Below are 115,343 nucleotides of genomic sequence, written 5' to 3' on the forward strand. Positions count from 1 at the left end.
ACAAAGCCATCTGTTCTTACAGGAGATTCTGTAGTGTATACATCAAAACTAGCATCTATAACTAATTTTGGTTCTGTGCTTGGTACATCTATGTCTACAACATCCTCGCATCCAAAAAATAATAAAAGTGGTATAATGTATGCTAACTTTTTCATTATTATTATTATTATTAAAATTTAAAATTATAAGTTACAGATGGTACTATACCAAATATTGAGGTACGTAAGGCTTCATTGTTTCCAGTGTCTTCATTTCTGGAAAAATTAATAGAAGCAGCATTTTTACGGTTATAAACGTTGTATATGCCAAATACCCATTGTGCTTGTAATTTTCTGTTTTTATTTTTTCTAGGAGTTAGTGTGGCAGATATATCTAACCTATTGTAGCTTGGTAGACGTTGATTGTTACGGTCTCCATAAATAGGAATACTTAAGTCTTTGTATTCAAATTGCCCAATTGGGTAATTTGTAGGTTGCCCAGATTGGTATATTAAATTGCTATTAAAGCTCCATTTGTCATTTATGTTATAACTTGCATTTATAGATAAATCGTGAGTTTTATCAAATGATGTGGTGTACCATTTACCATTGTTAATTCCTGTTTCATTAACTGTTCTAGGTGGAGTTTGTTGTTCGGACTTAGATAAAGTGTAGGATAGCCAGCCGTTTAATTTACCGCTATTTTTCTTAAACATAAATTCTAATCCGTAAGATCTCATTTTGCCATTTAAAATTACTTGCTCTATAGCATCATTAGCAATTAAATTTGCGCCATCTATATAATCTATTCTGTTTTTTACATCTTTGTAATAAGCTTCAGTTTCTAAAGAGTAGCTATCGTTTTTAAAGTTTTTAAAGTAACCTATTGCGTACTGATCTAATATTTGTGGTTTTATATATTTTCCGCTAGGAGACCATACATCTAAAGGAGTAGGGGAGCTGGTATTAGAAAGTAAATGTAGGTACTGAGTCATATGGTTGTAGCTGGCTTTTATAGAGTTGTTATTGTTTAAGGCATATGATAATGCTAGTCTTGGTTCTAAATTGTTAAATGTGGTAATTTGTGCAGACCTTTTAAAGCGTTCTTTACCTATAGGTTCTGCACTCTCGTATATCTGAAAATCGGTATTAAAATTTACAGCTTGGTCGTTTTCATATATAAAAAGTTCATCTTGACCAAGTCTGGTAAAATGACTCCAACGTACGCCGTACTGTAGTGTTAGGTTGTTGGTGACTTTATGTTCTGCATCTATATAAGCGGCAAACTCGTTAGCATATTTGTCTGTTAATTTATTAGTTAGAATGCCAGAATCGCCTCGGTTTGGTTTTATTTCTCCAGGATTAAATCTGTAGTAAGTATTGTTTACTCCGTAATTTAACTTTAAGTCATTAGAAATGTAATTTTTAAAATCGTATTTAAGATTAAAATTTTGTATTCCAGAGTTCCATTTAAAGCCAACAAAATCTAGTTCTAATCCGTAAAAGTAGTCTGAGTAAATTAAGGATAAATTACTAAATAGTTTATCTGAGAATAAATGATTCCACCTTAAATTAATTACAGAGTTACCGTATGTATTTTCAAAACTATTAGCAATACTAAAGACATCTCTACCAAAGTAACCAGATAAGTATATGTTATTGTTTTTATTTATTTTGTAATTAAGTTTAGTGTTTAAATCGTAAAAATACGCCTTGTTGTCATTATCTAATAAGGGTAAAAACAAGTGAGCGTATGAGCTACGACCACCAATTAAAAAAGCACCTTTATCTTTTTTTAATGGCCCTTCTAGTAGTAACCTGCTAGATACTATACCCATACCACCATTAGCTTTAAATTTTTTGCTATTTCCTTCTTTTTGATAAATATCTAGTACAGATGAAATTCTACCTCCATATTTTGCTGGTATGCCACCTTTGTATAGCTTTAAATCTTTTATGGCATCAGGATTAAAAACGGAAAAGAAACCAAATAAATGTGATGAGTTGTAAATAGTAGCTTCATCTAATAAGATTAAATTTTGATCTACAGATCCACCACGTACATTAAATCCAGATGCTCCTTCGCCACCACTAGTAACTCCAGGTAGTAGTAAAATTGATTTTAGCACATCTGCCTCTCCTAAAATTGCGGGTATTTTTTTTATACTGCTAGATGAGAGCGAGTTTACACTCATTTGTGGTTTTCTAATACTAATTTTTTCAATGTCTTCAGTAAGTATAACTTCGTTTAACTGCTCAACGGCTTCATTAAGTTGAAGATTTAATGTAGTGTCTTTGGTTAAATTTATTTCTTTTTTAATGTCATTAAAACCAATATAGCTTACAATTATTGTGTAGTTTCCTTTAGGTAAAGTTAAGGAGTAAAACCCGTATTCATTAGTAATAACTCCTGTTTGTAATTCTGGTACTGCTATAGATACGCCAATTAGTGTTTCATTACTAGAGGCTTCTGTAATGGTTCCAAATAAAGTAATTTTTTCTTGAGCTTTAGTTGCTGTAAAGGCGAACAAAAATATTAAAAAGCAGACAATGGGTCTGTGCATAGTTGGTGTGGTTTTTTGTAAAAATAGCCACTTTTGTTGCTAGAATATAATAGTTAACATTTATTTAAAACAAAAAAAGCCTATTCGTTGTTAATGAATAGGCTTTTGTATGATAATAAATATATTAAATACTACTAATAATAGTGTTTAGCGTATTACTAGGTCTCATAGCTTTGGCTAAAATCTCTTGGTTAGGTAAGTAGTAGCCTTCTATATCTACACTAGATCCTTGAGCGTTAATTAACTCTTCGTTTATTTTACTTTCATTATCTTTTAATGAAGTGTAAACGTCTTTAAATTTAGCTTGCAGTGTAGGACTCTTAGTTTGGTTAGCTAATGCTTCTGCCCAGTATAGTGTTAAGTAAAAGTGAGAACCTCTATTGTCTATTTCATTTACTTTTCTAGATGGAGATTTATCGTTTAATAAAAACTTTTCTGTAGCATCACCTAAAGCTTCGGCTAAAACAAGTGTGTCTTTATTATTAGATTTTTCAGCTTCGTGTTCTAAAGAAACTTCTAAGGCTAAAAACTCACCTAATGAATCCCAACGTAAATGACCTTCTTCTGTAAATTGCTCTACGTGTTTAGGAGCAGATCCACCAGCACCAGTTTCAAACAAACCACCACCATTCATTAAAGGTACAATAGATAGCATTTTTGCGCTTGTACCAACTTCTAAAATTGGAAATAAATCTGTTAAGTAATCTCTAAGTACATTACCAGAAACCGAAATAGTGTCCTTACCGTCTTTAATTCTGGCAAGTGTGTATTCTGTTGCTTTTAAAGGAGAAAGAATTAGAATTTCTAGGCCAGAAGTGTCGTGATTAGGTAAATAAGCTTTTACTTTTTTAATTAATTCTGCATCGTGAGCTCTTTCTTCATCTAACCAAAAAACAGCAGGTGTATTAGTTGCTCTAGCTCTAGATACTGCTAATTTAACCCAGTCCTGAATAGGAGCATCTTTAACCTGGCACATTCTCCAGATATCACCAGCTTCTACATTGTGCTCTACAAGTACTGTACCGCTAGCATCTATAACTTGTACTTTTCCGTTGTTTGCAATTTCAAACGTTTTATCATGAGATCCGTATTCCTCTGCTTTTTGAGCCATTAAACCAACGTTAGGGACTGTACCCATTGTTGTAGGATCAAAAGCGCCGTGTTTTTTACAGAAGTCTATAGTAGCAGAATAAATTTCTGCATAACTACTGTCAGGTATAACGGCTAAAGTGTCTTGTGCTTTTCCTTCTGCATTCCACATTTGTCCAGAGTTACGTATCATTGCAGGCATAGAAGCGTCAATAATAACATCACTAGGTACGTGAAGGTTTGTTATTCCCTTATCAGAATTAACCATTGCTAAATCTGGACCATTTTCTATAGTCTTTTCAATTTCAGCTTTAATTTCAGCACCATTAGATATTTTATCTAATTTATTTAATAAGCTTTCTAAGCCGTTGTTTGCGCTTATTCCGTTTTCTTCAAAAACTTTACCGTACTTTTTAAATACATCAGCAAAGAAAACTTCTACAGCGTGACCAAAAATGATTGGATCAGAAACTTTCATCATAGTTGCTTTCATATGTAAAGAAAACAATATGCCAGCATCTTTAGCTTCTTTCATTTGTTCTTGTAAAAAAGCTAAAAGAGCCTTGTTGCTCATTACTGTTGCGTCTATAATTTCGCCATCTAGTAAAGAAATTTTTTCTTTCAATACATCTTTAGAGCCATCTTCTTTAACTAAAACAATGCTAACATCTGTTGCTTTATCTAGTGTAATAGATTTTTCATTGGCTTTAAAATCTCCTGATGACATAGTGGCAACTTGAGATTTAGAATCTGGGCTCCAAGGTCCCATAGAGTGTGGGTTTGCTTTTGCGTAATTTTTAACAGCTTTAGGAGCTCTACGGTCAGAGTTACCCTCACGTAATACTGGATTTACAGCACTACCTTTAATTTTGTCAAAACGACCTTTAATTTCTTTTTCTTTAGCGTCTTTAGGATCGTCTGGATAGCTAGGAATAGCGTAACCTTTAGATTGTAATTCTGCAATGGCTTCTTTAAGTTGAGGAATAGAAGCGCTAATGTTTGGTAATTTTATAATGTTAGCCTCTGGGCTTTTTGCCAATTCTCCTAGTTGAGCTAAAGCATCTTCAAATTGTTGCTCTTTAGATAAATAATCTGGAAAAACAGCTAATATACGAGCTGCTAAAGAGATGTCTTTTGTTTCCATTTCTATACCTGTAGTTTTGGTAAAAGCTTGTACAATTGGTAAGAAAGATTGAGTTGCTAAAGCAGGAGCTTCATCAGTTTTTGTATATATTATTTTTGGCATATTATATTGATTTATTTTAAGCGAAACAAATATACAATTTTCAGCTATCTTAAGGAATGAGATATTTTTAAAAAACTATTAAAAATTGTGATTATTATGCAATAAATCAGTAAAAACAAAAGCCATATCATTGTAATGTATACATTGATATGGCTTTTAGAAACAATTCTTAACTTTTGTTTGTTTTATACCTTCTATAAAACGGCAACCATTGATTGCAGTTAACTTTTGTTTCTACGTTTAAAATAAAATGAATACTTCATATAAATCAAGTCAATCATTATATTTCTTCTTGTTACCACCTTTAAGTTAATTAAACATATAATTTATTAAATTAAAAATCTACAATTAAATTTTATCAACTTATTGTAGGCCTTCTTGTTAAAGCAATTAAGAATGTGCCTTAATTAGTTTATTTGAGGTCTTGTAACAATATAAAGAACGCAACTTTATAGAAATTTACTAAACACTTAACCATTAAAAATGATATTACTAGTAAACAACACTTAAAATTAATAAAAAATAATTAATAAACCTATAATTTTAACATATTCTATTTATTTTAAAATTTAACTGTGTATTTGGTAATTGTGTTAACAAAAAAAAGTCTACCGTTAGGTAGACTTTTTACTATTGTATTAGAAGTTGTATTATTTACGAACTTCTTTAATTCTTGCTTTCTTACCAGTAAGACCTCTAAAGTAGAAGATACGAGCTCTACGTACTTTACCTTTCTTATTGATTTCAATTTTTTGTAGTGCAGGTAAATTAACAGGGAAAATACGCTCAACACCAACAGTACCAGACATTTTACGAATAGTAAAAGTTTCTGTAGCACCGCTACCTCTTCTTTGGATAACTACACCTCTAAAGAACTGAGTACGAGTTTTTTCACCTTCCTTAATTTCGTAGTATACAGTAATTGTATCACCAGCAGAGAATTTTGGAAAATCTTTTTTTGGAACAAATTCGTCTTCAACAAATTTAATTAATGCTTCCATCTTGTGTTTTTTTATATAAGTTTATTAAAATCAACAGTTCACGTGTTTCGCCAGAGGTTAATTTTAAATCGAGTGCAAAAATACATTATTAATTACATATAGCAAGTTTTGAATTGTATTTTTTGCTTTAAAATAGTTATTATGACTCTTTTTTTAATTTGCTAACGGCTATAATAAAGCCTATGACAAAAATAATAGAGAAGAAACAACTTAATACATTAACACTATAGTTAGCTAACATTAGTTGCTCCATGTCTAAATTAAGTGCGCTTGTTAGTGCTGTTATTATTGGGTATGCTATTGTACACAAAAAGCTTACAATGCTACCAATAATCATAAAAACACCAGCTATATCCTTCTTTTTGGTGGTGTAAATTATAGCTCCAATAGTTGTTGTTATGGCTATTAGGGCGTAAAATATTGAAGTTATTCCGTATAATATTTCAAAATTATCAATCATTGTCTAGTAAATCTGGTCTTAATTGTTTGGTTCTTTCATAGGCTTGGTCTTCTCTCCATTTTTCTATTTTAGGAAAGTTACCATTAAGTAATACTTCTGGTACTTTTAACCCTTTGTATTCGGCAGGTCTTGTGTAAACTGGTGGGGCTAATAAATTATCCTGAAAAGTGTCTGTTAAAGCAGATGTTTCATTATTTAATACACCAGGAATTAACCTAATAATGGTGTCGCATAAAACTGCAGCACCAAGTTCTCCTCCAGATAATACGTAATCTCCAATAGATATTTCTTTAGTAATTAAGGTATCTCTTACTCTTTGATCTACACCTTTATAATGTCCGCAAAGAATAATTATATTTTCTGATAAGGATAGTGTGTTGGCCATTTTTTGGTTTAAAGTACTACCGTCTGGAGTCATATAAATAACATCATCATAAGTACGCTCTGCTTTTAACTTGCTTATGCATTTGTCTATAGGTTCTATCATCATAACCATACCGGCACCACCACCAAATTGGTAATCATCTATTTGGTTGTAGCTTTTGTCTGTGTAATCTCTTAAGTTATGAAAATGAACTTCTACAAGTCCTTTTTCTATAGATCTTTTTAAAATTGATGCCTCAAACGGACTTTTTAATAACTCTGGTAAAACCGTAATAATATCTATTCTCATACTAAATTATTGGCAGCAAATATACAATTTAGATTTTGCTATTTGGCTGTCCAAAAGTAGTGAAAAGAGTTTGTGTCTTTTTTCCAGTTTAATTTTTCGTATAATTTTTGTGCAGGGTTGTCTGTTGCAGTCTCTAATGCAACTCCCTTATACTTATTTTCTAAACAAAACTTTTGTGCTTTTTGGAGTAGGGCAGCACCAATATTTTTAGATCTGTAATTTGCATCCACAAATAAATCGTTTAATATAAATATAGGTAGTAGAGATACTGATGAGTATGAGGTATAGAGTTGTGTAAAGCCAACGGCTTCATCACCTTTAAAAGCAATAAAAATATGAGATTGTTCTTTGGTTAATCTTTCTTTTAAAAAATTAATTGCAGCCTCTAAATTAGATTCTTGCTTGTAAAATATTCTGTAATTATTAAATAGAGGAGCTACTAAAGCTATGTGTTCTAGTGTTGCTTTTTTTACTGTTACCATAGTTTTTAAAATAAAAAAGCTCCTTATAAAGGAGCTTAGTAAAAATTATTTTTTTTGCTTGTTGAGTTCGTCCATAAGCTGTCTGCTTATTTTTTGTTCTCGCTCTAAAGCTCTTCTTCGGTGGTCTTCAAACTCAGTCTCTAATTCTGCTAAGTTTGTTTTAGCTTCTTGCGTTAATACATTACTTTTTCTAAATCTGTAGATAAATAATAATAATAACGTAAGTAAACCACCAATAATAGACCACAATATAAGGTTGTATGTTACTTTAGATACTTGCATACCTAAAAAAGACATACTGTCTTTTTCCTCTGTAATTGCAGAAAGGTTTTTGGTTGTAGCGTCTAATTTTTGATTTAGATCACTAATGGTAGTTTCGTTTTCTTTAATAGTGCTTTTTAAAGATGTTTCAGTTTTACCGTAAGCAGACAAAGAATCTAATACATTCTTCTTTAGCTTAGCTAAATTTGTAACTTTTACAACTTCATATTTAACACCAAGAGCTCTATAGTTACCAGATTTTTTGGCAACGTATTCAAATTGCGATTCAATAGGACCACTTTCTAAAGAAAAAGTAGTTTCTTCATCTTCTGATTCGTTTTCTTCTTGAGCAAACTGTACGTTCCATACTAGTAAAGCAATAAATATTGGTAATAGCTTTAAGCCTTTCATATAATGTTGTGTTTTAAAAAATTCTAATGAAGCGGCTAAAGTAATTTAATATTTTTAGATAAGAAAAAAACTCCGCTGAAACTTGGAGAATAATATAGGATTTCTCCTAAAATTAGCTCCAATTTATGAGTTACAACGAAGTTTTCCAACACATAATCGATTAATAGTAAGTAAATCTTCTTACTTTAGAGATGTACTTAGCTAATCTTATTACTTGATGAGAGTATCCATATTCATTATCATACCAGATATATAAAATAATGTTTTTACCATCTTTAGAAACTATGGTAGCAGGGCTGTCATAAATTGATGGGGCAGAAGTGCCAACAATATCAGATGATACTAACTCATTATTTAAAGAGTATTTAATTTGCTCTACAAGGTCACCTTCTAAAGCGTATTTTTTAAGAATTGTATTAATACCTTCTTTAGATGTTTTATTATTAACATCTAAGTTTAATATAGCTAAAGACCCGTTTGGTACAGGAACTCTAATTGCATTAGAACTTAATTTGCCTTCTAAACTAGGTAGCGCTAAACATACTGCTTTACCAGCACCAGTTTCTGTTATTACCATATTTAGTGCAGCTGCTCTACCACGACGGTATTTGCTATGCATGTTATCTACTAAATTCTGGTCGTTAGTATAGGCGTGTATAGTTTCTAAATGTCCTTTTTTAACACCTAAAGAATCTTCTACAATTTTTAAAATTGGAGTAATTGCATTTGTTGTGCAAGATGCAGCAGAAAATATTTTAGTAGTGTCTGGATTGTGCTCTAGGTGGTTAACACCGTGTACTATATTTGGTATTCCTTTACCAGGAGCTGTTAGTAAAACTCTAGACGCTCCTTTAGATTGTAAGTGTCTGCTTAAGGCTTCTTTATCTCTAAATGCACCAGTATTATCTATAATTAAGGCGCTAATTATACCATATTTAGTATAGTCTATATCTTCTGGTTTTTGTGCAGATATAATATGTACTGTTGTGCCATTAATAATTAATGCACTGTTTTCTACATCTACATCTATAGTGCCTGTAAAGTGACCGTGAACAGAATCTGTACGTAAAAGGCTAGCTCTTTTTTCTAATACATCTTTGTTTACAGTACCTCTAGTAACAATTGCTCTAAGTCTTAATTGGTTTCCTTTACCAGTTTTAGCCATAAGTTCTCTGGCAACTAACCTACCAATTCTACCAAAACCGTAAAGAACAACGTCTTTTGGTTTAATAGTTTTAGCGCCATCAGCATCTTTTAATTTGTCTAAAACAAATGCTTTAACATTGCTGTAGTTGTTGTCATCTGCGTGGTATTCATAAGTTAATTTACCTATGTCTAATTTTGCAGGTGGTAATTTAATGTCGTTAATTGCTCTTAAGATTTCAACAGAATCAAAAATTGAAATTGGTTTTTGTACAAATTCACCTGCATACTCGTGTAGGTTAATAATGTCGCTTACATTTTTATCAATAATCTGATTTTTGAAAAGAACTACCTCAATAGACTTGTCATACCACAGGTTGCTCACAATTTTTATGAACTCTGTAGTTGCTTTTCTACGGTCTGCTTGAAAAGCTAATTCTTTCTCGTACGATTTACTGGCACTCATTAAATATGATTTAAAAATGAATTTAATTTTGCGCAAAAGTACTATATTTCAAACGTTTTCGTAAAGTGTTTTGGTAAAAAAAAATGCAGACTTCGTTAAGTCTGCATTTTTAACCGTTTAAAAGGATTGTGTTTGTTACTTATTGAAAGATAAGACGTTCTCTTTCTCCTTTTTCGTTTACCATAGTAATACTTGTGTAACCGTATCTGCCAATAGCACTAAAAAGGTTTTTAGCGTCGTAAACATTTTTAATTTCTTTTTTTCCTACAGCTATTAGTACTTTACCTTCTAGGTTGTACATTCTGTATAGCTCAGGCACACCTATAATTTTAACTCCGTTTTTAGTTCTAAATTTTTTCTTATCCTTGTCGTTAAGGTTTTTAACTTCTAGGCCAAGACCTTCAATAATTATAGTTTGTCTTTCTTTTAGTATCACTGGTTTTAGAATCTCTTCATCATCTCTTTTAATAGCTATTTGTATAGTGTCTCCAGGTCTTTTAGATGATAAATAACCATTTAGATCTGCTAATTTATGAATATCAACTTCATCAGTTTTTTTAATAATATCACCACTTTGTAAACCAGCCTCAAAAGCGCCAGAGTCCTCGGTTACATCTTCAATATAAACACCATCAACTTCATTTAAGCCGTTTTCTACAGCGTATCTAGAGTTAACTTTAGGAGTAGAAATACCTAAAATTCCGTCTAAAACATTACCATATTCAATAATATCATCTACAACCTTTTTAGCAATATTACTTGGTACGGCAAAAGAATAGCCTACATAAGAGCCAGTTCTAGATGTAATAGCTGTGTTAACACCTATTAAATCTCCATTAGTATTTACTAATGCACCACCACTGTTCCCAGGGTTTACAGCAGCATCAGTCTGTATAAAAGATTGTGTTTTGTTGTTGGTATCTAAGTTACGAGCCTTAGCGCTTATAATACCAGCGGTAACAGTAGAAGTTAAATTAAATGGGTTGCCTACAGCTAAAACCCACTCACCAACTTTAGCATTATTACTATCACCAAAAGCTAAATATGGTAATTTTCTCTTTGCATCAATCTTTAAAAGAGCAATATCTGTATTAGGGTCTGTGCCAACTAACTCTGCTATGTATGTTTTGTTATTATTTAAAGTAACCTGTAGTTGTGTGGCATTGTCTATAACGTGGTTGTTTGTAACAATGTAGCCATCTTCAGAAATTATAACCCCGGAACCAGTGCCAACTTGTGGCTCTGCAGAAACACTTTGTCCGTAAAAAAAGTGCAATACTCTATTTTTTTCCTCGTTTATAGATACATTTTTAACGTGTACTACTGCGTTAACCGTATTTTCTGCTGCAGATGTAAAATCTACTTCGTTTATACCTGCTCCTCTAAATGAAACAGGAGTATTACTTGTTTTAAAAGTAGACGCATTAGAATCTTCTGTTATAATGTGATAATTTTGCTTCTCCAAAAATAATTTATAGGCTCCTAATGTAATTGTGCCAGCAAGCACAGAAACGGCTAGTAAACTTGTTATTTTTTTCATAATCATTCAATATATTAACATTTACAACCGTAAAATTATAGATTTTATATTTTAAAAGATCTAATTTAACGTCTTTTTAACTGCTAAAAAAACCTTAACAAATTATATATTTGTGACTATGCAAATTACATTTTATAAATATCAGGGAACAGGAAACGATTTTGTTATGATAGATAACAGAGATCTTAGTTTTCCTAAGCAAGATACCAAGTTAATTAATAAACTTTGCGACCGCAGATTTGGAGTAGGAGCAGATGGCTTAATATTATTAGAGAATGATGATAATTTAGATTTTAAAATGGTGTACTACAACGCAGATGGTAACGAGAGTACTATGTGCGGTAATGGCGGAAGATGTCTTGTTGCTTTTGCTAATTTTTTAGGAGTAGTAAAAGGTGAGGCTACATTTAATGCTGTAGATGGCTTGCATAATGCTACTATTAATGGTGATGTTGTAAGCTTACAAATGATAAATGTTGAAACAATTAAGGAAAAAGAATCGTATTTGTTTTTAGACACAGGTTCTCCACACCACGTGCAATTGGTGCCTAATGTTACAGATTTTGATGTTTTTGCTGAAGGAAAAAAAATAAGATACGGACTTTATGGAGCTGCTGGTAGTAATGTAAATTTTGTAACTAAAAATGATAAAGGTTATGAGGTTAGAACTTATGAAAGAGGTGTTGAAGATGAAACTTTGTCTTGTGGCACTGGTGTTACAGCTGTTGCTTTGGCAATGCATAAATCTGGAGATACAAATGCAACTACAATACCAATAAAAGCTATGGGAGGTAATTTAGAAATTAGCTTTACGGTAGAAGAAGAAGGTTATAAAAATATTTTTTTAACAGGACCAGCAAAACAAGTTTTTAAAGGTGAAATAGTATGTTAAATCTACAAGGAGAGCGTGTTTACTTAAGAGCAATAGAGCCCAATGACTTAGATTTTTTGTATCAGTTAGAGAACGATACAGCTATTTGGGAAATTAGTGGTACTACGGCTCCATATGCAAAGCATATTTTAGAGTTGTATTTGCAAAACGCATACAAAGATATTTATGAGGCTAAACAACTGCGTCTTTGTATTTGCGATGCAGAACATACTGTATTAGGTTTGGTAGATTTGTTTGATTTTGACCCTGCAAATAAAAAAGTAGGTTTAGGTATTATTGTATCAGAAAAAAAGAAAAGAAATAAAGGAATAGGAGCAGAGGCTTTAGAGTTGGTTTGTTCTTATGTGTTTAAAGTATTGCACTTGCATCAAATTTATGCTAATGTTTTAGTAGACAATGAAGCTAGTAAGCATTTGTTTAAAAAAATGGGATTTGTTGCTGTTGGTGTTAAAAAAGATTGGATTTTTACAGGCGGAGAATTTAAGGACGAAATATTATATCAAAAGATAAATAATTAATGTATATAAAGAAGATTTTAGTAGCAATTTTGCTAATTGGTTTAGTGGGTTGTAGTGTGTTTGCCTATATGGTATATGGTGTATTTTTTACAGATAATACTAATTTTAATAATGATGATGCATACTTATATGTAAAATCTACTGATACATTTAAAGATGTAAAAGAACAAATTACGCCTTTACTTAAAGATGTTGAAGATTTTGAAGCTGCGGCAAAACGTAAAGGATATATTTCTAATGTTAAGTCTGGTAAGTTTGTTGTTAAAAAAGGAATGAATAATAATGAAATTATTAATTCTCTTCGTGGGCGTAATATTCCTGTAAAAGTATCTTTTAACAATCAGGAAACCTTAGAAGATTTGGCAGGTAGAGTTGCTGTGCAGATAGAAGCTGATAGCTTATCTTTATTAAATGCGTTTAATGATAAGTCTTTTTTAAAAGAAAATAACTTTACCAATGATAATAAGTTGGCAATGTATATACCTAATAGTTATGAGTTTTATTGGAATAGTTCTGCAGAGACTTTTAGATCTAAAATGCTTACAGAGTACAAGCGTTTTTGGAATGATAGTAGAAAGGCAAAAGCAAAAGCTTTAGGTTTGTCTAAAAACCAAGTTGTAGCATTGGCATCTATAGTACATAAAGAAACTGCAAAAGTGGATGAAAGACCAAGAGTTGCTGGCGTGTATTTAAATAGGTTGCGTAAAGGAATGCTATTACAGGCAGATCCAACTGTTATTTATGCGTTAAAATTGCATCAAAATAACTTTAACCAAGTAATTAAACGAGTACTTTATAAAGATTTAGAATTAGACTCTCCATATAACACATATAAGTATTCAGGATTGCCTCCTGGGCCAATTGCAATGCCAGATATTTCTGCTGTAAATGCTGTTTTAAATTCAGAAAAGCACAACTACTATTACTTTGTTGCTAACGTAGAAAACTTTGGTTATCACAAGTTTGCGAAGACATTATCGCAACATAACCGAAATAAAGAGCAGTATATCCGATGGATAAATAAGCAAAACATTAACAGATAAGCACTTTATCCGTTAATTGGTGTCGAATATCCTAAAAATCTCATCTTTTATGCTTTTTTAACATTCTAAGAACAATATGAGAGGTAAATTTGCACCCGAGAAATTTAAGCGGACTTAATATTAATTTAATATTAGACTGTAAGTCTTAAGAAATGAAACTATATGAGAAAGTGGATTAGTAAATTAATCCCCCTAATCATGATTTTTATTTTAACGAGTTTTAGTTACAATATTATTGCGCCAAAAATAGGAACTGTAGCATTGCCTAAAACACTTAAAATAGGTGAACCTACTGAAGTTTTGTATCCCAAATACAAAACTACTATTGTAAATGATGATGATGAAATGTTGAGTGTAAATCCACCTTTTTTAGGGGATTCATACAATGCATTTAAAGAAGCTCTTGCATTTAAGGAGTCTCAGGGAGATTATTTTGTAACCAATACGTTAGGGTACTTAGGTAAGTATCAGTTTGGTACAGAAACACTGCAGTTATTAGGGGTTACAAATGTAACAGCCTTTTTAGGCAATCCAATCTTACAAGAAAAGGTATTTTATACCAACTTGTGTAGAAATAAATGGATTTTGCGTAGAGATATTAAGCGATTTGCAGGTCGTAAAATAGCCGGATTGGAAATAACAGAATCTGGAATCTTGGCAGCAGCACATTTAGCAGGACCAGGTAACGTAAAAAAGTTTTTACGTTCTAGAGGTACTCATACAGTGCAAGATGCTTATGGATCTAGTATTGTTTATTACATAAAAATCTTTGCAGGATACGATGTATCTGCGGTAAAGTCGGTAAGAAACCCAAGAATTTAAAGTACTACACAATGAAAATGGAAAAAGCCTCAGCGTAATGCGAGGCTTTTTTTATGCTTGAAAAAGAAATATTGTTGGTCTTTTGTTTAAGTCTACATTAATTTTTTTCCAATCAGCAATAGTGTTAGTTGCTATTTGCTCTGTTGGTAAAGTAATGTCTGTTGCAATACATAATAATGTATGCGGAGCAAGTGTTTTTAAAAACTCAGCTAACAATTTATCATTTCTGTACGGTGTTTCTATAAATATCTGTGACTGATCGTTATCCTTGGAGATGCGTTCCATTTTTTTAATAGTAGCTTTTCTTTCTCCATTATCAATAGGTAAATAGCCATTAAAAGCAAAGCTTTGTCCGTTTAATCCACTAGCCATTAGTGCTAAAAATATAGAAGAAGGTCCTACTAAAGGTACAACTTGTATGTTTTTTTGATGCGCAATTTTTACTACCTCTGCACCAGGGTCAGCTATTCCTGGGCAACCAGCTTCAGATATTATTCCTATGTTTTTTCCTTCAAAACAAGGGTTTAAGAAGCTAGGTATTGTTTGTGGGTCTGTAAATTTGTTAATTAATTCTATATGTAAGCTTGGTTGAGATTTTCCTGAGCTTATTTTTTTTATAAACCTTCTTGCTGTTTTTTCGTTTTCTACAATGTAATAATCTATTTGTTCAATAGTACGCTTAATAGAAATGGGCAACACTTCTAAGGGTTCATTGTCTCCTAAGGTAGTAGGGATTAAGTATATTTTTCCTGTTTTGGTTGTGTTGTCCATAGCTATTGGTCTTTAAGTGTTTTGGCAATATTGTTACAGGCTTGGTCTATTAAGTTGTATACATTTTCAAAACCTTGGTCGCCTCCGTAATATGGGTCTGGTACTTCTGTGGTGCTTGTATTTGTGTGCTCTAATAAAAGAGAAACTTTGTTTTTTTGCTCTTGGTTTTGAGCAAGTGCAACTACATTATTGTAATTGTTGTTGTCCATCACATAAATATTAGTAAACTCTTTAAAATCTTTTACAGTAAATTTTCTGCAAACTTGTTTGCTAATATCTATGCCATATTTTTTTGCAACAGCAATAGATCTAGGATCAGGTGCATTACCAATATGGTAGCCAGCAGTACCTGCAGAATCTATAAAAGTAGTAGTAGGGTCTACCTTGTTTTTAAGTATCCCTTCTGCCAATGGTGACCTACATATATTTCCTAGGCAAACCATTAGTATTTTTGTTTTCATCTTAAAAGTTTAAGAGAATTTTTTAGTAAGATCTTCTATGTATTTACGAAACTGTTTGTCTGTTTCTGCTAAATTATCAACAGTTTTGCAAGCATGTAATACTGTAGCGTGGTCTCTTTTTCCAATTTGAGATCCAATACTAGCTAAAGATGCTTTTGTGAATCTTTTTGCAAAAAACATTGCTAATTGTCTAGCTTGTACAATATGTCTTTTTCTAGTTTTAGACTGTAGAGTAGAAACATCCATTTCAAAATAATCAGAAACCACTTTTTGTATGTAGTCTATAGATACTTCTCTTTTGGTGTTTTTAACAAATTTTTCTACAATTTGCTGTGCTAGTTCTATTGTAATTTCTTTTTTGTTGAAAGATGATTGTGCAATTAAAGAAATAACAGCACCTTCTAGTTCTCTAATATTAGATTTGATGTTTTTAGCAACGTAATCTATAATTTCTTCAGGCATTTCAACGCCATCTCTATAAAGCTTGTTCTTTAAAATAGAAACTCTAGTTTCATAATCTGGAGTTTGTAATTCAGCAGATAATCCCCATTTAAATCTAGATAGTAAACGCTGTTCTATGTCTTGCATATCTACAGGAGCTTTATCAGAAGTTAAAATTACCTGTTTGCCATTTTGATGTAAATGGTTAAATATGTGGAAAAATACATCTTGCGTACCAGATTTACCAGATAAAAACTGTACATCATCAATAATTAAAATATCTATTAATTGATAAAAATGAATAAAATCATTTCTAGTGTTCTTTTTAACAGACTCTATATATTGTTGTGTAAATTTTTCAGCAGAAATGTATAAAACAGTTCTTTCTGGGTATTTATCTTTTATTTCTACACCAATTGCGTGTGCTAAGTGTGTTTTGCCTAAACCAACACCTCCAAAAATTAACAATGGATTAAAAGAGGTTCCGCCTGGTTTGTTGGCAACTGCCATACCTGCAGATCTAGCTAACCTGTTAGAGTCACCTTCTAAAAAGTTGTCAAAGTTATAGTTAGGATTTAATTGAGATTCAATTTTAATATTTCTAATACCTGGTATAACAAAAGGGTTTCTTAGCTCAGGATTTTTAGATTTAATTGGTACATCTAATTCTTGAGGAGAAACTGTAGTTCTGTTAGAACTTGGTATTTTTTCTGTAAACGGCTCTCTGTTGCCGTATGTGTTCTCCATTCTTATTATGTAAACTAGTTTAGCGCTTTCTCCTAGCTCTTTAGTTAGGGAAACTTTTAATAGTTTAACATAATGCTCTTCTAGCCATTCATAAAAGAATTTACTAGGAACTTGTACACTTAAAGAGTTATCAGATAGTTTAATTGGTTTTATGGGTTCAAACCATGTTTTGAATGCTTGGGGTTGTATGTTATCTTTGATAAAAGACAAACAATTATTCCATACTGATTCTGCAGTAACACTCATTATAAGATAATCTTTTTTTTGGTTAGTATTTTTGTTCTAATCTGAAAGAAAATAAAGGGGTGTTAACTTCCTTATCAGGGGAGGCAAATATGTGAACAAAATTTCTAAAAAAAAAATCAATTACTATTGAATTTCAAGTTTTTTTTTTGCATGTTGTATTCACAAAATATTTCACCCTTTAAATATATAATTTTTGTTGATATAATATGCGAAAAAATGAAATTACTTTTACTGTAAGATACGGAGAAACAGATCAAATGGGTGTGGTGTATCACGGCAATTACGCGCAGTACTTGGAGCTAGGGAGGTTAAGCTGGCTAAAGGATTTAGACGTTTCCTACAAGAAAATGGAAGAGAACGGTATTATATTGCCAGTAATTTCCTTACAAATAAATTTTAAGCAATCTGCGTTGTACGATGATGCTATAACTGTTGTTACAAGACTTAAAAAAAGACCAGCTGTTAAGATTGAATTTGATTACGAAATTTTTAATGAAAAAGGTGATTTGTTAGTAACTGCAAATACTGTTTTGGCTTTCTTAAATAAAGAGACAAAAAGACCTATAAAATGTCCGGATTATGTGTTAAAAAAGATTGATGATTTTTACGACCTTTAATTTTGAATTTTTATATACTGCATGGTATCAAAAATGTTGAAAACTTCTTCAGCTTTTGTTTTTCTAACAGAGATTACATAAGTGCAGTTAGCTTCCAATTTTTGAGATACAATGTCTAGTTTTTTTTGCTTTATAACGCGCATTACGCTATTCATATCTTTGTAGTCAAAAGTAAGAGTGTATAGTTGTGTTATTATTTTCTTTTTAATTTCTGCTTCGTCCAATGCAATTTGTGCAGCGGTCCTGTAGGCGCTTATTAATCCGCCAACACCTAGTTTTGTGCCTCCAAATATACGAGCAACTGCAACAAGTACATTTGTAAGGTCATAAGCTTGTATTTGGCCATAAATAGGTAAGCCTGCAGAATTGTTAGGTTCTCCGTCATCATTGGCTCTATATCGTACGTTATCTGTGCCTAATTGCCACGCATAGCAGACGTGGTTTGCGGTGTGGTGTTGTTTCTTTAATTCTTCAATAATAGGTTTAACGTCATCTTCTGTAGTTATGGGGAATACGTAACCAAAGAATTTGCTTTTTCGGTCTTTATATAAAATTTCTGGGCTTGGATTGTCTATAGTTAAATACGTGTCTTTTTCTTTATTCATATTACAATGCCATTAAAATTATACTACATACAGCCAAGCTAATCCCTATCCAGTTTTTAGCGCTTAGTTTTTCTTTAAAAAATAATATACCAATTAGTGTGGTAAACAAAACAATTGCAACATTGTTAATTGTAAAAATTGATGCACTAGAAAAATCGGATCCACGTAATGCTTTTATTAAAAAATAAATTGAAAAAAAGTTAGGAATACCAAGAAAAACACCTGCTATCACGTTTTTTAAGTTAATTTTTAGGGGGTATTTTTTTGCTCTTACTAGTATAAAAATGATACCAAATAAACCAGCGGCTATAAATATAACTGAAGAAAATAAGGGTATTTTTTGCTCATCTACGTGTGCTTCTTCTAAATATTTAATAGTAATATCTATGGTTCCGGAACCAATAAACACTAAAAAAGGAAGTAGAAGAGATTTTATATTAAACGTACCAGTATTTTTTTTTATTGAAGCAAGATAAACAGCTGAAAGCGCAAGTAATATACCTGTTGTTTTTAGCGTGGTTAGGTTTTCATTATACATAAAAATACCGCCAAGTACAGGAATTACTAAAGACATTTTTGTAGAAACTGAAGCAACGGAAACGCCTAGTTCTTGAGACGTTTTTGCCATAATGTAAAAAACTAATATAAATAGTATTCCTAAAAATAAGGCACCTCCAAACCAAGACTCATTTTGTAGTTCTGTGGGTTTAATTGGGGTGTTGTAAAATGATAGTCCAACTAGGCAAGCCACAAAATAATTTGTAATTATAGCATATAGCGTTTGTACTTTATAAATATGAAATAGCTTAAATACTATAAAGATTAAACTAGAAAATAAAATGCTTAATACTAAATTTATCATACCTATAATTTGCTCTTTAGGTTGATGATGTCTTCTTTGCCAACTTGTAAATTCCAGCTTTTAATTCCTAATTTTTCTGCGGCAATTGTATTTTCTTTGGTATCATCAATAAAAAAAGATTCTTTAGCCTTTAAGTTGTTTTCTTTTAATACAAACTCATAAATAGCAGCGTCTGGTTTTCTAAAATTTATTAAGTGTGACAAATAAAACTGTTCAAAACAATTTTTGAACCTATTGTATCTGTCAATATTCATATTTTTAATTACTTGTTCTATGTGTAATTCATTGGTATTGCTAAGTAAAAACAAGCGGTAATTAGTTTCTTTGGCAAGAGTTTCAATAAACGTTAATCGTTCTTCAGGAAAATCTAATATAATTTTGTTCCAAGCAATTTTAAGTTGTTCTGGTGTAGCTGTTGTAAAAATTTTATTTGTATCAGCTATAAAATCATCAGAAGAGATTAACCCTTTTTCATAACTCTTCATTAGTGTGTCTAATTCTGGAGTTATTTCTGTAAAACCAAATTTACTCAATTCTAAAGCGGTTGCTGTTTTGTCTAGATTTATAAAAATATCGCCAAAATCAAAAATTATATTCTTAATCATTGTTGTAAATCTTTAAAATGTCGGTTTTAATGTTGGTTGTGGTTTTTAGGTTTCCTTTAAACACTGGAGCTTTAATGCCATCTTTAAATGTAGATACTCCTTTAAAAACTCTTGCTTCATCCCAAAGGTTAGCATCAATAAACGTTTGTAATGTTTTAGTGCCTCCTTCTATAATTACACTAAGGATATTTTGTTTGTGCAAAACTCTACAAATTTCAGTAGCTAATGGTTTTTTAAAGTCTATTTCTTCGTAGTTAATACCATCTAGTTGCTTTTCATGATTAGCTTTCTCGGTAAGTACAATCGTATTTACAGATGTATCTAATATGTTTTTATTTATATCAATCTTTAGGTTTTTGTCTAAAACAATTCTTGTGGGAGGTGTGCCATACCAATTTCTAACATCTAATTTAGGATTGTCTTTTATAACTGTATTTGTGCCTACTAAAATTCCTTGTTCCTCGCTTCTCCATTGGTGTACAAGTTGTCTAGATGCTTTATTAGTTATCCAAAAAGGTTCTGGAGTATTGTTTCGTTTTTCTTGTAACGGGGCAATAAAGCCATCACTAGTTTCTGCCCATTTTAATACTATATAAGGTCTCTTTTTCTCGTAAAAGCATAAAAAACGCTTATGATGATCTCTACATTCCTTCTCTAAAACACCTATTGTTACATTGCATCCTGCCTTTTTAAGTTTTTTAATTCCGTTACCAGCTACTTTTTCATGCGGATCTTTTAACCCTATAACAACATTAGGTATTTTATGTTTTACAATTAAATCTGCGCAAGGTGGAGTTTTTCCGTAGTGGGAGCAAGGCTCCAAGGTAACATATATAGTAGCTTCTTTTAAAGCTAGTTTGTCCTTAACGCTTTTTATTGCATTAACTTCTGCGTGGGAGCCTCCGTACGGAGAAGTAAAACCCTCTCCAATTATTACATTGTTATGCACAATTACTGCGCCAACCATTGGGTTTGGAAAAGTAGAACCTAAACCGTTTTTGGCAATTTCTATACAACGTAAAATGTATTTTTCATGTATCTTCACTTCGCAAAAATAGAATAATATTAAGATATAGTATTTGTTTCATGGATAATGTAGTAATAAGGCCTATTTTACAAAAAGATAATGCATCTGTAGCAGAGGTAATTAGGCAAGTGTTGGTAGATCTTGGTGTTCCAAAAGTTGGTACTGCTTATGCAGATAAAGCATTAGATTCTATGTATGAAAACTATAATGTACCCAAAGCAACTTATTTTGTAGCAGAAGTAAATGGCAAAATTTTAGGTTGTGCAGGAGTAGCACAATTAGAAAATTATGATAGTGATACTTGCGAATTGCAAAAAATGTATTTTTTAGAAGAGGCAAGGGGTAAAGGTTTAGGAAGTAAAATGATGGATGCTTGTATTTCTAAGGCGCGTGAGTATCGTTTTAAAAAGTGTTATTTAGAGACAATGCCATATATGAAAGATGCTCAAAAACTATATAAAAAAACAGGTTTTAAGTATATAGATTGCCGTATGGGAGATACGGGGCATTATTCTTGCCCTGTTTTTATGTTATTAGAGCTTTAGTTGATAGGTTTTATATATTGATTTTTTAGTATGTTGTTAAAAGAAATAAAGAAAATTTTTCATATAGAATTAGATGCTATGTATCCTGTAGAAGAGGTAGATAGTTTTTTTTATATGACTATAGAGCATTATCTTAAATTAGAAAGATTTATACTTGCTATGCAACCAGATTATGTGGTTAAAAAAGAAGAGGAAGGTGTTTTGTTTTCTACCATAGAACAGTTAAAAAAAAATGTACCAATACAGTATATTTTTAAAACTGCACATTTTATGGGGTTAGATTTTAACGTAAATTCTAATGTGTTAATTCCTAGGCCAGAAACAGAAGAATTGGTAAGTTGGATTTTAAGTGAAGTGGACATTAATCAAGAAATTACTATTCTAGATATTGGCACAGGTAGTGGCTGTATAGCTATTAGTTTGGCTAAAAACTTGCCTAAGGCAAAGGTGTTTGCTTTGGATGTTTCTAAAAATGCTTTAGAGGTTGCAAAAAATAATGCAGAAGCCAATAATGTATCGGTAACTTTTATAGAAAAAAGTATATTAGAAGAACCTAATCTTAAGCAAAAATTTGATGTTATTGTATCTAATCCGCCTTATGTTAGGGAGTTAGAAAAGGTAGAAATGAATGCAAACGTATTAGATAACGAGCCAAGTTTGGCATTGTTTGTTTCTGATAATAAGCCACTTGTGTTTTACGATGCAATTACAAATTTTGCAGTAAATTATTTGGTAGATGGTGGTAAGTTGTATTTTGAAATTAACCAATATTTAGGAAAAGAAACAAAGGCCCTTTTAGAGAAGCACGATTATAAAAACATCATTTTAAAAAAAGATATGTTTGGTAATGATAGGATGTTAAAAGGGGAAATTGAAAATTAGTTTTAATAAAAAATATTCATTCAGTCTACTAAAAATACTGAATAAGAAAAAATAGAAGTAAGAATGTCTGTAAAAGAGCAAATTGAAGCATTGCGTGATGAGCTACGCAAACACAATCATAATTATTATGTTTTAGATACACCAACAATATCAGATTACGATTTTGATATCAAGTTAAAAGAATTACAAGCCTTAGAAGCTAAGCATCCAGAATTTTATGATGCTAATTCGCCAACATTACGTGTTGGAGGAGAAATCACTAAAAACTTTAATACAGTTGTGCATGAGCATAGAATGTATTCTTTAGATAACTCTTATTCTAAAGAAGATTTGTTAGACTGGGAAAAACGTGTAGAAAAAATATTAGGAGACTCTAATATAGAATTTACGTGCGAGTTAAAGTATGATGGGGCTTCAATAAGTTTAACTTATGAAGATGGTAAATTAGTACGTGCAGTTACCCGTGGAGATGGTTTTCAGGGAGATGAAGTAACAACTAATATTAAAACCATAAAATCTGTTCCATTACAGTTAAAAGGAGATTACCCTCCTAAATTTGATATTAGAGGAGAAATTGTATTGCCTTTTGAGGGTTTTCATAAAATGAATGAAGAGCGAGTAGCAAATGGCGAAGATCCTTATATGAACCCCAGAAATACAGCATCTGGTAGTTTAAAATTACAAGATAGCTCTTTGGTTGCTCAACGTCCTTTAGAGTGTTTATTGTATAGTGTTGTTGGGGCTAACTTAAATTTAGAAACTCAGTTTGATGCATTAGAAAAAACACGTTCCTGGGGGTTTAAAGTGCCAACTGTAGCTAAACTTTGTAAAAGTGTAGATGAAGTTATGGCTTTTGTAGAGTATTGGGATGTTCATAGGCATGAGTTGCCTTATGAAACAGATGGAGTAGTGGTTAAAGTAAATACATTACGTTACCAAGAAGAGCTAGGATATACTTCTAAATCTCCACGTTGGGCAATGGCTTATAAATTTAAAGCAGAGCAGGTTTCTACGGTTTTAAATGAAATAAGTTACCAAGTTGGTCGTACAGGAGCAATTACTCCTGTTGCTAATTTAGAGCCTGTTTTGTTGGCAGGTACAACGGTAAAAAGAGCATCATTGCATAATGCAGATCAAATAGAAAAATTAGATGTTAGAGTAGGAGATACTGTTTTTGTAGAAAAAGGAGGAGAGATAATCCCTAAAATTGTTGGTGTTAATTTAGAGGTAAGACCACAAGATTCCCTACCTACGCATTACATAGAGCATTGCCCAGAATGCAATACAGAATTAATTAGAACAGAGGGCGATGCAAAGCATTATTGCCCTAATGAATATGGTTGTCCGCCACAAATAACAGGTAAAATTCAGCATTTTATATCCAGAAAAGCAATGGATATAGACGGTTTAGGTAGTGAAACGGTAGAGTTACTATTTAAAGAAGGTTTGATAAAGAATTATGCAGACTTGTATACCTTAACAGTAGAACAATTACTGCCGTTAGAGCGTATGGCAAAAAAATCTGCAGAGAATCTTGTAAAAGGTGTTGCGGCTTCTGTAGAGATACCTTTTGAGCGTGTTTTGTTTGCTTTAGGAATACGATTTGTAGGTGAAACGGTAGCTAAGAAATTAGCAAAGGCTTATAAAAATATAGATGCTTTAATGTATGCTTCTGCATTAGAATTAGCTACAGTAGATGAAATAGGAGAGCGTATAGCTTCTAGTGTGGTAGAGTTTTTTCAGAATGAAATTAATTTAGAGAGTATAAATAGGTTAAAAAGCTACGGACTTCAATTTCAGGTGTCTGCAGAAAAACTTTTAAATCAGACTGAAAAATTAAAAGGAGAAACATATGTAGTATCTGGAGTTTTTGAAATGAGTAGAAACGACCTTAAAAAATTAATAGAGGATAATGGAGGTAAAGTTGGTTCTTCTATTTCATCTAAAACTTCTTTTTTAATAGCTGGCGATAAAATGGGGCCTAGCAAACGTACAAAGGCTGAGAGTTTAAATATCCCAATTATAACAGAGAAAGATTTTTTAACAAAGCTCGGTTAAATTTTAAAAATAGTAATAGATTGTAAATCAATATTTTGTAATTAGCTTCCTTGTGTGATTTAATATTTGTTATATTTATAACAAAATGTTTTATTTAAAAAACAAAGTAGCTTTGTATCTTTGCATTAAATTGTGCTAGATAATAATTACATTTGTGTAAATGTAAAATTGCATGTTAAAAGGCATAAAAAATAAATTTAAGCGCAAGGCAGCGGTAAAATTTTTAAACGAAAATAAAAACAAGCGTGTTACTTGTTCTAGAATAAAAAAAGGAATAAGTAAGGTTGGTTGTATTGTAGATTTGGACAATGTTCCAGACGGTACAGTTTTTAACGAGTTTATTAAGGAGTTTTCTTTGCAGCCAAATGCATTAAAAATTATAGGTTACAAAGCAGAGCATGATAAAAACTCTCCTTATTCAACTCCGGTTTTTTCGGAGGAAGATTTAGGTTGGGGAGCAAAAATAGAAAATAGTTACGCATTAGAATTTTTAGATAATGAGTATGATATGCTTATTAGTTATTATACAGAAGATAACTTATTGTTGCAATTGGTAACTATGCAGTCTAAAGCTAGGTTAAAAGTTGGTTTTGGAGAAGTTGATGAGAATTTAAATGATTTAATCTTAAATATACCAATTAAAGATTTTAGCATTTTTAAAAAAGAGCTGGGAAAATATCTCTCAGTTTTAAATGAAATATAAAAAGAACGTACTACTATGTAAAGCACGTTCTTAAATTTTGATGATTAAATTTATACGTGTGAAAGAGTTAGTTGGTACTGGTGTTGCGCTAGTTACGCCCTTTAAGTCAGATTTGTCTGTAGATGTTACAGCGTTGCAAAATATTGTAGAATACAATATAGCTAATGGTATTAATTATTTAGTGGTTCTAGGAACTACAGGAGAACCTGCAACACTTACAGCAGAAGAAAAACAGTTGGTTATAGATACTGTTGTTAAGGTAAATGCCAGGAGATTACCTTTAGTATTGGGTGTTGGAGGCAATAATACAATGGCTGTTGTTGCAGAACTTAAAGAAAGAGATTTAAGTGATTTTGCTGCAGTTTTATCTGTTTCACCTTATTACAATAAGCCAACTCAAGAAGGAATTTATCAGCATTTTAAAGCTATGTCTTTAGCGTCACCTAAGCCAATTATAGTGTATAACGTACCTGGCAGAACAGGTAGCAATATGTTGGCATCTACAACGGTTAGGTTAGCAAAAGACTTTAGTAATATTGTTGCTATTAAAGAAGCTTGCGGAGATATGGTACAAATACTGTCTATCATAAAAGATAAGCCAAAAGACTTTATGGTTATTTCTGGAGACGATTTTACAGCATTATCTACTGTTTTAGCAGGAGGTTCTGGAGTTATTTCTGTAATAGGACAAGGCATTCCTGCAGAATTTTCTAAAATTATATCTTTAGGGTTAGAAAATAATGCGGCAGATGCACATTTGTTGTATAATAAAGTACACGATATTATAGATTATATTTTTAGAGAAGGAAATCCTGCAGGTATAAAAGCAATTTTTGATTATTTAGAATTATCTACAGCTAAAGTTCGTTTACCTTTATTAGAAGCTACGCCAGAATTAAAGTCAACAATAAATGGGTTTATGAATAGTTTTAATAAGCAAATGGCTTAACTTTTTATCATTTTAATAAAATATTAAGTTAAAACTTAGCCAAAAACTAGTGCAAACAATATTGGCATTCCTATTTTAGCGGTATAAAAAATGTTTTTTATATCCGTATAGAATGACTAATTTTGCAAAATGTTTTTAAGAATGAAGAAAATATTACCTCTTTTATTATTGGTGTTAGTCTTGGGCTCTTGTAGTGAATACCAAAAAGTATTAAAAAACCAAGATATTAAAGCTAAATATGAAATGGCCGAAAAGTTTTACAACGAAGGCGATTTTAAAAGAGCTAACCGTTTGTTTGAGCAAATAACACCTAAATATGTAGGTAAGCCACAAGGTGAGCGTGTAATGTTTTTTAACGCAAATAGCTACTATGAAATAAGAATGTACAATGATGCTGGTTATCATTTTGAGCGTTTTATAAAAGCATATCCTAGAAGTGAAAAAGTGCAAGAAGCTTCTTTTATGGGAGCTAAGAGTTATGCTCACTTGTCTCGTAACTATTCTTTAGATCAGACAGATACAGATAAGGCATTGTTAAAGATGCAGAATTTTATAAATACATACCCAGATTCTGAGTATTTAGCAGAAGCAAATGAGATTGCTGCTAAGCTGATAACTAAAAAAGAAAAAAAATCTATAGAAATTGCAAAGCAATTTACTAAATTAGGTGAGTTTTACGATTTAGAATACTCTATATCAGCAATTAAAGCATTAGAAAACTTTATGATAGACAATCCAGGTTCTATTTATAAAGAAGAAGCATTATATTATAAAACGCTTGCAGCTTATAATTTAGCAATAAACAGTCATCCTTATAAAAAGGAAGAACGTTTAAAAAATGCTAATGAAGCATACGGTAAGTTAATGAAGACTTTTCCTGAAACAGAATTTGCTAAAAAGGCAAATAATATGAAGGAGAAAATAGATAAAGAATTACAAAATTATTCAAAATAAATATTAGGCTATGAATATGAACGACTTGAAGAATTCAAAAGCAGCTGTATCTACAACTACCATTAATAAGAATGAGTTTGATGCTGGTACAGGGAATATATACGAAGCAATTTCTATAGTTTCTAAAAGAGCAATACAGATTAATTCTGATATTAAAAAAGAACTTTTAGAAAAGTTAGAAGAGTTTGCTACGTACAACGATAGTTTAGATGAAATTTTTGAAAACAAAGAGCAAATTGAAGTTTCTAAGTTTTATGAAAAATTACCAAAGCCGCACGCGTTAGCAGTAACAGAGTGGTTAGAGGATAGAATATACCATAGAAATACAGCGAAAGACTCATAGAGATGTTAGGTGGTAAAAATATCCTTTTAGGAATAACCGGAGGTATTGCCGCATACAAAACTACATTTCTTGTTCGCTTACTAATAAAAGCTGGCGCTAACGTTAAAGTTATTTTAACGGATAGCGCCAGCTCTTTTGTTTCTCCACTTACCTTAGCTACGCTATCTAAAAATCCAGTATTAACATCTTTTGTTAGTGAGGGTAAAGAAGAAGGAATATCTTGGAACAATCATGTAGAAATGGGTTTGTGGGCAGATTTAATGGTTATTGCTCCGGCAACAGCAAATACTTTGTCTAAAATGGCAAATGGTGTTTGTGATAATTTATTATTGGCAACGTATTTATCTGCTAAATGTCCTGTGTTTTTTGCTCCGGCAATGGATTTAGATATGTATAAGCATCCGTCTACTTTGGCTTCTTTTGATAAGCTTAATTCTTTTGGTAATATTATGATACCTGCAGGGGAAGGTGAGTTAGCTAGTGGTTTACACGGTGAAGGTAGAATGGCAGAGCCAGAAGATATAGTGCAGCACTTAAAACAATTTTTAAATACAGGTTTGCCGCTAAGTGGTAAAAAAGTGATTATTACAGCTGGTCCTACTTATGAAGCAATAGATCCTGTGCGTTTTATAGGCAATCACTCATCTGGTAAAATGGGGTATGAGCTTGCTTTGGCAGCAGCAAACAAAGGAGCTAAAGTAGTTTTAGTTTCTGGCCCGTCACACCTAACTATTTCTCATGATAATGTTACACTTGTACGTGTAAAATCTGCAGATGAAATGTATGATGAAGTACATAAACATTATGCGCATTTTGATATTGCTATATGTGCTGCTGCAGTTGCAGACTATAAGCCTAAAACTATTGCAGATCAAAAAATAAAAAAGAATGATGCTGAGATGCAAATAACTCTTGTTAAAAATAAGGATATTTTATTTTCTTTAGGAGAACAAAAGAAGCATCAATTTTTAGTAGGCTTTGCGTTAGAGACTCAAAACGAAGTGGAAAACGCTACAAAAAAGCTTAAAAAGAAGAATTTAGATATTATAATACTTAACTCTTTAAATGATACAGGAGCTGGTTTTGGAAAATCAACCAATAAAATATCAATTATAGATAAGAAATTAAATATAAAAACGTTTAAACTAAAGACAAAGGCAGATGTTGCCTTAGATATTGTAAATGAAATTATTATAAAAACGAATGTATAAATTTATAATTGCTTTTTTTTGTTTTGCTATTTTTTCTACTGCCACGGCACAAGAACTTAACTGTACAGTAACAGTAAACTCTGACCAAGTAGGGCAAACAAACCAGCAAGTTTTTAAAACATTAGAGCGTGCGCTTAATGATTTTATGAATAAAACTAAGTGGACAAATCGTATTTACAAAGAGCAAGAACGTGTAAACTCTAGAATGTTTATTACTGTTACAGAGTACTCATCTAATAGTTTTAAAGCAAATATTCAAATACAATCTTCTAGACCTGTTTTTAACACATCATACGAGACACCTATTTTTAATTATAAAGACAATCAGTTTAATTTTAATTATATAGAATTTCAACCATTGGTGTATAACCAAAATACGTTTGATTCTAATTTGGTAGGTGTAATGTCTTACTATGCATATGTTATGTTAGGTTTAGATGCAGATAGTTTTGCTCTAGAGGGAGGTACAGAACATTTTAAAAAAGCACAAGGTATTGTTACTCAAGCTCAGGGTAGTAGTGCAGCAGGGTGGAGTCAGTCTTCTAGTGAAAGAACTCGTTTTGAGCTTGTAGATAACATTTTATCTAACGCTTACAGGGAATATAGAGTTGCAATGTATAACTACCATAGAAAAGGTATGGATGTGCTTGCAGATAATAACAGTACAGGAAAACAAGTAATTTCTGGTACAATACGCTTGCTGTCTACTATAGCTAAGCGTAGAACTAATGCGTTTGTGTTGCAAACATTTTTTGATGCAAAATCAGATGAAATAGTAAGTATTTTTTCTGATGGTCCAAAAATGGATGTGGTAAAACTTAAAGAAGTTTTAAATACAGCCGCACCTTTTTATTCTAGTACGTGGAATAAAATAAAATATTAACCCTCACTTTTTATATTATAATTATATTTGATGTAATTTTTAATTACACAAATTGTTAGTAACACTTTCTATAAAAAATTACGCTTTAATAGACCATTTAAATGTGTCTTTTACCAATGGTTTTACGGTAATAACCGGAGAAACTGGCGCGGGTAAATCTATCTTATTAGGTGGTTTAGCATTGGTGCTAGGTAAGCGAGCAGATTTATCATCATTAAGAGACAAGGAAAAAAAATGTGTTATAGAGGCAGAGTTCTCTATAGGAAAATACAATCTTAAGTCTTTTTTTAATGATAATGATGTGGATTATGAAGAACACACTATTATTAGGAGAGAGATACTGCCAAGTGGCAAGTCTAGAGCTTTTATTAATGATTCTCCTGTTAGGTTAGCAACTTTAACCACTTTAGGAGATGGTTTAATAGATGTTCACTCTCAAAACCAAACGCTACAATTAGGAGATAATGCTTATCAATTTAAAGTAATAGATGGTTTAGCTTCTAATGCAGATCTTTTAGCTATTTATGAAAAAGATTTGCGTTCATTTAAAAAGGAAACCAAAGCATTAGAGTTACTGCTACAAGAAAAACAAGATGGTATTAAAGAACATGATTATAATACTTTTTTGTTAAGTGAGTTAGAAAGTGCGCCTTTAAAAGAAGGAATTTTAGAAGAATTAGAAGAGCAGTACGAGCAGCTTAATAATGTAGAAAACATTATGGAGCACTTGTCTAAAGGACACCAGTTAATTTCTGATGAGCAAGTTGGTATTTTAAATTTATTAACAGAATTAAAACAAGCATCTAGCAAATTGGCAGGTTTTGGTTCGCAATTCACAAGTTTAAACGATCGTGTACAATCTGTTTTTATAGAGGTTGATGATATTTTTGAGGAGTTTGAAAGTTTAGAGAATAGCGTAGAAGCTAATCCTAAATTGCTTGAAGAGGTAAACGCTAAATTGCAACTGTTGTACGATTTGCAAAAAAAGCACGGTGTTTTAGAGATTGAAGAGTTGTTAAAAATAAAAGAAGAATTAGCTGTCAAGGTTGATGCTACAGAGAATATAGATGCAACTATAAAAGCAAAAGAAGCAGAAATTGAGGCTAAAGAAAAAGCACTAAATACAATTTGTGCAAAAATATCTAAGCAGCGTAAGGCAATTGTGCCAGAGTTAAAAAAGCAACTAGAAGCAATTTTAGAGTCTTTAGGTATGCCAAGCGCAGAATTTAAGATAGAAATAAATGCAGCACAAAGTTTTATGTATAATGGTAAAGATGAACTTGTTTTTCAGTTTTCTGCAAATAAAGGATCTGCTTTTGGTGAGTTGAAAAAAGTGGCATCTGGAGGAGAGCTTTCTCGTATTATGTTAGCTATAAAGGCAGTTTTAGCTAAATATGAAGATTTACCAACCCTTATGTTTGATGAGATAGATACAGGAGTTTCTGGAGAAATATCTAACAGAATGGGAGTTATTATGCAAGAGATGAGTAGTAGTATGCAGATATTCTCTATTACACACTTACCGCAAGTAGCATCTAAAGGTAATCATCATTACAAAGTATATAAAGAAGATAAAAATAACGTAACGCACACGCAAATGAAGCAACTTACTACAGAAGAAAGAGTAGTGGAGTTAGCAGAAATGTTGGGAGGTAAAGATTTATCAGATTCTGCTATTGCACACGCAAGGCAGTTATTGAATTAGAAGCATTGCATTCTACTTTTTTTGAATATCTTTACGCGCACATAAAAATTACCAAAATAAACAGCAAATGGCATACAATTTATTAAAAGGAAAAAGAGGTATTATATTTGGAGCATTAGATGAAAATTCTATTGCTTGGAAAACTGCAGAAAGAGTACACGCAGAAGGTGGTACTTTTGTGTTAACTAACGCACCTATAGCAATGCGTATGGGGCAAATAAAGCAGTTGGCAGAAAAAACAGGATCAGAAATTATACCTGCAGATGCAACTAGCGAAGAAGATTTAAACAACTTGGTAGCAAAGTCTACAGAAATTTTGGGTGGTAAATTAGATTTTGTTTTACACTCTATAGGAATGTCTGTAAACGTAAGAAAAGGTCGTGCTTATACAGATGAGAAGTATGATTTTACAGCAAAAGGTTGGGATGTTTCTGCATTGTCTTTTCATAAAGTAATGCAAAGTTTATATAAAGCAGATGCAATGAACCAGTGGGGAAGTATTGTAGCTTTAACTTATATGGCTGCACAACGTACATTTCCAGATTATAATGATATGGCAGATAATAAAGCATATTTAGAATCTGTAGCTCGTAGTTTTGGTTATTTCTTTGGTAAAGAAAAGCAAGTACGTGTAAATACAATTTCTCAGTCTCCAACGCCAACAACAGCAGGTCAAGGTGTTAAAGGTTTTGGTGGTTTTATTGCTTATGCAGATAAAATGTCTCCTTTAGGTAATGCAACTGCTCAGGATTGTGCAGATTATACTGTTTCTTTGTTTTCAGACCTTACAAAGAAAGTAACTATGCAAAACTTATTTCATGATGGAGGTTTTTCTAACACAGGAGTTAGCCAAGAGGTAATAGAGCATTTTACAGAAGAATAAGAATAATATAATATAGTAAGAGCCATCCTTTTTTTGGGGTGGCTTTTATGTTTACAGTGGTACTACATGAATTTTTTGTTTTCTTTTATAGTTCCGGTTTATAACAGGCCTAATGAAATTAGAGAGTTGTTGCAAAGTTTAGAGCAACAAACCTACACAAAACCTTATGAGATTGTTATTGTGGAAGATGGTTCTACTATTAGCTCAGAGGAAGAGGTTTCTCGTTTTTCTAGTTTACCAATATCATATTATAAAAAAGAGAATTCAGGACCAGGAGATTCTAGAAATTACGGAATGCGAAAAGCTAAGGGTAATTACTTTATAGTCTTAGATTCAGATTGTATTTTACCATCACATTATTTAGAAACTGCAGAAGCATCACTGCAAAAAGACTATGTAGACTGTTACGGCGGGCCAGATGCGGCACATGAATCTTTTTCTACAGTACAAAAAGCAATTAATTACGCAATGACATCGTTTTTTACAACAGGTGGTATACGCGGAGGTAAAAAGGCAGTAGATAAATTTCAGCCTCGTAGTTTTAATATGGGTATTTCTAAAGAGGCTTTTGAGCAAACTGGTGGCTATGGTAATATTCATCCTGGTGAGGACCCAGATTTAACTATTAGAATCTGGAATAGCGGTTTTAAAACCAAATTAATACCAGAAGCTTACGTGTATCATAAGCGTAGAATAGACTGGAATAAATTTTACATTCAGGTAAACAAGTTTGGTATGGTGCGCCCAATATTAAACAAATGGCATCCTGAAACAGCTAAAATTACGTATTGGTTTCCGGCTTTATTTTGCTTTGGGTTTTTAGTTTCAATATTGGCTTCGTTTTTAGGACTACCTTGGTTTTTATATTGTTATAGTTTGTATTTTACGCTGTTATTTATAGATTCGCTTATAAAAAATAAAAGTATTGTAATTGCGTTTTTATCTTTAGTAGCTGTTACAATACAATTTTTAGGGTATGGTTATGGCTTTTTAAAATCTACTTTAACTTTAAACTCAAGTAAAAAGACTGCACAAGAATTATTTCCTAAATTATTTTTTAAATTATAAAGGTGTTAAGTAAAATAAAAAACGGACTAAATAAACGTAAAGTGAAAATATTTTCACTGTTTTTACTATGTGCTACTATGGCGTGGTTTATTAGTAATTTGTCTGATTCTTATACAGCAAATACTTATTTTAATTTAGAGTACATAAACGTACCAGATAGTTTATTTTTTGCAGAAAAACACCAGAAAGAAGTTCAGGTAAAAGTACACGCAGGAGGTTTTCAGTTGTTACGTTTAAATACTTTTAGAAAAAATATAAAAGTAGATTTAAAAAGTGTAGAACATAAAGGAGATAAGTTTTTTCTACGACAGTCTGTGTTTAGGAAGCAAATAGAACAACAATTGCCCAACTCATTATCTTTAACAGAAGTTGGTTTTAGTGACACTTTGTATTTAGATTTGTATAAGTTGCATACAAAAAAAGTTCCTGTTATATCTAGTGTTAAAGTAGATTTAGCGCAAAACTATGTGCTAGATAAAGAGCTTAAAATAACACCAGATTCTATAAAAATTTCTGGACCAAAAACAGAGATAGATTCTATTAACTATGTTAGATCAGAAGAATATGATTTTAGTAATATTTCTTCAAGCTTTAAGCAAAAATTAGGTTTATTGTTACCTCAAGATCTAACCAATACAAAGTTTTCTAACGAGAGTGTTGTTGTTTCTGGTGAGGTCTTTCGTTTTTCAGAGAAAATAATTACAGTGCCAGTTACTGTGTTAAATTTACCAGAAGAAGTAAGTATTAGAACGTTTCCTAATAAAGTTTCTATTTTGTGTAAAGCAAAAGTTACAGATTTAAAAGAGGTTAAAGTGTCTGATTTTAGTTTAACTGCAGACTTTAATGATTATGTTGATGAAAACTCACCAATTTTAAAGTTAAAACTAAGTAAAAAGCCAGAGGGTGTATATAGTGCTAAGTTAAAAGAAGAAGCTGTAGAATTTATTTTAAATAGAAAATGAAAATAGTAGGTTTAACAGGAGGTATAGGTAGTGGAAAAAGTACAGCAGCAAAAATGTTTGCAGATTTAGGTGTTCCTGTTTATAATTCGGACCTAGAAGCTAAACAGTTAATGCATACTTCTGTTAGTGTTAAAGAGCAAATAGCAAGCCTATTAGGTAAAGATGCTTATGTAAACAATGTTTTAAATAGAGAATATATAGCAGAAAAGGTATTTGCGGATGCTAGTTTGTTAGAGCAACTAAATAATATTGTACACCCAGCTGTAAGAGAGCACTTTTTAGAGTGGACTAAAAAACAAGACGCACCCTATGTTATACAGGAAAGCGCAATTATTTTTGAAAATAAAAACCAAGATTTCTACGATTACATAATTTTGGTTACAGCACCTTTGGAAGTCAGAATTAATAGGATTTTAAAAAGGGATAATACTACACGAGAAAAAATTCTTTCTAGAATGAACAATCAATGGACAGATGAAAAGAAAGAAAAAATGTCTGATTTTAAGTTAATAAATGAAGATATTGTAAATTTAGAGTTAAAAATAAATGAAATTCACTCTATATTAAGGAGCTTGTCTTAATAATCGTTAAAGTTTAACTATTAGTGTTAAGGTTAGGTTAAACAGGAGAGACTATATATGTTAAAATCTTAATTTTGCCCAAATGAACAAGAAGTTATTGGTTGTACTTATTGTGTTAATGACCTTGTCTTTGCTAGGAATAATATTTGTTCAGGCGTATTGGATTAAAAAATCTATAGAGGACAAAGAAGAGCAATTTTATCAGACAGTATCTCAGGTACTAGATAATGTAGCAAGCAAAATAGAAACAAGAGAAATAAATGAGTATGGAGATAAGTTTATAGCGCTAAAAGATAGTGTTGGTAAACCATCAGAATACCAAATTAGAGATATTTTTTATAGAGAGGTAGATGAAGACTCTAGAGAAGTAACTATTTATAATCACGGAATATTAAAAGAGAATTACAATGTTCCACCTTCGTTCTTTGACAATGATCTTTTAAGTGATAGTACAACAACTATTACTAGTTATACAAGCAAAACTGTAGAAACTGTTTTAAAAGAAAATTTTGGTATGGATGGTAAAGGTTACAGCTTTACACCCATAAAAAAAATAACAAAATTTGGAGATATTTCTAGGTTTGAAAAATTACAGTTTGAGGAATCTTTTAGAGATGAGGCAAACAGAAGGCCAATGTATAAACGGGTTTCTAAAAAAGAGATTAGAACAGCTTTAGAAAAAGAATTTAAAAACAGAAAAATTGATATTGATTTTGAGTATGGTATTTATAGCAAAGGCCTACCAACATCTGTAAAATCTAGAAAATTTAAATTTGACCCAGAAACAATAAATAGAACACCTATTTTTAGGGATAGCGAAGGAAAAACAGATTTTTCGTTACTGGTTTCTTTTCCCGATAAAAAGGAATACTTAATTGGTTCTATTTTAGGAATGGCATTAATTACATTTTTATTTACCACTATTATACTTATAACGTATGTAGGTGCTATTTATCAATTAATTAGACAAAAGAAAATATCTGAAATAAAAACAGACTTTATTAATAATATGACGCACGAGTTTAAAACCCCAATTGCTACTATAAATTTAGCAGTAGAGGCCATTAAAAACCCTGCAACCATAGGAGATAAAGAAAAAGTTGGTCGTTACTTACAAATGATAAGAGACGAAAATAAAAGAATGCACGCACAAGTAGAGAATGTGTTGCGTATATCTAAATTGGAGAAGAATCAATTAGATATTAGTAAGGAAAGAGTAGATGTACACGACATAATTGAAGATGCTATTACACACGTAGAGTTAATAGTAGATGATAGAGGTGGTTATATTAATACACACCTAAATGCTAAGCGTACAGATGTTTTGGCTAATGAAATGCACTTTACCAACGTGTTGGTAAATGTTATGGATAATGCTATTAAATACTCTCCCGAAGCACCAAAAATTGATGTGTATACAGAGAGTACTAAAAATAGTATTGTTATAAAAATTAAAGATCAAGGGTCTGGAATGAGTAAAGCTGTTCTGAAAAAAGTTTTTGAAAAATTTTACAGAGAGCACACAGGAGATATACATAATGTAAAAGGGCACGGTTTAGGACTGGCCTACGTAAAAAAAATAATAGATGATCACCAAGGTGAAGTTTATGCAGAAAGCGAAAAAGGAAAAGGAAGCACTTTCTACATTAAATTACCTATAATTTAAGAGATATGGAAACAGTAAACAAGAAAATACTTTTGGTAGAGGACGATCCAAACTTTGGAATAGTTCTTAAAGATTATTTAGGAATGAATAATTTTGATGTAGTATTAGCTAAAAACGGAATGGAAGGTTTTGAAAAGTTCAAAAAAGACATTTATGATGTTTGTATTTTGGATGTGATGATGCCTTATAAAGATGGTTATACTTTAGCTAGAGAGATTAGAGAAAAGAATGAAAACGTGCCAATTGTTTTTCTTACTGCTAAAACAATGAAAGAAGATGTACTAAAAGGTTATAAAGCAGGTGCAGATGATTACTTAAATAAGCCTTTTGATTCTGAAGTTCTTTTAATGAAGCTAAAAGCTATATTACAAAGAAAATCTTCTAATACTATGGCAGATAGTAAAAAGTTTGAGTTTACAATTGGTGATTTTAAATTGAACTCTAAACTTAGATTCTTAAAATTTAAAGAAGAAGAAGCTGTTAAATTATCTCCAAAAGAAAACGATCTTTTACGTTTGTTGGCTTTACACGAAAACGATTTAATGCCAAGAGAATTAGCATTAACTAAAATATGGAGAGATGATAACTATTTTACATCTAGAAGTATGGATGTTTATATAGCTAAGCTTAGAAAGTATTTAAAGAAAGATGAGAATGTAGAGATATTAAACATTCACGGTGAAGGTTTCCGTTTGGTAATTAAAACTGAAGAAGAGTCTTAAAATATTTTTATTATAAAATATACAAAACAAAAAACCATCCTATTTAAGGATGGTTTTTTTTATGCTTGTAACTTTTCTTTAATAGTTGCTATTATGTTTTTAGGATCATCATTAAAATTTACCCAAAGTGTTTCTTTATTTTTTTTAAACCAAGTAAGTTGTCTTTTAGCAAATCTTCTGGTATTTTTTTTAATTTCAGATAACGCAAACTCTAGCGTCCAATTACCATTAAAAAACTGAAATAGCTCTCTGTAGCCAACAGTTTGTAGTGCGTTAAGGTTTTGGTGTTCTGTTAGTGCTTTGGCTTCGTTTAATAAGCCATTTTGCTCCATTAGATCTACTCTAGTATTAATTCTGTCATAAATAATTTCACGATCTGCCGTAATACCAATTGTAATTACATTAAATGGTCTTTTAGGTTTTTCCTGATTTAAAAAAGTAGAGTAGGGCTTCCCAGATCCAATACAAACCTCTAAAGCTCGTATTAATCTATGTGGATTGTCTTTATCTACTTTGTTGTAATATTCAGGATCTAAATTTTCTAATTTTTGTTGTAATGCAGTAATACCTTCTTTTTCAAATAAAGTATTTAAACTTGCTCTAACACTAGCATCTATTTTAGGGAAACTATCTAAGCCTTTGGTAACAGCATCTACATACAAACCGCTACCGCCAACAAGTACTACAATGTCTTTTTCTTTAAATAGATTGTCTAATTTTTTAAGCGCTTCTTTTTCAAAATCGCCAACAGAATAAGATTCTAAAATACTTTTATGCTGAATAAAATGATGTGGTGCAGCAGCTAGTTCATCTTTATCAGGAACAGCAGTACCAATAACCATTTCTTTAAAAAACTGACGAGAATCTGCAGATATTATTTCTGTATTAAAATGCTGTGCTAATGTAATTGCTAATTTTGTTTTTCCAATAGCGGTAGGGCCAACAACAGACAGTAGAGTTTTAGTATTCACTATGCTTCTTTTTCGTTTTCATCTTCATCTTCTTGGTTTAAGTTGTAGCCACACTTTCTACAATAATCAGCATCAGATCGTTTAATTTCACAACTACAATTAGGACAAGATCTTCCTTCGTCCATAGTTTTATTTGTGTTTAAGTTAGATGCGTACTCGGCAGATACAATACCTGTGGGTACAGCAATAACTCCGTAACCAATAATCATAATTAAAGTGGCTAAAAACTGCCCAAGTGGTGTTTGCGGAGAAATATCACCATAACCAACGGTAGTTAATGTAACTATTGTCCAGTAGACACTATGTGGTATACTGTTAAATCCGTGGTCTGGACCTTCAATTAAATACATTAATGTACCTAATAGTACAGATATTATCAATACAAAAAATACAAAAACTGATATTTTGGTTCTACTTGCTCTTAATGCATTTATAAGTTTATTAGATTCACCAACAAAACGCACTAGCTTTAATATTCTAAAAACACGCAATAACCTTAGTGCTCTAAATGCTGTAAAATACTGCGATCCCATAAAAAAGAAAGCTAAATATTTAGGCACCGTAGATAAAAAATCTATAATACCAAAAAAGCTAAAAATATACTTTTTAGGTTTGTTTATAATAATAACGCGTAATATGTATTCTATAGAGAATAAGATAGTTACTACCCATTCTGATATGTTTAAAAACTCGTGATATTTGGTGTCAAACCTAGGAACACTCTCTAGCATTACAATAATAACGCTGTAAACAATAAGTACAAGTAATAAAATATCAAACAATTTACCAGCAGGCGTGTGCGTACCGTAAATTATTTCGTGTATTTTGGCTTTCCAGCGTTTAGATGGTTTTTCGTTTTTCAATGGTTAGTCTAGTTGTATTTGTTGTACTCTTTTACTTTTTCTTAGGTAAGCTAAAATAAGATGAATAGTATTTGGAGTGCTTTTCATCTCTGTAATAATAGACTCTAAGATATGAATATTATTTATTTGATGGTTTAAATTATAGTACCCGTAGCCTTTAAACTCTCCGTCTTTTATTAAAATAGCAGAATATTCGCCTATTTCTCTTCCTTTATCTTTTATTAAAATATTTTTACCCACAAGGCTATATCTAGCAATTACTTCTTGTACTCTTAGGTTGTAAGATGCTGCATCTTCTTTATTAATACAAGCGCCATTGCAATTGCCATCTTCATAATTGCCGCAATTTGTTTTAGCCTCAGAAATAAGATTAACCTTATTGCACAAAGTATATTCCTTAGATATTTTATGAAGAAAGTTTTTAGCAGAAATAAAGCTACTAAAAGTTCCAATAGCATTTTCTGTTGTAGTTGTTTTTTCTATTTGAAGTGAAATGTAACCATTTTCGTTTTCTTTTTGAAAAATGCCGTAGTTAAACAAGCTCTTGCGTAAACTACTATTGTATTTAGGTTTTACTCTGCGTAATTCTTCGTTTTCTTTTAAGGTTGAAATTAGCTCGTTTCCTGTTTTTTCAAAAGTAACTTTACGTGTTTGCTTTTGCAATTTTTTAGCAACATTAGAAGTTCCTGTAAAGTGTTTGTTTACTTTTTTCTTAATGTCTGATGATCTACCTAAGAAAATTAAGTCGCCATCTTTGTCGTACATATAGTAAACACCAGTATCATTGGGCAATTGTTCTACAAGGTTTATTTGCCTGTCTGATAGTTCTCCCATAGAACCTTCTTTAATAACACTTTTTATAATGGTTTTATCTAAGTCTTTTGCAAGTAGTAATTTAAATAATTGCAATGTAGCAAGAGCATCGCCATTGGCTCTATGCCTGTCACTTACAGGAATACCAAGGGAACGCACTAATTTACCTAAGCTATAAGATTCTTTATCTGGTATTAATTCTTTAGATAAATTAACGGTACAAAGCGTTTTACGTTCAAAGTTAAAACCTAAGCGTCTAAACTCAGTTCTAAGAATTCTATAATCAAACTGAGCATTGTGAGCTACAATAACTGCGTCTTCAGTAATTTCAACAATACGTTTGGCAACCTCGTAAAACTTAGGAGCGGTACGCAACATTTTATCGTTTATACCAGTAAGTTTTACAACAAATGGCTGTATTTCTTTTTCCGGATTTACTAAGCTAATAAATTTGTCTACAACCTTATGCCCATCAAACCTATGAATGGCAATCTCTGTTATTCCTTCTTCATTAAATTTACCACCAGTGGTTTCAATATCTAAGATTACGTACATCAAATTTGTTCTAGCCTGTTGTTTATGAATAATTTCTACTTCCAAAAATACTGCTACCAATACGTACCATTGTACTTCCTTGGTCTATAGCAAGTTTATAATCGCCACTCATACCCATAGATAGTATTTTTACATCTAAGTTAGTAGATTTTATGCTTTGTAAAGAAGAGAATATTTCTTTTAACGTAGCAAACTCTTTTTTTACTTGGTTTTTATCATCTGTAAATGTTGCCATTCCCATAAGGCCAACAACGTTTATGTTTTCTAATGTTTTAAAAATGTCAGAATCTATAAGATTGTTTAATTCTTCTTTATCCAAACCAAATTTTGTGCTTTCTTCTGCAATATGCATTTGTAACAAACAGTTTATAACTCTGTTGTGTTTTTTTGCTTGTTTGTTTATTTCTTTTAGCAGTTTTAGGCTGTCTACACCGTGTACTAAAGAAACATATTCTGCCATATACTTTACCTTATTGGTTTGTACGTGGCCAATCATATGCCATTGAATATCTTTTGGCATAACCTCCCATTTTTGGGTCATTTCCTGAATTTTATTTTCACCAAAAATACGCTGACCAGCAGCATAGGCTTCTTCTAAATCAGAAACAGGTTTTGTTTTAGACACAGCTACAAGTGTAACCGTATCTGGTAATTCTTTTTTTATTGTTAATAAGGATTCTTTAATTGACATAATTTTAATTAAAAACTAAAATTCATAAATAGTAACGCCACTTCTTAACTTAGGCTCTATAAAAGTACTTTTAGGAGGCATTTGCAAGCCATCATCAGCAATACTTTTTAATTCTTGAATATTGGCAGGTAACATACCAAAGCCAACCCTAAATTTACCACTATCTATTTTATTAACTAAACTTACAATCTCTTTTTTACCACTTAAATAATCTATTCTGTCATTTTTACGTAAATCTGTAATCCCTAGAATAGGTTTTAAAATGGTATTGTAAAGTAGTTGTGCATCTAATTTATCTAAAGAGTTTTTAAATGTGTAAATAGATTTACGTAGGTGTAAAGAATAAAATTCGCCATCTAAATACATACTAAAGTGATGTTTTTTATTTGGCTTGTATGGTATTGCACCTCTATTTTCTATACGGTAAACAGCATCTAACTTTATTAAAAACTCTTCTTTGGTTAAACCATTAAGGTCTTTAACTAGTCTGTTAAATTCGTGTATTTTAAGCTCAGACTCAGGAATAAAATAACTCATAAAATAGTTATAGTTTTCTGTGCCATTATGTTCTTTATTTTGCTCTTTACAGTCTAAACAAAGTAATTCTGATGATGACGATCTGTGGTGCCCATCTGCAATATAAACTGTAGGTATATTTTTAAAAGCTTGTACAATAGCGTCTATATCTTCTTTTTCTGTAATAAGCCAAAGGTAATGTGTGTCTCTATACGTAGTTGTAAACTCATACTCTGCACGTTCTTTTTGCTTATTACTCATAATGGTTGTAACCTCTTTATTATCTGGATAGGTAATAAGTACTGGTTCTGCATTAAAACCAACTGTTTTTAAATAATCTTTAAAAACAATCTCTTTACTAGTAATAGTGTCCTCGTGCTTTTTTATAACATTGTTTTGGTAATCTTCTACGCTGGCGGCGGCAACAATACCATTAAACACTTGGTTGTCTCTGTCTACAACTTTATAAATGTAGAAAAACGGAGTAGAATCTTGTGTAAACACTCCGTCTTCTTTAAATTCTGAATATCTATTTTTTACCAATTGGTAACGTTCTACACCAGATATTTCTTTATCATATTTATAACCAGGGTTAACAATATGTAAAAAAGAATACGGATTATGGTCTAGCCGAGCCTCACGCTGTGCTTGCGTGTAGCTTTGGTAAGAACGAGAAGCAACTAAACTAACCTTATCTCTGGTTGGACGTACTGCTTTAAATGGTTTTATATTAGCCAATAGATTTTATTTAGCAAACTGAGAAGCTACTTTCTCTGCTTTTCTAGATTCTGAATAATCGTAAAAACCTTCACCAGACTTTATACCTAATTTTTTTGCCATAACCATATTTACAAGTAGTGGGCAAGGTGCGTATTTAGGATTTTTAAATCCGTCGTACATCACATTTAAAATGCTTAAACAAACATCTAAACCAATAAAATCTGCTAATTGTAATGGTCCCATTGGGTGTGCCATACCTAGTTTCATTACGGTATCAATTTCATCTACACCAGCAACACCATTGTAAAGTGTTTCTATAGCCTCATTAATCATAGGCATTAAAATTCTATTAGCAACAAAACCAGGGTAATCATTTACCTCTGTAGGTGTTTTTCCTAATTTAGTAGACAACTCCATAATAGTAGCAGTAACCTCATTAGATGTGTTATAACCTCTAATAATCTCTACCAATTTCATAATAGGTACAGGGTTCATAAAGTGCATGCCAATTACTTGTTCTGGTCTGTTGGTAACAGCAGCAATTTGTGTAATAGAGATAGATGATGTATTTGTAGCCAAAATAGTTTTAGCATCACAAGTAACATCTAAATCTTTAAAAATCTTTAATTTTAAGTCTACATTTTCAGTAGCAGCTTCTACTACTAAATCTACACCTTTAACACCATCTGCAAGTACAGTGTGTAGTGTAATGTTAGCTAGAGTATTGTTTTTATCTGCTTCAGATATTTTTTCCTTAGCAACCATTCTATCTAAATTTTTAGTAATGGTAGCTAAACCTTTATCTAAAGATGCTTGTGCAATATCTATTAAGTTAACCTTATAATTATTTTGTGCAAAAACGTGGGCAATACCATTACCCATTGTACCTGCTCCTATAACTGCTATATTTTTCATTTTATGTATATTAAAAAGATTCTATAATTTGTAAAGCTACTCGTAATGCGTTTGTTCCTTGTTCTAAAGTTACAATAGGAGTAGTGTTATTGTTTATGGCGTCTGCAAAAGTTTCAAGCTCATCTAAAATAGCGTTGTTACCTGCAACTTCTGGGTTTTCAAAATAAATTTGTTTTTTCTCTCCTTCAGCATTTTGTAAAATCATATCAAAATCACCTGCTTGTTCTGGCGCATCTTTCATTTTTACAACTTCAACCTTTTTCTCTAAAAAGTCTACAGAAATATAGGCATCTTGCTGAAAAAATCTTGATTTACGCATATTTTTTAAAGAAATTCTACTTGCAGTTAGGTTAGCAACACAACCATTTTCAAACTCTATACGTGCATTTGCAATGTCTGGAGACTTACTAATTACAGACACGCCACTAGCATTAATATTTTTAACCTTAGAATTAACTACACTTAATATAGCATCTATATCATGTATCATTAAATCTAAAACCACCGGCACATCTGTACCACGAGGGTTAAATTCTGCTAATCTGTGTGTTTCTATAAACATTGGGTTTACAATGCTGTCTTTTACAGAAGAAAAAGCTGGGTTAAAACGCTCTACGTGTCCTACTTGCCCTTTTACATTGTATTTGTTCTTAAGTTCTATAAGTTCTTCGGCCTCTGCCAAAGTATTTGTAATTGGTTTTTCAATAAAAATATGCTTACCTTTTTCAATAGCTTTTTTTGCACATTCAAAATGAGAAAGGGTAGGTGTTACAATGTCTAAAACATCTACGGCATCCATTAGTTTATTTATGTTATCGTAATATGTATAACCAAATTCGGCTTCTACTTTTTTACCGTTTATAACATCTGGATCATAAAATCCAACTAAAGAATATTTTTCTGATTCGTTAAGCAAACGCAAATGGATTTTCCCCAAATGACCTGCTCCCAAAACTCCAACATTAAGCATAAAAATCAATTTTCAACAAAAATAAGGATAATGTTTGTTCTATGGTTTATTGTATTTTAAAAGTTTACTTAGATAGAATTAAAAAAATGATATAAAAGCACCGCTAAACACAACTTATTTTATGTAATAGTTACAAATTAGTTTAATAATTGTAAATTTAGCAACCAAATTAAATACTCAAAAGAATGAAATTGAACACTTTTAAAACTGCATTTTTTGCAGCATTGTCTCTAGGTACAATTACAGCCGTGTCTGCACAAGATAAGCTAAAAAAAATGCCTGGTTATGAGCAATATGTAAAAGTTGCTCCGCAAATTAGAAGAGCTGTAAATACGTCTCCAACTTACGTTAAATGGAATGATGCAGGAACTGCTTTTCAATATATAAAAGACGGAGAAGCTAAAGAGTTTACTATTGGTAAAGGTGAAGCAACTGCTACAACTAAATTAAAAGACGATAGATACGCTAAATGGGCTAACAGGCCAGCTCGTGGTAGACAATATGCATCTGCAGAGTCGCCAAACGGTAAATACAAAGCTTTTACTAAAGACAGAAATATGTTTTTTAGTAATGCTGATGGCTCTAATGTTGTTGCTATAACTACAGAAGGGAATGATGAAAACCAATTAAAGTTTGGTATTGCTACTTGGGTTTATGGTGAAGAATTAAGTCAAAACACAGCAATGTGGTGGTCTCCAGATAGTAAAAAGGTTGCTTTTTATAAGTTTGATGAAAAAGAATCTAAAAAATACTATGTTTTATATGATCAAACACAAATACAAGACTCAGTAGAAATTGAAGCATACCCTAAAGTTGGAGCTAAAAATTTACCTGTAGATTTAATGGTGTATGATTTAGAAACTAAAAAAGTACAACAATTAGATCTTAGAGATGGTAAACCTTATAATGACGGTGATTTAGGTACTTATATTTATGACGTTAGCTGGACACCAGATGGTAAGGAGTTATTGTACCACAGCACAAACCGTAAGCAAAATATAATGGAACTTAGAGCTGCAAATCCTAATACAGGAGCTTCTAGAACCGTAATTAGAGAAGAATGGTTGCCTAGTTACACAGAAAATAGTCCGGAAATGCACGTTTTAAAAAACGGAAAGCAATTTATTTGGGCATCTGAGCGCTCTGGTTTTAACAACTATTATTTATATGATTTTAGTGGTAAACTAGTTAAACAATTAACCAAACATAATTTTGAGGTAGACGGTATTGTAAGTGTAGATGAAGCTAAAAAAGTGATGTACTACACAGCGCGTAGTGGAGAAAACCATATGAAAATACAGTTGCATAGTGTAAAACTAAACGGTTCTGGAGATAAGAGATTAACAGACCCTGCTTTTAATCATTCTGTATTTTTAGCGCCAAATAATAAGTACTTTGTAGATGTTGCACAAACTCATAATACTGCACCAGTTACTACTTTAAGAACTATTAAAGGTAAAAAAGTTGCTGTAGTTGGTACGTCAGATATATCAGAATTTAAAAAGTTAGGTTTAAAAACTGTAGAAGCATTTACGTTTACTTCTGCAGATGGTAAAACAGAATTACACGGGTTTTTACATTTTCCTTCTAATTTTGACCCTAATAAAAAATATCCACTTCTTTTAAGCAACTACGGTGGCCCTGCAACTAACGAGTTTACAGAGCGTTTTACAACACCAAACCCATTAACAGAATTTGGTTTTTTAGTAGCAGAGGTAGATGGTAGAAACGTAAAAGGTAGAGGTAAAAGATTGTTAGATAATTTATACCAAAACTTAGGTTTTACAGAAATGGATGATTTTGCAGCAGGTATAAAATCTTTATATAACAGACCTTATTTTAATAAAAATAAAGTTGGTGTTTATGGTACATCATACGGTGGTACTACATCTGCAACTTTATTATTGCGTTACCCAGAGGTTTTCCATGCGGCTGTTGCAAACTCTGCAGTAACAGATTGGCGTAATTATGATAACGTGTATACAGAGCGTTATATGGGCCTATTAGAAGAAAATAAAAAAGGGTATGAGGCAAGTAGTTTAATTACTATGGCTAAAGATTTACAAGGTGAGTTAATGATTTTCTTTGGTACTAGTGATAACAATGTACACCCAGCAAACTCTTTACAATTTATAAAAGCATTGCAAGATGCTGGTAAAAGTTTTGAAGTACAAATTGGTCCGGATAAAGGACACACAGCAATGGATACCAGTAGAATGATGGAATTTTTTATAGAGCATTTAGTTTTAGATAAAGAATAATTATTGTTCTAAATTTAAAGTAAAAACAAAAAAGGCTTCATTTAATTATGAAGCCTTTTTTTATTGTATGATGTAATTTTAGCGTGATGTTTTACTTATAAAACATTAAACTAAAGATTTTAAATAAATTTAATGTGGTAATTTATCTCTAAGAATACCATATAAAAATGTTCCTAAGATTGAAAAAGCAATTACAATTAAAATAGGAGCAAAACCTGCGCCTACTAAAGTAAACATAGGTCCAGGACAAGCACCTGCTAATGCCCAACCTAAACCAAAAATAATACCACCAAAAAGATACCTGCTAATACTTTTGTTTTTAGGAATAAACTTTATTTCTTCTCCGTGAATAGATTTTAATTTATAACGTTTAATAAGTTGTGTAATAATAACACCTAGTCCAACAGCAGAGCCTATAATACCGTACATATGAAAAGACTGTAGTTGAAACATCTCATAAATACGAAACCAAGATGCGGCTTCGGACTTAAACATAGTAATACCAAATAAAATGCCGATAAGTAAATATAAAAGGGTTCTCATAGTCTTAAAAAATTAAAGGGTATAATACGTGAATCATAAATAAACCACCAATAAAAAAGCCAATAACAGCTATTAAAGATGGTAACTGTAAGTTACTTAAGCCAGATATTGCGTGCCCAGATGTGCAGCCACCTGCATACCTAGTTCCAAAACCTACTAAAAGTCCACCTATAGCTAATATTATAATACTTTTTATATCTGTTAAGGCATCTAAACTATAAAGTTCTGTTGGTAAGTAAGCATTACCAGCACTAGAAAAGCCAAGTTCTTGTAAATTTTTTATGGTCTCTGGATTTATGTCTACGGCAGTAGTTTCTGTTAAAAAATTAGCACCAATATAGCCGCCAATAATGGCTCCAATCATCACAATCAAATTCCATCTTTGGTTTTTCCAATCAAACTTAAAAAAGTCCGACTTTTTATCTGCTCCGCAAATGGTACACAGTGTTCTAAGATTACTAGACATACCAAAGTTTTTACCAACAAAGAGTAATAAAAATAATACTAAGGCTATTAAGGGGCCAGACACATACCACGGCCAAGGTTGAAAAATTGAATCCATTTTTGCTAATAAAATAGTTATAATATTTACAAAGTAACTTTATTTTATTGAGACGGTAAGTAACTTATGTTACTAAGCACAGTAATTTAATGTTTTAGACATTTTTAAACTTAATAGCTTAGTTTTGTGATACTATAATTTATATATGGATTCTTTAACGCAAATAGTATTAGGAGCAGCAGTAGGTGAAGCTGTTTTAGGAAAAAAAATAGGAAACAAAGCAATGCTTTATGGTGCTATTGCAGGTACAATACCAGATTTAGATACTTTTGCATCTTTTTATACAGATACTGTTACAGGCTTAGAACTACATCGTGGTTTTACACATTCGGTGTTATTTTCAGTTTTATTTGCGCCAATTTTTGCGTGGTTGGTTACTAGGTTTGAAAAGTACAAGGATTTTAAAGGTTGGTGTTGGCTTTTTTTTTTAGCATTTGTAACGCACCCAATATTAGATGCACATACAACGTGGGGTACACAGTTGTTTTGGCCTTTAGAAAACCGATTGGCATTTAAAACTATTTTTGTTGTAGACCCCTTGTATACAGTACCATTTTTAGTGTTTCTTATTTTAACAATGTTTCAAAAGAAGACAGATCCTAAACGTAGAAAATACAATAACTTGGGTTTAATACTAAGTAGTAGTTATTTGGCGTTAACTTTTGCTTTAAAAAGTGCTGCTTTTTATCAATTTAAAAAACAATTAGAAGAACAAAATATAGCTTATACAGAAATTGAAACAAAACCATCTCCCTTAAATACAATTTTATGGACTGCCAATGTAGAGACTAAAAATGCTTATTATATTGGACATTATTCTTTTTTTGATACAAAGCCAATCAAATTTTCAAAATACACTAAAAACCATCATTTATTAGGTGATTTACTTAACAATACTAAAGTACAAAGGATGATTGCTATTAGTAAAGGTTGGTATACCGTAGATATTTATAACGATAACTTGTATTTTAATGATTTGCGTTTTGGAACATTAAGTATGAATTATAAGGCACACGATTTTGTTTTTAGCTACAAGATAAACACTTATGAGAATGGGACTATTGTTTTTGAAGAAAAGCCAAAAAATAGAGCTCAGGCTAAAAAACTACTAGCAGATTTGTGGAAACGTATTAAAGGTAATTGATTAAAAAAGAAAAATGCTAAAGCGATAAAATTAATAAAGCCTTAGCATTTTTTATTTTTTACAATGTAGATGGGCAAACATAGTTGCTTACAGGTATTTTAATATCTTTTATAGCATTAAAACCTCCGTTTACATTAATTAAATTATGTATGCCTCTGCTTTTTAAGATAGATGCAGCAACCATACTTCTGTAACCACTAGCACAGTGAATATAAAAGTTTTCATTAGAAGGAAAATCTTTTATATACTTATTTATAAAATCTAAAGGAGTATTAATAGCTCCAATCATATGTTCAGAAAGGTACTCACTCTCTTTTCTAACATCATAAACTTTGGTACTACTATCTAATTCATTACTTAAATTAGACGCAGTTGTAGTATTCACAGTATCATACTCTTTAGCGGCTTTTTTCCAAGCATTAAATCCGCCTTTTAAATACCCTAAAGTATTGTCAAATCCAACTCTAGATAATCTTATAACTGTTTCTTCTTCCTTACCTTCTGGAGTAACCAAAATTATAGGTTGTTCTACATCTGCAATTAATGCGCCAACCCAAGGAGCAAAACTACCATCTAAACCAATAAAAATAGATCTAGGAATGTGCCCTTTTGCAAAATCGTCTTGGTGTCTAACATCTAAAATAATAGCTCCTGTTCTGTTAGCTAAAGCTTCAAGCATATCTGGGTCTAATGCTATTGTACCTCTTTTTATAATATCGGCAATATCATCATATCCTTCTTTATTCATTTTTACATTTAACGGAAAGTAACTAGGAGGCGGTAATAAACCATCTGTAACCTCTTTTATAAACTCAGCTTTAGTCATATTAGCACGTAAAGCATAGTTCGTATTCTTTTGGTTACCAAGCGTATCAACGGTGTCTTTACTTAGGTTTTTTCCGCAAGCAGAACCAGCTCCGTGTGCAGGGTATACTAAAACAGTATCTGCTAAAGGCATAATTTTATTACGTAAACTATCAAACAAAAAGCCAGCTAAATCTTCTTCTGTAATTTCACCTGCTTTTTGCGCTAAATCTGGCCTACCTACATCACCTAAAAATAAGGTGTCTCCGCTAAAAATAGCGTGGTCGTTTCCGTTTTCATCTTTTAAAAGATAGGTAGTACTTTCCATTGTATGACCAGGCGTATGTAAGGCAATTATTGTAACATTACCAATTTTAAATTCCTGATTGTCTTTAGCTATAATAGCATCAAAAGAAGGGTCTGCCATAGGTCCGTATACGATAGGAGCTCCAGTTTTTTGAGCTAATGTAACGTGTCCGCTAACAAAATCTGCGTGAAAATGAGTTTCAAAAATATATTTAATTGTAGCGTTATTCTCTTTAGCTCTTGTGGTGTAAGGAGAGGTTTCTCTTAAAGGATCTATAATAGCAGCCTCGCCATTACTTTCTATGTAGTATGCGCCTTGAGATAGGCAGCCTGTATATATTTGTTCAATAATCATAACTATGTAGTTTTAAATTTGGACTACAAACTTATGAGTTATTAATATGTGTTACAGTAACTTATGTTACACTTAACTTAGATTTATGATTTTAAGGCTATTTCTATGTAATTCTATTTTACCAAGTTTCTCTAATTTTTTTAATAGTCTAGATATTACTACTCTAGAGCTATGAAGATCATAAGCAATTTCTTGATGCGTTTTGTTTATTGTAATGCTTTTGGTTACACGAGACATTTCTTTTAAGTAATTTAAAAGTCGTTGATCCATATTTAAAAAAGCAACACTATCTACTGTTTGTAGGAGCTCGTTAATACGATTGTGATAGCTTTCAAAAACAAAATCTCTCCAAGATTTATATTTGCTGGTCCATATTTCCATTTTCTCTATAGGAACCATAATTAACTTAGTGTTAGTCTCTGCTATGGCTCTAATTTCACTTTTTTTATGTCCAATACAACAAGCCATTGTCATTGTGCAAGTTTCTCCTTTTTCTAAATAGTAGAGTAGTAGTTCATCTCCATCTTTATCTTCTCTAAGTATTTTTATGGCACCAGAAACTAGCAAAGGCATAGATTTTACATAGTCTCCTATTTCTATCATTTTAAAACCCTCAGGAACTTCTTTATAGGTTGCAACTTCAAGAATTTCTTGTAATAATTCTTTTTCAAATAAATTACCGTAGCTGTTTTTTAGTTCCTCTATCATAGTATGTCAAATTTAATAAATAGTGAGTAAGACAACTGTTAAAAGTCCATAATTCTGTTTTTTTTATGTAGTTGTGAAAGTAATACATAGTATGATTTTAAGTTTATTTAGAATAAATAAAAATAATGTTTGGTTCGTATTGTTTCCTGTAATATGTTTGCATTATAAATATTATTTTAAATAAATCTAAATAAGAATAATGAAGAATTTAATTACGTTAGCATTTTTATTTGTGGCATTATTTGTTGCAAATGCACAAGAAAGTAAGCTAACAGGAAAAGTTACAGATGTAGAAAATAACCCGTTAATGGGTGTAAACGTTTCTGTAGTAGGTACAGGTTTAGGAGCACAAACAAATTATGATGGAGCTTTTAGTATATCAAATTTGGAAGCAGGTAGTTATACAGTTTTAGTTTCTTATATTGGGTTTAAAACTAAAGAGGTAATAGTAACTATTACCACAGGAGTGGAAAACACTCTAGATACAGTACAACTTTATGAGGGTAATGAAATTTTAAAAGAAGTAGTAGTTAATGGTGAGCGAAGAAATAAGTTCTCTAGAAAAGAAACTGCGTATGTAGCAAAATTACCTTTAAAAGATTTAGAAAACACTCAGGTTTACAATACCATTACATCAGATTTATTAGTGTCTCAAATAACAACAAAGTTTGATGATGCATTAAAAAATGCAGTTGGTGTAGACAAGTTATGGAGTTCTACAGGACGTGGTGGTGATGGTTCTGGGTACTATAGTATTCGTGGGTTTAGTGTGCAACCGCAGTTGGTTAATGGTATGCCAGGTTTAACAAATGGTACTATAAATGCAGCAAATATAGAGCGTATAGAAGTTATAAAGGGACCATCTGCTACATTATTTGGTAGCTCTGTAACGTCTTACGGTGGCTTAATTAATACAGTTACAAAAAAGCCTTACAAAGGATACGGAGGTCAAATTTCTTTAACAGCAGGTTCTTATGGATTGTCTGTTATATCTGGTGATTTTAATACAGCGTTAGATAAAAATAATGACATCTATTTTAGATTAAATACAGCATACCATACAGAAGATAGTTTCCAAGATGCTGGTTTTCAAAAATCGTTTTTTGTAGCACCCTCTTTATCTTATCGTGTAAATAACAAATTATCTTTTTCTGTTTACGCAGAAATTACTGAGTCTGAACAAACAAATGCAACATCATTGTTTTTAAATAGAGCAGCAGTATCTGCATCTTCAAGCATTTCAGAGTTGGGGTATAATAATAAATTATCATACACCTCTAATGATTTGTCTATAGAGAATCCTACATCTAATTACAGGGTAGAAATGGATTATAAGTTATCTGATGCTTGGAAATCGCAAACCATATTATCTAAAAGTAATACATCTTCAAAAGGATATTACTCTTATTTATATGAGTACGGAACATTAGATCCTAATACATTCTCTAGAATGATAAATAAAGAGAATAGCACAACTAATACAACAGACATACAACAAAATTTTATAGGAGATTTTAAAATAGGAACTTTACGTAATAGAGTAGTAGCTGGTTTAGATTATTACCAAGCAACAAACATAAACCAAAGTTCTGGTTACTCTTTTTATGGTAACGTATTACCAAACGGAGATACAAACGGTGATAACCCTTTTACACCAGAAGTAGAAACAGATGCTTACCCGCTAACAGAGGCAGGAGTATTGTCTGTCTTGGCATCACAAACAGCTAACAATATAAAATCAGAAACTAGTACCTACAGTGCTTATGTATCTAATGTTTTAAATATTACGCCAGCTTTATCTGCAATGGCAAGTTTACGTGTAGATAGGTTTGATAATGAAGGTGATGTTACTACAGATGTAGATGATTATGCGCAAACGGCATTTTCTCCTAAGTTTGGTGTTTTATACCAACCAATTTTAGACAAACTATCTGTTTTTGCTAATTACCAAAACGGATTTACAAATATTGCGCCTAGTCTAGTTGGTGATCCTGCAGATGGCCCACAAACCCTTAAATCTTTTGATCCAGAGCAAGCAAACCAGTTAGAGTTTGGTTTTAAAACAAACTTATTTAATGGCAAATTAAATGCAACGGTTAGTTATTATGATATTACGGTGTCTGATAAAGTTATGACAGACCCAACATCTACATTTAATAAAATACAAGATGGTGAAGTAGAAAGTAAAGGTTTAGAGATAGAAATTAATGCAAACCCTATTAACGGATTAAATATTAAAGCTGGTTTTAGTAATAATGATAGTGAAATTACAAAGACCGATAATGCTATTTTAGCAGGTACACGCCCTGTAGAAGCAGGAGCTGAAACGTTATACAACCTTTGGGCAAATTATGAGTTTCAGGTTGGTAGTTTAGAAGGTTTTGGAGTAGGTTTTGGTTTAAATGGAGCTAGTGAAAGCTCTATAATTAACTATGGCCCTGGCGGAACTTTTGATTTGCCAAGCTACACCATTTACAATTCTTCTGTTTTTTATCAAGCAGATAAATATAGAGTAGGGTTAAAGCTTAATAATATGTTTAATGAAAACTATTATAAAGGGTGGACAACCATTACGCCACAACAACCAAGAGCATTATTAGCAAACTTTACATATAAGTTTTAAAAATAGTTTAAGTTGGATTTTTTGCAGTAACATCTTAGTCTGGCTATGTACCAGGCTAGGATGTTTACATTAAACAGAATTAAAAAATGACCATATTAATTTTAGTAACCACCCTTGCTTGTTTGCTACATTATAGTACCTCTAAACGAGCCGTAATTACAAAACAGTTTAAACTATTATTTTGGTTACATAACAAACCCAAAAGTGTAAAAATAGCAGCAATTGTGCTTTTTTTATATAGTTTTTTTTTAGCTGTTTATGCATTTGGATTAGGAGCAGGGCTTATAATTTTTACAATTATTTTAATGCTAAGTTGGAGTTTAATTGTCCTGTTAGCTCCTTTAAAAATTGTAAACTACAAATTACTAACACTACTTTTTTTAGTAGCCTTTTTATTAGAAAAATCACTATAAATTATGCCAGCAAATTCTAAATATTTAACAACAAATCCTTGGCAACAGTTTGCTAAAATATCTGCAGGTATTGTAGGCGGTTATATTGTAGCATCATTAGTACATATAGCATTAGCGCTTTGGTTACCAGATCCAAAAGTAATTTTGGCAACATCTATTTATACCATATTTATAGTTTGGGGAGCATTAATAGTTGTTCCTTTTTTATTTAAAAACGGATGGTTGGTTTGGCTAGTGTATTTAGTACTAAGTCTACTGTTAGCTATTGCAATTTATCTAGGAAAACTTAATTCACCTTTAGTATAATGAGTAAACGTAATTACAATGTTTTTTTTCATACACATACCGTTAGCGGTATTGTAATTAGTGTAGCCTTATACATTATATTTTTTGCAGGAGCCTTTGCTCTTATAAAAGATGAAATTACTGCATGGGAAAAAGGAAATACAGCAGAAATTTTAGCACCAAAGGACATAGATTTTAATAGGCTTATTAAAAGCATAGAAGCAGAAGGGCATACACTTTACGGTAGAGATATACGTATAATACCACCAGATGCTAAAAAAGAAATTTATGTACAATTAACAGATTCACAAGACACCACAGTTGTTAATGTACCAGAAAAACCAACTTACTTTTATGCAGATCAAGAAACGTATAAAATAAGTGAGTATTATGCATTTTATAGTTTGGGAGAGCTATTATACAGGTTACATTTTTTTCATCAACTACCAACAATAGGTATTTACATAGCTGGTTTTGTAGCATTCTTTTTCTTGTTTGCAATTGTAACAGGTGTAATTGTACATTGGAAAAAAATGGTATCTAATTTTTATGTTTTTAGACCTAAAACTAAGCTAAAAACTGTTTGGACAGATGCACACACGGCATTAGGCGTAATAGGTTTGCCTTTTCAGTTTGTATATGCAGTTACAAGTTGCTTTTTATGTATGTCTGTTTTTGTATTGTTACCAGCTAATTATGTGTATAACAATAACCAAGATAAGCTTTTAGAGGATATACGTCCAATGATGAAAACCTATCCGTTAGAAGAAAAGTTAGATACTGTTTTAGATGTAAATTCTTTTATGGCTAAGGCCGATAAAAAATGGGAAAACTTTACAGCGCAGCAAATTTATATTAAGAATTACGGGGCAACTAATATGATGTTTCAGGTTGATGGTTTACTAGCTTCTAAAGAAAAGTTTTTAGGTAACGGAAGAGTTGTTTATAAAATGGCAACCAATACTATTGAATCTGAAAAAAGCCCATATGTAAACAGCTATGTAGAAGATGTAGAGCTTACCATACGTAAACTGCATTTTGGAGATTTTGGAGGTATGTACTTAAAAGTAATATACTTTATACTAGCCTTAATAACCTGTTTTGTAATTATATCAGGTGTACTTATTTGGTTAGAGGCACGTAACAAAAAAAATATATCTGCAGCAAAGCAATTGTATAATAGGCGAGTAGGGCACGTGTATTTGGCCATATGTTTAAGTCTGTTTCCTATAACAGCGTTATCATTTATAGCATCTAAACTAATACCAAGAGATTTAGATGCAAGTAGGCAAACCATTTTATATCTCGTATTTTTTGTAGGCTGGTTGCTATTAACCATTTATTTTAAAAGTAAAAGAGACAATTACATTACCAACAAACACAGTTTGTTATGGGGTAGTATTTTAGGATTTTTAATACCAATAGTTAATGGTTTGGTATCTGGTAACTGGTTTTGGAAAACCTTTGCAAACAATCAATTAGATGTTTTTACAATAGATGCCTTTTGGTTGGTATTAGCTTCGGTTGCTTTGGCTATATATTTTAAGTTGGAACGTAAAGTACCAAAGGTAAGTCACGCTAAACTACTAGCGGAATACCAGAAAACAGTTTTAGACCAAAGAAAAGAACAAGAAAACCAGCAAGAAGTAGAAAAAGATCAATCTAAAAAAATAAAATTTATGAGAACAAAAATTTCAATATACTGGTTGCTAATTGTAGTAGGCTTTATACTGCACCACGTTTACGGTTTATTTGGTGTGTATTATAATGAGAGTTTAATGATAGAAGGTGCTACAGGAGATGTACCCGTAGAACACCACTTGTACCGCATATTTTTTGAAGGTATAGCAATGCTTTTTTGTATAGCAACTTTAGAAATATCTAAACAGTGGTTTAGACTAACCTCTATAATTTGGGCAATTTTATTAGGTATTTTTAATATATATCATTTTATAACAGCTATAGCTTATGAAGCTTCTAACATATCAGAAATATTAATACTAGCTTTAATGGGAGTTGTAAGTGTATTATTAGTAAAGACACTTTTACAATGGCGAAAAGAAATAGTCTAAAAAGCGTATAGTGAAACTAGAAAAGCATTTAGGTTATTCTAAATGCTTTTCTAGTTCTTTAAACTTTCTGTGAATAAACATAATTTCTTTTAAAGAAAACTCTTTTTCTTGAAACCAGTCGTAAGCTTCAATTTTGGCATTTTCTACCTGTGCATCTCTTATGGCTTCTAATGTAACAATGTGCCAATGCGCACCTTTGTTTTTAGAAACAGGATAACCAACATCACTAATAATGTAAGATTTACGAGGCTGATTTACCAATCTTACTCCGTTTTTTAAAACAGCTAAGGTTTTGGTAAGTGAAATAACCTCTGAGAAAGAGTAACGTGCAAAGTCGTTAAAACCATCTCGTTTTACATTAAAAAGCTTATCGCCAACTTCTAAATATCGCATAATTTATTTTACAAAGAGTTAGCAAAAATAGAACGATTATCCCTTTTTTGCTTTACTACCAAGCACTACTTATTAACAATGGTAAGGGTTTTGTAGCTATTAAGCTGATACTGATAATTTTTAAGAGTTATTTTTTTGTAGAATTATAGTAAATTAGTTTCTCTGTTAGTGCACACATTTTACTTGTTTGCTTACTCTTTATGGCACGAGCGTGACGCTCGCGTTAGCAGGGCGGTCTCACACTCAATTTGTATTTTATAATTTAAGATTTAATATTCTGATAGATGTTTATTAAGACTATTAACTTACATTCTTCTCCCTCAAACCAAGTAACTTTATATTTGTCATTCATAAACTGGGTCATATCAAAATTTTCATAAGTAAAACCTTCTGGAAGATTTCCTGACATTCTAATTTCATCAATTTTTGAAGTTGCTTCTAAGATTTTTGAAATATTAGGGTTTTGTTTTGTAGCAGCTATAAAACAAGCTTCTACTTCTTTAGAAGAAAAATCTTGAGAAAGGTTAAGAGGTAATATTATTTTTTTTAATTCTTCAAAGGAATCTCCTTTAAATAAATCATAATCTGTAATAGTTCTAATAAACAATTTTTTATAACTCTCTGGGCTATTATCTACAAGAAACTTATTACTTATGAGTTTCTCTTCTGCAATCGAAATATTCATTAACAAATTGTCATCTGTAAAGCAAGAAAATATTTGACTATTAGATCTATTACAGGAAACAATAAAAAAAAATCCAATAAAAATTAGTGATATTTTATTAATATACATTTACCATATGTGTTTTTTTCAAATTTATATAGAATTCGAACAAATTCCTAATAGGACAGCAAAGTGTGTATGTAGGCTTTCAATTTTTTGAGACCCTAAAGTAAGTTCTATCAATATTGTTTTTTAAACAGAGAAAATAGATGGCAACTAATTAGAGTAAAATACATCTATTTTTTTTGATACTTGGAAGTTTATTCGAGTGTAGCAAAATGATTATTATACTAGTAAAACCAACGCTAGCGCAAGCATCTTGCTTGTGCCGTTGAATGCATCTAACTAAATTAAATCAGTTTCTTCTTTCTCAAAAATATGAAGAGTTCCACCTGCTGTTAACACAGCAATCATACTATCATTTACCTTAATTTTATCTATATGATACCAGTTATCTTCATTAGAAATTTTTTTGGGATCTTTTAAGAGTTCATAATAATCTATAATCTTATTTGTTTTAAGGTCTAAGACAGCCAATATACTGGCTATTAATGTTTCTCCTTGCTGTATAGCTAAGTATAATTTATTATTGTGAACAACACTAGATTGGTGTTTAATACTCCAATTATTAGTAGGAAAAATAGTGTTTAGCGTTGTTGTTTTGCACTCCTCTGTATCTAAATTAAAAATACTTAACGTTTGTATGTTATTAAAAATGCCAGAAGTAGCAATAACTTCTTTGTTATTGTTATTATATAAAAAGCCTTTAAGGCTAGGTATTTCTTTGTGTACTTTACCAGTATCTGTGTTTATTACAATACTTCCTGTGGCGTTTAAACTGCTATTTGCAAAAGATAAAAACAACAAATTATTTATTACTAATAACTCGTTAGAAATTAAGTGATTGTTAATTTGTTTAGTATACTGTTGAAAGTTAAAACTCCACACTTCTTTTCCTGTATCTAAATAATAACAGTTTATATCTGTGTCATTTTTAGAAAGAAATGTATTATGTATTATTTTCTTAACTCTTTTATTACCTATACTTGTATGATTAACTACTTCAAAATCATCTAATGTCACTGAAGAAACACGATACTCATTATTAATTGAAGTCTCAACCCATAACTTATCCTCTATAGTTTCTATAGGAAATATATCTTCCTCAATTTTTTTAATTAGTTTAGCATTTAGGCTATTTAACTTTTCGATTTTTTTGTAATTTGTATAAATAAAAACTGAATTTTTATGTTCAAAAAGTAAATGTTGTGTATCAATGTTTTTCTTCCATATATTTTTATCATCATATTTGATTAAAATATCTTTTTTTGTGAATAAATATATACACTTATAACTTAAGTAAAAATTACTAATATTATTTATAGATTGTTTCAAATACATTTATTTCTGTTATTTTATTTATAAAATCATCTATTGAGCTTATTCTTTCATTTGGAAAAAATTCCTGAAGTTTATTAATTTTAGCTAATTCTTTTAACGCATCTTTAGCTTTTGTTGTAGACAGTATATTTTTTAAATCACTTTGCGTAAAAACTTGTTCAAAAATATGCCATTGTGTAATATCGTTTAAGCTACTGGCATTAAAAAAGTCCTCCGCTAGCGTAAGCATTTTTCTTGTTTGCTTACTCTTTACGGCACGAGCGTGACGGTCTCTATTAATTATGATAAAATATTTAAAGATTTTGTGTAATCATCATTAATAAATAATTTATCTAAAAACAGCGCTATTTCTTTAATACTAGATTGTCTTGGGAATTTACAATTTTCAGAGTTTGACATTCTTTGTGTTGGGCTTGTAAAATATAATATCTCATCATCTATTATCTCATCTAACTCTTTTAGTAAAAAAATGGCCTGTTTAATTTCTCCTTCTATTTTCATAACATGACCATGGTCAAATATTGTATAGCTTAAGGTGTCTTTTGAAAACAATTGATAAACTGAGCTTACTTCTTTTGTTTTTCTTTGAATAGTAAAGTTAAATGAAGTTCTTCTTTCAAAATTAGAACAAAATTCTTTTAAATTAGATTCAATGATAATTCCTTCCTCATTAAATATATAAATTACTGTTTTCATATTTATGGCTTCCATAGTACTAGTTCTATTTTTGTTCGAACATTATATTAGTTCCCCCCGCTAGCGCAAGCATCTTGCTTGTGCTGTTACACAAACTAAAATTATTTAATATCACTACAAAAACTCTAATACTTAGCAGCTTTACCATTAGCAGCACTGTTTTTAATAAATGCTCTTATGTCTTGGTTAGCAGATTTTAAATCTTCTTTACGCAAGTACATCATATGTCCGCTTCTGTAGCCTTTAAAAGTAAACCTGTCTTTTAGTTTTCCGCTTGGGTCTGTTTGCCACATACTATATTTAGAGGTAAAGTAGGTTGTAGCACCATCATAATACCCAGTTTGGTACAATACTTTTAGGTATGGGTTTTCTGCCATTGCTTTACGTAAACCTTCTCTAACATTATTATTGCTATTGTCCCAAGGGTGTACACTACCAAACATATTGTATTTAAGATCTGTTTTAAAGTTTAAGTGCTCTCTAAGGTAAAAGTTAATTGCAGGTGTAAAAGAGTGTAACCAAGAGGTTAGCTCTGCATTATAGTCGGGCTTTGTGCCAGCAGCCATTTTGTCTATACCTAAATACCTAGAGTCTAAACGCCCAATTGTATGTCCGCTTTTATTGCGTAGTAAATCTTTCCAAAAGAAAGATGTAGGCACCATTAAGTTATGGTCTAAAATTGCTTTTTTAGACATACCAGAGTAGTACGCCATTTTTTCTGCAACTTCTTGCTTCTCGGCATCTGTTATAAAACCACCTCTAGCAATGGCAGGCATAAGCTTGTCTATGGTATATTCTTCTACTTCTGGTAATACCTCTAACAAGTCTTTTTGTTGTAAAGCCGCAGGTAACATTTTATGGTGCCAAGCAGCAGCAGTAAAATAAGGTAAGTTTATACCAGAAGATAAAGGTCCGTCTGCATTGTATATTTTATAATCTGCTGGTGATACCATAATAACACCATTTAAATACATCCATTGTGACTCTTGTAGTTCTAAGGCTAAACCAGATACACGCGTACCACCATAACTCTCACCAATAATATATTTAGGAGATTGCCACCTGTTGTTACGTGTAACAAAAGTATTTACCCAGGCTGCCAAGTATTTAATATCTGCATTAATACCAAAAAACTGTTTGCGGTCTGGCATTTTTCCGTCTTTTTGTGCTACCATTCTAGAGTAACCCGTATTTACAGGATTTACGTAAACAATATCTGCTACGTCTAAAATAGAATACGGATTGTCTTTAATACCATAAGGTTGTACAGGGTAACCCTCGTCATCAATATTTAAAATTTTAGGTCCAGTATATGCAATGTGCATCCAGACAGATGCCGAGCCAGGGCCACCATTAAAAGATATAACCAATGGGCGTTCTTCTCCTTTATTAACATTTGTCCTTTTATAATAGGTATAAAATAACGTAGCAACCACATTATCTTGTTTATCCCAAACGGGTTGCGTACCAGTAGTGGCAGAGTAGGTAAGTTTAGTGCTGTTAATAGTAGCAGTGTGGTTTGTTACTACTGTAGTATCTACAGCAATTTTTAAATCTTGAGCTTTTGTTTGTGTAGTAAAACTAAATACCGCTAAAACGGTAACGACTTTTAAAAACGCTAATTTTTTCATTTTTGAGTTGTAGTTGAGTTCAGATCTAAAAGTATATAATTACTGTAGAGAATAAAAATGTATTCTCCTTTTAACTTTTTTACTATTAATTAAAAAGTGGCTAACCCTAGATAATCTGCATATTTTAGGGATGAAAAATTTTGACGATTTTTTTTATAGATGCTTTAAGGACACAATTCTGCAGTTCACCGTTTAAAATAGTGCGTTCATTTGATAATTTAAAAAAAGGCTTTAAAGGCGTGGTAACTTTGTCTCAGATTTAACCTACAAATGTTTTTTACCATGTCAAAATTTAAATTTTTACCAATAGGACTTTTAGCTTTATTTATTACAATGACTTCTTGTACTACAGAGAGCGTTGAGCAAGAAGATGCTATTTACGCACAAGTAGATACTTCTAGTGAATTAGAGAAAGAAGTAATAGCGTTGGTAAACGAGTACAGAGTTTCTAAAGGTTTAAATACTTTAGAATATGGTAAAGTAGCATACGGTTATGCAGCACAGCACAATGATTATATGATTGATGCAGGAAAAATTAGTCACGATAATTTTGATTTACGTGCATCTAATTTAGCTGTAGAGGCAAAAGCAGATTTTGTATCAGAAAACTTAGCTAAAGATTTTAGAACAGCAAACGGTGTTGTAAAAGCTTGGATTAATAGTCCAACTCACAAAAAAGTAATGGAAGGTGATTTTACATATACAGCTATAAATATTAAAGCTGATGAAAACGGAAAATTATACTTTACACAATTATATTTTAAATAGGATTTTTTAGGTTAAAATCTATTTTATTGCTGCACTTTTAAGACAATGTAAATTGTTTTAAAAGTGTTTTTTTTGTTACATATTTTATAAATAGTTAATTTTTAAAAGATTGAGTTATTTTTAAAAATTACTGCAAACGTTTGCATAATCTTCAATTTCTTAAAATTTTATGTATTTCATCGAAATGGGGTGTATTTCATCGAGTAAACACAATAAGTGGAGAATACTTATGAGCTAGGTTACGTTATAACTATACCAAATTAGTTCTTAACCAAAATCTAACTAAATGAAAATAATTTTACCCCAGAAAATTAGAATCATTTTTGTGGGAGTCTTACTCGCGCTTACCACAAATTTAAAATCACAAACAAAAAATTACGCTACAACAATTCCTATACAAGATAGGGTAGACAATGCCAATAATGCAGTAGACGGTAATTTATTAACTAAAGCAGACATAAATGCTAGCTCCGGAATACTTGTAGGTATAGGTGCTTACACAGGACATTTAGAGTTGCAGTACCCTACAAATTTACCTGCAAATACTACAAGTTACACTAAAATAGAAACTCAAGACGATATACTGTCTAGTCTATTGGGTGGTAGTTTAGGAGGTCTGTTATCAGACATTACAGGTGTTTTACTTTTAGGTAACCAGGAGTTTGCTGTAAAAGCACAAAATAATGCAGTTACTGTATTAGAAAAATTTTCTAATGCAACTAATGGCTTTTCTACAGAAGATGTTCGTGTGGTTGCAGACAAAGACAATAACTATTTTTTAGCAGTTACACCAGACCAAGAATATAATAGAATACGTATTGACAATTCTATGGGATCTTTAATAGGGTTAAACAACACTAGGCAATTAGGTGTTTATGAGTCTTACTATACTACAGGAACAGCTGGTTGCGGCTTACCAAGTTATACTTCTTTTAGTGGTAGCGGAATATCTTTAGACCTATTAAATTTAGGAGGTGCAGGTGTTGCAAATCCTAACTTTGCTTTAGATGGCGATGCATCAACCTACTCAGAATTAGGATTAGGAGTTTTAGATGTTGCTGCAAGCATACAGCAAACTATTTATTTTGATTCGGGTTCAGACCAAGACGATGTTATATATATACGTTTAGCTGTAGACCCTTCTCTTGTTAATTTAGGCTTATTAAACAATGTAAGTATTAGTGCAAGTAATGGTACAGAGCAAGTTTATACTTCAGATGCATCAAGCTTGTTGTCTTTAGACTTACTAGGATTATTACAGAGTGGAAATAGTACAGTATTAGCGTTTAAGCCAGGAGAATCTGTTAATAGGGTTACCGTTAGTTTGTCTTCGTTATTAAACGTAGCTGTTGGTCAACAAATACGTATTTATGATATTTATAGAGCTCCAGAGCAACCAATTTTATCTACATCTACTACAGATATAAATATATGTAGTGACTCTACAGCAGACCTAGTAGCTACGGCACAAGGTGCAACAGTAGAATTACGTTGGTATGATGCAGAAACAGGTGGTAATTTACTAGCAACTGTAAATTCTGGAGATACATTTACTACTCCTGCTTTAAACAGTAGTGCAACTTACTATGTAGCATCTGCTCATATCGGTTGTCCAGAAGAATCTGCTAGAGTAGAGGTTCCTGTTAATGTAATAGCAACACCTACAGCTGCAGATATTACCGTAATTGGTAATGAAAACCCTATATGTTCACAAAGTACAGTTGTATTAGTACCTTCTAGTGCTATAGATGCAACATATAATTGGTTTTTAGACAGCGCAGAAACAATGCCAATTACAGATGGTATGGTTTTAAACGGTGCAACTTATAATATAGATGAAAACGGAGTATTATCTATTACGGGTTTAACAGATGTTAATAGTCCCTATACTTTTTATGTAGGTAGTACAGATAATCTTGCTGGTTGTAAAAATGCAGATGGCGATTTAAAACCTGTAGAAGTAACTATAGTAGATTCTGCAAGTACAGCAGTAGATGTTACTTTAGATACAGATATTAGCTTAGCTAACTTAATTAATATTTTCCAGGTAAACCCAGCAACAAATATTACAGGTTCTGTAACAGGAGATGTTAATGCTGGTGATGAAATTACTGTTGCGCTAAACGGTACAACTTACACAGGTATATTGGATGCTAACTTAGAATTTAATATTGCAGTAGATGGTACAGATCTTTTATCAGATATAGATAATTTATTAGAAGTTTTTATATCAGGAGGTCTTTGTAGTATTACAGATGATGTTATAGTTACAATTCCAGATTTTATACTAGATAATTTAAATCAGGTTTTTTGCGCTTCTGATAATGCAACGTTACTAGATTTAGATGTAAATGGTAATAATGTTGTGTTTTTTGATAGCCTATTAGGCAGTGCAACGGTAGATGCTAATACAGTATTAACAGATGGTGGTACTTACTATGTAGGACTTTTAAATGTTCCTTTATCTGTATTACCGCGTATACAAATTACAGTAACAATATTAGATACACCTGCGCCAACTACTACAAGCACTACGCAAGTTTTCTGCGAAGCAAACAATCCTGTAGTTGGAGACTTACAAGTTAATGAAACTAGTGTTGTTTTTTATGACGCAGAAACAGGAGGTACAATGTTAGATCCTTCTACAGCTTTAGTAGATGGTACAACATATTATGTTGCTAATACAGAAAATGGTTGTGAAAGTAGTACAAGATTAGCTATTACAGTAACCTTTACACAACCTGCACCAACAACGAGTAACACTGCACAAGAATTTTGTAGCACAAGTAATGCTACCTTGGCAGATATACAGATAAACGAAACGGCTGTTGTTTATTATGATGCAGAAACAGGAGGTACAATGCTAGCTTCTGATACAGTTTTGGAAGATGGTACAACATACTATGTAGCAAACTTAACATCTGGATGTGAGAGTGATGATAGGTTAGCAATAACTATTACAATAGAAGAAGCAGAACAAGCTACAATTACAGGTATTTTTGAAGAAGCCTGTTTAGAAGATTCCTATATGTATACTACAGAAACAGGCAAGCAAAATTATGTTTGGACAGTTACTGGAGGTACAATAACAGAAGGTGGTACAAGTACAGATAGCTTTGTAACTGTTACTTGGGAAGATTTATCAAATACAGAAATTACAGTTACTTATGATGGTGCTACAGGATGTACATCTGAACAAGAAACGTTAGAAGTAGGAGTCATTTCTTGTGGAGAGGTTTTAGGTGAAGAATTTTGCTTATTTGTTTACAATGAGTTTTCACCAAACAATGATGGTTATAACGATTTTTTTAAAGTAAAATGTATTGAAGACTATGCGTCTAATACAGTACAAATCTTTAACAGAAACGGTAACCAAGTTTTTGAAGCTGTTAATTACAGAAACGACTGGAACGGTGTTGCCAATGTAAATGGTGTTTTAATCAAAGGAGACCATTTACCATCTGGTACTTACTATTACATTATTGCTATTCCGGAGTTAAACAGAACGCTTAAGGGCTGGCTGCAAATAGCAAGATAAAATTAACCTACACAACAACCCCAAATTAGTATCAAAATGAAGTTAACCAAAAATATAAAATATACACTGCTATTACTTAGTCTGTTTGGATTAAGTGTTGCAAATGCACAGCAAGCACCGCAGTACACACAATATATGCACAACACTATGGCACTTAACTCTGGTTATACAGGAACAAGTGGCAAATTAGAAGCAACCATTTTACACCGCTCTCAATGGGTAGGTTTAGAAGGGGCACCAAACAACCAGTCTTTTTCTATACAAGGTAAATTTGGAGAAAAAGTTGGTTTAGGATTAAGTGCTATTAATGATAAGCTAGGAGCATCTAACAACATTACTGTAAACGGTAATTTTGCTTATGAACTGCCTCTAGGCTATGTAACTAAACTATCATTAGGTATAAACGCTGGTGTAGACATTTTAAACATAGATTGGTCTAAAGGATCTTATGAAGATAATATGGATCCTGTTTTTAATGAAAACAATAAAGATGTACGTCCTGTATTAGGAGTAGGAGCATTTATGTACGGAACAAAATGGTACGCAGGTGTATCTACCCAAAATCTTTTTAACTCGTCTGTTTTAAAAGATAATGATGAGGTTGTAACAGACCGTAAAAGTCAGTACTACGTAATGGGTGGTTATGTGTTTGATTTGTCTAACAATTTAAAGTTTAAACCAACTATTTTAACCAAGCACGTATCTGGAGCGCCAATTACTGTAGATGTTTCTGGTAATTTTTTAATAAAAGAAAAGTTTAGTTTAGGAGCAGCTTACCGTTATGACGATGCCGTTAGTGCACTAGCAGGTTTTAACATAACCAAAGAATTATTTGTTGGTTACGCATATGATTATACGTTAACAGATTTAGGAGATTATAATAATGGATCTCATGAAGTTATTTTAAAGTACAGTGTTTTCAATTCTAAAAAGAGAGCATTATCACCAAGATTCTTTTAAAAATATAGATATGAAAAAAAGTTTATTCATTTTAAGTATACTTTTTGCTTCATTATCTGTAGCACAAAGTAAAGAGGAAAGAGCAGATGTTTATTTTGAAGATTTTAAGTTTAGTGAAGCTATAAAATTATATTCGAGCGTAGCATCAGAAAAAAGAAAACCATCACTACACGTTATACAACGTTTAGCAGATAGTTATTTTAATATAAACGATTACCAAAATGCAAAAGACTGGTATGGTAAGTTATATAGCATAAAAGGAAAAGAAGTAGGTGAAAGCAACCTTATAAAACTAGTACAAAGTTTAAAAGCTAGTATGGATGTAGATAGGGCAGATGAGCTTTTAAAAGAGTATTATACAAACCCTACTAAACTAAAAATGATTTTATTACAAAAGGCGTATTTAGATAGCATTTCTAAGACAAAACCAAAATATACTATTAAAAATATGCCTTTTAATAGCTCAAAGTCAGACTTTGCACCCGCAATGTATTCTAGAGGGTTGGTATTTGCCTCTGCAAGAGACACTGCTAAGTCTAGCAAACTTTATCCTTGGAACAAACAACCTTATTTAGATTTGTATTTTACAAACCCTAAGCAACAAGATTTTGTGCCAGAAAAGTTTTTAGAAAATATGGAGTCTAGTTTTCATGATGCAACCATAGCAATATCTAACAACGGAAGAACTGTATATTTTACACGTAATTTTATCAAAAAAAATAAGCTTACAGCCAATGCAGATGGGTTATCTAATATGCAAATATTAAAGGGTACAATTGCAGATAATAAGTTAATTAATGTAATGTCTTTAAGTATCAATAGCAAAAACTATTCTTGTGGTCATCCTGCATTAAGTGCAGATGGTCAGCATTTGTATTTTACATCAAATATGGATGGTGGTTATGGTTCTAGTGATATTTATATGGTAGAATTATCTTCATCAGGAGATGTGGTGGGTAAACCTGTTAATTTAGGGCCAACTATAAATACAAGGGGTAGAGAAATGTTTCCTTTTGTAGACAAGGACGAGTTGTATTTTTCATCAGACGGACATTATGGACTAGGTGGTTTAGATATTTTTGCATCTAAAATACTACCAAATAGTGAGTATTCATTACCACTAAATATGGGGAAACCTATAAATAGTAATATGGACGATTTTTCTTTTATTAGAGAAATGGCTTCCAACAGCGGTTACATAGCATCTAACCGTTATGGTGGTATGGGAGATGATGATATTTATCATTTTGAAGGAGCAAAACCTGTTAACTGTCTAGAGTACTCTGGTAATGTATATAATAAGCTAACCCAACAGCCATTAGAGCGAGTATCAGTTGCTATTTATGATGAAGATGATACGCTAATAGAAAATAGTAAAACAGATGTAAATGGTTATTATAATTTTGTTTTGCCTTGTAACCAAACAAGTAAAATTGTATTTGCTAAGGATAAGTATTCTAAAAAAACAATAACAATAGCAACACAAGAAAATCCTAAAGAACCATCTTTAAATAACAAAGTGTTTTTAACACCTTTTGAAAGCTTAATTGTAAAGGAGGATAACGTAGAAAAAATAAAAGTTGATCCTATTTATTTTGATTATGATAAGTATGACATTACACCAAGAGCAGAAATAGAATTACAAAAGGTGCTTTTTGTTTTAAATGAATTTCCAAAGACTAAAATAAAAATAGAATCGCATACAGACTCTAGAGGCAAAGATGCCTATAATTTAGAATTGTCTGACAATAGAGCAAAATCTACCAGAAGATACCTAATATCTAAAGGTGTAGATATAGACCGCATAGAAAGTGCCAATGGTTTTGGCGAAATAAAACTTAAAAATAAATGTAGCAACGGTGTTAAATGTACAGAACAAGAGCATTTAATAAACAGAAGATCTGATTTTATAATTGTTGCAAAATAAAATACGACTGTTCCCCTCAAATCTTGAATATAAAGCACCGTTTTTACGGTGCTTTTGTCTTTGTTAAAATATATTTAAAATACTAGTGTTTTTTATTGCATTTTGTTATTTTCAATCTAAAATTTTAAGAATATGAAAAAAATAATAACATTAGTAATGAGTTTATGTTTGGTAGTGGTTTTACACGCAAATACAAAACCTTTAAATTCAGACATTAAAGTAGGTACAGAGCTTAGAATAGGAGAAGCATCTTCTGCTACTTATCAACATTTAATTTTACCCAAAAAAAACTTTATCATTAAACGTGGTGGACTTGCAAATTATAAGAGTTTAAAAAACCTTACTGTTGTAGTTACGGATATAAATACCAATAAAAATGGTAATGTTGAGGTTACTTTAAAGCGTAAAAATGGTAAAAGGTTTTTTAATAGTCATCCTACAATTAAGGCAAATTATAATAAGGCATTAGAGCAGAAAGAGTTATTAAAAAAGTAATTTTAATAGTGATGTTGTAAGATTACAATTGAGATTAAAATTGGTTTTTTAATAGTTAAATAAATAGTTGTTTTAAAGGTTACTTTATATTAAAAGCATCGCACAAGCGGTGCTTTTATTGTTTGTTAAAGATTTGTTTTTAGTATTGAAAGGTTTCTATTATATATTCGTCCAATCTTATATTCTTTTTGTAAATTAAGCAATAGAAAATAACCACTAATAATACCTACAACCAAACCACCTATGAAAAAACCAATTGTACTTGCCCAAGTAAGCTCTTTAGAAAATAAAAAACCAGAACACGCATTAGTAAATGGATTGGATTTAGTAATAGTAAAATTTGATGACGATATTTCTGTATTGTACGGCAGATGTTTGCACAGAGGAGCTTTAATGTCAGATGGTCACGTAGACGGTCATAATCTTATTTGTGGTGTTCATGGTTGGGATTATAGAGTTGATACTGGAGTGTCTGAGTATAATAATGCTGAGGTACTACATAAGTTTACCACAAAAATTGATGGAGATAATCTTTTTGTAGATGAGGCAGAGATAAATGCTTATTTGACAGATAGTCCACAACCATTTAATAGAGATGCATATTTAGGAGCTTATGCAGATACGCACCCAGAAGAGACAGAGCCATACACTGGTTATATTAAAGAATTAGCTACCAACGGGTTAAAGAATTTAGGGCACCATGGTTTTTCGGACTCTATGGGAGTAGATAGAAATACCTTACCAAAATGGAGCGATATTCAGTTTTTACCAGCGCAATTAGCAAGTAGACCGCTGCTAGATGAAGATAATGTGGCAACTAAAGTAATTATTGGCCCTAAAGCTAAAAAGCCTTTGCGTTTAGATATTCCTTTATTTGTTAGTGATATGAGCTTTGGAGCATTATCTAGAGAAGCCAAAATAGCACTGTCTAAAGGAGCAGAATTGGCTGGTACAGGTATTTGTTCTGGTGAGGGAGGTATGTTGCCTCAAGAACAAGAAAGTAATAGTAAATATTTTTATGAACTTGCATCAGCAAAATTTGGCTTTTCTTGGGATAAGCTAGACAATGTGCAGGCGTTTCATTTTAAAGGTGGGCAAGGAGCTAAAACAGGAACTGGCGGACATTTACCAGGTTCTAAGGTAAGTAAAGAAATTGCAGAAGTTAGAGGTTTAAAAGAGGGTGAAACAGCAATATCACCTGCTACTTTTCCAGATTTTCACGGAGTGGATGATTTTAAAGTTTTTGCAGCGCAAGTAAGAGAACGTACTGGTGGTATTCCAATAGGGTTTAAAATTGCAGCAAGTCATATAGAAAAAGACATACAGTTTGCACTAGATGTAGGCGTAGACTATATTATTTTAGATGGTAGAGGAGGAGGGACTGGCTCTGCTCCAACTATTTTAAGAGATAACATAAACATTCCAACAATTCCAGCTTTGGCAAGAGCCCGTAAATATTTAAATAAAGTAGGTGCTACAGATGTAACCTTAGTGATAACAGGAGGTTTACGTATTGCAGAAGATTTTGCAAAAGCTATGATGTTAGGCGCAGATGCCATTGCAGTATCTAATTCTGCTTTACAGGCTATTGGCTGTTTAGGAATGCGTGCTTGCGGTAGTAATAACTGTCCAGTTGGTATTGCTACTCAAAAAGAATCGTTACGTAGTAGATTAATTATTGACTCCTCAGCAAAGCAATTACACAATTATTTTGATGCAACAAACAATTTAATAAAAGTAGTAGCAAGAGCATGTGGTCACGATGATATTTCTAAGTTTAACTTTGATGATTTATCTACTTTTAATTATGATATGCATAAACTAACAGGTATTAACTACGCTGGTATTAACGCCTAAAAAGATAAAAAAATGGAAAAAATGATGCACTTAGCGGCACAATATTTAGCCGCAGCAGGAATAAGTTTTTTAGAGAAGAAGTCAGATGATAGTCATACCAATCTTGGTTTTTCAATTGAAAAACAACGTTTAGAAACGCATCCATTATCTTTAAACGGAGATATGTTGACCTTAAACTATGCTACATTTTCATTAGAATGGATTTTGCCTAAAGTAAACGCTTCTATTTTGTTAGACGGAAAAACACATCAGCAGGTATTGGAATGGCTACGTAATTCTTCAGAAACGTTTTTGGGAAAGAAATATACATATGATTTTCATTATAATCTACCGTATTCAATTGATGATTCTTTCATCTTTAAACTCAATGCTTCAAAATTAAAGGAGCTTACAGATTTAAGAACATTGACGCAATTAAGTATAGAGAAAACATTAGAAATGAATGGTTTGGAGTCTAGTATTCGAATTTGGCCACATCATTTTGATTCTGGTGCTTATGCCAGTTTAACCAAAGATATAGCTGTAGGTTTTGGCTTGGCTGTGCCAGATAGTATGGTTAACGAGCATTATTTTTATATTAGTGGCTACAAAGGTCACTCTGGGCTAGATACTTCTAAGTTTGATTCACTTTCATTAGGCGAATGGAAAAACGACGGATTTAAAGGGGCAGTGTTACCAACCACAAAAATTAATGAAGAGCAAGTGGTTAAGTTTTTTACTGAAGCCATAAATACCTATAAAAAATAAGCATGCAAGTAACTAGTCTTTCTTTAGACGCTTTTAAAGAAATGGATTATTGGGCTGTAGAAAAGTACAATTTGTCTGTTGTTCTAATGATGGAAAATGCGGGTTTACAATTGGCTAGGTTAGTGGCTAAAAGAGCAACAAAAAACTATGTAGTTACTATTGGTATTGGTAATGGAAATAATGGCGGTGGTGGATTAGTAGCTGCACGTAGACTTGCTGCTTGGGGTTTTAATGTTAATTTAGATTTAGCGGTTTCTATCACTAAAGATTTACCTAAAGCACAATTAAAAAAAGCATTACTGTTTGGAGCAAAAGAGGGTATTCCTGAGAAGACAGATATTTGGGTAGATGCTTATTTGGGTTTTTCTCAAAGATTGCCATTGTCAGATGCTTTTATTAAGAGTATCGCATTAGCAAACACATCATCGGCATTTAAAATTTCTTTAGATATTCCTGTGGGTATTTCTAAAGATGGAGAACTATTTGGCTTTAAAGCAAACCAAATAATGACTTTGGCAGCTCCTAAAACTATACTAGAAAAATTGCCAAGTGGTGTAGAAGTGTTTGTAGCAGATATAGGAATTCCAAAGTCGGTTTATGAGCATTTTAATATTAAGATGCCTAATTTTAGTGAAAACCAACTGATATCTTTATAAAGTGATATGATAAACGATAAAGAAAAAGCGAAAGAAATTGATAAGCAATTACGAAAAGAATTGGGTATTGATAAAGAGAAGCTAAAAGAGCTAAAGAAAAAGCTTTTAAAAGTAGAGCCACGTTCTGAGCGCGGTGCAGAAACATTGTTTCGTTTGGTGTCTAAAAATCAGTATACCTTAAACACAATGATTGATAGAAAGTCTAATATTCTCATTTCTATTAATGCACTTATTCTTTCTATAACTTTAGGTACTGTACTTAACCAGTTAGATAAAGACCCGCATTTAATTTTTCCTGCTACAATTATGTTGCTTACCAACCTAATTTCTATAGGGTATGCTGTTTTTGCAACAAGACCAGAGCTTACACACGGTAGTAAAAGCACGAATAATTTATTGTTCTATGGCAATTTTAATACTATGAATGAAGAAGAATATACAGAAGAACTGACTAGTTTAATGTACAAAGGTGATGAGCTATATAAGACCATAGCAAGAGATACATTTCATTTGGGGAAGACCATTGATAGAAAATTTAAGCTTTTAAGATCCTCTTTTCACATTTTTTTAGTCGGCATTATTTTAGCCGTGATAGGTTTTATTGCTTGTCATTTAATGTTTGGTAATTACTTTGTCTAAAGCTTTTTTTTTATAATACCTTGTGGTCATTGTTATAGAATTTGACAAAATGTTGCCTGTATCAAGTAATGAGTTGTAAATAGGAACATACTTAGTCATTTATTATTAATAACTTTACAAGGTTTATAGGTCATAGTAATAATTTAATAAATTTAAATGAGGAGTAAAAGTCTGTTGTTTGTAATGTTATTGTGTTTTGTAACCGTGTCTGCACAAATATCAGATTTTGCAAGAATAGAATATAAAGTTTTACCTAGAGGTAGTTCTAATTTTGGTTACAGTCGTGCAAGAGCAGCCGTTAATTATCCAATAGAACTTAAGAATAGTAATTATTTATTATTAGGGTTAGACTACAGTAATATAGAAATGTCTTTTGACCCTGAAATAGCAGAGTTTAATTCAGACATTATTCAGGATTTTCAAATGCTAGAATTTAATTTAGCATACATTAAAAAATTAAAGAATGATTGGCGCTTGGGTGTGCGTTTTACACCAGGTTTTAGCTCTAATTTAGGTAGTAAAATTACTTTTGAGGATGCTGTTTTTGCAGGAGATGTAGTATTTATTAATGATAAAAGAGATGATACTACAATAGACAAACCCTACCGTTTAATAGTTGGAGTTTCATATTCTCAAAACAGAGGTATTTCTTTTCCTTTACCATTTATTAGTTATTACCGTAAGTTTCATCCAAAGTGGTCTTATAATTTAGGTGTTCCTAAGTCTAACATACAATATCATATCTCTAAAAAATCTAGACTAAAATTGGTAACAGAGTTAGATGGTTTTACTGCTAATATACAAGAAGGATTGCCCGTTAATAATGAAGAAGATTTAGCAAAAAAAATAAATGTATCTCTTATTTTAGGAGGATTGCGCTACGAGTTTAAAATAAAAGAGCACCTAGAACTTTTTTGTAATTTTTCTGGCGTACTTATGGAGGCAGCTGAGTTAAGAAATAAAGACAACGATAAGGTGTCTACCGTAGATAAAAAAAACACCATCTATTTTGGTACAGGAATACGTATTAGAAGATAGTTAATCTAAAAACATTTTAATGTCTTTATTGCTACCGTAAATTACTAAAATATCATCTTTGTTAAGTACATTATCTGGGTTGGCAACACCTTTAACTTTAGTGATATTTTTAGTTTTACCCACAATGCTTTTTACCTCTTTATTAGCTATTGTTGTTAAAACAAGCAAGTTATATTTTTTTCTAATATTAATTTCTCTAATGGTTTTACCATCGTATTTTAAAGGTAATTCTGCTTCAACAATACTAAAATCATCATTAAGTTCAAAAGAGTTTAAAACACCTTTTAAACATAGTTTTTTAGCCCATCTTTCTGCAGATTCTTCTTCTGGGTGTACAATTTCATCAATCCCAATAGCGTGTAAAACTTTTTCATGTAAAGAATCTATAGCTCTACTAATTAATCGTTTTACTTGTAAATTTTTAAATAAAGCAGTAGCCATAATGTTGGCACCTTTATTTTCGCCAATGGCAACAACAACCAAATCTGTATCTTTTAAAGGTAGTCCAGATACAGTGTGCTCATCTGTAGCATCCATACAAATACAATGAGATATACTTTCTTTGTACATATCTACACGGTTCATATTAGTATCTATACCAATAACCTCGTTACCTTGTTCTGTTAGTTTTATGGCAATAGAAGCACCAAAACTTCCTAATCCTACAATTATATATTTCATTTTAGTTTAATTTATAGTCAATTCTTCAGTTGGGTATTTGTAATTTCTGTGTTTGGTTTTTTTAACCAAAGCAATAAGTAGTGTAAGCATACTTACTCTACCAATAAACATTATGCCAATAATAACAAGTTTACTAGGCGCACTTAAATCCGCTGTAATACCAAGACTTAAGCCTGCAGTGCTGTAAGCGGAAAAGCACTCAAAGGCAATGTCTAACAGTTTTTTTTCGCTATCAAAAATAGAAACTAGTATAATTCCAGATCCTATAACTAATAGTGATAGGGATATAACAGCAAAAGCTCTACGTACAGAGACCTCTGCAATTTCTCTTCTAAAAACTTCTATTTTAGATTTACCTTTAGCTAAACTTAAAAAGTTAAGTGTGGCAATAGCAAAAGTATTTGTTTTTATACCACCCCCTGTAGATGATGGAGAAGCACCAATCCACATTAGTAAAAAGATTAGCATAATGGTAGAAAAGTTTAAGGCAGACATATCTACTGTATTAAAACCAGCAGTTCTAGGTGTGGTAGCACCAAATAAAGCAGTTACAAACTTACCAATACCGCTATGTTCTTTTAACGTATTGTTATATTCATTAATATAAAAAATAATAGTACCAATAACCGTTAAGGAAATGGTTGTAACTAGTGTAATACGACTATTAATATTTAACACCCAAGGTTTATGAGTTTCTGTTTTTCCTGATAAATAAAATAATTTTCTAACAAAAAAGTACTTTAGGTATTTAATTAAATTTACGACTATAGGAAAACCCAATCCACCTAAAACAAAAGAAGCAATTAAAATGCTATGAAGCATATAATTGTGTTTAAACCCTGTTTGGTATAAACTATTTGATAACGTAGAAAAACCAGCGTTACAAAATGCAGAAATAGAATGAAAAAGAGAGAAAAAACAACGTTCAAAAAAAGAACTAAACAATGTTTTATCTACACTACTATAGATTAATAAAGTTGCTAAAATCTCTATAGAAAATGTAATTACTAAAATACGTTTAAGAGTAGAAAATACTTTTCCTAACTTAGAAGCACCAGTAATATCACTTAAAGAAAGCTGATTTTCATAACTAGCACTACCTTTAAAAAAATAACTAAAATAACTAGCAACGGTAAGTATACCAATACCACCTGCTTGTATAAGACATAATATTATGGCTTGCCCAAATGTGGTAAAATAACTGCCTGTATCTACAACAATTAAACCTGTAACGCAAACCGAACTAGTGGCCGTAAAAAGAGCATCTAAAAAAGAGATGCTGGTATAGGTTGCATTAGGTAACATTAACAACAATGTACCTATAAAAATAATACCTAAAAAGCTAATTATAAAAAGCTGTGCAGGATTAAATACGGTACGTTTATAGTTTACATTTTGCTCTGAAAATTCTCTTATAAAAGTTAGTATAATCGCAAATTTAACACACGTGTCATTATATAAAAAAGAAATATGTTTGTGTGCTTCTTCGCCTAAAAAATGAGCATATAAAATGGTTAAGGTGATAAGTATTGTAGCACTATCAAAAATAAGAACGCCATGTTTTATAGTCTTATGTCGCTTAATATAGCGTAACAGTGTGGCTAAAATACCTAATGTTATAACTATAAAGTAGTAGACATTAAAAACGTACTGTAATTGCGGAGATTTGTTATACCCAAAATCTATAACAAAAAGGAACAAACCAATTACACTACATATAAAAGTAATACGGTATAGTTGTTTAAAGTACTGTTTGTAATTATTTAAAAAATTCAAAATGAGTAGTAGATTTATTTTAAATATTTATAACAAAGGTAAAACTTAAAAAATCTAGTAGTCTTAATAAAAAACTAAATTATAAAATCACTATTTACAGGGAAGATCTAGAGTAATTGTTACATTATATTTGTTGTTATGGATATTGGATTTAAAGAGATTGTTATTGGTATTTTAGTTTTACTTGTTGTATTATTTTACACATTAAAATATAAATATATGCTGTCTGAGAAAATGGCAACCAAAAATTTAAATGCTTTTTTAAATGCGAATTATGGTACTACATTAAAACACAAAGATTTATATAGGTTTTTTAATACAGCAACTATGAATCCTAATTGTTTTAAGGCTGTAATTTATGAAGTTGAAAATCCAAAAATAGAAATGTATTTAACTTTTGATGCGGGAAAAATTGCAGATCAAAAAGATGTTAAATCTATGTATCCAGACGGTTTGTCTTTTCATCAATCTTATATGCAAAAACAAGAAGTGGTAGCATCACAAGCTGTAATAGAAGATAAAATGTTAGCTCTAGGAGTTAGTTTAAAATGGAGCTATGATGTTGTTGAGCTGGTTTTTGATGAAGAATACTCAGAAACAGAAATAGCACAGAAAGAACAGTATTTTTTAGATTTATTTAGTAAAGAAGACACAGATAAATTTGGTTATTACCATAGTTTTAATTTAAAATTAATGTTTTTAAATGATACCTATGCTGGCTTAATACATCATATAGAAAAAGAGCACAGTGAGTGGGTACTAAAAGATATAAAACTTAATAAAGATGAAGTTGGTTTTAAATCTATAGATGAATATGTTAAAACAACAATACATAGGTATTTGAAAGAGACACAGCCTAAATTAATACTAAGTAATTATTTTGGTACATTAGTAAACAAGTCCGACTTTAATAGGGTTATTTGGGTAGAATATACAGAGAATAAAAGAACAAAAAGAGAAATAGAAGAGGCTAAAAAAGGAGTATATGTGTCACCAATAAACGGATATGTTGTTCTGTACTGGAATATTTATAAAAAGCAGGCGCAACACATAGCATTTGTACCTTTAAAAGAGCACCTTACGAGAGCAGAAATATTAGAGATAGAAAAAGAAAAATTACTATAATTAAATATAGTTTTACACACTCCTTTAACATATTTTTATAAGTGGTACACTTAAACCATAATTCTTTTTTAGAGTCCAAATAGTAGTTAACTTTAAAATAGAGAGATTATGGATTTTAAAATTAAAAAAATAGTTGTTGCTGCTTTAGTTGTATTTTTTATTGCATTTTCTGCTAATGCGCAAAGTAGGTCATCTAAAAAAGCAGTAACCAAAACAACAGTAACTAAAACTAAGGTTGTTTACAAAACTCCAAAACCTAAAGTAAGAGTTGTACGTACGTTACCAGCAAAAACAGTTGTGGTAAAAAGAAACGGAGTAAATTACCACTATGCTAATGGTAATTATTACAGGCATAATAATGGGCGTTATGTTGCTGTTACGCCACCAATAGGATTAAAAATAAAAACAATACCTACAGGATATAGAAAAGTAGTAATTAGAAATAAACCATACTATTATTTTGGAGGTACTTTTTACATAAAATCTGGTAGTAATTATAAAGTGGTAGAAGCTCCTACAGACGCTATTGTTTATAGTTTACCAGATGAGGCAGACGCTGTTTATATAGATAATAAAGAATACTATAGTTACGACGGTAAACTGTATGAGATTGTAATTACACCAAATGGTAAAGCATTTAAAGTTGTGGGTAGTTTATAGTTTTTCAGTTTAACTTTTTAAAATAGTAAAAGCCTCAATATTAATTATATTGAGGCTTTTTTATACATATCATTTATTAATTAAAAACAATAGCTGTCTTGTTTTTTATGCTGTAGTTGGCAGCTTCAAAAAGTGTTAGCCAAACTATTTTTTCTATCCAAAAATCACCTTGATTATCAATGGTTTTATAGAGTGTTTCTTTGTTTTGTACTTCTAAATTTTCATTTAGTTGTACACCTAACTTTTTTGCAACGCTTTTTAAATCTGTTAACAAACCATAAGAAGAACCAATCATAGCTCCAGGCACGTTAATTTCTTCTGTATCAAAAATTACATCTTCCAAATCTATAGGAATGTAATACCCTGCGCAGTCTGAGTGAACTAAAAGATGACTATAAAACATAGATGATTCTTCTTCTACAATAGCATCTGCTGCAGGATCTAAATTTTTATCAAAAGGAGTAGGAGTCCAATTTTCATCATTCATATGATACGCAAAAAATCGTCTTAAATAATGAAGAAAAGAATAAGGGAAACCGCCAATATGTATAGGCTCTACATCTAATTTGTCTGGTTCTATGTGTGGTTTATAGCCATTTAATTCTAGTAGCTTATTTACTTGATCAAATTCAGCTTTATAAGCCTCATAGCCATCAGGTTCATTTTTTATAAAGTCAGCTAAAATGCCGCTTGTAATAGTTAATCCCATTTTATCTTTTTTATCGCTTATTTTTTATCGCAAACAGTATAATTTATAGACCTTTTATCTATTTTAAATTGCTTTTGTTCTTGTGTTACATTTTCTAACATTTCATATTTATTTACTTGTAAAAAGTTATGATAATCGCTTGTTTCTTCTTCGTAAGTAGATGGAACTTTTCCTTTGTATTTATAATTATTTAGCTTTTTATTGTACTTGTAACTTTTAGAGTTTATTTCTTCGCTTTTAAACTCTTTATACCCAAAGTTGTAATATATAGTTTTGGGAGTAAAGTTAAGTGCAGACATTTTTTTTATGAAATTGTCATTTTCTGAGCCTGGTTTTGGCAAAGGAGATTTTTGTGTTATTTGATGCTCCCCAAAGACTAATTTATTACCATCTATTAAAACTCTTATGGGCATTTTATTTTCTGCTCTTGTATATTCAAAAATAATAAAGTCATTAAAATTAGTATTGTTTTTAAAGTTATATAGTGTTATTTCTTGATTTTCAGATGTCTCATAAGATTGATTAAATGCTAAAGATATTTGTTGGGGTACACTAGTTGTTTTGTGCACATAAGGAAAATCAAAACAATTGGCATCTTTATTAAAAATAGGAGTTAGGTTTACTGGGCTTTCATTAGTTTTACTGTACGTAATAAGTGTTCTATAGCTAAATCTATCACCCAAAAAAGAAGTTTTAGTAGAGTCTCCAATACTAGGATTGTAACGACCATATACACTAAATGGATATTTAGCTTTATTAGGGTTTAAGTGCAAATACTTTTCTTTTACTACGCGCCAAGTACCTGTTTGTACTTCTCCAAAAGAAGCTATCACATATCTATTATTATGGTAAAGAAATAGCGTTGGGCTACCTTCTGGAGATCTATTACCAAAAGATAAGCCATAACTACCAAGTAAGTCTTCTTCTATGTTTTTATATTGTTTTTCTGTGTTATATAAAGAGTCCATATTAGTAATTAAGTAACTTTCTCTAAGTTTTGTTAATTTAGTTTCTATAGCATTACAATTTTCAAATAATTTAGATTGTAAAAGTTTATCATATTCCTTAAAAGTAGTTTGTTTAATTACCTTTGTAGAGTCTTTTGTACTAAGCGCTGCACAAGATTTTAGCTTTATTTCAAAATCTGCTTGACTATCTATGTACTCAATTTTTTCTATACAATTACAAGTAGCAGAAGCTTTATCGTTAACAATTTCTTCAATACTCTGCGCATTACCCTTGAGTATAGTTATAAATAAGAAGAGAGTTACTAGTATTATGTTTTTCATAGGTACTTTGGTTAGTTTTACAGTTACATTTTATACTGATTATTAATCTTTTTTTCTGGATTAACACATAGTAGGTATAATGATATTAAAAAGATCCACTCTAAGGGTTTCATTAAAATATAGGTGATGTTAGACCCCATTTTTGAGTTAATTTTTAAAGAAAGATTATAGCCATACTTGTCATAATTTTTTCTGATAAAAGAGTGTAAGCCAGGAGATATATCAGTAATCATTTCTTCAAAAGCATTGGCAATTTGTAATTGTCTGTTTACAATAATAGTATTCTTATGTCTTTTACCTAAACGAATAGGCTTTACAATTTTGGGATCTCCTTTAGCAGCTACAGTGCATAAATAATGACCTTTATGGTCTAGAATAGGAGGGTGCATTTTTTGTGAAAAAGCCCAAGTAGTAGTTTCTGTAAAAACCTTGGTAATAGAGTTTACATCTTGTCCAAATAATAGTAATATTACTGTAACAATAATAAAAACAGGAATAAAAAGTAGTAATGCCCAAACGGACTCGTTAAATCTACTAGCTAAAAAGGTATTGCAACTATTAAGAAACTTATTTTTGTACACTTTGTTTTTAGCCTGTATTTTTTCTTCTTTAATTACTTTTAACAGAAGTCCTACGGCAATAATTAAACTTATAGCAGGTGTAAATACAAATAAGAATGTACCTGTGTTTTCAGCATAAATGCCAAAGCTATCTAAGTTATGATGGGTTATTTGTATAAGTATAGCAGTATTAATACATATGCCGATTATTAAAAAAACTAAGAATAATACAAGCGATAACGGAGGTAGTTTACGGCCTTTAATCCATATAAAACCAGCAGAGATATTAAAGAAAATAAAATAAACAATAAGAGTTAGTATGTGTTTGCCGCCAAACGGTATATAACATTCTGGGTCTATAGGGTCTATGGCTTCTGTATGCTGGTGTATATGTGTAAGTATACCCAGAGCAAACAAAAGAAAAGAAAGCAAATACAAAACAAATACAGTAACCTCTATATTACTTATGCCTTTTTTATTCTTTTTTAATGCTTTAACAGTAAAAAATATGAGGACAAAAAATAAAATAAGTAGTAAAGGGATAATCATTGACATAAGCTTTTCTTTTTAATTAAACACAATACTTGCTTCTTAGCTCTTTTGCTTCTTTATCTGTTCTATAACCGTGTAACAGTATGCCTTCTGTACAATTAATTTTTTTAGAGGTTATTTGCTTAATAACAAATGCTTTATAATCTTCAGTTTTGTTAAAATCTGAAGGTATTAATTTAATATGCTTTTTGGCATCTTTGATACCTAATTTTTCACTTAAGACTAAATTAAAAATTGTTTTTTTTTAGTTCTTTTGTATGTATGGCGTGATCTAATTTAAAGTTATACGTAAAAGATTTATCCCAGGTAGCTATAACTATTGTATTTTTTACGCCTAAGCTCTTCTTTTCTATAGGATTTTCGTAATACTGGTTTATAGTTTGTCCGTAATAGGCATCTATATTAATCTTTAAGTCAGTAACATCTTCATAGTTAATTTTGTTATTGTAATCAATAATAAACTCGTTAGTACTAAACTCTATGTGTCCTTCCTTTGCACAGTTAATTAATTCATAATCATAAAATTGATATATATGTGCTAAACCCAAAAATAGAATAGAAATTATAAATATGGGAGCAATTATTGGCAGAATATTATCGGTTAATGGAAATTTAGTATTTAAAAAAAGTATTATCAACCCGAAAACAAAAAGAACAAAACTAGAATAAACTATTTGTTTTGTTATAGAAAGTTTTTCTTTAATAATTCTGTATTTATAAGCAGTAAATTTCAAATTACATTAGGTGTTTATTTAAATTCTATCTTTGTTCTTTAATAATATCAGCTACAGCTTGTTTGTACTTAAATTGGTTGCCAGCTTTTTTTATTGCTTTGTATGTTTTTTTGGGGTTGTTAGTTGCTAATGAAAAGAACTCCCAAAAACCTAACATTTTCATTTTTATTGGTGTTGGTCCAGATAGTAATTCATCATACTGATGGTAAATAGTATCGTGAAATTCTTTAAAAATTTGCCATTTATTTTTAGGATATTCTGTTGTGTTGTTTTTTATCATACTTGGTAAAAACGGATCTGCAATTAATCCACGCCCAATCATAAAATGTTGTATGCTAGGGAACTGTTCTTTCATTTTTTTAAATTGAGCCACTGTTGTTATATCGCCATTATAATACAATGTATGTTTGGCAACATCTACACATTTTTGAAAACCTTCTAAATCTACACCGCCTTTATATAATTGTTTGCCTAACCTGGCGTGTATAGCAATACTTTTTAGAGGATATTTATCTAGTACAGAAAAAGATTCTAGTATTTCGTTACTATTCTCGTATCCTAATCTCATTTTCATAGACACGGTAACATCTGTTTCACTATGTGCACGATCTAAAATATGGTCTATTTTCTCTGGATTACAAATAAGTCCAGATCCCATACCACTATTTGTAACCATAGGATAGGGGCAACCTAAATTCCAATTAAGCTCTTTATACCCTAAAGACTGTATGTATTTTATAGCAAATATAAATTGGTCTGCATCTGCTGTCATTACCTGTGGTATAAGGTTTAAAGATGTATTTACCTCCGGATTTAAGTCTCTTTGATAAGAACCTTTTATCACCATTTTTTTATTAAACCTAATGTAAGGCGCATAATACGTATCTATGCCACCAAAAAACTTTTGGTGAGCATTTCTAAAGTTATAATCTGTAAACCCTTGTAACGGGGATGATAATAGTTGGTATGACATTAATTGCTTTTAAGCAGCAAATATAAACTTTTGCAAACCTCTTTTTTAGTTATAAGTCTTCTCTGAAACTACTTTATCATTTTTGTACTCAACTTCTTTAGAAATTTTACCATTTAATTTATAATATTTCCACACGCCTGTTTTTTCATCATTCTTATACAATCCTTCACTTTCTACTTTTGCAGCTTCATTATATGTTTTAGCAATTCCGTTTCTTCTTCCATTTATATATGTATAGGTTGTTTCTAGCATATCATCACTATTGTAGTATTTCCACTCGCCAGATTTATATCCTATTTTAAAATCACCTTCTGTAACAAGATTTCCGGTTTTAGAATATTTTTGGTACAAACCATCTTTATAACCGTCTTTGGAGTTTACTACTTCTTTTTTATTGCCATTATCATAAAAACTAGTTTCTGTTATTGGATAGCTAGCAGCATATGTTCTTTCACTCAGTAAAAGTCCGGCAGAGCTATAATATTTACTACTACCATCTTTTTTATTGTTTATATATGTTTCTACAGAAGTTAGTTTACCATTTGGGTAATATTCTTTTTTAATATAATTTTTGGGTGCACTATACTCTTTTTCCCAAATTACACGGTTGTCTTCTGTTTTTTGAGACCATTTTCCTGTTGCTTTATCAGCATTGTAAAAAGATGTTTCTACCAATTTAGTACCCGTATTCCCATCCTTTAAATAGGTAACCCACTTGCCGTCTTTTAAGTCTTTTTTGTAATTTTCTAAACGTTGTACTTTTCCTTTTTTGTCAAAGGTTTTCCACTCACCATCTTTAAGTCCGTTTTTATAATTAAAATCCTCAAAAACATCACCGTTAGTGTAGTATGATGTACTTTTACCATTGGCTTTTCCGTTTTCATCAAAAACCATTTCTTGTTCTAAATTACCAGAAAAATCATAGTTTTTTTTAGTGCCTACCATTTTACCATTTGCAAACGTTACCTCTGTATATGCACCACTGTTTTCTGCAATTTTGTAGCTTCCATTTAAAAGTTTATTGTCTGTTTTAAATAATGTTTCCTTACCAAAACGTTGTGTATCTACGTTTTCCCACATTAGGTAGTTTACTTGTGCATTTGTAGTTACAGCAAGCAAAAAGGTTAGTATTAGTACAATGTTTTTCATAATAATTTTTTTTAACTAAATGTTAGTTTGTTTTCTGTTATTTAATTTTTTGGCTAGAACAAGTTAATATTCTAAACTCTCTGCGTTTAGTTCATCTACATCTAATTCTTCTGGTTCAAGTTGTTCTGTAGTTACATTAATATGAAACTCTTTAAGTAACTCATAAACATAATCTGCATTACCTTCATGATGTCTTCTAGCCCAAAATGTATATAAATAAGTTAATCTGTCTTCAGTTTTTAAATCAGTTGTTAAATAAGTTTCTTTTTTATAGGTAGAGTAGTTTTCATACTTTAAAATAGTTTTTAATTCTTTTAAAATGCTATCATCTACAGTTTTAGAAATAAAGTCATCAATTTCAATATTATTACCTTCTTTGGCCATAGAATATATTTCTTTCAGTATATATTCATTTTCTCCAATATCATCATAAATTAATAATGAGGATTTTAACATAGCCTCTGCACCAGAGTTTTTATAAATTTTATTATTTTCAAAAAGCTTGTAAATATTATCTTTAACTTGTGGAGTAAATATTTTTTTTAAACTTTCTGGACTTCTATCAATTTTAGAAACTATATAAGAATAATATTCGCTTTTTGTTTCAAAATCAGAAAACCCATTGTAAGAGTAAAAAAAATAGCTAACTGCAATACCTCTACGTGCATCACTATTATCTAGATCAAAACTATCAAAGAGATGCTGAATCATTTGTTTTTTATCAGTTAAAATGTCAATAGATTCTGCTATTATTGAATTTTTAGACTCTTCAGTTTCCTTATTTTTAGCTATTTCATCTCTTAGACCAGCAATAGTATTATTTAATCTTTCATTTTGTCTTTCTTTGGTACTACTTCTTATTTTTTCTTTTTTAATTACTTTTTCTAATTCAACTATTTTATCATTAGTACTAGTCTTTTTACAAGAAATAACCAGAGTAATAATAAGAGCAATTATAATTTTTTTTATCATTGGATTTAATTTTGATTGTTATTTAGTTCTAGCATTGTTTTTTAATGAAAGAACTATTACAACTATCAATATTAAGTATATTACCCTGAGCGGTAATTAGCCAATTAATATTCGTAAGGTATTATTGTATTTTTGAATGATGATGTTCTTAGAATTATAAAACCCTATTATTTTTATTTATAGCTTCTTTGTAAATTTTTGAATCTCTTAACTGTAGATCTGTTGCTAATGCTTTTATATAAGTAATACCTAAATCTTCCCACTCACTAACTTGTGCAGCATTCAATCTTATTTCTCTAACCTGGTTTGCAATACCGCCAAGAAAAACCCATAAATGGTAATGGTTTGTACTTGTTTTACTAAATATATAAAACCAATCTTCCCAATGTATAAGGGTATCTTTAGATTTTAATAGTTGTAAATGTATTTGCTTAATACTTATGTTATTATCAAGTACAGATAACTCAAAAAAATCTTGGTTACTATTGTTTACATAGTTAAATATTTCTGATTTATTTTTATCAGATAGTTTATAATCAACCTTTAAAAAAATGACTAATTCTTCTAAATTTGTAAAGTTTAATGAGGTTTTGTAGTAATATAATTTGTCTTGCCAAACTTTATAACTAGTAGTAATTTTAGATAAAATAAACTTGTCTGTTTTGGTATAAATTAAATCTAAAGGCATATTAAATTCACTGTATTTAATTATAATTTAGTAAGCAGTACTTCTTTAAAATATTTATAATAAATTTCATCATTATAATAGCCCGAATTGTCGTTCTCTAAAAAAAATAAAAGCTCTTTATCTGGTAAAAAAGATAAAATAATGTTCTCAAAACCATCATCTATAATAAACGTATTTGTATCTTCTGTGTGTAAAATTTCAATATAGTCTGATGAGTAACTAATTTGATCTTTAAGAACACGTAAAGATTCTTTAGTGTATTTATTTTTTATTTTGATTTCTTTTTTAACTGGCGTTTGCTTTAAGTCTTTTAATAATTTAACTAAAGATGAATCTTTAACAATTGAAAATTCAAAATCTAACTTATTAGGTTCGTAAGTGTACCTAAAATTTTTAGGTTGCCTTTTGGTGTTCACAATTATAGTATCTATAAGAGAATTACTAAAATACCTTGGAAAATGTAACGGAACAACATTGTCTAGTTTTTCCCAATTTAGTTCTTTTTGGTTTTTATCATTTAAATGTTTTGCCATACGTAGTATGTCAATACTTTCATATAAAATTTCAGTATCTGTAATGTCTTTATTAAAACCTGGTATTTTTTGACTATGAAAAAGGTCAAATCCTTTTTTTAACCTATTGTATTTAAAGTGTATTAACTCTAAACCAGGTATTATACTTGTACTATCTGCATAATCAATCCTATTGTGTTGCTTTATTAATTTTTCTTTAGTTATAGCTAATGAATCTTCACTAGGTAAAAAAAACAAAAAAGTATTTCTCATCCCATCAGATCTAAAATCTTCTTCTTGGGTTAAAAATCGTATTGGATTATACTTATTAACCTCTTCGGTAATTACTAAATCTCCTACCTTAACTCTGTATTTACCAACAGTACTTTTAAAAGCTCTAAAATTTATAGGAACTAATAGTTTTCTATCTTCTTCGGTTACATATCTACAAACTGATGGTTCAGAAATTAAATTTTTAATGTCCTCATCAGTAGGTATTTTTAGCGTGTCTTCTAGTTCAGGGGTTATATAAAAAGTATCAAACCTTAAATTTAAGTCTAGATTTAGGCAACCACTTAAAAGGAAAATACAAGTTAGTGCTAAAGTTAATTTTATGTAGAATTTCATTTTGTTTTACATTAAGTTTAAAAGAGCATTTATTCTAGTTCTTTAATCATAATATTTTTAAAAGCTATGCCTTGGCCTTCTGCTTGTAGTGCAATATAGCCACTGGTTAGGGGAGTGCCATCAATTTTAAGTTCTGGATTATAACCGTGTACAACACCGCCACCAATTTTTGGTTTGGTATATTCTAAAACCTTTACGCCATTAACTTTGTGTATAATTAGAGAGTCTCTGTAAACAATAAGTTCACCTTGTACCCATTGGTCCCATTTAAATGTTTTAGAAGTAGATCTAATACAGTGGCGAGCATCTTCTTTTCCTTTAAAAACTATATCTGTACCAGGAGAACACATATTACCTGTAGGTCTTGGTTCACCTTCTTTTTCCTCTGCAAGTATTTGGTATTCTATTGATATTGGCCAGTCTTGTTCTTTTAAAATAGTTTTAGGATCTTGAGAGTGAAACATAATACCGCTGTTTCTGTACGTAAATTTAGGAGCATCTCTTAACCATTGGTCTGTAAACTTATATTCAAATTTAAGATGATATGATGAAAATGGCTCATTGTAGAATAAATGTCCATTACGCTTATCAAAAGTTGTGTAATCGTCATAATTTACAGCTATAGTACCATTGGTTACTCTAAAGGTATTTGCATAATTATCTCCCGTAACGTGGTGATTTAATTTAGGAGTCCACCCGCTTAAATCCTTGCCATTAAATAAACTACGCCATTCTCCTTTATCACTTTTTACTTTTTTACTACCACAAGAAATGGCAATTACTATTATAAGTACTGTTAAGCACGTTTTTACTGTTTTCATTATGGAGTTTTTTTTAATGGGTATAAGTTATGGTGTTTATTTATGTAGCTAAATATAAATATTTATGTATTAGAAGTCTTAAATGTAATGGTTTATGCGGAGTAAACGAAGTAAAAACAAAAAAGCGCTTAGTTATAATACCAAGCGCTTCACTTTATTTTTGTATAAAATTAGTTTTTAATATGCATCTACATACAAAACTTGTCCGGTTATAAAACCATCTACAGACCTCTCAAAAGCTTTACCAACCAGTCTCCCTGGTACTGGTTCAAAACCAGGCATCATTTCTCCGTAAACATCCCAAGCTTCTTCTAATACAGTTGGGTTTATAGAGTTTACGCGTATACCTCTTGGCATTTCAAAAGCAACACATTTTACAAAAGTATCTATAGCTCCACTGGTAGTGGCATCTGCAATTGCAAACGGAATAGGTTTTACATTTAAAATTCCTGTTATTAAAGTAAAAGAACCCTTGTCTGCAATATATTCTTGGCCAATACGCACAATGTTTATTTGTCCCATCATTTTACTTAGTATAGTGCTCATCCATTGCTCCTCTGTCATTTCTGTAAAGTTTGCGTATTCACATACTCCAACTGTGTTTACAACAGCATCAAAATGACCTACATCTGTATATAATTTTCTTAAAGATGTTTCACTAGTAATATCTACCTGATAGTCATAATTTCCGGCAGAACGCCCTGCGGTTATAATTTTATGTTTCTTAAGACCAGTTAACGCTGCTTGTCCCATTTTTCCGTTTGCTCCAATTAAAATTATTGTTTTCATATGATATATTTTTTGTGTTAAAAATCATATGCAAATTTATTATGAGTTAGTAGGGTAGGACTAGGACATTTGTCTAATAATCTATATTAGCTCTTATTCTGCTTAAATGTCTTTGTGTAACTCCTAGGTAAGAAGCTATATAAACTAAAGGAATTTCTTTAATATACTTTGGCTGTTTAGTTATTAAATCTAAATAGCGTTGTTGTGCTTTATCTTTTTGATGATTAAAAATCCATTTTTCTAATTCTAGATATTCTTGTTCTGCAATTATTTTTAAAAACTGTAGCCAATTAGTATTAGATTTTGCTAAGTTATTTAAGGTTGTTTTTGGAATAGTAATTATTTTAGAATTGGTTAATGCTTGTATATTTTCTTTAGATCCCTCACCTGATATAAAAGATGAATAAGCCATTAATAAACTATTTTGAAAAGTGAAGCAATAAGTAATTTGATCTTGAGAATTTGAATGGTAAAAAGAGCGAAAGATGCCAGAAACAACAAAAGAAATATTGTCGCATATTTCATCTTCCATTAAAAAAAAGTCATTTTTTTTTAATGTTTTATACTCGCAGATATCAAGAAAATTTTCAATCTCTTCATTACTAAATAAATTAAATGATTCTAAATATGCCTTCATTGTATCTTTCAATTTTTATGAGCTGTAATTATTCTAATATAGTAAAGAATATAAGCTTTATTTAGTTTATAAGTATAGAAGCTTCCTTTTTTTTAATGTATACCTATAAGTGTATCATTTTTAATACTTTATAATTTGAGTTAATCTTAGCATAAGCAGTTTCATCAATTAATATAACAATCAAAAGTATAGCGGTTTTGTTGCATTAAATACGCATAGCCTAAAGCATTAATAAAAATTAAACGCAACTTTGTTGCATTAGTAGTTCCTTTATATATATTTGCGCACCAATAAATAATTTAAAACATAATATGAAAAAGATTAATTTTTTGCCTTTTTTGGCAGCAACTATTTTATTTACAGCTTGCTCTAAAGATGATGACAGCTTAGATGATCAAGTAGATCATAATGATGATCATAAAAACGTTTCGTTATTAATTTCTGATGTTAATTCTACAGAAATTAACTTTTTAAACCCATATAGTAAAGAGGTTCAAACCTACCAAGCATCTTATGCTAAAGGTGCTGTATATGCTACAGAATCTGGTAGATATGGTGTTATAACACATAGAGATAATAATTACACAGAAACTTTTAATATTGGAGGAGAAATTGATCACGGAGATCATAGTCATGATTTAGGTGAAACCGGTTTAGCAGCTATAGGTTTTGAAAGTGAAAAACCAACTCATTTTAAATCTGAACATGGTTACGTAGCGGTTTATAATGATGGGGATGCTACGCTTAGTATTTTTAATGAGGAAACAATTGTAAATAGTAGTGCTGTTAAACACATACCAACAGGTACAGTTGCTCACCATGGTGCTATGGTATTTTTTAAAAACGGTACTATAGCAGTTACTAATTTAGGAGATGGCGCCAGCTTACCTTTAAAAGTACACATTATAAATGAAGACGGAGAAGTTGTATCAGATGAAGAGCAAAGCTTAGTTACATCTGGTATTCACGGTAGTGCAGGCAATAATACTACAGCAATATTTGGTTCTAACACAGGAGTTTTAGTTGTAGATGATTCTGGAGATCAAAAAATTATAGATTACCCATCTAGTTTTGAAGAAAATGTATGGTTTGGTAGCCTTTTAGCAACTAGCTCATCTAATTTATTTGTTGGGTATACCACAAGTAAAGGTGTATATTTTATAGATATAGACACAGAAGAAATAACACCAATACATGAAACTACAGAATTATTTAAATGCATGGTTTCTAAGGATAAAGAAGAAATTGTAAGTTTAACTAAGAGTGGAGAATTAAAAGTAACAGATATATCTACAAAAACAGCAGTATTTAACACTGTTTTATCTGTAGATATGGATACAGAATCTAAAGGACATACATCTGTAACTAGCTCAATAGATTATTATGACAATTATTTATTTGTTTCTGTACCGTCTACTAAAAAAGTAATACAATACAGTTTAGATGATATGGAGATTAGTAATGAGTTTCAATTAAATATTACTCCTTACCAGTTTAAAGTTTTAGCTTACGATATAGAGCACTAGAAATAACTTACTTTATAAAAGAAAAACCGAGTGTAAGCTCGGTTTTTTTATACTAAAAAACTGAGTTTAACTAACTCTTTTTTTAAACTATATATGATTATTTATTTCCCAATACAAAAGTTCGCGAAAATATTACCAAGCAACTCATCATTAGATACTTGCCCAGTAATTTCACCCAAGTGGTACAACGCATCTTTAAGATCTATAGATAGTAAATCTCCAGAGATACCGCCATCCATACCAAGTTGCACTCTTTCTATACTTTCTAAAGATTTTAGTAAAGCATCATAATGTCTGGTGTTGGTAACAATAGTCTCGTTATTACGCAAAGCACCTGTATTTACAAACTCTAGAAGTTTGTTTTTTAATGCTTCTACGCCATCACCTGTTTTAGCAGATATAAAGAGCGTAGCAGGTATTTCGGTCTCTATAGCTTCTATTTGTTCTGGAGTATATAAATCTTTCTTATTGGTAATTACAACAAGTGTTTTTAACGGAAACTGATTTTTTATTTTTTCAATCTCTATTTTTATACTTTCTAAGTTTTCTATAGCTGGTGTAAGCGGACTTAAATACAACACAACCTGTGCTTGTTCTATTTTTTCAAACGTTTTTTTAATACCAATACTCTCTACCACATCTTGCGTTTCTCGTATACCCGCAGTATCTATAAATCTAAAACCAATACCACCAATAGATATTTCGTCTTCTATAGTATCTCTTGTAGTACCAGCAATATCACTTACAATAGCACGGTCTTCGTTTAAAAAGGCATTTAATAAGGTAGATTTACCCACATTAGGTTCGCCTACAATAGCAACCGGAATTCCGTTTTTAAGTACGTTACCAACTGCAAAAGAATCTATTAATCGTTTTAAAACGTGTTGTATTTTAGATAATAGTGTTATAAACTGTGTACGGTCTGCAAATTCTACATCTTCTTCTGCAAAGTCTAGTTCTAACTCTATTAAAGAGGCAAAATTTAGAAGTTCTTCTCGTAGTTTTTTAATTTCAGAAGAAAATCCGCCACGCATTTGTTGCATTGCTATTTGGTGACTAGCCTCATTATCAGACGCTATTAAATCTGCTACAGCTTCAGCCTGACTAAGGTCTATTTTTCCGTTTAAAAAGGCACGTAATGTAAACTCACCTGCATCTGCCATTTTACAACCATTACGCAAAAATAATTGTATAATTTGCTGCTGTATGTATTGCGATCCGTGACAAGATATTTCTATAACATTTTCACCTGTATACGAGTTAGGACCTTTAAATAAAGATACCAAAACTTCATCATACACCTTTGCATCATCTACAATATGACCCAAATGTATGGTATGCGTTTTTTGCTTGGTTAAATCTTTGTTACGTACAGACTTAAATTTAGCGTTAGCCAAAGTAATTGCGTCTGGCCCAGAAAGCCTAATAACTGCTATGGCACCAGCGCCAGAAGGTGTTGCTAATGCAACTATGGTATCTTGTGAAAACATAAATGCAAAAATACAAATTATTAAAGTTGATGAGTATTCATTTTTCATTAAATAAATACAGTGACTAACATCATAACGTAAGTTGTAACTTGTTAAATAAATGGTGAATCGGTAAAAAAGCAACTATGCATCATAACAAAAAGTTAAATCTCATATAGTTAAGATGTGTAATTATATTTTTGTTAACAACTAACAAAAACCTAACAAACTCAAAAATCTAAAAAATGATTAAAAAAATGGCCTTGTTGCTATTGTTTGCCGTATGTACTACGGTAACATTTGCACAAGAAGAAACTAGCAATGTGCCAACACCTAACTATAGGCAAGCGGCAAAATTTTCACCAGATAATTTAAGAAAAATTGTACATTCTACAACCGTTCGTCCAAACTGGTTAAAAAAAGGAAATCGTTTTTGGTACCAGTATAAAACTACAGAAGGTGCTAATTTTTATTTAGTTGATGCCGATCGTGGTACTAAAACCAAATTATTTGATAATGCTAAAATGGCAAAATGGCTTACTTTAATTACTAAAGATCCATACGATGCTAAACATTTACCACGCTTAAATTTTAAGTTTGTTAAAAATGAAACTGCAATACGTTTTAGAGTAACATCTAAAGAGAAAGTAGATGTAGTAGAGGATAAAAAAGATGATAAAAAGAATGATACCATTTCTAAAGACTCTACTAAAGCTAAAGCCCCTAAAAAAGCTCCTAAAAAAGAAAATAAAGTTTATTATTTAGAATATAAGTTAGGTGGTAATGGTTTAACTATTATAAATAATAAAAAGGAAGACGAAAACAGAAAACGTTGGGCTAATATTTCTCCAGATAGCACAGTTGTATTATTCTCTAAACAAAACAATTTGTATTGGATGGATAAAGCTAATTATTTAAAAGCTGTTAAAGACGAAAAAGATACTACAATTGTAGAACACCAATGGACCAAAGATGGTGTAGAAAACTACAGTTATGGTGGTGGTTCTTGGGGAGAAAACAACGAAACTAAAGAGGAGAAAAAAGACGACAGAAAAGGTATTAGAGGATATTGGTCTCACGATTCTAAAAAGTTTGTGTACCAACGATCTGATTCTAGAGATTTAAAAGATTTGTGGGTTATAAATTCGGTAGCCAAAAAAAGACCAACTTTAGAAACTTATAAATACCATATGCCTGGAGAAAAAGAGTTCTCTAAACCAGAAATTTTGGTTTTTGATATACCTTCTAAAGAAATGCTAACAGTAAAGTTAGACACTACAATACAACAGAGTATTGATATTTACAACGCACCTATTAAAAAAATGAATTATAGTGATGATTTTAGACCAACGTTATTGCTTTCAAAAAAAGGAAAAATTTATTTTAGTAGTACCAGCAGAGATCGAAAAAAAGTAACTGTTAACGTTGCAGATATTAATACAGGTGATGTTAAAACACTTATAAAAGAAGAACTTAACACTTATGTAGAGGCTAAAGACATTGTTTTATTTAATAATGAACAAGAAATAATTCAGTGGTCAGAGAGAGACGGTTGGGCACATTTTTATTTGTATGATGCAAACGGAAATTTAAAAAACCAAATTACAAGTGGTAGCTACCATTCTAACAGTTTTGTTGGTGTTAATGAAAAAGAGCGCACATTATACTTTACGGCAAATGGTGTTACACCAGACCAAGACCCATATTATGAGCACTTATTTAAGATTAACTTAAATGGTACAGGATTAAAAAATCTTAATAAAGGAGATTTTACTACAAACACTAGTATGTCAGATTCTAACCAATTTTTTGTTAGTAACTACTCTAGAGTAAATACTGTACCTAAATCTGAACTTAGATCTAGTAACGGTAGGGTTGTTTTAAAGTTAGAAGAGGCAGATTTGTCTGCGCTTATGGCAACAGGTTATAAATTTCCAGAACCATTTAAAGTAAAGGCAGATGATGGTATTACAGATCTTTATGGAGTTATGTATAAGCCATTTAATTTTGATGAAACTAAAAGTTACCCACTTATAGAGTATGTATATCCAGGACCACAAACAGAAGCTGTTAACAAAGCTTTTTCTGTATCTATGAACAGATTAGATAGGTTAGCCCAAGTTGGTTTTGTAGTAGTTAGTTTAGGTAACAGAGGTGGCCACCCAAACAGGTCTAAATGGTACCATAATTACGGTTATGGTAATTTAAGAGATTATGGTTTAGCAGATAAAAAATATGTTGCAGAGCAATTGGCAGACCAACATTCTTATATAGATATCTCTAAAGTAGGAATCTTTGGGCACTCTGGAGGCGGATTTATGTCTACAGCAGCAATGTTAGTTTATCCAGACTTTTTTAAAGTAGCGGTTTCTTCTGCAGGTAATCATGATAACTCTATGTATAATAGTTGGTGGAGTGAAACGCACCACGGTGTAGAAGAGGTTAAAGATGCAAAAGGTGTAGTTAGTTATAAATATGATATTGATAAAAACCAGACTTTAGCATCAAACTTAAAAGGAAAATTAATGTTAGTAACTGGTGATGTAGATAATAATGTACACCCAGGAGCTACAATTAGAATGGCAAATGCATTAATAAAAGCAAATAAGAGATTTGATTTTATGATGATGCCTGGTCAAAGACACGGTTTTGGTAGTATGACGGAGTATTTCTTTTGGCTAAAAGCAGATTATTTTAGCAAACACTTTTTAGGTGTAGAAGCTACAAATGTAGATATGTTAGAAATGAATAGAGCTAAACCAAAGCACTAATTATATAAAAGCATAATAGTTTATTTAAGCGCCTGTATTGTAATAAATACAGGCGTTTTTTGTTTTTAGGGTGATGAGTATTTTTCAATTAAAATAAAATTTTAAGATTTTAATGTAACATTTTAAGCAGTTATGCTACTGATATAGTATAACATCAAAATCAATCAAAAAATGGAAATCATCAATCAACACAAAACAACAACAAGGTCTGATAACGGATTATTAGCAGTTACACATTTAACACAGCTATTACATTACTGTACAGGAGTAGGGGGCTTTATAGTTCCTTTGGTTCTTTGGTTAACAACAAAAGACACTGTAGATGGTATGAACGAGCACGGGAAGTCTATAGTAAACTTTCAGCTAAGCTTACTTTTATATATTGTAATTAGCGTGCCAGGTATATTGTTATTTGGTTTAGGACTTTTAGGATTTTTATTTGTAGGTATTATTGGTTTTATAATGCCAATAGTAAATGCAGTTAGAGCCGCAAATGGAGAGTCGCCAAGTAAATTTATGACCATTCCTTTTATTTCATAACAAATTAATAATAAACACTTTATATAATCTATCTCTAAATTTATCTTTAGAGGTAGATTTTTTTTGTTTTTATATCAAATTTATGTTCTAATTTTGCACAACACACATTAACTATAATATAAACTATGAAGAAGATTGTATTAGCAGCAATGCTATTGAGTTTTAGTGCAACAAGTTTAGTAGCACAAGAGACAGAAACAGAAAAAGTAGAAAAAACTGAAAACACAGAAACTACTAAAACTACAGAGGAGGCTTTAAAGGCAGAAGAGGCTGCAAAATTAGCAGCAGCAGCAAAAGCTGAAGAAGCGGCTAAATTGGCAGAGAAAGCTGCAAAACAAGCTGAAAAAGAACAGAAAGCTGCAGATAAAAAAGCAAAGAAAGAAGCAAAAGAAATTAAAGCGAAAGAAAAAGAGGCTAAAAAAGTAGCAAAGCTTAAAAGTTCTATAGCAAAGCAAAACAAAAACATTTCTAAAGTAGAAAGAAAAATTGCTAAGTTAGAGAACAAACTATCTCAGGATACGGCAGCTGGTAAATTATCTCCTGTAGCTATAGAAAAGCTAAAATCTTCTATAGCAAAGGAAAAGCTTAAATTGGTAAAAGAAAATGTAAAGCTTAATAAATTAGAACGTAAACAATAGTTTAGTTTTAATTTTATGAATAAAAAAAGAGGACATTACGTCCTCTTTTTTGGTTTTTTATGTTGGGTATTTTAGTTTATGCGTTGTTAAGCATAACTGGCATTACAAGCATAGTTACGTGCTCACCTTCATCTACACCATCAATAGGTGTTAAAATACCTGCTCTGTTTGGTAAACTCATTTCTAAAGAAACATCATCAGAACTTAAATTACCTAGCATTTCTACTAAAAATCTAGAGTTAAATCCTATTTGCATATCGTCTCCTTGGTAAGAACATGTTAAACGTTCTTCTGCTTTATTACTATAATCTATATCTTCTGCAGATATGTTTAATTCTGCACCAGCTACTTTTAAACGTATTTGGTGTGTAGTTTTGTTAGAGAATATAGAAACACGCCTAACAGAGCTTAAAAGCTGTGTTCTAGAGATGCTTAATACATTTGGATTCTCTTTTGGTATTACCGCTTCATAGTTAGGGTATTTACCATCAATTAATCTACAAATTAGTTCTGTTTTATCAAAAGTAAACTTAGCGTTACTTTCGTTATACTCTATAGTAACATCATTTTCACTACCACCAAGTATACCTTTTAACAATGTTAAAGGCTTTTTAGGCATAATAAATTCTGCTACTTGGCTAGCTGTAACATCTGTACGTTGGTATTTTACAAGTTTGTGAGCATCTGTAGCTACAAACGTTAAGTTCTCTGGAGAAAACTGAAAAAATACACCGCTCATTACCGGTCTTAAGTCATCATTACCAGCAGCAAAAATTGTTTTGTTAATTGCAGTTGCTAAAATATCACCTAAAATAGTTGTAGTACTTGGGTTAGATAATTCTACAGCATTAGGAAATTCTGCACCATCTACATACGCTAAAGCATATTTACCGTGGTTACTACTAATTTCTACTGTATTGTTTTCCTCTACAACAAATGTTAATGGTTGCTCTGGAAAAGTTTTAAGAGTTTCTAATAATAATTTTGCAGGTAAAGCAATTGTACCTTCATTATCAGAATCTACTTCTAGAACAGAACTCATTGTAGTTTCTAAATCTGAAGCAGAAACAGTAAGACTGTTTTGCTTTAATTCAAACAAAAAATTATCTAAAATTGGCAATGTGTTACTGTTATTAATAACACCGCCTAAAACTTGTAATTGCTTTAACAAATAAGTACTAGATACTATAAATTTCATCAGCTATATAATTTTCTTCATTTATGGTTAGGCTCTCAAATGCCTTAAAGTCTTCTTAAAAATCTTAAAAAATCCTTGAAACAAAGATATTTTAATTGTCCTTTTAACGAAAACAAACTTATTAACACTTATTTACCGTATTTCTGCTTTCTGTAATAATTAAATATAAAACCAAATAGTAGCGTTAAAACCACTGGTAATGCTATGTTTATAAGTTGCCACTTGGTTTTTTGAGTGGCTATTTTTTCTTTATCAAGGAACGGAATTGCAACTTTTTTTGTTCGGATGTTTATAAGTCCGCTATCATCTAACAGGTAATTTACGCTATTCACCATAAAATCTTTATTCCCGTATGCGTTGTTTGTCCATTTATCATAACCAAGCTGTAAAGGCTTTCCTTTACTTATTTGGTTTTTTATAACATCACCATCTGCAATAACCAACATTTTATTTTCTGCACCAACTTCTTTGCTGTTTTTTAAAGAAAAAGGTTTTACGCGGTTGTTGTATACAGATTTAAATTTACCTTCTACTAAAACAGCTAAAGGTTTATTTCCGTTGTTATATTCTTCTTTATTAGGAGCCTTATTAACCAAATCTAAGCTAATAATATTTGGTGTACCTACCACTGTAGATAATGGAGAACTGTAATATAAAATATCCTTTTTATATTCGTTATTATCTAAAACATCTATAGAATTTGCAAATTGAAAACGCAATGCTTCTAAATTGTTGTTTATAGGATGATCATTTCTAGAAAAAACCATTGGGTTAAATGGCCAAGGTACAGGATTGTATTGAGAGTTGTTACCGTCTCCTTGTGCTAAAACAATTTGTGTAGCGTATATATCTTTAACTAAAACAGGGTTTATGCGTAAGCCGTATTTAAAGAAAAAATCTTTTAAATTTAAGTCTTTAGGAAAAGCTAAAGATTGCCCTTCTTGGTTAAATAAACTATCTAACTCCATGCTTACATTATCTATAAGCCACATAGATTTACCACCATTTATAATGTACTGGTCTAGCAAGTATTTTTCTTTATCTGTAAAAGGCTCTGTAGGTTTAGCTATTAAAGCAAGATCATACTCTTGCAATTGCTCTAAGGTTTTTTGAGGATTACTAGCAACAGAATCCAATGTAAAAGCACCAATATTATAGTATTCTTTAATGGTAGACAGGTAATCTGCTAAATAAATATCTTTTAATTCACCATTACCTTTAATAACAGCTATTCTCTTTTTTTCTTTAATACTTAATTTACTAAAAGCATCTGCAAAAGAATACTCTAAATGCTGTATAGAGTTAGTAACACGGTCTTCTGTAGTTGCGCCTAGTTTATTTTTTAGCAAGGCAACTTTTACCGTTTTGTTATTGTAGTTAACCATTGCCCAAGGAAAAACAAATTCCTGAGATACTTTACCATTTTCTTCTACAGTAACATTAGCAGGCGTTAATCCTAATTTTTGCATTTCTGCAATTGCATTTTCAGACGACCCTGTGGTTTCTAAAGGATTAATAAAGTTGAATTTTATATTGCTATTTTCTGCTTTAAATTCTTCTAATATTTGTTTGGTTTCGGACTGTAATTTTATAAATTCGCCTGGCATTTCGCCTTCTAAAAGAACATCTATAATAACAGGGTTTGTAAAATCTTGTACAGTTTCTAATGCAGCATTAGATAATGTGTATCTACTATCTTCTGTAACATCTATTCTTGTATATATAAAGTTTGATGCTATGTTTAATACAACTAAAGCAATAAAACCAATGGCTACGGAGGTAAAAGTCTTTTTCATTACTGGTTTAAGTTTTTAAGTTGAATAACTGTTAAAAACAAGAAAAACACTGTTAAGCTAATAAAGTAAATTAAGTCTCTTGTATCTATAACACCACGTGCAATACTTTCAAAATGTGCTTTCATACCTAATGATGCAATTGCAACAGAGGTTCCACCATCTGTAAATAAAGTACTAATACCCTGAAAACCGTAAAAATATACAAAACATAAAATAAGTGCCAATAAAAAAGCAACTATTTGGTTTTGAGAAAGGGTAGAGGCAAAAATACCAATAGCAGTATAGCTAGCCATTAAAAATAAAAGTCCAAAATAAGAACCAAAAACTACTCCCATATCTATGTTACCAACAGTTTGCCCAAGTTGAGACAAAGAGTACACATATAAAAAGGTAGGTATTATAGCAATTATAACTAAGGTAAGCGTACCTAAAAATTTGCCTAAAACCGTTTGCCATAAAGAAATTGGTTTTATAAAAAGTAACTCTAAAGTTCCTGTTTTTCGCTCCTCAGAAAAGCTTTTCATTGTAATAGCAGGTATTAAAAATAAAAATATCCAAGGCACTAAAAAAAAGAAGTTACTAAGGTCTGCAAAACCGTAATCAAAAATATTATATTCTCCTTTAAAGACCCATAAAAACAGGCCGCTAAATATTAAAAACAAGCCAATGACCATATAGCCAATTGGCGACGTAAAAAACGATTGTATTTCTCGTTTGTAAATGGCGTACATCTAATTAATTTAAGGTTTCATTTTTATTTACAGTCCAAGCCTCTGGCTTAGCAGCAAATAATATTTTGGTTTTTGCCCAAACACCAGTAAATAAATCTGAGTGTCTGTACACATCTAAAGCATTTTCATTATCCCAATAACTATAAGTAAAAAATATAGTTGGGTTATTTTTATCTTGGTATAATTCTAAAAAATTACAACCATCAAAATTTCTAATTAAATGCTTAGACTCATTAAATATGTTTTCAAAGCTAACAATATTTTCAGTTTTAAACGTCAATTTTACAATGCGTACTATCATTTATAAAAAATTAATGGTTATTGTGTCTCTATAATCTAACCCTAATAGGGTAGATGCGCCACCAACTGTAGTTAAATTACTTTTATAAATAGCAAGTTCTAAAAATTGAGATGAATTGAACAAAGCTAACAAGTCACCAGGACCATTACGTCTATTTTTTTCAACCTCATAATTAATAATATCGCTATACTTATTGTGTATTGTTTTTAAAACCTTGCCGCGTACTCTAACCTCATAATCTCTACCGTTTTTATAAGCGTCAAATAAGTTTTTCTGAATATTACTTACCACATTGCCATAGTTATCTATATAAACAATGTTGCCTATAATAGTTTTGCCACCGTCTATAAGTTGTGGTACAAAATCTTTAAAAGTTTTTAAATTATCAAACGGTTTGCCAACAACTTCCATTTTTCCGCCACGTGCCAAGTGGCAAGCAGCTTTTACAAACACATCATAAGTTGGGAAAGACCCATCTTTAGTGTCTGGTATATTAATAGAAACTATTTTTTCTGGTTTAACTTCAGAAGTTATTAAACAAACAACACCGTTGTTTGCACTAATAAAATAATGTCCGTCTACGTAAGTAATTATATGCTCGTTTTCTCTTGTTAACTCGGCATCTACGCCAACAATATGTACTGTTCCTTTTGGGAACGTTTTATATGAGTTTTTAAGAATATAGGCACATTCCTGTATATTAAATGGGTTTATGCTATGAGAAATATCAACAATGGTAGCATTTTCAACCTCGCTGAAGATTGCTCCTTTAAGTGCGCCAACAAAATGGTCTTTGTATCCAAAATCAGTAGTTAGTGTTAGTATTGTCATTTATGACTGTTGATATGTTTTTTACCGTGGTGCAGTGATTTTGATTAAATTTGTTATACAAAATTACATAAAAAATAGCCAACTAAAATTTATATTTACGTCCTAACCTTTTAATACATTTTTTCATTTGAACGAAATCATAATTGAACTCACAGAAATAAGTCCCAGAGAATTTTTTGGGCATCAAAATGCGCATATAGATTTATTGAAAAAATACTTTCCTAAACTGAAGATTGTTGCTCGTGGTAGTAAAATTAAAGCCTACGGAGATGATGAGCATTTAGAAGAATTTGATAAGCGTTTAGCAATGCTTATGACACATTTTGCTAAGTATAATAAAATAGACGAAAATGTTATAGAAAGAGTCTTTACTAGCAATAGTCAAGACGACTATGCTACAAAAGTAAGTAGCGGAGACGTTCTGGTACACGGAGTTAGTGGTAGGCTAATAAAAGCACAAACCGCAAACCAGCGTAAACTGGTAGAAGCTGCTAAAAACCACGATATGGTTTTTGCTATAGGACCAGCTGGTACTGGTAAAACTTATACTGGTGTAGCATTGGCTGTTAAAGCGCTAAAAGAAAAACAAGTAAGGCGTATTATTTTAACAAGACCAGCTGTAGAAGCAGGGGAGAACCTAGGTTTTTTACCAGGAGATTTAAAAGAAAAGCTAGACCCTTATATGCAACCTTTATATGATGCTTTGCGTGATATGATACCTGCAGAAAAATTAGCACATTACATAGAAAATGGTACCATACAAATTGCTCCTATGGCATTTATGCGTGGTAGAACATTAGATAATGCCTTTGTTATTTTAGATGAAGCACAGAATACAACACACGCCCAAATGAAAATGTTTTTAACACGTATGGGTAAAAATGCAAAGTTTTTATTAACAGGAGACCCAGGGCAGATAGATTTGCCACGTAGGGTAATTTCTGGATTAAAAGAAGCTTTACTAGTGCTGGGCAATGTAGAAGGTATAAAAATTATTTACCTTGATGATAAAGACGTTGTAAGGCATAAATTGGTTAAAAAAGTTATAGAAGCATACAAAAATATAGAGCATCAAAATTAAAATGTACTAATGAATACAATTACAGATACCAATTTTAAATTTCCTAAACAAGTAGACGTTTATAAGGGTAAGGTTAGAGAAGTATATCGTTTAGAGGATGATATTATGGTAATGGTAGCAACAGATAGGCTTTCTGCTTTTGACGTAGTTATGCCAAAAGGAATACCGTATAAAGGGCAAATTCTAAACCAGATTGCCACAAAAATGATGAATGATACAGCAGATATTGTTCCTAACTGGTTGCTGCAAACACCAGATGCTAACGTTGCTATTGGTCACGCTTGCGAGCCTTTTAAGGTAGAAATGGTAATACGTGGGTATATGTCTGGGCACGCAGCTCGCGAGTATAAAGCTGGTAAACGTATGCTTTGTGGTGTTGCAATGGCAGATGGCTTAAAGGAGAACGATAAATTTCCTACGCCAATTATTACGCCAGCGACAAAGGCAGAAATGGGAGACCATGATGAAGATATTTCTAGGGAAGATATTATTAAGCGAGGTATAGTATCTGAGGAAGATTACAAACAGCTTGAAGAATATACGTTTGCTTTATTTAAAAGAGGAACAGAGATAGCAGCTAAACGCGGTTTAATTTTGGTAGATACCAAATATGAGTTTGGAAAAACTAAGGATGGTAAAATTGTATTAATTGATGAAATACATACGCCAGATTCTTCTCGTTATTTTTATGCAGATGGTTATGCAGAACGTCAAGAAAAAGGAGAGGCACAAAAACAATTATCTAAGGAGTTTGTACGCCAATGGTTAATTAGTAATAATTTTCAAGGATTAGAGGGACAAACACTACCAGAAATGACAGATGAATATATAGCATCTGTATCTGAGAGATATATAGAATTATATGAGAATATTACAGGTGAAACATTTGTAAAAGCAGATATAACAGATATACAAAACCGTATAGAAACTAATGTTTTAGCTTGTTTAAAAACATTATAGTACTGTGAAATATTTATAAAAAAGACCGCTATTTTATAGCGGTCTTTTTTATTTTTATACTTCTAAATTTTCTATAATAGATTTTAATTGCCCAGGTTTAATAGGCTTAATAATATATCCATTAATTTCAGATACATTATTAGCACGTTCTATATCTACAGGGTCAACAGACGAAGAAACCATATAAACAGTAATTTTTTTATCTAGTTTGGGTTTAAATTTTGCATATTCTTCCATAAACTGAAAACCGTCCATAATTGGCATATTGTTGTCTAGGAAGATTACATCTGGTAATTCATAATTATTTTCAAGATTGTCTAGCATAAAATCTTTTGCTTCTTCTCCATCAGAAAAAACCATAATTTTTTTTGCTAAGCCTAAGGCTTTTATTGTTTTTACTATTGTAAATTGATAGATGTCATCATCATCAATAATACAGATGTTAAAATGGTTTTTCATAATTATTTTAGTTTAGGGTTACTATAAAAATTGTTCCTTTATTTACTTCACTTTTAGCAGTTATAGTGCCTCCAAGAGACTCTATTTGTACTTTGGTCATAAATAAACCAATTCCTTTTGCCTGCGGATGTCTGTGAAATACTTTGTTAAGACCAAATAATTTGTGTCCGTGTCTTTTTAGGTCTATGCCTAAGCCATTATCTTCTACGGTTAGTGTTATTCTGTCTTTAACTAATTGTGTTTGTATGTGTATTACAGGGTCACGATCTGGTGACTTGTATTTTAATGCATTACTAATTAAGTTTAAAAAAATACTTTCTAAATATAACTGACTATATAATACAGACGGAATTATAGAAAAATCACTTATTATAGTAGCGTTGGTTTTTTGAATTTCACCAGTTAGTATTTCTTTAGTTTTGTCTAAAATGGTTTCAAACTTTAATTTTTTTAGTTCTGTAGGCGCTCCGTTAGATGTTTTTAAAGCTTCAACAAGTGTGTCTAAGGTTTCTGTTAAGTGTCCTATAACTATCTCAAACTTACTAAATACCTCTGCTTTGTCTTCTTCATCTGTAGCACTGTTATAAAAGCCTAAAAGTGAATTTAAATTGCTAACAGGAGCTCTTAAATTATGCGATGTAATATGTGCAAAATCTGCTAGTTGTCTATTTTTATTTAATAGATTATCTGTTAAAACCTCTAATCTTTCTTTGGCTTTAGTTATTTTATATTCATTATGTTTTTGTTCTGTAATATCTCTAATAGCTACAGATATAAGTAAGCCTTCTTCTGTCTCTAAAGGGGATAAACTTATCTGAATAGGAATTTTTTCTTTTAGTTTATTAACAGCAAAGTACTCTTCACTACCTTCTATTTTGTTTGTTTTTGCACTCGTAAAAAAATTATTATTATTTGTTTCATATCTGTGCATAAACTTTTCAGGTATAAAAAGTTTTACAGGCTTATGATATAATTCTGCAGATGGGTAGCCAAATAATTTTTCTGCCTGTTTATTGCTAATTTGTATAACTCCATTCTCATCAATAATTAACATGGCATCAGGAGCAGATTCTAAAAGACCTCTAAATTTAATTTCGGCCATTCGTAACTGTGTTACATCTTGGCAGGTGCCCATCATTTCAATAGGTTCTCCTAACTCGTTAGTAATAAGTTCTCCTAATAAATGTACTGTTTTTGTTGTGCCGTCTTCTAAAACAATGCGGTGTAATACATCAGTAAACTTATTTACCTTTACTGTGTCATCTATAAAGTTAGAAACTTTTTCTCTATCTTCTGGATGTATATGGTTAAAGTATATTTCAAAGGGTATTGTTGGGTATAATATAGCATCTCTGCCAAAAATATTATACATATTTGTAGACCAATTAATTTCGTTGGTAATCATATTCCAACTCCAATTACCAATCATTGTAATTTGTTCTGCGTAGTTTAGGAGTTGATTCTTTTTTATGAGTTCATTTTCAGCGTTTTTTCTTTCTGTTATATCATAAAAAATTCCTAGAATTCCTAGGTGTTCATCTAACTCATTTCTTAGCGGAGTTAAGGAAAGTTCTACAGGAAATAATGTTCCATTTTTTTTACGAAAAGTCCATTCTCTTGTGTCTTTAATATTTTGTAATGCTAACTCGTAAAATGGATTAAAATTATCCATATACTCTTTATTATACTTTGCAGCAAATTCTTCACTTAACGATTTTACTTCGTTTTCTAATAAAATAGAAGTAGGGGCAAGATTTCCAATAACTTCTTGTGCTTTAAAGCCTAATAGATTTTCTGCTCCAGAATTAAAATGCCTTACATTGCCTTCTTTATCTATAGATACTATTGATACAGCACTTGAGTTAATAATTGATTTTAATTCACTATTTACAGAATGTAATTGAAGCTCTGTCTTTTTAATTTCGGTAATTTCCTGAAAAATACCATAAACACGGGTTATGACTCCATTCTCTATATCAGCTAAGCCAATTTTACGAGCCCATATTTTTTTACCTTTTACGGTTTCTAGAGCAACTTCTTCATCAAAACTAATACCACTATTAATTAAGTTGGACATTAATTCTGTTACTTTTTTTCTATGTTTTTTGTCTTTAAATAATGTAATTGTTTCTTTTAGATTTATTACTTCTCTATTTTCTAAATCAAGAATCTCACAAGTAATTTTGTCTAGTTTATAATTTTTTGTGTCTAAATTTAATTCCCATATACCAATACGAGCTACATTATTAATACGATCTAGTGTATTTTTAATTTTAGGATTATTTTCAATAGCCTTATGCATTATATTTTTTTTATAAACTTTGTAAGCGAAAATGTTGCTTTGGTAGGGGGGTACAACATTCTAAAAATAACCATTTTATTGAAATTATTGAGCCTTGTTACTAATAAATGTTCATATTGTTTATTTGTTTTCGATAAAAGACTACTTTAAGTTGTTAAATAGTAGTTGTTTATATTTATTTTGAAAGATTATAATTACAGATAAATCAAATTATACTTGAAAAAAATGAAAAATACTAAGGAGTTTTATATATAAAACTCCTTATTTTTAGATTGTAAAATAATACAATTAATTAAAAAAAAGTTACATATACTATAAGTTTAGAAAGTATTTAGTAATTTTATCACTTAGTAATCAGCTAATTATAGCAAATAACTCAGTTTATGCAATGTCCTTGTACACCAACACAGCTTTATAAAAATTGTTGTGAAAAAGCTCATTTAGACATCACTAAGGTACAAACAGCAGAACAGTTAATGCGTTCTAGATATAGTGCTTTTGTGCTTGCAAATATTGATTATTTGCAAAAAAGTCACCATAGTAAAACACGACCAGGAAAGAGAGGGAGAAAAGAAATTAAAGATTGGACAAACTCTGTTCATTGGATTAAGTTATCTGTTCTAGATACAGATAAAGGTGCTAAACACAATACTACAGGTAAGGTAGAGTTTAAAGCTTATTATATGGAAGATTCTAATATTATAATTTTACACGAAATTTCTAACTTTAGTAAAGAAAATGGACATTGGGTTTATGTAGATGGTAACTAAGTTAAACTAGTTTTTGTTTTTTAACACCACGCAATATTTTTTGAATATCTAAATTATCTTTTTGAGGTATCAAATAGTTCTCTATATCTTCATTATTTTTAATAGTTTCTGTTTTATCAATAAAGCCATAGCCCATATATGTGCCATTTTTTAGTAAAACAAAAGCTTCTTCTTCTTCGGTGCGGCCTTTTTCTTTTAAAATCGTTAACTCGGCTACATCTTTAATGTGTTGTATAGCAAGGGTAACCCTTTGGTTGTAAGCTTCAGGAGCTTCATTGTCTCTACAAATGCCATTACAAGAACTAATTTTATGGTGGTTACAGGCGGCTACACCCTCCTGAAGGTGACAGTATTTAGGACATAAATTAAATAAAAAACACAGTTCTTCTACATAAGCTCTGCATTGCCTTATATTAGAAAATATTTTTAAAGGATTAGGACTAGATTTTAAGGTATTATATGCCAAATGCATTATTCCTTTACGGTCTGTGTAACTAAAAACAGCATAGTTTTTTAGGTTTCTTTTAGCTAATTGGTTGTACTCTGGGTAGTGTTGTTTTATAGCAGCATCTTCCATTAATAATGCTAGCAATTCGCTACCAGATAGTTCAAAATCTATATCTGCAGTCTCCCTACACATATCTAAAGATTTTTGTGTTTTACTGTAAAAATGAGAAAGTACTCTTTTTTTTAAGTCTATTGCTTTACCAATGTAGATAATTTTTCCCTTCTTGTTTTTAAAGTAATAAATACCAGGTGTATTGGGTATTTTATTAAAAACCTCTGTAGGTAGGTGAGAAGGTAAAGCACCTTCTTTAGATGTTTTTTTAAGGAAACTATTAAAAACAGTTTCTGCATCATCTTGTGCTAGCAAAATTTTAAAAAGTGTAACGGTAGCTTCTGCATCGCCTCTTGCTCTGTGCCTGCCCTCTATAGTAATGTTTAGGTCTTTAGATATTTTTCCTAAGCTATAAGACTTATGGCCAGGTATAAGTTTTCTGGACAAACGAATTGTACACAGTTTTTTACGTCTAAAATCTTTATCTATAGCCTTAAACTCATTGCGTATTACATTGTAGTCAAAATTTACATTATGAGCTACAAATATGGTATCCTCGGTAATATCTAACACTTGTTGAGCAATTTCTGCAAAAGTAGGCGCATTGGCAACCATTGCATTATCTATACCTGTAAGTGTAGTAATGTAATAAGGTATTACAGATTCTGGGTTTACTAAAGAGGTAAACTCGTCTACAACTTTTTTGCCATCAAACTTAAAAATAGAAATTTCTGTAATTCTATTAGTTTGTCCGGTAGTTTCTACATCAATAATAGTATACATCATTATAGCGACTTTTCTAATGCTTTTAATTCTACACCAAGCGTATTAAACATTGTAATTATACTGCTTATTTTAAGCTCTTCCTCTGTGTATTCTTGTGTGTTAATACTACAGGTAAATTCCCATATTTCTAATATTTCATCAATAGATACATCATAAGCTTGGTAATCACTATTGTCAGATACTAACTTTAGGGTGTTGTTTTCTTCAATTTGGTTGTATACTCTTTTGTAGACCATACCGTCGTTAAGTGTAACTAAAACATACGTTTTTCCACTTATAATATCTCTTCTGTCTTCAATAAATTTACCAATAACAAAAGCTCCATTTTTCATAGGTAACATAGAGTCTCCTTTTATAGGAAAAGCTCTGTGCTTGCCTGTTGGTAAAAAAGGAAGTTTAATTTTAGACAATTGCTCTATATACTCAGGATCATCATAACCTGCTAAATAACCTGCAGAGGCAGCTACAGGAACAATTTCTATGAGATTGTCATTGTCTACATCTACTGTAATAGGAAAAAGAACACGTTGGTTGCCAATCTCTATAAAAGATGCATCTGCAGCTTTACTTAGGTCGTTACGAACAAGAATATCTATAGGTAATTTAAAATAATCAGATAATTGTATAAGAGTTTCTATGGTAGGTGCAGAGCGGCCTTCTTCATAAGAACTTACACGGGCTCTTGTAATACCTAAGTTTTTAGCTAAACCCTCTTGTGTAGCACCTTTTAAGCTTCTTAAATGGCGAATATTTGTAGCAATAAAAATCATAATGCTACAAATGTAAACAATAATTGCAATTAATTGTAGCTAAAAAATGTAACTTGTATTTTTATTTATACTCAATTTATTGTACTTATTTGCTTATAAGCTGTTTACGTAGATCTAAAACTAATTTATTGTTGTTTTGTTTACTTTATTTTTTATTTTTTTTAATAAATAAAGTCCTAATACACCACCTAAAGCAGAAACCAAACAGTTAATTATAAATAAACTATTATTAAATGTACCATATTGCATTATAGACCAGGCATCAAAGCCTAGTCTGCCAAAAGATTTAATTAAAAACACGCTACCAAAAACACCAATTAGAGTATTTCCTGTAAAACCAAAAGAGTATTTTTTATAAAAAAAAGCAGTTAGGTTTGCAGCTATTATACCTATGATAATACTAATTAAAGAAATTAATGTTCCCGTCATACTAATAATTTATTTTAGTGTCCGTAATCCATTTTATCTATTTTGCCTCCCATTAATCTTTTTTGTACAATTAAATATACAAAAAGAAGTATAAAGCCAATTATTCCCCAGTTTAAGGCTACAGATAATCCATATTCAGGTGCGGCTGTATTGTATATTGTTAAAGGCTCATTAACAGTATTAATAGAAGGTAAAATTACAGGAAATAACGATGCTAATGAAGATGTTATTCCGCCTAAAACAATTAGACTAGATAATATAAAACTATAAATATCTTTCTTTATTTTTTTGATAAAAAACAAGCCAATTAATCCAGTTAAATATATAATTGGAAATAATATTAAATATGGTTTGTCTACAAAATTATTTAAAGAACTAGGATTAACTATTTGCCATACAATTAAAGAAAATACAGTAAGTACAGCAAGTACAATGTTTAACTTAAAAACAATACCTTTAAGCTTGTTATTTATTGATGAATTTGTTTTTAAAATAATCCAATTAGCACCGTGTATAGCAAGTGTAACCACAGATATTATACCTATAATTAGTGTAAACCAATCTATAATACCTGGTGTTTTACTTAACGGACTAAAAGTGCTGTCCCATAATGGTAAGAAAAAATAATGGCCTTCATGAGCAGAAACACCATTTTCTACACTGCCTAAATTTACGCCTCTAACAATATTACCAAGTGCAATGCCAAAGAAAAGGGCTAATAGCAAACTAGAAACACCAAAAGATTTGTCCCAAATATCCTTCCACATTTGGTAATTAAATTGACCTCTAAACTCTAATCCAATTGCTCTAAAAATAATAAGCCATAGTACTATTATTAATGGTAAATAAAAGCCACTAAAAACTGAGGCATAAAATGTAGGGAAAGCCATAAAAAGCATACCACCAGCAGCAACCAGCCAAACCTCATTAGAGTCCCAGAATAGTCCTGCAGATTTTGTAATAACCTCTTTGTCTTTTTCTTTTTTGGCAAAGAATAAATGAATTATCCCTGCACCAAAATCATAGCCATCCAAAATAAAAAATACAGCTAAAACAATAGCTATTGTAATATACCAAAATACTTCCATAGTTTAATGTGTTTTAGGTTCTGGACCTTGGTTAATAGTTTTTCCCACTAGGACTAAAAACAATAATCCAAGTAGCATATATAAGGCAACAAAACCAAGTAAGGTAAATAAGGTATTACCAGATGATACAGTAGGGGATACACCTTCGCTAGTTCTTAATAAACCATATACTAAATAGGGCTGTCTTCCTAATTCTGCCGTATACCAACCTGTTAGATTTGCAATGTATGGGAACGGAACTAAAAACATAATTGTCCATAACAATGGTTTAATTTTATATATTTTTTTTCGCCATAAAAAGAAAGCAGATAAAAGCATAACACCAATAAATATAGTACCTAAACCAACCATTATATGGTAAGAGTAATAGAGTGCAGGTATATTATCTGGTAATTCTTCTTTTTTAAACTGGTCCATTCCTGGTATTTGTTTATCCCAGTCTTGATGGGTTAAAAAACTTAATACATTGGGTACGGCAATTTTATTGTCTAATTTTTTTTCAACCATATTTGGTTGCCCAACTAAAACAATTTCTGCCCCAGCTTCTTCAGTTTCAAAAATACCTTCCATAGCAGCAAAAGATGCTGGTTGGTATTCTGCAACGTTTTTAGCATTCCAATCTCCGGTAGGGAAAGCAACTAATATGCTAGAAATTAAACCAAAAATAACTCCTGTTTTTAAAAACAGTTTTCCGTATTCAGTTTGTTTGTTTCTTAAAACATAAAAAGCACCTATACTGGCAACAACAAAAGAAGATGTTACAACGGATGCTAGTTGATTGTGTAAAAAAGCAGGTAGTAGCCAAGGATTGCTAAACAAGGCAGAAAAATTATTTAAAACAAATTTTCCGTTTTCTAATACCTCGTACCCAACTGGGTGCTGCATCCACGCATTGGTAGCTAAAATAAACCAACCGCTTGCCCAGGACCCTAGAAACACTAAAAAACCAGTTAAAAAGTGTAATTTTTGACCCATTAGTTTTTCACCAAAAATAAATAATGCCAAAAAAGACGATTCTAAAAAGAAAGAGAACATACCTTCCATTGCTAAGGTCTGACCAATAACACTACCTGTAAGCTCAGAAAACTTTGCCCAATTGGTGCCAAACTGAAACTCCATAGGAATACCAGTTATAACTCCCATTGTAAAGTTGACAGCAAAAATTTTCATTAAAAATTTTGCCGCGTTATTATATTTTTCAATGTTGTTTCTAAGATATTTCCATTTAAAAAAAACAATTAATAATGATAAGCCCATTGTTAATTGCGGAAATATGTAGTGAAAAGTGATAGTAAAAGCAAATTGCAATCTATCATAAAAGATCATGTCTTCCATATCCTGGGTTTTAGACCATAAAAATACGACACAAACGTTAAACGCTATGTAACTTTAGTAACAAAAAGAGCTTTAAAAAAAGTTTTTTTGGGGGTAAGCTGGTTTGTTATTTTTTCTGTAAAATGAAGAACAATTCGTTACCGCTTCTAGGTTTTATAGAGTTATAAGCAGTATCCATTATTTTGATATTAAAGTGTGGTTTAAAAAGCATTATATATTCTTCTTTATTACCGCCAAAAGGAGGATGCGTGCTGTTTAGTGGAATGTTAAATAAGAGTCCTGCAATTTTACCATTTGTGTTTAAAAGGTTAAATGCCTTTTCTACGTATTTATTACGTAGGCTTGGAGATATTGCACAAAAGAAGGTTTGTTCTATAATAAGATCAAAGGTTATATTTAAATCAAAAAAATTAGAGTGAATAAGATGTGAAGAAGGAAATGTTGGAACTCTAGATTTTATATTTTGAAGCGCTGTTTTAGATAAGTCTACAACATACACATTTTTAAAACCTTTGCTGTGTAGGTATTCTGCCTCATAACTATTACCACCGCCAGGAATTAAAATGTGTAAATCTTTGTTGGTTAATTGATTAAAGTAAGATTTTAGAGGAGGAGATACTTCTCCTAAATCCCAGCCAATATCACTTGTTTTATATCTATTATCCCAAAAATCTTCATCTAAAATCATTAATTAGCCGTTGTAATTATAGAAATAAGTTCATTTTTTTGAAGCACTCCAGATTGTCTCCAAATTTGTTTTCCGTTTTTAAAAAGTAACATTGTAGGTACGCCTTTTACTTGGTATTTGGCTGCTAATGTTTGGTTTTTGTCTACATCTATCTTAATAATAGAGACCTTGTCTTTTAAACTATCTTTTACATCTTTTAAAATAGGACTCATTGTTTTGCAAGGCCCACACCATTCTGCATAAAAATCTACTAAAACAGGTGTATCTTTATTTATTAATTCTGAAAACTTGCTCATAATTATTCTATTTTTTAATCTAAACTTTAATTATATCCTAAAATACCACCTTTTAAGTCGTATATTTTGGTAAAACCAACGCTAGCTAATTTATTTGCAGATTTACGACTTCTACTACCGCTTCTACAATAAATGTATATAGCTTCATCTCTATTTAGATTATCAAAATTAGACATAAAATCTCTAGAGAAAAAATCTATATTTATAGCATTCTTAATGTGTCCGTTTTTATATTCATTAGGTGTTCTTACATCTATTAGTTGCACATTTGTATGCTCTATTTTATTTTTAAACTCGGTAGAATTTAGTATTGTAATGGCCTTGTTTGTGTTTGCTTTAGATCCAAATAGGTATGTTAATATAGACATAGTTAAAAATTTGCAGTTACATAAAATACAATAGTAAAATTATAAAATGCTATGCTTTTTGTAAGTAACTTAGGTTACAAAGTTTAGATTGAGTTTTAAACTATGCGCATTTAAAGTGGTCTATTTAAAACAATAGGGAATAAAAAAAGCGACTTAGTAGAAACTAAATCGCTTTTATTGTAGCGAGAACGAGAGTTGAACTCGTGACCTCCGGGTTATGAATCCGACGCTCTAACCAACTGAGCTACCTCGCCAGGTGTTTTTTTTAACGGGTGCAAATATATGTATCTTTTTTCTGTTTATCAAAATTTATTTTGATAAAAATATTATAGCTATTTTAGTTTTTTTATCATACAGAAATATATATATTGCCTTTTCTAAACATTACGAGAATGAGTGATAAAATTAACTATGAGCTAGAGTTTGTGATACAGTCCTCACCACAAATGCTTTACCAATATATATCTACACCATCTGGCTTATCAGAATGGTTTGCAGACAACGTTAACTCAAGAGGAGAGAAATTTACTTTTATTTGGGACGGATCTGAAGAAGTTGCTAATTTACTAAAGAAAAAAAGCGACGAATTTATTCGTTTTGCTTGGGAAGATGATGATGACGATTGTTATTTTGAACTTCGCATTAAAGTAGACGACATTACTTCAGATGTATCTTTATTTATTTCTGACTTTGCAGAAGAAGATGAAGTAGAAGAAGGGAAGTTATTATGGACAAATCAAATTTCTAGTTTAAAACAAGTCTTAGGATCTGCCTAGAAATTATGAAATAAACAATATCTTTGGCCTTGAATTTTTTTCAAGGCTTTTTTTATGATAAATTTTAACGGAGAATTAGTAGAAAACAACACTTTATTTTTAAATGAAGAAAACAGGGGATTACGTTATGGTGATTCACTTTTTGAAAGCATACGTGTTGTAAACGGAAAAATTTATTTTTGGGAAGATCATTACCTGCGTTTAATGGCGTCTATGCGTATTTTACGTATGGAAATTCCAATGAACTTTACAATGGAATATCTAGAAGAGCAAATTCTAGAAACTATTAATGCAGATAACCTACAAAATAATGCTGTGCGTATACGCCTTACTGTTTTTAGAAACAATGGAGGTTTATATTTGCCAACTACTAATAATGTAAGCTTTATTATAGAGACTAAAGTATTGGAAAATGCTTTTTATATACATTCTGATGAAGCTTATGAGGTAGAGCTATTTAAAGACCATTATGTAAACTCTGGTTTGTTATCTACATTAAAATCTAACAATAAAATTATAAACGTTTTAGGCAGCATCTACGCTAAGGAAAATGGTTACAGCAACTGTTTGCTGCTAAATAACCAAAAACAAGTTGTAGAGGCTTTAAATGGTAATTTATTCTTAGTTAAAGGAGATACAATAAAAACACCACCATTAAAAGATGGTTGTTTAAACGGTATTACAAGAAAAAAACTAATTGCTAGTTTAGAAAAATTAGAAAATTACAGTTTAGAAGAAGCTTCTATATCTCCCTTTGAATTGCAAAAAGCAGACGAATTATTTGTAACCAATGTAATAACAGGGATACAGTCTATAACAAAATACAGAAAAAAGGAATTTACAAATACAGTAGCTAAAGATTTGCTAGGTAAGTTAAATGCAGTAGCTAGACTGTCTTAATTTAAGGCAGGATTTTCTGGTGCGTTAGACCAAAGCAGATAATCACCTCCTAATTGGTCCATTTTTTCTTTCCAAAGGTTGTTGGTGCATTTTTCTAAAATTAAGCTTTTATGTTCGTTTGTAGCAATAATCCAAGATTTAGAAGTTAACTCATAATCTAACTGCATAGAATCCCAACCAGAGTAACCTAGAAAAAAACGAATGTCTTTTTGGGTAATAGTATTATCGTTTATTAAACCTACTATTTTTTGAAAATCACCACCCCAAAAAATACCATTAGATATTTCTATACTGCCCTCTATAAGGTGCGGCACTTTATGTATAAAGTATAAATTGTCTTGCTCTACAGGTCCACCATTATATACTCTAAATGACGGTTTTATACCTTCAACAAGGTCGTTAATAGTATATTCTAAGGGTTTATTAAGAATAAAACCCACAGATCCGTCTGTATTGTGTTCTGCTAATAAAACAATAGATCTGTTAAATGAAACATCACCAGTTAGTGATGGTTCTGCTATGAGAAGGTTTCCCTTTTTTGGTTGATTAATGGTCATATAGTGGGGTTTGTACGATTAAATTAAATAAATTTTACGAGATATAAAAGATAACTACAAAAAAAAAGCGCTTCTACGTATAGAAGCGCTTTTTATATATTAAAATGTAAAGCTTAGTTTACAGAGTTGCTTAACTCAGTACCTGCTTTAAATTTAACAACGTTTTTAGCTGCAATTTTGATAGTTTTTCCAGTTTGTGGGTTTCTACCGTCTCTTGCTTCTCTTCTAGTTACAGACCAAGATCCAAAACCTACTAAAGAAACTCTACCACCTTTTTTAAGTGATCCTTCTACGTTTCCTAAAAAAGACTCTAATGCTTTCTTTGCTGCTGCTTTAGTGATGCCAGCGTCAGCTGCCATAGCATCGATTAATTCTGTTTTGTTCATAATTAAATTAAATTAATTGTTGTTTTTAATAACTTATATTCTTCTAACAAATTTATATGGATTTAGCGTTAACACAAGTAAATCGCTAGGAAATGCATCATTTTGTTAATAACTAAGACCGTTTGTTAATAA

Annotated in this window: 114 protein-coding genes and 1 tRNA gene (1 of these 115 cut by a window edge); 48 read left to right on the forward strand and 67 right to left on the reverse strand. The window is 31.1% G+C overall.

The window, feature by feature from the left end; translation table 11 throughout:
* The 10 genes from AX016_RS10790 to AX016_RS10835 form a co-directional block, all read right to left on the reverse strand.
* A protein-coding gene (locus AX016_RS10790) for a DUF4249 family protein (RefSeq protein WP_100895617.1) crosses the window boundary here: on the reverse strand, nucleotides 1–155 show its start. Its footprint begins 658 nt before the window's first position; only the first 155 of its 813 coding nucleotides appear in the window; it begins with the start codon at nucleotides 153–155; the stop codon falls past the left edge of the window.
* A 14-nt stretch (nucleotides 156–169) separates the two neighbouring features.
* Nucleotides 170–2,542: a TonB-dependent receptor gene (locus AX016_RS10795; protein WP_100895618.1), complete on the reverse strand. Its 2,373-nt coding sequence runs from the start codon at nucleotides 2,540–2,542 to the stop codon at nucleotides 170–172.
* 124 nt (nucleotides 2,543–2,666) lie between these two features.
* Nucleotides 2,667–4,877, reverse strand: a complete 2,211-nt coding sequence (locus AX016_RS10800) for an NADP-dependent isocitrate dehydrogenase (RefSeq protein ID WP_100895619.1) — start codon at nucleotides 4,875–4,877, stop codon at nucleotides 2,667–2,669.
* Between the two features lie 650 nt (nucleotides 4,878–5,527).
* Complete coding sequence (gene rplS, locus AX016_RS10805; RefSeq protein ID WP_013619598.1) at nucleotides 5,528–5,878, reverse strand: 50S ribosomal protein L19; 351 nt, start codon at nucleotides 5,876–5,878, stop codon at nucleotides 5,528–5,530.
* Between the two features lie 139 nt (nucleotides 5,879–6,017).
* Entirely contained in the window at nucleotides 6,018–6,338 is a 321-nt protein-coding gene (locus AX016_RS10810) for a hypothetical protein (protein ID WP_100895620.1), read from the reverse strand.
* Entirely contained in the window at nucleotides 6,331–7,011 is a 681-nt protein-coding gene (gene trmD, locus AX016_RS10815; RefSeq protein WP_100895621.1) for a tRNA (guanosine(37)-N1)-methyltransferase TrmD, read from the reverse strand. Before trmD ends, AX016_RS10810 begins: the two co-directional genes overlap by 8 nt.
* A gap of 38 nt (nucleotides 7,012–7,049) precedes the next feature.
* The gene (locus AX016_RS10820) at nucleotides 7,050–7,493 is read right to left on the reverse strand and encodes a GNAT family N-acetyltransferase (RefSeq protein ID WP_100895622.1); all 444 of its coding nucleotides are present in this window, start codon (nucleotides 7,491–7,493) and stop codon (nucleotides 7,050–7,052) included.
* A gap of 45 nt (nucleotides 7,494–7,538) precedes the next feature.
* The gene (locus AX016_RS10825) at nucleotides 7,539–8,165 is read right to left on the reverse strand and encodes a tRNA (guanine-N1)-methyltransferase (RefSeq protein ID WP_100895623.1); all 627 of its coding nucleotides are present in this window, start codon (nucleotides 8,163–8,165) and stop codon (nucleotides 7,539–7,541) included.
* A 160-nt stretch (nucleotides 8,166–8,325) separates the two neighbouring features.
* Nucleotides 8,326–9,774 (reverse strand): glyceraldehyde-3-phosphate dehydrogenase, encoded by a 1,449-nt coding sequence (locus AX016_RS10830; protein WP_100895624.1) that lies wholly within the window; start codon nucleotides 9,772–9,774, stop codon nucleotides 8,326–8,328.
* 139 nt (nucleotides 9,775–9,913) lie between these two features.
* Nucleotides 9,914–11,314, reverse strand: coding sequence for a S1C family serine protease (locus AX016_RS10835; protein ID WP_198519428.1), 1,401 nt, complete (start codon nucleotides 11,312–11,314; stop codon nucleotides 9,914–9,916).
* A gap of 118 nt (nucleotides 11,315–11,432) precedes the next feature.
* Between AX016_RS10835 and dapF the strand changes: the two genes are divergently transcribed.
* From dapF to AX016_RS10855, 4 genes are all read left to right on the forward strand, one after another.
* Nucleotides 11,433–12,206, forward strand: a complete 774-nt coding sequence (dapF, locus tag AX016_RS10840; RefSeq protein WP_100895626.1) for a diaminopimelate epimerase — start codon at nucleotides 11,433–11,435, stop codon at nucleotides 12,204–12,206.
* Complete coding sequence (locus AX016_RS10845; RefSeq protein ID WP_100895627.1) at nucleotides 12,200–12,724, forward strand: GNAT family N-acetyltransferase; 525 nt, start codon at nucleotides 12,200–12,202, stop codon at nucleotides 12,722–12,724. Before dapF ends, AX016_RS10845 begins: the two co-directional genes overlap by 7 nt.
* Nucleotides 12,724–13,767, forward strand: coding sequence for an endolytic transglycosylase MltG (gene mltG, locus AX016_RS10850; RefSeq protein WP_100895628.1), 1,044 nt, complete (start codon nucleotides 12,724–12,726; stop codon nucleotides 13,765–13,767). The genes AX016_RS10845 and mltG overlap by 1 nt, the downstream gene beginning before the upstream one ends.
* A 162-nt stretch (nucleotides 13,768–13,929) precedes the next feature.
* The gene (locus AX016_RS10855) at nucleotides 13,930–14,589 is read left to right on the forward strand and encodes a hypothetical protein (protein ID WP_100895629.1); all 660 of its coding nucleotides are present in this window, start codon (nucleotides 13,930–13,932) and stop codon (nucleotides 14,587–14,589) included.
* A 51-nt stretch (nucleotides 14,590–14,640) separates the two neighbouring features.
* Here the strand turns inward: AX016_RS10855 and AX016_RS10860 are convergent, their stop codons facing one another.
* Genes AX016_RS10860 through dnaA form a run of 3 tightly spaced genes read right to left on the reverse strand, consistent with a single transcriptional unit; the run spans nucleotide 14,641 to nucleotide 17,255 of the window.
* Entirely contained in the window at nucleotides 14,641–15,360 is a 720-nt protein-coding gene (locus AX016_RS10860) for an SAM-dependent methyltransferase (protein ID WP_100895630.1), read from the reverse strand.
* A 2-nt stretch (nucleotides 15,361–15,362) separates the two neighbouring features.
* On the reverse strand, nucleotides 15,363–15,821 hold the full coding sequence (locus AX016_RS10865; RefSeq protein ID WP_100895631.1) for a low molecular weight protein-tyrosine-phosphatase: 459 nt from the start codon (nucleotides 15,819–15,821) through the stop codon (nucleotides 15,363–15,365).
* 9 nt (nucleotides 15,822–15,830) lie between these two features.
* Entirely contained in the window at nucleotides 15,831–17,255 is a 1,425-nt protein-coding gene (gene dnaA / locus AX016_RS10870; protein WP_077402668.1) for a chromosomal replication initiator protein DnaA, read from the reverse strand.
* Between the two features lie 206 nt (nucleotides 17,256–17,461).
* On the opposite strand from dnaA, the gene AX016_RS10875 reads away from it, so the two are divergent.
* Entirely contained in the window at nucleotides 17,462–17,872 is a 411-nt protein-coding gene (locus AX016_RS10875) for an acyl-CoA thioesterase (protein ID WP_100895632.1), read from the forward strand.
* Here the strand turns inward: AX016_RS10875 and AX016_RS10880 are convergent.
* The 4 genes from AX016_RS10880 to ribD are packed head-to-tail and all read right to left on the reverse strand — an operon-like array spanning nucleotide 17,869 to nucleotide 20,989.
* Nucleotides 17,869–18,477: an IMPACT family protein gene (locus tag AX016_RS10880; RefSeq protein ID WP_100895633.1), complete on the reverse strand. Its 609-nt coding sequence runs from the start codon at nucleotides 18,475–18,477 to the stop codon at nucleotides 17,869–17,871. The two genes, AX016_RS10875 and AX016_RS10880, sit on opposite strands and share 4 nt — an antisense overlap.
* 1 nt (nucleotide 18,478) lies before the next feature.
* Entirely contained in the window at nucleotides 18,479–19,339 is an 861-nt protein-coding gene (locus tag AX016_RS10885; protein WP_100895634.1) for a DMT family transporter, read from the reverse strand.
* Between the two features lie 2 nt (nucleotides 19,340–19,341).
* Nucleotides 19,342–19,944 carry an HAD-IA family hydrolase gene (locus tag AX016_RS10890; protein ID WP_100895635.1) on the reverse strand — a complete coding sequence of 201 codons (603 nt, stop codon included), beginning with the start codon at nucleotides 19,942–19,944 and terminating at the stop codon, nucleotides 19,342–19,344.
* Nucleotides 19,937–20,989 (reverse strand): bifunctional diaminohydroxyphosphoribosylaminopyrimidine deaminase/5-amino-6-(5-phosphoribosylamino)uracil reductase RibD, encoded by a 1,053-nt coding sequence (ribD, locus tag AX016_RS10895; protein WP_100895636.1) that lies wholly within the window; start codon nucleotides 20,987–20,989, stop codon nucleotides 19,937–19,939. Before ribD ends, AX016_RS10890 begins: the two co-directional genes overlap by 8 nt.
* Before the next feature lie 41 nt (nucleotides 20,990–21,030).
* On the opposite strand from ribD, the gene AX016_RS10900 reads away from it, so the two are divergent.
* The 16 genes from AX016_RS10900 to AX016_RS10975 all read left to right on the forward strand — a co-directional run bounded on the left by AX016_RS10900 (nucleotide 21,031) and on the right by AX016_RS10975 (nucleotide 37,086).
* Nucleotides 21,031–21,516, forward strand: a complete 486-nt coding sequence (locus tag AX016_RS10900) for a GNAT family N-acetyltransferase (RefSeq protein ID WP_100895637.1) — start codon at nucleotides 21,031–21,033, stop codon at nucleotides 21,514–21,516.
* A gap of 30 nt (nucleotides 21,517–21,546) precedes the next feature.
* Nucleotides 21,547–22,398, forward strand: coding sequence for a peptide chain release factor N(5)-glutamine methyltransferase (gene prmC / locus AX016_RS10905; protein ID WP_100895638.1), 852 nt, complete (start codon nucleotides 21,547–21,549; stop codon nucleotides 22,396–22,398).
* A 63-nt stretch (nucleotides 22,399–22,461) separates the two neighbouring features.
* On the forward strand, nucleotides 22,462–24,456 hold the full coding sequence (ligA, locus tag AX016_RS10910; protein ID WP_100895639.1) for an NAD-dependent DNA ligase LigA: 1,995 nt from the start codon (nucleotides 22,462–22,464) through the stop codon (nucleotides 24,454–24,456).
* A 172-nt stretch (nucleotides 24,457–24,628) separates the two neighbouring features.
* Nucleotides 24,629–25,159 carry a DUF6913 domain-containing protein gene (locus tag AX016_RS10915; protein ID WP_100895640.1) on the forward strand — a complete coding sequence of 177 codons (531 nt, stop codon included), beginning with the start codon at nucleotides 24,629–24,631 and terminating at the stop codon, nucleotides 25,157–25,159.
* 58 nt (nucleotides 25,160–25,217) lie between these two features.
* On the forward strand, nucleotides 25,218–26,108 hold the full coding sequence (gene dapA, locus AX016_RS10920) for a 4-hydroxy-tetrahydrodipicolinate synthase (RefSeq protein ID WP_100895641.1): 891 nt from the start codon (nucleotides 25,218–25,220) through the stop codon (nucleotides 26,106–26,108).
* Between the two features lie 141 nt (nucleotides 26,109–26,249).
* Nucleotides 26,250–27,062, forward strand: a complete 813-nt coding sequence (locus AX016_RS10925; protein WP_100895642.1) for an outer membrane protein assembly factor BamD — start codon at nucleotides 26,250–26,252, stop codon at nucleotides 27,060–27,062.
* A 10-nt stretch (nucleotides 27,063–27,072) separates the two neighbouring features.
* Complete coding sequence (locus AX016_RS10930; protein ID WP_013622851.1) at nucleotides 27,073–27,405, forward strand: DNA-directed RNA polymerase subunit omega; 333 nt, start codon at nucleotides 27,073–27,075, stop codon at nucleotides 27,403–27,405.
* 2 nt (nucleotides 27,406–27,407) lie between these two features.
* Complete coding sequence (gene coaBC, locus AX016_RS10935; protein ID WP_100895643.1) at nucleotides 27,408–28,616, forward strand: bifunctional phosphopantothenoylcysteine decarboxylase/phosphopantothenate--cysteine ligase CoaBC; 1,209 nt, start codon at nucleotides 27,408–27,410, stop codon at nucleotides 28,614–28,616.
* A complete protein-coding gene (locus AX016_RS10940; RefSeq protein WP_100895644.1) occupies nucleotides 28,609–29,499 on the forward strand; it encodes a type IX secretion system protein PorD in 891 nt (296 codons plus the stop codon). The genes coaBC and AX016_RS10940 overlap by 8 nt, the downstream gene beginning before the upstream one ends.
* 52 nt (nucleotides 29,500–29,551) lie before the next feature.
* On the forward strand, nucleotides 29,552–31,204 hold the full coding sequence (gene recN / locus AX016_RS10945; protein WP_100895645.1) for a DNA repair protein RecN: 1,653 nt from the start codon (nucleotides 29,552–29,554) through the stop codon (nucleotides 31,202–31,204).
* A 67-nt stretch (nucleotides 31,205–31,271) separates the two neighbouring features.
* Nucleotides 31,272–32,087 (forward strand): enoyl-ACP reductase FabI, encoded by an 816-nt coding sequence (locus tag AX016_RS10950; RefSeq protein WP_100895646.1) that lies wholly within the window; start codon nucleotides 31,272–31,274, stop codon nucleotides 32,085–32,087.
* A gap of 66 nt (nucleotides 32,088–32,153) precedes the next feature.
* On the forward strand, nucleotides 32,154–33,155 hold the full coding sequence (locus AX016_RS10955; protein ID WP_100895647.1) for a glycosyltransferase: 1,002 nt from the start codon (nucleotides 32,154–32,156) through the stop codon (nucleotides 33,153–33,155).
* A gap of 41 nt (nucleotides 33,156–33,196) precedes the next feature.
* Nucleotides 33,197–34,117, forward strand: a complete 921-nt coding sequence (locus AX016_RS10960; protein WP_157811119.1) for a CdaR family protein — start codon at nucleotides 33,197–33,199, stop codon at nucleotides 34,115–34,117.
* Nucleotides 34,114–34,698 carry a dephospho-CoA kinase gene (gene coaE, locus AX016_RS10965; protein WP_100895649.1) on the forward strand — a complete coding sequence of 195 codons (585 nt, stop codon included), beginning with the start codon at nucleotides 34,114–34,116 and terminating at the stop codon, nucleotides 34,696–34,698. The genes AX016_RS10960 and coaE overlap by 4 nt, the downstream gene beginning before the upstream one ends.
* Nucleotides 34,699–34,780: 82 nt before the next feature.
* Complete coding sequence (locus tag AX016_RS10970) at nucleotides 34,781–36,364, forward strand: sensor histidine kinase (RefSeq protein ID WP_100895650.1); 1,584 nt, start codon at nucleotides 34,781–34,783, stop codon at nucleotides 36,362–36,364.
* Between the two features lie 5 nt (nucleotides 36,365–36,369).
* On the forward strand, nucleotides 36,370–37,086 hold the full coding sequence (locus AX016_RS10975; RefSeq protein ID WP_100895651.1) for a response regulator transcription factor: 717 nt from the start codon (nucleotides 36,370–36,372) through the stop codon (nucleotides 37,084–37,086).
* 59 nt (nucleotides 37,087–37,145) lie between these two features.
* Here the strand turns inward: AX016_RS10975 and miaA are convergent, their stop codons facing one another.
* Genes miaA through AX016_RS11010 form a run of 7 tightly spaced genes read right to left on the reverse strand, consistent with a single transcriptional unit; the run spans nucleotide 37,146 to nucleotide 44,100 of the window.
* Entirely contained in the window at nucleotides 37,146–38,057 is a 912-nt protein-coding gene (gene miaA / locus AX016_RS10980) for a tRNA (adenosine(37)-N6)-dimethylallyltransferase MiaA (RefSeq protein WP_100895652.1), read from the reverse strand.
* Nucleotides 38,057–38,920: an ion transporter gene (locus AX016_RS10985; protein WP_100895653.1), complete on the reverse strand. Its 864-nt coding sequence runs from the start codon at nucleotides 38,918–38,920 to the stop codon at nucleotides 38,057–38,059. Before AX016_RS10985 ends, miaA begins: the two co-directional genes overlap by 1 nt.
* A gap of 3 nt (nucleotides 38,921–38,923) precedes the next feature.
* The gene (locus AX016_RS10990) at nucleotides 38,924–40,288 is read right to left on the reverse strand and encodes an exonuclease domain-containing protein (protein WP_100896849.1); all 1,365 of its coding nucleotides are present in this window, start codon (nucleotides 40,286–40,288) and stop codon (nucleotides 38,924–38,926) included.
* A 22-nt stretch (nucleotides 40,289–40,310) separates the two neighbouring features.
* On the reverse strand, nucleotides 40,311–40,979 hold the full coding sequence (locus AX016_RS10995; protein WP_100895654.1) for a YggS family pyridoxal phosphate-dependent enzyme: 669 nt from the start codon (nucleotides 40,977–40,979) through the stop codon (nucleotides 40,311–40,313).
* Between the two features lie 15 nt (nucleotides 40,980–40,994).
* Nucleotides 40,995–42,233, reverse strand: a complete 1,239-nt coding sequence (locus AX016_RS11000; protein WP_100895655.1) for a DUF1015 domain-containing protein — start codon at nucleotides 42,231–42,233, stop codon at nucleotides 40,995–40,997.
* Nucleotides 42,234–42,239: 6 nt separating this feature from the next.
* Complete coding sequence (locus AX016_RS11005) at nucleotides 42,240–43,130, reverse strand: 3-hydroxybutyryl-CoA dehydrogenase (protein WP_100895656.1); 891 nt, start codon at nucleotides 43,128–43,130, stop codon at nucleotides 42,240–42,242.
* A 10-nt stretch (nucleotides 43,131–43,140) separates the two neighbouring features.
* Entirely contained in the window at nucleotides 43,141–44,100 is a 960-nt protein-coding gene (locus AX016_RS11010; RefSeq protein WP_100895657.1) for a Gfo/Idh/MocA family protein, read from the reverse strand.
* A 185-nt stretch (nucleotides 44,101–44,285) separates the two neighbouring features.
* Between AX016_RS11010 and AX016_RS11015 the strand changes: the two genes are divergently transcribed.
* Complete coding sequence (locus AX016_RS11015; RefSeq protein ID WP_232732618.1) at nucleotides 44,286–46,361, forward strand: S9 family peptidase; 2,076 nt, start codon at nucleotides 44,286–44,288, stop codon at nucleotides 46,359–46,361.
* Nucleotides 46,362–46,490: 129 nt separating this feature from the next.
* Here the strand turns inward: AX016_RS11015 and AX016_RS11020 are convergent, their stop codons facing one another.
* Nucleotides 46,491–46,904 (reverse strand): DUF6691 family protein, encoded by a 414-nt coding sequence (locus AX016_RS11020; RefSeq protein ID WP_100895658.1) that lies wholly within the window; start codon nucleotides 46,902–46,904, stop codon nucleotides 46,491–46,493.
* Nucleotides 46,905–46,908: 4 nt separating this feature from the next.
* Nucleotides 46,909–47,466 carry a YeeE/YedE family protein gene (locus AX016_RS11025; protein ID WP_100895659.1) on the reverse strand — a complete coding sequence of 186 codons (558 nt, stop codon included), beginning with the start codon at nucleotides 47,464–47,466 and terminating at the stop codon, nucleotides 46,909–46,911.
* 145 nt (nucleotides 47,467–47,611) lie between these two features.
* Here AX016_RS11025 and AX016_RS11030 point away from each other — a divergent pair, with 145 nt between their 5' ends.
* On the forward strand, nucleotides 47,612–48,610 hold the full coding sequence (locus tag AX016_RS11030) for a metal-dependent hydrolase (RefSeq protein WP_100895660.1): 999 nt from the start codon (nucleotides 47,612–47,614) through the stop codon (nucleotides 48,608–48,610).
* Nucleotides 48,611–48,668: 58 nt separating this feature from the next.
* Here the strand turns inward: AX016_RS11030 and AX016_RS11035 are convergent, their stop codons facing one another.
* Together AX016_RS11035 and AX016_RS11040 are read right to left on the reverse strand one after the other, a co-directional pair.
* Nucleotides 48,669–50,075: an MBL fold metallo-hydrolase gene (locus AX016_RS11035; RefSeq protein WP_100895661.1), complete on the reverse strand. Its 1,407-nt coding sequence runs from the start codon at nucleotides 50,073–50,075 to the stop codon at nucleotides 48,669–48,671.
* Between the two features lie 72 nt (nucleotides 50,076–50,147).
* A complete protein-coding gene (locus tag AX016_RS11040; RefSeq protein WP_100895662.1) occupies nucleotides 50,148–50,783 on the reverse strand; it encodes a Crp/Fnr family transcriptional regulator in 636 nt (211 codons plus the stop codon).
* A gap of 199 nt (nucleotides 50,784–50,982) precedes the next feature.
* Here AX016_RS11040 and AX016_RS11045 point away from each other — a divergent pair, with 199 nt between their 5' ends.
* The 4 genes from AX016_RS11045 to AX016_RS11060 all read left to right on the forward strand — a co-directional run bounded on the left by AX016_RS11045 (nucleotide 50,983) and on the right by AX016_RS11060 (nucleotide 56,176).
* Nucleotides 50,983–53,406 carry a TonB-dependent receptor gene (locus tag AX016_RS11045; protein ID WP_198519430.1) on the forward strand — a complete coding sequence of 808 codons (2,424 nt, stop codon included), beginning with the start codon at nucleotides 50,983–50,985 and terminating at the stop codon, nucleotides 53,404–53,406.
* Between the two features lie 86 nt (nucleotides 53,407–53,492).
* Complete coding sequence (locus AX016_RS11050) at nucleotides 53,493–53,819, forward strand: hypothetical protein (protein WP_100895663.1); 327 nt, start codon at nucleotides 53,493–53,495, stop codon at nucleotides 53,817–53,819.
* A 3-nt stretch (nucleotides 53,820–53,822) separates the two neighbouring features.
* Entirely contained in the window at nucleotides 53,823–54,125 is a 303-nt protein-coding gene (locus AX016_RS11055; RefSeq protein ID WP_100895664.1) for a hypothetical protein, read from the forward strand.
* Nucleotides 54,125–56,176, forward strand: coding sequence for a PepSY-associated TM helix domain-containing protein (locus tag AX016_RS11060; protein WP_100895665.1), 2,052 nt, complete (start codon nucleotides 54,125–54,127; stop codon nucleotides 56,174–56,176). Before AX016_RS11055 ends, AX016_RS11060 begins: the two co-directional genes overlap by 1 nt.
* 33 nt (nucleotides 56,177–56,209) lie before the next feature.
* Here the strand turns inward: AX016_RS11060 and AX016_RS11065 are convergent, their stop codons facing one another.
* The 6 genes from AX016_RS11065 to AX016_RS11090 all read right to left on the reverse strand — a co-directional run bounded on the left by AX016_RS11065 (nucleotide 56,210) and on the right by AX016_RS11090 (nucleotide 61,021).
* On the reverse strand, nucleotides 56,210–56,569 hold the full coding sequence (locus AX016_RS11065; protein ID WP_100895666.1) for a pyruvate kinase: 360 nt from the start codon (nucleotides 56,567–56,569) through the stop codon (nucleotides 56,210–56,212).
* 262 nt (nucleotides 56,570–56,831) lie between these two features.
* Nucleotides 56,832–57,254 (reverse strand): hypothetical protein, encoded by a 423-nt coding sequence (locus AX016_RS11070; protein ID WP_100895667.1) that lies wholly within the window; start codon nucleotides 57,252–57,254, stop codon nucleotides 56,832–56,834.
* Nucleotides 57,255–57,638: 384 nt separating this feature from the next.
* Entirely contained in the window at nucleotides 57,639–58,688 is a 1,050-nt protein-coding gene (locus tag AX016_RS11075; RefSeq protein WP_157811120.1) for a hypothetical protein, read from the reverse strand.
* Complete coding sequence (locus AX016_RS11080) at nucleotides 58,669–58,923, reverse strand: hypothetical protein (protein ID WP_100895669.1); 255 nt, start codon at nucleotides 58,921–58,923, stop codon at nucleotides 58,669–58,671. The genes AX016_RS11075 and AX016_RS11080 overlap by 20 nt, the downstream gene beginning before the upstream one ends.
* Before the next feature lie 50 nt (nucleotides 58,924–58,973).
* Nucleotides 58,974–59,390, reverse strand: coding sequence for a hypothetical protein (locus AX016_RS11085; RefSeq protein ID WP_198519431.1), 417 nt, complete (start codon nucleotides 59,388–59,390; stop codon nucleotides 58,974–58,976).
* A 125-nt stretch (nucleotides 59,391–59,515) separates the two neighbouring features.
* Nucleotides 59,516–61,021, reverse strand: coding sequence for a S10 family peptidase (locus AX016_RS11090; RefSeq protein WP_100895671.1), 1,506 nt, complete (start codon nucleotides 61,019–61,021; stop codon nucleotides 59,516–59,518).
* Nucleotides 61,022–61,303: 282 nt separating this feature from the next.
* Between AX016_RS11090 and AX016_RS11095 the strand changes: the two genes are divergently transcribed.
* The 10 genes from AX016_RS11095 (at nucleotide 61,304) to AX016_RS11140 (ending at nucleotide 73,646) form a co-directional block, all read left to right on the forward strand.
* On the forward strand, nucleotides 61,304–61,789 hold the full coding sequence (locus AX016_RS11095) for a CAP domain-containing protein (protein WP_100895672.1): 486 nt from the start codon (nucleotides 61,304–61,306) through the stop codon (nucleotides 61,787–61,789).
* A gap of 286 nt (nucleotides 61,790–62,075) precedes the next feature.
* On the forward strand, nucleotides 62,076–65,327 hold the full coding sequence (locus AX016_RS11100; RefSeq protein WP_100895673.1) for an Ig-like domain-containing protein: 3,252 nt from the start codon (nucleotides 62,076–62,078) through the stop codon (nucleotides 65,325–65,327).
* A 36-nt stretch (nucleotides 65,328–65,363) separates the two neighbouring features.
* Nucleotides 65,364–66,287, forward strand: coding sequence for a PorP/SprF family type IX secretion system membrane protein (locus AX016_RS11105; RefSeq protein WP_100895674.1), 924 nt, complete (start codon nucleotides 65,364–65,366; stop codon nucleotides 66,285–66,287).
* Between the two features lie 10 nt (nucleotides 66,288–66,297).
* Nucleotides 66,298–68,214 (forward strand): OmpA family protein, encoded by a 1,917-nt coding sequence (locus AX016_RS11110; protein ID WP_100896852.1) that lies wholly within the window; start codon nucleotides 66,298–66,300, stop codon nucleotides 68,212–68,214.
* A 132-nt stretch (nucleotides 68,215–68,346) separates the two neighbouring features.
* Entirely contained in the window at nucleotides 68,347–68,709 is a 363-nt protein-coding gene (locus AX016_RS11115; RefSeq protein ID WP_100895675.1) for a hypothetical protein, read from the forward strand.
* 243 nt (nucleotides 68,710–68,952) lie between these two features.
* Complete coding sequence (locus AX016_RS11120) at nucleotides 68,953–70,566, forward strand: glutamate synthase-related protein (RefSeq protein WP_100895676.1); 1,614 nt, start codon at nucleotides 68,953–68,955, stop codon at nucleotides 70,564–70,566.
* Between the two features lie 21 nt (nucleotides 70,567–70,587).
* Nucleotides 70,588–71,313: a hypothetical protein gene (locus AX016_RS11125; protein WP_157811121.1), complete on the forward strand. Its 726-nt coding sequence runs from the start codon at nucleotides 70,588–70,590 to the stop codon at nucleotides 71,311–71,313.
* 2 nt (nucleotides 71,314–71,315) lie between these two features.
* Nucleotides 71,316–71,969, forward strand: a complete 654-nt coding sequence (locus tag AX016_RS11130) for an NAD(P)H-hydrate epimerase (protein WP_100895678.1) — start codon at nucleotides 71,316–71,318, stop codon at nucleotides 71,967–71,969.
* A 6-nt stretch (nucleotides 71,970–71,975) separates the two neighbouring features.
* Nucleotides 71,976–72,608, forward strand: a complete 633-nt coding sequence (locus tag AX016_RS11135; protein WP_100895679.1) for a Pycsar system effector family protein — start codon at nucleotides 71,976–71,978, stop codon at nucleotides 72,606–72,608.
* A gap of 156 nt (nucleotides 72,609–72,764) precedes the next feature.
* On the forward strand, nucleotides 72,765–73,646 hold the full coding sequence (locus tag AX016_RS11140) for a DUF6268 family outer membrane beta-barrel protein (RefSeq protein WP_157811122.1): 882 nt from the start codon (nucleotides 72,765–72,767) through the stop codon (nucleotides 73,644–73,646).
* Here the strand turns inward: AX016_RS11140 and AX016_RS11145 are convergent, their stop codons facing one another.
* Nucleotides 73,647–74,327 (reverse strand): potassium channel family protein, encoded by a 681-nt coding sequence (locus AX016_RS11145; RefSeq protein WP_100895681.1) that lies wholly within the window; start codon nucleotides 74,325–74,327, stop codon nucleotides 73,647–73,649.
* A gap of 6 nt (nucleotides 74,328–74,333) precedes the next feature.
* A complete protein-coding gene (locus tag AX016_RS11150) occupies nucleotides 74,334–76,103 on the reverse strand; it encodes a TrkH family potassium uptake protein (protein ID WP_100895682.1) in 1,770 nt (589 codons plus the stop codon).
* Between the two features lie 138 nt (nucleotides 76,104–76,241).
* Between AX016_RS11150 and AX016_RS11155 the strand changes: the two genes are divergently transcribed.
* Together AX016_RS11155 and AX016_RS11160 are read left to right on the forward strand one after the other, a co-directional pair.
* Nucleotides 76,242–77,228 carry a hypothetical protein gene (locus AX016_RS11155; protein ID WP_100895683.1) on the forward strand — a complete coding sequence of 329 codons (987 nt, stop codon included), beginning with the start codon at nucleotides 76,242–76,244 and terminating at the stop codon, nucleotides 77,226–77,228.
* A gap of 108 nt (nucleotides 77,229–77,336) precedes the next feature.
* Nucleotides 77,337–77,888, forward strand: a complete 552-nt coding sequence (locus AX016_RS11160) for a DUF6515 family protein (RefSeq protein ID WP_100895684.1) — start codon at nucleotides 77,337–77,339, stop codon at nucleotides 77,886–77,888.
* A 76-nt stretch (nucleotides 77,889–77,964) separates the two neighbouring features.
* Here AX016_RS11160 and AX016_RS11165 read toward each other — a convergent pair whose 3' ends face one another.
* From AX016_RS11165 to AX016_RS11220, 12 genes are all read right to left on the reverse strand, one after another.
* A complete protein-coding gene (locus tag AX016_RS11165; protein ID WP_100895685.1) occupies nucleotides 77,965–78,597 on the reverse strand; it encodes a hypothetical protein in 633 nt (210 codons plus the stop codon).
* A gap of 17 nt (nucleotides 78,598–78,614) precedes the next feature.
* On the reverse strand, nucleotides 78,615–79,886 hold the full coding sequence (locus tag AX016_RS11170; RefSeq protein ID WP_100895686.1) for a hypothetical protein: 1,272 nt from the start codon (nucleotides 79,884–79,886) through the stop codon (nucleotides 78,615–78,617).
* Between the two features lie 23 nt (nucleotides 79,887–79,909).
* Nucleotides 79,910–81,001 carry a DUF6688 domain-containing protein gene (locus AX016_RS11175; protein WP_100895687.1) on the reverse strand — a complete coding sequence of 364 codons (1,092 nt, stop codon included), beginning with the start codon at nucleotides 80,999–81,001 and terminating at the stop codon, nucleotides 79,910–79,912.
* A gap of 224 nt (nucleotides 81,002–81,225) precedes the next feature.
* Entirely contained in the window at nucleotides 81,226–81,546 is a 321-nt protein-coding gene (locus AX016_RS17205) for a hypothetical protein (protein WP_157811123.1), read from the reverse strand.
* A 211-nt stretch (nucleotides 81,547–81,757) separates the two neighbouring features.
* Nucleotides 81,758–82,705 (reverse strand): tRNA dihydrouridine synthase, encoded by a 948-nt coding sequence (locus AX016_RS11185; RefSeq protein WP_100895689.1) that lies wholly within the window; start codon nucleotides 82,703–82,705, stop codon nucleotides 81,758–81,760.
* Nucleotides 82,706–82,750: 45 nt separating this feature from the next.
* On the reverse strand, nucleotides 82,751–83,854 hold the full coding sequence (locus AX016_RS11190) for a toxin-antitoxin system YwqK family antitoxin (RefSeq protein WP_100895690.1): 1,104 nt from the start codon (nucleotides 83,852–83,854) through the stop codon (nucleotides 82,751–82,753).
* A gap of 63 nt (nucleotides 83,855–83,917) precedes the next feature.
* Entirely contained in the window at nucleotides 83,918–84,826 is a 909-nt protein-coding gene (locus AX016_RS11195; RefSeq protein WP_100895691.1) for a hypothetical protein, read from the reverse strand.
* Nucleotides 84,827–84,980: 154 nt separating this feature from the next.
* Nucleotides 84,981–85,514 (reverse strand): hypothetical protein, encoded by a 534-nt coding sequence (locus AX016_RS11200; protein ID WP_100895692.1) that lies wholly within the window; start codon nucleotides 85,512–85,514, stop codon nucleotides 84,981–84,983.
* A gap of 20 nt (nucleotides 85,515–85,534) precedes the next feature.
* Nucleotides 85,535–86,653 carry a hypothetical protein gene (locus AX016_RS11205; RefSeq protein ID WP_100895693.1) on the reverse strand — a complete coding sequence of 373 codons (1,119 nt, stop codon included), beginning with the start codon at nucleotides 86,651–86,653 and terminating at the stop codon, nucleotides 85,535–85,537.
* A 29-nt stretch (nucleotides 86,654–86,682) separates the two neighbouring features.
* The gene (locus AX016_RS11210; protein ID WP_100895694.1) at nucleotides 86,683–87,474 is read right to left on the reverse strand and encodes a 3-keto-disaccharide hydrolase; all 792 of its coding nucleotides are present in this window, start codon (nucleotides 87,472–87,474) and stop codon (nucleotides 86,683–86,685) included.
* A gap of 177 nt (nucleotides 87,475–87,651) precedes the next feature.
* Nucleotides 87,652–88,263: a short chain dehydrogenase gene (locus AX016_RS11215; protein WP_100895695.1), complete on the reverse strand. Its 612-nt coding sequence runs from the start codon at nucleotides 88,261–88,263 to the stop codon at nucleotides 87,652–87,654.
* Between the two features lie 73 nt (nucleotides 88,264–88,336).
* The gene (locus AX016_RS11220) at nucleotides 88,337–88,900 is read right to left on the reverse strand and encodes a Crp/Fnr family transcriptional regulator (protein ID WP_100896853.1); all 564 of its coding nucleotides are present in this window, start codon (nucleotides 88,898–88,900) and stop codon (nucleotides 88,337–88,339) included.
* Nucleotides 88,901–89,211: 311 nt separating this feature from the next.
* On the opposite strand from AX016_RS11220, the gene AX016_RS11225 reads away from it, so the two are divergent.
* Complete coding sequence (locus AX016_RS11225; protein ID WP_100895696.1) at nucleotides 89,212–90,426, forward strand: hypothetical protein; 1,215 nt, start codon at nucleotides 89,212–89,214, stop codon at nucleotides 90,424–90,426.
* Nucleotides 90,427–90,527: 101 nt separating this feature from the next.
* On the opposite strand, the gene mnmE is transcribed toward AX016_RS11225, so the two are convergent.
* A complete protein-coding gene (gene mnmE, locus AX016_RS11230; protein WP_100895697.1) occupies nucleotides 90,528–91,916 on the reverse strand; it encodes a tRNA uridine-5-carboxymethylaminomethyl(34) synthesis GTPase MnmE in 1,389 nt (462 codons plus the stop codon).
* A 224-nt stretch (nucleotides 91,917–92,140) separates the two neighbouring features.
* Here mnmE and AX016_RS11235 point away from each other — a divergent pair, with 224 nt between their 5' ends.
* From AX016_RS11235 to AX016_RS11245, 3 genes are all read left to right on the forward strand, one after another.
* Nucleotides 92,141–94,666, forward strand: coding sequence for a S9 family peptidase (locus AX016_RS11235; protein WP_100895698.1), 2,526 nt, complete (start codon nucleotides 92,141–92,143; stop codon nucleotides 94,664–94,666).
* 171 nt (nucleotides 94,667–94,837) lie between these two features.
* Complete coding sequence (locus AX016_RS11240) at nucleotides 94,838–95,206, forward strand: DUF4870 domain-containing protein (protein ID WP_100895699.1); 369 nt, start codon at nucleotides 94,838–94,840, stop codon at nucleotides 95,204–95,206.
* Between the two features lie 125 nt (nucleotides 95,207–95,331).
* Entirely contained in the window at nucleotides 95,332–95,844 is a 513-nt protein-coding gene (locus AX016_RS11245; protein WP_100895700.1) for a hypothetical protein, read from the forward strand.
* Nucleotides 95,845–95,920: 76 nt separating this feature from the next.
* Here AX016_RS11245 and dnaN read toward each other — a convergent pair whose 3' ends face one another.
* From dnaN to AX016_RS11270, 5 genes are all read right to left on the reverse strand, one after another.
* On the reverse strand, nucleotides 95,921–97,042 hold the full coding sequence (dnaN, locus tag AX016_RS11250; protein WP_100895701.1) for a DNA polymerase III subunit beta: 1,122 nt from the start codon (nucleotides 97,040–97,042) through the stop codon (nucleotides 95,921–95,923).
* A gap of 128 nt (nucleotides 97,043–97,170) precedes the next feature.
* The gene (gene gldG / locus AX016_RS11255) at nucleotides 97,171–98,838 is read right to left on the reverse strand and encodes a gliding motility-associated ABC transporter substrate-binding protein GldG (RefSeq protein ID WP_100895702.1); all 1,668 of its coding nucleotides are present in this window, start codon (nucleotides 98,836–98,838) and stop codon (nucleotides 97,171–97,173) included.
* Complete coding sequence (gldF, locus tag AX016_RS11260; RefSeq protein ID WP_100895703.1) at nucleotides 98,838–99,569, reverse strand: gliding motility-associated ABC transporter permease subunit GldF; 732 nt, start codon at nucleotides 99,567–99,569, stop codon at nucleotides 98,838–98,840. Before gldF ends, gldG begins: the two co-directional genes overlap by 1 nt.
* A 4-nt stretch (nucleotides 99,570–99,573) precedes the next feature.
* Nucleotides 99,574–99,870, reverse strand: a complete 297-nt coding sequence (locus AX016_RS11265) for a putative quinol monooxygenase (RefSeq protein ID WP_100895704.1) — start codon at nucleotides 99,868–99,870, stop codon at nucleotides 99,574–99,576.
* On the reverse strand, nucleotides 99,871–100,701 hold the full coding sequence (locus AX016_RS11270; protein WP_100895705.1) for an SAM hydrolase/SAM-dependent halogenase family protein: 831 nt from the start codon (nucleotides 100,699–100,701) through the stop codon (nucleotides 99,871–99,873). It abuts the gene before it with no gap.
* Nucleotides 100,702–100,828: 127 nt separating this feature from the next.
* Here AX016_RS11270 and AX016_RS11275 point away from each other — a divergent pair, with 127 nt between their 5' ends.
* Entirely contained in the window at nucleotides 100,829–101,782 is a 954-nt protein-coding gene (locus AX016_RS11275) for a PhoH family protein (protein WP_100895706.1), read from the forward strand.
* A 9-nt stretch (nucleotides 101,783–101,791) separates the two neighbouring features.
* Nucleotides 101,792–102,742, forward strand: coding sequence for a phosphoribosylaminoimidazolesuccinocarboxamide synthase (locus AX016_RS11280; protein WP_100895707.1), 951 nt, complete (start codon nucleotides 101,792–101,794; stop codon nucleotides 102,740–102,742).
* 54 nt (nucleotides 102,743–102,796) lie between these two features.
* On the opposite strand, the gene AX016_RS11285 is transcribed toward AX016_RS11280, so the two are convergent.
* Together AX016_RS11285 and AX016_RS11290 are read right to left on the reverse strand one after the other, a co-directional pair.
* Complete coding sequence (locus AX016_RS11285; protein WP_100895708.1) at nucleotides 102,797–103,201, reverse strand: response regulator; 405 nt, start codon at nucleotides 103,199–103,201, stop codon at nucleotides 102,797–102,799.
* A 7-nt stretch (nucleotides 103,202–103,208) separates the two neighbouring features.
* Nucleotides 103,209–105,503 carry a PAS domain-containing sensor histidine kinase gene (locus AX016_RS11290; RefSeq protein ID WP_100895709.1) on the reverse strand — a complete coding sequence of 765 codons (2,295 nt, stop codon included), beginning with the start codon at nucleotides 105,501–105,503 and terminating at the stop codon, nucleotides 103,209–103,211.
* Nucleotides 105,504–105,886: 383 nt separating this feature from the next.
* Here AX016_RS11290 and AX016_RS11295 point away from each other — a divergent pair, with 383 nt between their 5' ends.
* The gene (locus AX016_RS11295) at nucleotides 105,887–106,273 is read left to right on the forward strand and encodes a YchJ family protein (RefSeq protein ID WP_100895710.1); all 387 of its coding nucleotides are present in this window, start codon (nucleotides 105,887–105,889) and stop codon (nucleotides 106,271–106,273) included.
* A gap of 1 nt (nucleotide 106,274) precedes the next feature.
* On the opposite strand, the gene AX016_RS11300 is transcribed toward AX016_RS11295, so the two are convergent.
* The 9 genes from AX016_RS11300 to AX016_RS11340 form a co-directional block, all read right to left on the reverse strand.
* On the reverse strand, nucleotides 106,275–107,618 hold the full coding sequence (locus AX016_RS11300; RefSeq protein ID WP_100895711.1) for an exonuclease domain-containing protein: 1,344 nt from the start codon (nucleotides 107,616–107,618) through the stop codon (nucleotides 106,275–106,277).
* Nucleotides 107,618–108,388 (reverse strand): XRE family transcriptional regulator, encoded by a 771-nt coding sequence (locus AX016_RS11305; RefSeq protein ID WP_100895712.1) that lies wholly within the window; start codon nucleotides 108,386–108,388, stop codon nucleotides 107,618–107,620. The genes AX016_RS11300 and AX016_RS11305 overlap by 1 nt, the downstream gene beginning before the upstream one ends.
* A 120-nt stretch (nucleotides 108,389–108,508) precedes the next feature.
* The gene (locus AX016_RS11310) at nucleotides 108,509–108,817 is read right to left on the reverse strand and encodes a hypothetical protein (RefSeq protein ID WP_100895713.1); all 309 of its coding nucleotides are present in this window, start codon (nucleotides 108,815–108,817) and stop codon (nucleotides 108,509–108,511) included.
* 14 nt (nucleotides 108,818–108,831) lie between these two features.
* Nucleotides 108,832–109,905 carry a cytochrome d ubiquinol oxidase subunit II gene (cydB, locus tag AX016_RS11315; protein ID WP_100895714.1) on the reverse strand — a complete coding sequence of 358 codons (1,074 nt, stop codon included), beginning with the start codon at nucleotides 109,903–109,905 and terminating at the stop codon, nucleotides 108,832–108,834.
* A 3-nt stretch (nucleotides 109,906–109,908) separates the two neighbouring features.
* The gene (locus AX016_RS11320) at nucleotides 109,909–111,240 is read right to left on the reverse strand and encodes a cytochrome ubiquinol oxidase subunit I (protein WP_100895715.1); all 1,332 of its coding nucleotides are present in this window, start codon (nucleotides 111,238–111,240) and stop codon (nucleotides 109,909–109,911) included.
* Between the two features lie 106 nt (nucleotides 111,241–111,346).
* The gene (locus tag AX016_RS11325) at nucleotides 111,347–111,928 is read right to left on the reverse strand and encodes a methyltransferase domain-containing protein (protein ID WP_100895716.1); all 582 of its coding nucleotides are present in this window, start codon (nucleotides 111,926–111,928) and stop codon (nucleotides 111,347–111,349) included.
* Nucleotides 111,928–112,224, reverse strand: coding sequence for a thioredoxin (gene trxA, locus AX016_RS11330; RefSeq protein WP_100895717.1), 297 nt, complete (start codon nucleotides 112,222–112,224; stop codon nucleotides 111,928–111,930). Before trxA ends, AX016_RS11325 begins: the two co-directional genes overlap by 1 nt.
* A gap of 26 nt (nucleotides 112,225–112,250) precedes the next feature.
* Complete coding sequence (locus tag AX016_RS11335) at nucleotides 112,251–112,592, reverse strand: rhodanese-like domain-containing protein (protein WP_100895718.1); 342 nt, start codon at nucleotides 112,590–112,592, stop codon at nucleotides 112,251–112,253.
* A gap of 180 nt (nucleotides 112,593–112,772) precedes the next feature.
* A tRNA-Met gene (locus tag AX016_RS11340) sits at nucleotides 112,773–112,846 on the reverse strand.
* Nucleotides 112,847–112,984: 138 nt separating this feature from the next.
* On the opposite strand from AX016_RS11340, the gene AX016_RS11345 reads away from it, so the two are divergent.
* Nucleotides 112,985–113,368 (forward strand): START-like domain-containing protein, encoded by a 384-nt coding sequence (locus AX016_RS11345; RefSeq protein WP_013622743.1) that lies wholly within the window; start codon nucleotides 112,985–112,987, stop codon nucleotides 113,366–113,368.
* A gap of 54 nt (nucleotides 113,369–113,422) precedes the next feature.
* Nucleotides 113,423–114,268, forward strand: a complete 846-nt coding sequence (locus AX016_RS11350; protein ID WP_100895719.1) for an aminotransferase class IV — start codon at nucleotides 113,423–113,425, stop codon at nucleotides 114,266–114,268.
* On the opposite strand, the gene AX016_RS11355 is transcribed toward AX016_RS11350, so the two are convergent.
* Both AX016_RS11355 and AX016_RS11360 read right to left on the reverse strand, forming a co-directional pair.
* The gene (locus tag AX016_RS11355) at nucleotides 114,265–114,825 is read right to left on the reverse strand and encodes a YqgE/AlgH family protein (RefSeq protein WP_100895720.1); all 561 of its coding nucleotides are present in this window, start codon (nucleotides 114,823–114,825) and stop codon (nucleotides 114,265–114,267) included. The two genes, AX016_RS11350 and AX016_RS11355, sit on opposite strands and share 4 nt — an antisense overlap.
* A gap of 113 nt (nucleotides 114,826–114,938) precedes the next feature.
* Entirely contained in the window at nucleotides 114,939–115,211 is a 273-nt protein-coding gene (locus AX016_RS11360) for an HU family DNA-binding protein (RefSeq protein WP_072302490.1), read from the reverse strand.
* Nucleotides 115,212–115,343 lie beyond the last annotated feature (132 nt).

Source organism: Cellulophaga sp. RHA19, from assembly GCF_002813425.1.
In the GTDB taxonomy this organism is placed as follows: domain Bacteria; phylum Bacteroidota; class Bacteroidia; order Flavobacteriales; family Flavobacteriaceae; genus Cellulophaga.

Excerpts from the sequence above, each read along its gene's own strand:
- AX016_RS11185 (WP_100895689.1), bottom strand. The coding sequence starts at position 82,705 with ATGTCATACCAACTATTATCATCCCCGTTACAAGGGTTTACAGATTAT.
- AX016_RS11165 (WP_100895685.1), bottom strand. The coding sequence starts at position 78,597 with ATGGGATTAACTATTACAAGCGGCATTTTAGCTGACTTTATAAAAAAT.
- dnaA (WP_077402668.1), bottom strand. The coding sequence starts at position 17,255 with ATGAGTGTTACTGCAGAATCAGTATGGAATAATTGTTTGTCTTTTATC.
- AX016_RS11020 (WP_100895658.1), bottom strand. The coding sequence starts at position 46,904 with ATGAGAACCCTTTTATATTTACTTATCGGCATTTTATTTGGTATTACT.
- AX016_RS11175 (WP_100895687.1), bottom strand. The coding sequence starts at position 81,001 with ATGTCAATGATTATCCCTTTACTACTTATTTTATTTTTTGTCCTCATA.
- AX016_RS11045 (WP_198519430.1), top strand. The coding sequence starts at position 50,983 with ATGAAGAATTTAATTACGTTAGCATTTTTATTTGTGGCATTATTTGTT.
- AX016_RS11285 (WP_100895708.1), bottom strand. The coding sequence starts at position 103,201 with ATGAAAAACCATTTTAACATCTGTATTATTGATGATGATGACATCTAT.
- AX016_RS10830 (WP_100895624.1), bottom strand. The coding sequence starts at position 9,774 with ATGAGTGCCAGTAAATCGTACGAGAAAGAATTAGCTTTTCAAGCAGAC.
- AX016_RS11200 (WP_100895692.1), bottom strand. The coding sequence starts at position 85,514 with ATGCCTTTAGATTTAATTTATACCAAAACAGACAAGTTTATTTTATCT.
- AX016_RS11215 (WP_100895695.1), bottom strand. The coding sequence starts at position 88,263 with ATGAAAACAATAATTTTAATTGGAGCAAACGGAAAAATGGGACAAGCA.
- AX016_RS11280 (WP_100895707.1), top strand. The coding sequence starts at position 101,792 with ATGAATACAATTACAGATACCAATTTTAAATTTCCTAAACAAGTAGAC.
- AX016_RS10860 (WP_100895630.1), bottom strand. The coding sequence starts at position 15,360 with ATGGACAACACAACCAAAACAGGAAAAATATACTTAATCCCTACTACC.
- AX016_RS10950 (WP_100895646.1), top strand. The coding sequence starts at position 31,272 with ATGGCATACAATTTATTAAAAGGAAAAAGAGGTATTATATTTGGAGCA.
- AX016_RS11060 (WP_100895665.1), top strand. The coding sequence starts at position 54,125 with ATGAGTAAACGTAATTACAATGTTTTTTTTCATACACATACCGTTAGC.
- AX016_RS11120 (WP_100895676.1), top strand. The coding sequence starts at position 68,953 with ATGAAAAAACCAATTGTACTTGCCCAAGTAAGCTCTTTAGAAAATAAA.
- AX016_RS11130 (WP_100895678.1), top strand. The coding sequence starts at position 71,316 with ATGCAAGTAACTAGTCTTTCTTTAGACGCTTTTAAAGAAATGGATTAT.
- AX016_RS10900 (WP_100895637.1), top strand. The coding sequence starts at position 21,031 with ATGGATAATGTAGTAATAAGGCCTATTTTACAAAAAGATAATGCATCT.
- AX016_RS10995 (WP_100895654.1), bottom strand. The coding sequence starts at position 40,979 with ATGTCAATTAAAGAATCCTTATTAACAATAAAAAAAGAATTACCAGAT.
- rplS (WP_013619598.1), bottom strand. The coding sequence starts at position 5,878 with ATGGAAGCATTAATTAAATTTGTTGAAGACGAATTTGTTCCAAAAAAA.
- AX016_RS10820 (WP_100895622.1), bottom strand. The coding sequence starts at position 7,493 with ATGGTAACAGTAAAAAAAGCAACACTAGAACACATAGCTTTAGTAGCT.
- AX016_RS11135 (WP_100895679.1), top strand. The coding sequence starts at position 71,976 with ATGATAAACGATAAAGAAAAAGCGAAAGAAATTGATAAGCAATTACGA.
- AX016_RS10845 (WP_100895627.1), top strand. The coding sequence starts at position 12,200 with ATGTTAAATCTACAAGGAGAGCGTGTTTACTTAAGAGCAATAGAGCCC.
- AX016_RS11350 (WP_100895719.1), top strand. The coding sequence starts at position 113,423 with ATGATAAATTTTAACGGAGAATTAGTAGAAAACAACACTTTATTTTTA.
- AX016_RS10940 (WP_100895644.1), top strand. The coding sequence starts at position 28,609 with ATGTATAAATTTATAATTGCTTTTTTTTGTTTTGCTATTTTTTCTACT.
- AX016_RS11155 (WP_100895683.1), top strand. The coding sequence starts at position 76,242 with ATGGATATTGGATTTAAAGAGATTGTTATTGGTATTTTAGTTTTACTT.
- AX016_RS11040 (WP_100895662.1), bottom strand. The coding sequence starts at position 50,783 with ATGATAGAGGAACTAAAAAACAGCTACGGTAATTTATTTGAAAAAGAA.
- AX016_RS11065 (WP_100895666.1), bottom strand. The coding sequence starts at position 56,569 with ATGCGATATTTAGAAGTTGGCGATAAGCTTTTTAATGTAAAACGAGAT.
- AX016_RS11125 (WP_157811121.1), top strand. The coding sequence starts at position 70,588 with ATGATGCACTTAGCGGCACAATATTTAGCCGCAGCAGGAATAAGTTTT.
- mltG (WP_100895628.1), top strand. The coding sequence starts at position 12,724 with ATGTATATAAAGAAGATTTTAGTAGCAATTTTGCTAATTGGTTTAGTG.
- AX016_RS11030 (WP_100895660.1), top strand. The coding sequence starts at position 47,612 with ATGGATTCTTTAACGCAAATAGTATTAGGAGCAGCAGTAGGTGAAGCT.
- AX016_RS11015 (WP_232732618.1), top strand. The coding sequence starts at position 44,286 with ATGAAATTGAACACTTTTAAAACTGCATTTTTTGCAGCATTGTCTCTA.
- coaBC (WP_100895643.1), top strand. The coding sequence starts at position 27,408 with ATGTTAGGTGGTAAAAATATCCTTTTAGGAATAACCGGAGGTATTGCC.
- AX016_RS11085 (WP_198519431.1), bottom strand. The coding sequence starts at position 59,390 with ATGAAAACAGTAATTTATATATTTAATGAGGAAGGAATTATCATTGAA.
- AX016_RS10855 (WP_100895629.1), top strand. The coding sequence starts at position 13,930 with ATGAGAAAGTGGATTAGTAAATTAATCCCCCTAATCATGATTTTTATT.
- AX016_RS11035 (WP_100895661.1), bottom strand. The coding sequence starts at position 50,075 with ATGATTATTGAACAAATATATACAGGCTGCCTATCTCAAGGCGCATAC.
- AX016_RS11195 (WP_100895691.1), bottom strand. The coding sequence starts at position 84,826 with ATGATAAAAAAAATTATAATTGCTCTTATTATTACTCTGGTTATTTCT.
- AX016_RS10970 (WP_100895650.1), top strand. The coding sequence starts at position 34,781 with ATGAACAAGAAGTTATTGGTTGTACTTATTGTGTTAATGACCTTGTCT.
- AX016_RS11240 (WP_100895699.1), top strand. The coding sequence starts at position 94,838 with ATGGAAATCATCAATCAACACAAAACAACAACAAGGTCTGATAACGGA.
- AX016_RS11160 (WP_100895684.1), top strand. The coding sequence starts at position 77,337 with ATGGATTTTAAAATTAAAAAAATAGTTGTTGCTGCTTTAGTTGTATTT.
- AX016_RS10915 (WP_100895640.1), top strand. The coding sequence starts at position 24,629 with ATGTTAAAAGGCATAAAAAATAAATTTAAGCGCAAGGCAGCGGTAAAA.
- AX016_RS10990 (WP_100896849.1), bottom strand. The coding sequence starts at position 40,288 with ATGTACGTAATCTTAGATATTGAAACCACTGGTGGTAAATTTAATGAA.
- AX016_RS11325 (WP_100895716.1), bottom strand. The coding sequence starts at position 111,928 with ATGATTTTAGATGAAGATTTTTGGGATAATAGATATAAAACAAGTGAT.
- trmD (WP_100895621.1), bottom strand. The coding sequence starts at position 7,011 with ATGAGAATAGATATTATTACGGTTTTACCAGAGTTATTAAAAAGTCCG.
- AX016_RS11145 (WP_100895681.1), bottom strand. The coding sequence starts at position 74,327 with ATGAAATATATAATTGTAGGATTAGGAAGTTTTGGTGCTTCTATTGCC.
- dnaN (WP_100895701.1), bottom strand. The coding sequence starts at position 97,042 with ATGAAATTTATAGTATCTAGTACTTATTTGTTAAAGCAATTACAAGTT.
- AX016_RS10975 (WP_100895651.1), top strand. The coding sequence starts at position 36,370 with ATGGAAACAGTAAACAAGAAAATACTTTTGGTAGAGGACGATCCAAAC.
- AX016_RS11110 (WP_100896852.1), top strand. The coding sequence starts at position 66,298 with ATGAAAAAAAGTTTATTCATTTTAAGTATACTTTTTGCTTCATTATCT.
- mnmE (WP_100895697.1), bottom strand. The coding sequence starts at position 91,916 with ATGTTTTCACAAGATACCATAGTTGCATTAGCAACACCTTCTGGCGCT.
- AX016_RS11090 (WP_100895671.1), bottom strand. The coding sequence starts at position 61,021 with ATGAAAAAATTAGCGTTTTTAAAAGTCGTTACCGTTTTAGCGGTATTT.
- AX016_RS10835 (WP_198519428.1), bottom strand. The coding sequence starts at position 11,314 with ATGAAAAAAATAACAAGTTTACTAGCCGTTTCTGTGCTTGCTGGCACA.
- ligA (WP_100895639.1), top strand. The coding sequence starts at position 22,462 with ATGTCTGTAAAAGAGCAAATTGAAGCATTGCGTGATGAGCTACGCAAA.
- AX016_RS11005 (WP_100895656.1), bottom strand. The coding sequence starts at position 43,130 with ATGAAAAATATAGCAGTTATAGGAGCAGGTACAATGGGTAATGGTATT.
- AX016_RS10825 (WP_100895623.1), bottom strand. The coding sequence starts at position 8,165 with ATGAAAGGCTTAAAGCTATTACCAATATTTATTGCTTTACTAGTATGG.
- AX016_RS11235 (WP_100895698.1), top strand. The coding sequence starts at position 92,141 with ATGATTAAAAAAATGGCCTTGTTGCTATTGTTTGCCGTATGTACTACG.
- prmC (WP_100895638.1), top strand. The coding sequence starts at position 21,547 with ATGTTGTTAAAAGAAATAAAGAAAATTTTTCATATAGAATTAGATGCT.
- AX016_RS11095 (WP_100895672.1), top strand. The coding sequence starts at position 61,304 with ATGTCAAAATTTAAATTTTTACCAATAGGACTTTTAGCTTTATTTATT.
- AX016_RS10930 (WP_013622851.1), top strand. The coding sequence starts at position 27,073 with ATGAATATGAACGACTTGAAGAATTCAAAAGCAGCTGTATCTACAACT.
- cydB (WP_100895714.1), bottom strand. The coding sequence starts at position 109,905 with ATGGAAGTATTTTGGTATATTACAATAGCTATTGTTTTAGCTGTATTT.
- AX016_RS11055 (WP_100895664.1), top strand. The coding sequence starts at position 53,823 with ATGCCAGCAAATTCTAAATATTTAACAACAAATCCTTGGCAACAGTTT.
- AX016_RS11305 (WP_100895712.1), bottom strand. The coding sequence starts at position 108,388 with ATGATTTTTATTGCTACAAATATTCGCCATTTAAGAAGCTTAAAAGGT.
- AX016_RS11360 (WP_072302490.1), bottom strand. The coding sequence starts at position 115,211 with ATGAACAAAACAGAATTAATCGATGCTATGGCAGCTGACGCTGGCATC.
- AX016_RS11210 (WP_100895694.1), bottom strand. The coding sequence starts at position 87,474 with ATGAAAACAGTAAAAACGTGCTTAACAGTACTTATAATAGTAATTGCC.
- AX016_RS11245 (WP_100895700.1), top strand. The coding sequence starts at position 95,332 with ATGAAGAAGATTGTATTAGCAGCAATGCTATTGAGTTTTAGTGCAACA.
- AX016_RS11290 (WP_100895709.1), bottom strand. The coding sequence starts at position 105,503 with ATGCATAAGGCTATTGAAAATAATCCTAAAATTAAAAATACACTAGAT.
- AX016_RS11355 (WP_100895720.1), bottom strand. The coding sequence starts at position 114,825 with ATGACCATTAATCAACCAAAAAAGGGAAACCTTCTCATAGCAGAACCA.
- AX016_RS11205 (WP_100895693.1), bottom strand. The coding sequence starts at position 86,653 with ATGAAATTCTACATAAAATTAACTTTAGCACTAACTTGTATTTTCCTT.
- AX016_RS11345 (WP_013622743.1), top strand. The coding sequence starts at position 112,985 with ATGAGTGATAAAATTAACTATGAGCTAGAGTTTGTGATACAGTCCTCA.
- AX016_RS10875 (WP_100895632.1), top strand. The coding sequence starts at position 17,462 with ATGCGAAAAAATGAAATTACTTTTACTGTAAGATACGGAGAAACAGAT.
- AX016_RS11300 (WP_100895711.1), bottom strand. The coding sequence starts at position 107,618 with ATGATGTATACTATTATTGATGTAGAAACTACCGGACAAACTAATAGA.
- AX016_RS11225 (WP_100895696.1), top strand. The coding sequence starts at position 89,212 with ATGAAAAAGATTAATTTTTTGCCTTTTTTGGCAGCAACTATTTTATTT.
- AX016_RS10925 (WP_100895642.1), top strand. The coding sequence starts at position 26,250 with ATGAAGAAAATATTACCTCTTTTATTATTGGTGTTAGTCTTGGGCTCT.
- AX016_RS11070 (WP_100895667.1), bottom strand. The coding sequence starts at position 57,254 with ATGAATATTTCGATTGCAGAAGAGAAACTCATAAGTAATAAGTTTCTT.
- trxA (WP_100895717.1), bottom strand. The coding sequence starts at position 112,224 with ATGAGCAAGTTTTCAGAATTAATAAATAAAGATACACCTGTTTTAGTA.
- AX016_RS11080 (WP_100895669.1), bottom strand. The coding sequence starts at position 58,923 with ATGCTTACGCTAGCGGAGGACTTTTTTAATGCCAGTAGCTTAAACGAT.
- AX016_RS10885 (WP_100895634.1), bottom strand. The coding sequence starts at position 19,339 with ATGATAAATTTAGTATTAAGCATTTTATTTTCTAGTTTAATCTTTATA.
- dapF (WP_100895626.1), top strand. The coding sequence starts at position 11,433 with ATGCAAATTACATTTTATAAATATCAGGGAACAGGAAACGATTTTGTT.
- AX016_RS11270 (WP_100895705.1), bottom strand. The coding sequence starts at position 100,701 with ATGACAATACTAACACTAACTACTGATTTTGGATACAAAGACCATTTT.
- AX016_RS10810 (WP_100895620.1), bottom strand. The coding sequence starts at position 6,338 with ATGATTGATAATTTTGAAATATTATACGGAATAACTTCAATATTTTAC.
- AX016_RS11220 (WP_100896853.1), bottom strand. The coding sequence starts at position 88,900 with ATGAAGGCATATTTAGAATCATTTAATTTATTTAGTAATGAAGAGATT.
- AX016_RS11100 (WP_100895673.1), top strand. The coding sequence starts at position 62,076 with ATGAAAATAATTTTACCCCAGAAAATTAGAATCATTTTTGTGGGAGTC.
- AX016_RS11010 (WP_100895657.1), bottom strand. The coding sequence starts at position 44,100 with ATGCTTAATGTTGGAGTTTTGGGAGCAGGTCATTTGGGGAAAATCCAT.
- AX016_RS10955 (WP_100895647.1), top strand. The coding sequence starts at position 32,154 with ATGAATTTTTTGTTTTCTTTTATAGTTCCGGTTTATAACAGGCCTAAT.
- AX016_RS11190 (WP_100895690.1), bottom strand. The coding sequence starts at position 83,854 with ATGAAAAACATTGTACTAATACTAACCTTTTTGCTTGCTGTAACTACA.
- AX016_RS10795 (WP_100895618.1), bottom strand. The coding sequence starts at position 2,542 with ATGCACAGACCCATTGTCTGCTTTTTAATATTTTTGTTCGCCTTTACA.
- AX016_RS10880 (WP_100895633.1), bottom strand. The coding sequence starts at position 18,477 with ATGAATAAAGAAAAAGACACGTATTTAACTATAGACAATCCAAGCCCA.
- AX016_RS10800 (WP_100895619.1), bottom strand. The coding sequence starts at position 4,877 with ATGCCAAAAATAATATATACAAAAACTGATGAAGCTCCTGCTTTAGCA.
- AX016_RS11105 (WP_100895674.1), top strand. The coding sequence starts at position 65,364 with ATGAAGTTAACCAAAAATATAAAATATACACTGCTATTACTTAGTCTG.
- AX016_RS11115 (WP_100895675.1), top strand. The coding sequence starts at position 68,347 with ATGAAAAAAATAATAACATTAGTAATGAGTTTATGTTTGGTAGTGGTT.
- AX016_RS11140 (WP_157811122.1), top strand. The coding sequence starts at position 72,765 with ATGAGGAGTAAAAGTCTGTTGTTTGTAATGTTATTGTGTTTTGTAACC.
- AX016_RS11050 (WP_100895663.1), top strand. The coding sequence starts at position 53,493 with ATGACCATATTAATTTTAGTAACCACCCTTGCTTGTTTGCTACATTAT.
- AX016_RS10890 (WP_100895635.1), bottom strand. The coding sequence starts at position 19,944 with ATGATTAAGAATATAATTTTTGATTTTGGCGATATTTTTATAAATCTA.
- AX016_RS11025 (WP_100895659.1), bottom strand. The coding sequence starts at position 47,466 with ATGGATTCAATTTTTCAACCTTGGCCGTGGTATGTGTCTGGCCCCTTA.
- AX016_RS10865 (WP_100895631.1), bottom strand. The coding sequence starts at position 15,821 with ATGAAAACAAAAATACTAATGGTTTGCCTAGGAAATATATGTAGGTCA.
- gldG (WP_100895702.1), bottom strand. The coding sequence starts at position 98,838 with ATGAAAAAGACTTTTACCTCCGTAGCCATTGGTTTTATTGCTTTAGTT.
- AX016_RS11310 (WP_100895713.1), bottom strand. The coding sequence starts at position 108,817 with ATGACGGGAACATTAATTTCTTTAATTAGTATTATCATAGGTATAATA.
- AX016_RS11295 (WP_100895710.1), top strand. The coding sequence starts at position 105,887 with ATGCAATGTCCTTGTACACCAACACAGCTTTATAAAAATTGTTGTGAA.
- AX016_RS11320 (WP_100895715.1), bottom strand. The coding sequence starts at position 111,240 with ATGGAAGACATGATCTTTTATGATAGATTGCAATTTGCTTTTACTATC.
- gldF (WP_100895703.1), bottom strand. The coding sequence starts at position 99,569 with ATGTACGCCATTTACAAACGAGAAATACAATCGTTTTTTACGTCGCCA.
- AX016_RS11335 (WP_100895718.1), bottom strand. The coding sequence starts at position 112,592 with ATGTCTATATTAACATACCTATTTGGATCTAAAGCAAACACAAACAAG.
- AX016_RS11170 (WP_100895686.1), bottom strand. The coding sequence starts at position 79,886 with ATGAAAAACATAATACTAGTAACTCTCTTCTTATTTATAACTATACTC.
- coaE (WP_100895649.1), top strand. The coding sequence starts at position 34,114 with ATGAAAATAGTAGGTTTAACAGGAGGTATAGGTAGTGGAAAAAGTACA.
- AX016_RS11265 (WP_100895704.1), bottom strand. The coding sequence starts at position 99,870 with ATGATAGTACGCATTGTAAAATTGACGTTTAAAACTGAAAATATTGTT.